General features: G+C 70.7%; 84 protein-coding genes, 7 tRNA genes and 4 pseudogenes (1 of these 95 running past the window's edge). 47 read left to right on the top strand and 48 right to left on the bottom strand.

Features of this window, described 5'->3' with window-relative positions:
• Positions 1–91: 91 nt before the first annotated feature.
• The gene (locus tag ACFY2Z_RS13640; protein WP_390744334.1) at positions 92–706 is read right to left on the bottom strand and encodes a GNAT family N-acetyltransferase; all 615 of its coding nucleotides are present in this window, start codon (positions 704–706) and stop codon (positions 92–94) included.
• Positions 696–2,801 carry a penicillin acylase family protein gene (locus tag ACFY2Z_RS13635; protein ID WP_390744333.1) on the bottom strand — a complete coding sequence of 702 codons (2,106 nt, stop codon included), beginning with the start codon at positions 2,799–2,801 and terminating at the stop codon, positions 696–698. The genes ACFY2Z_RS13640 and ACFY2Z_RS13635 overlap by 11 nt, the downstream gene beginning before the upstream one ends.
• Before the next feature lie 115 nt (positions 2,802–2,916).
• Between ACFY2Z_RS13635 and ACFY2Z_RS13630 the strand changes: the two genes are divergently transcribed.
• The 4 genes from ACFY2Z_RS13630 to ACFY2Z_RS13615 all read left to right on the top strand — a co-directional run bounded on the left by ACFY2Z_RS13630 (position 2,917) and on the right by ACFY2Z_RS13615 (position 4,979).
• Positions 2,917–3,519, top strand: coding sequence for an HhH-GPD-type base excision DNA repair protein (locus ACFY2Z_RS13630; protein ID WP_390744332.1), 603 nt, complete (start codon positions 2,917–2,919; stop codon positions 3,517–3,519).
• A gap of 135 nt (positions 3,520–3,654) precedes the next feature.
• Positions 3,655–4,332 carry an HdeD family acid-resistance protein gene (locus ACFY2Z_RS13625; RefSeq protein ID WP_390744331.1) on the top strand — a complete coding sequence of 226 codons (678 nt, stop codon included), beginning with the start codon at positions 3,655–3,657 and terminating at the stop codon, positions 4,330–4,332.
• A 93-nt stretch (positions 4,333–4,425) separates the two neighbouring features.
• The gene (locus ACFY2Z_RS13620; protein ID WP_390744330.1) at positions 4,426–4,767 is read left to right on the top strand and encodes a hypothetical protein; all 342 of its coding nucleotides are present in this window, start codon (positions 4,426–4,428) and stop codon (positions 4,765–4,767) included.
• A gap of 65 nt (positions 4,768–4,832) precedes the next feature.
• Positions 4,833–4,979 carry a hypothetical protein gene (locus ACFY2Z_RS13615; protein ID WP_390744329.1) on the top strand — a complete coding sequence of 49 codons (147 nt, stop codon included), beginning with the start codon at positions 4,833–4,835 and terminating at the stop codon, positions 4,977–4,979.
• 106 nt (positions 4,980–5,085) lie between these two features.
• Here the strand turns inward: ACFY2Z_RS13615 and ACFY2Z_RS13610 are convergent, their stop codons facing one another.
• Complete coding sequence (locus ACFY2Z_RS13610; protein WP_390744328.1) at positions 5,086–6,672, bottom strand: helicase HerA-like domain-containing protein; 1,587 nt, start codon at positions 6,670–6,672, stop codon at positions 5,086–5,088.
• Between the two features lie 105 nt (positions 6,673–6,777).
• Between ACFY2Z_RS13610 and ACFY2Z_RS13605 the strand changes: the two genes are divergently transcribed.
• Both ACFY2Z_RS13605 and ACFY2Z_RS13600 read left to right on the top strand, forming a co-directional pair.
• The gene (locus ACFY2Z_RS13605; protein WP_004943146.1) at positions 6,778–7,074 is read left to right on the top strand and encodes a type II toxin-antitoxin system VapB family antitoxin; all 297 of its coding nucleotides are present in this window, start codon (positions 6,778–6,780) and stop codon (positions 7,072–7,074) included.
• Between the two features lie 293 nt (positions 7,075–7,367).
• Positions 7,368–8,015: a LytR C-terminal domain-containing protein gene (locus tag ACFY2Z_RS13600; protein WP_390744327.1), complete on the top strand. Its 648-nt coding sequence runs from the start codon at positions 7,368–7,370 to the stop codon at positions 8,013–8,015.
• 57 nt (positions 8,016–8,072) lie between these two features.
• Here the strand turns inward: ACFY2Z_RS13600 and upp are convergent, their stop codons facing one another.
• On the bottom strand, positions 8,073–8,708 hold the full coding sequence (gene upp, locus ACFY2Z_RS13595; RefSeq protein ID WP_390744326.1) for a uracil phosphoribosyltransferase: 636 nt from the start codon (positions 8,706–8,708) through the stop codon (positions 8,073–8,075).
• A gap of 190 nt (positions 8,709–8,898) precedes the next feature.
• Between upp and ACFY2Z_RS13590 the strand changes: the two genes are divergently transcribed.
• The 8 genes from ACFY2Z_RS13590 to ACFY2Z_RS13555 all read left to right on the top strand — a co-directional run bounded on the left by ACFY2Z_RS13590 (position 8,899) and on the right by ACFY2Z_RS13555 (position 13,735).
• On the top strand, positions 8,899–9,084 hold the full coding sequence (locus tag ACFY2Z_RS13590; RefSeq protein WP_390744325.1) for a hypothetical protein: 186 nt from the start codon (positions 8,899–8,901) through the stop codon (positions 9,082–9,084).
• A 287-nt stretch (positions 9,085–9,371) separates the two neighbouring features.
• On the top strand, positions 9,372–9,899 hold the full coding sequence (locus ACFY2Z_RS13585; RefSeq protein WP_390744348.1) for a hypothetical protein: 528 nt from the start codon (positions 9,372–9,374) through the stop codon (positions 9,897–9,899).
• 66 nt (positions 9,900–9,965) lie between these two features.
• The gene (tadA, locus tag ACFY2Z_RS13580; RefSeq protein WP_390744347.1) at positions 9,966–10,394 is read left to right on the top strand and encodes a tRNA adenosine(34) deaminase TadA; all 429 of its coding nucleotides are present in this window, start codon (positions 9,966–9,968) and stop codon (positions 10,392–10,394) included.
• 69 nt (positions 10,395–10,463) lie between these two features.
• Positions 10,464–10,548: transfer RNA gene (locus ACFY2Z_RS13575), tRNA-Ser, on the top strand.
• Positions 10,549–10,742: 194 nt separating this feature from the next.
• Complete coding sequence (locus ACFY2Z_RS13570; RefSeq protein WP_390744324.1) at positions 10,743–10,919, top strand: hypothetical protein; 177 nt, start codon at positions 10,743–10,745, stop codon at positions 10,917–10,919.
• 43 nt (positions 10,920–10,962) lie between these two features.
• Positions 10,963–11,256 carry a Dabb family protein gene (locus tag ACFY2Z_RS13565; RefSeq protein ID WP_390744323.1) on the top strand — a complete coding sequence of 98 codons (294 nt, stop codon included), beginning with the start codon at positions 10,963–10,965 and terminating at the stop codon, positions 11,254–11,256.
• Positions 11,257–11,449: 193 nt separating this feature from the next.
• A complete protein-coding gene (locus ACFY2Z_RS13560; RefSeq protein WP_390744346.1) occupies positions 11,450–12,577 on the top strand; it encodes a SigB/SigF/SigG family RNA polymerase sigma factor in 1,128 nt (375 codons plus the stop codon).
• A gap of 246 nt (positions 12,578–12,823) precedes the next feature.
• Positions 12,824–13,735 carry an RNA polymerase sigma factor SigF gene (locus ACFY2Z_RS13555; protein ID WP_390744322.1) on the top strand — a complete coding sequence of 304 codons (912 nt, stop codon included), beginning with the start codon at positions 12,824–12,826 and terminating at the stop codon, positions 13,733–13,735.
• 367 nt (positions 13,736–14,102) lie between these two features.
• Here the strand turns inward: ACFY2Z_RS13555 and ACFY2Z_RS13550 are convergent, their stop codons facing one another.
• The gene (locus ACFY2Z_RS13550) at positions 14,103–14,297 is read right to left on the bottom strand and encodes a hypothetical protein (protein ID WP_365158586.1); all 195 of its coding nucleotides are present in this window, start codon (positions 14,295–14,297) and stop codon (positions 14,103–14,105) included.
• Positions 14,298–14,539: 242 nt separating this feature from the next.
• On the opposite strand from ACFY2Z_RS13550, the gene ACFY2Z_RS13545 reads away from it, so the two are divergent.
• From ACFY2Z_RS13545 to ACFY2Z_RS13530, 4 genes are all read left to right on the top strand, one after another.
• On the top strand, positions 14,540–15,043 hold the full coding sequence (locus tag ACFY2Z_RS13545; protein ID WP_390744321.1) for a MarR family winged helix-turn-helix transcriptional regulator: 504 nt from the start codon (positions 14,540–14,542) through the stop codon (positions 15,041–15,043).
• An 18-nt stretch (positions 15,044–15,061) separates the two neighbouring features.
• The gene (locus tag ACFY2Z_RS13540; RefSeq protein WP_390744320.1) at positions 15,062–17,596 is read left to right on the top strand and encodes an MFS transporter; all 2,535 of its coding nucleotides are present in this window, start codon (positions 15,062–15,064) and stop codon (positions 17,594–17,596) included.
• 108 nt (positions 17,597–17,704) lie between these two features.
• Entirely contained in the window at positions 17,705–18,526 is an 822-nt protein-coding gene (locus ACFY2Z_RS13535) for a YceI family protein (RefSeq protein ID WP_390744319.1), read from the top strand.
• A 51-nt stretch (positions 18,527–18,577) separates the two neighbouring features.
• Positions 18,578–19,051, top strand: a complete 474-nt coding sequence (locus tag ACFY2Z_RS13530) for a PPOX class F420-dependent oxidoreductase (RefSeq protein ID WP_390744318.1) — start codon at positions 18,578–18,580, stop codon at positions 19,049–19,051.
• 21 nt (positions 19,052–19,072) lie between these two features.
• Here ACFY2Z_RS13530 and ACFY2Z_RS13525 read toward each other — a convergent pair whose 3' ends face one another.
• The 7 genes from ACFY2Z_RS13525 to ACFY2Z_RS13495 form a co-directional block, all read right to left on the bottom strand.
• Entirely contained in the window at positions 19,073–19,849 is a 777-nt protein-coding gene (locus ACFY2Z_RS13525; RefSeq protein ID WP_390744317.1) for a TetR/AcrR family transcriptional regulator, read from the bottom strand.
• Between the two features lie 198 nt (positions 19,850–20,047).
• The gene (locus ACFY2Z_RS13520; RefSeq protein ID WP_390744316.1) at positions 20,048–22,333 is read right to left on the bottom strand and encodes an ArnT family glycosyltransferase; all 2,286 of its coding nucleotides are present in this window, start codon (positions 22,331–22,333) and stop codon (positions 20,048–20,050) included.
• A complete protein-coding gene (locus ACFY2Z_RS13515; RefSeq protein WP_390744315.1) occupies positions 22,330–23,865 on the bottom strand; it encodes a glycosyltransferase in 1,536 nt (511 codons plus the stop codon). Before ACFY2Z_RS13515 ends, ACFY2Z_RS13520 begins: the two co-directional genes overlap by 4 nt.
• Positions 23,866–23,879: 14 nt before the next feature.
• Positions 23,880–25,535, bottom strand: coding sequence for an ATP-binding protein (locus tag ACFY2Z_RS13510; RefSeq protein ID WP_390744314.1), 1,656 nt, complete (start codon positions 25,533–25,535; stop codon positions 23,880–23,882).
• Entirely contained in the window at positions 25,532–26,272 is a 741-nt protein-coding gene (locus ACFY2Z_RS13505) for a response regulator transcription factor (protein ID WP_390744313.1), read from the bottom strand. The genes ACFY2Z_RS13510 and ACFY2Z_RS13505 overlap by 4 nt, the downstream gene beginning before the upstream one ends.
• A 211-nt stretch (positions 26,273–26,483) precedes the next feature.
• On the bottom strand, positions 26,484–26,864 hold the full coding sequence (locus ACFY2Z_RS13500) for an antibiotic biosynthesis monooxygenase family protein (RefSeq protein WP_390744312.1): 381 nt from the start codon (positions 26,862–26,864) through the stop codon (positions 26,484–26,486).
• A gap of 43 nt (positions 26,865–26,907) precedes the next feature.
• Positions 26,908–27,774: a DUF2797 domain-containing protein gene (locus ACFY2Z_RS13495; RefSeq protein WP_390744311.1), complete on the bottom strand. Its 867-nt coding sequence runs from the start codon at positions 27,772–27,774 to the stop codon at positions 26,908–26,910.
• A gap of 287 nt (positions 27,775–28,061) precedes the next feature.
• On the opposite strand from ACFY2Z_RS13495, the gene ACFY2Z_RS13490 reads away from it, so the two are divergent.
• The 3 genes and pseudogenes from ACFY2Z_RS13490 to ACFY2Z_RS13480 form a co-directional block, all read left to right on the top strand.
• On the top strand, positions 28,062–28,598 hold the full coding sequence (locus ACFY2Z_RS13490) for a hypothetical protein (RefSeq protein ID WP_390744310.1): 537 nt from the start codon (positions 28,062–28,064) through the stop codon (positions 28,596–28,598).
• A gap of 201 nt (positions 28,599–28,799) precedes the next feature.
• Positions 28,800–29,063: a hypothetical protein gene (locus ACFY2Z_RS13485; RefSeq protein ID WP_390744309.1), complete on the top strand. Its 264-nt coding sequence runs from the start codon at positions 28,800–28,802 to the stop codon at positions 29,061–29,063.
• Positions 29,020–29,475: pseudogene (locus tag ACFY2Z_RS13480) on the top strand (protein kinase family protein); the annotation flags it as partial. The gene ACFY2Z_RS13485 and the pseudogene ACFY2Z_RS13480, both read left to right, overlap by 44 nt.
• Positions 29,476–30,196: 721 nt before the next feature.
• On the opposite strand, the gene ACFY2Z_RS13475 reads toward ACFY2Z_RS13480, so the two are convergent.
• The 5 genes from ACFY2Z_RS13475 to ACFY2Z_RS13455 all read right to left on the bottom strand — a co-directional run bounded on the left by ACFY2Z_RS13475 (position 30,197) and on the right by ACFY2Z_RS13455 (position 34,811).
• Positions 30,197–30,613 carry a DUF6234 family protein gene (locus ACFY2Z_RS13475; RefSeq protein WP_390744308.1) on the bottom strand — a complete coding sequence of 139 codons (417 nt, stop codon included), beginning with the start codon at positions 30,611–30,613 and terminating at the stop codon, positions 30,197–30,199.
• Positions 30,614–30,809: 196 nt separating this feature from the next.
• Positions 30,810–30,910, bottom strand: a tRNA-Tyr gene (locus tag ACFY2Z_RS13470).
• 123 nt (positions 30,911–31,033) lie between these two features.
• A complete protein-coding gene (locus ACFY2Z_RS13465; RefSeq protein WP_390744307.1) occupies positions 31,034–31,483 on the bottom strand; it encodes an HNH endonuclease signature motif containing protein in 450 nt (149 codons plus the stop codon).
• 546 nt (positions 31,484–32,029) lie between these two features.
• Positions 32,030–33,592 (bottom strand): hypothetical protein, encoded by a 1,563-nt coding sequence (locus ACFY2Z_RS13460; RefSeq protein WP_390744306.1) that lies wholly within the window; start codon positions 33,590–33,592, stop codon positions 32,030–32,032.
• A 631-nt stretch (positions 33,593–34,223) separates the two neighbouring features.
• Positions 34,224–34,811, bottom strand: coding sequence for an SDR family NAD(P)-dependent oxidoreductase (locus tag ACFY2Z_RS13455; RefSeq protein ID WP_390744305.1), 588 nt, complete (start codon positions 34,809–34,811; stop codon positions 34,224–34,226).
• A 1,458-nt stretch (positions 34,812–36,269) separates the two neighbouring features.
• On the opposite strand from ACFY2Z_RS13455, the gene ACFY2Z_RS13450 reads away from it, so the two are divergent.
• Positions 36,270–36,839 (top strand): HDIG domain-containing metalloprotein, encoded by a 570-nt coding sequence (locus tag ACFY2Z_RS13450; protein ID WP_390744304.1) that lies wholly within the window; start codon positions 36,270–36,272, stop codon positions 36,837–36,839.
• Here ACFY2Z_RS13450 and ACFY2Z_RS13445 read toward each other — a convergent pair.
• Positions 36,827–37,297: an NUDIX hydrolase gene (locus ACFY2Z_RS13445; protein WP_390744303.1), complete on the bottom strand. Its 471-nt coding sequence runs from the start codon at positions 37,295–37,297 to the stop codon at positions 36,827–36,829. The two genes, ACFY2Z_RS13450 and ACFY2Z_RS13445, sit on opposite strands and share 13 nt — an antisense overlap.
• A 48-nt stretch (positions 37,298–37,345) precedes the next feature.
• A complete protein-coding gene (locus ACFY2Z_RS13440) occupies positions 37,346–37,534 on the bottom strand; it encodes a hypothetical protein (protein ID WP_390744302.1) in 189 nt (62 codons plus the stop codon).
• On the opposite strand from ACFY2Z_RS13440, the gene ACFY2Z_RS13435 reads away from it, so the two are divergent.
• The 4 genes and pseudogenes from ACFY2Z_RS13435 to ACFY2Z_RS13420 form a co-directional block, all read left to right on the top strand.
• Entirely contained in the window at positions 37,529–37,774 is a 246-nt protein-coding gene (locus ACFY2Z_RS13435) for a hypothetical protein (RefSeq protein ID WP_390744301.1), read from the top strand. The genes ACFY2Z_RS13440 and ACFY2Z_RS13435 overlap by 6 nt on opposite strands.
• 2 nt (positions 37,775–37,776) lie before the next feature.
• Positions 37,777–37,977, top strand: coding sequence for a hypothetical protein (locus tag ACFY2Z_RS13430; RefSeq protein WP_390744300.1), 201 nt, complete (start codon positions 37,777–37,779; stop codon positions 37,975–37,977).
• 81 nt (positions 37,978–38,058) lie between these two features.
• Positions 38,059–38,262, top strand: a pseudogene (locus ACFY2Z_RS13425) (DUF2637 domain-containing protein); the annotation flags it as partial.
• A pseudogene (locus ACFY2Z_RS13420) lies at positions 38,262–39,383 on the top strand (tyrosine-type recombinase/integrase); the annotation flags it as partial. The pseudogenes ACFY2Z_RS13425 and ACFY2Z_RS13420, both read left to right, overlap by 1 nt.
• 77 nt (positions 39,384–39,460) lie before the next feature.
• Here ACFY2Z_RS13420 and ACFY2Z_RS13415 read toward each other — a convergent pair.
• Positions 39,461–39,533, bottom strand: a tRNA-Arg gene (locus ACFY2Z_RS13415).
• Between the two features lie 228 nt (positions 39,534–39,761).
• Positions 39,762–39,852: transfer RNA gene (locus tag ACFY2Z_RS13410), tRNA-Ser, on the bottom strand.
• A gap of 352 nt (positions 39,853–40,204) precedes the next feature.
• Between ACFY2Z_RS13410 and ACFY2Z_RS13405 the strand changes: the two genes are divergently transcribed.
• Positions 40,205–40,684, top strand: a complete 480-nt coding sequence (locus ACFY2Z_RS13405) for an SSI family serine proteinase inhibitor (protein WP_390744299.1) — start codon at positions 40,205–40,207, stop codon at positions 40,682–40,684.
• A gap of 188 nt (positions 40,685–40,872) precedes the next feature.
• Positions 40,873–45,015 carry a PAS domain-containing protein gene (locus ACFY2Z_RS13400; protein ID WP_390744298.1) on the top strand — a complete coding sequence of 1,381 codons (4,143 nt, stop codon included), beginning with the start codon at positions 40,873–40,875 and terminating at the stop codon, positions 45,013–45,015.
• A 153-nt stretch (positions 45,016–45,168) separates the two neighbouring features.
• On the opposite strand, the gene ACFY2Z_RS13395 is transcribed toward ACFY2Z_RS13400, so the two are convergent.
• The 6 genes from ACFY2Z_RS13395 to ACFY2Z_RS13370 all read right to left on the bottom strand — a co-directional run bounded on the left by ACFY2Z_RS13395 (position 45,169) and on the right by ACFY2Z_RS13370 (position 50,867).
• Positions 45,169–46,845, bottom strand: coding sequence for a long-chain fatty acid--CoA ligase (locus ACFY2Z_RS13395; protein ID WP_390744297.1), 1,677 nt, complete (start codon positions 46,843–46,845; stop codon positions 45,169–45,171).
• Positions 46,846–46,934: 89 nt separating this feature from the next.
• On the bottom strand, positions 46,935–47,498 hold the full coding sequence (locus tag ACFY2Z_RS13390) for a SigE family RNA polymerase sigma factor (RefSeq protein ID WP_390744296.1): 564 nt from the start codon (positions 47,496–47,498) through the stop codon (positions 46,935–46,937).
• A gap of 151 nt (positions 47,499–47,649) precedes the next feature.
• On the bottom strand, positions 47,650–48,816 hold the full coding sequence (locus ACFY2Z_RS13385; protein WP_390744295.1) for a lipid-transfer protein: 1,167 nt from the start codon (positions 48,814–48,816) through the stop codon (positions 47,650–47,652).
• Positions 48,813–49,238, bottom strand: a complete 426-nt coding sequence (locus ACFY2Z_RS13380) for a MaoC/PaaZ C-terminal domain-containing protein (protein ID WP_390744294.1) — start codon at positions 49,236–49,238, stop codon at positions 48,813–48,815. Before ACFY2Z_RS13380 ends, ACFY2Z_RS13385 begins: the two co-directional genes overlap by 4 nt.
• 8 nt (positions 49,239–49,246) lie before the next feature.
• Positions 49,247–50,332, bottom strand: coding sequence for a bifunctional MaoC family dehydratase N-terminal/OB-fold nucleic acid binding domain-containing protein (locus ACFY2Z_RS13375; protein ID WP_390744293.1), 1,086 nt, complete (start codon positions 50,330–50,332; stop codon positions 49,247–49,249).
• Positions 50,333–50,555: 223 nt separating this feature from the next.
• Positions 50,556–50,867: a hypothetical protein gene (locus ACFY2Z_RS13370; protein ID WP_355916094.1), complete on the bottom strand. Its 312-nt coding sequence runs from the start codon at positions 50,865–50,867 to the stop codon at positions 50,556–50,558.
• Positions 50,868–51,226: 359 nt separating this feature from the next.
• Between ACFY2Z_RS13370 and ACFY2Z_RS13365 the strand changes: the two genes are divergently transcribed.
• Positions 51,227–52,111 carry a bifunctional DNA primase/polymerase gene (locus ACFY2Z_RS13365; RefSeq protein ID WP_390744292.1) on the top strand — a complete coding sequence of 295 codons (885 nt, stop codon included), beginning with the start codon at positions 51,227–51,229 and terminating at the stop codon, positions 52,109–52,111.
• Between the two features lie 256 nt (positions 52,112–52,367).
• Here the strand turns inward: ACFY2Z_RS13365 and ACFY2Z_RS13360 are convergent.
• The 10 genes and pseudogenes from ACFY2Z_RS13360 to ACFY2Z_RS13315 form a co-directional block, all read right to left on the bottom strand.
• Positions 52,368–52,454, bottom strand: a tRNA-Ser gene (locus ACFY2Z_RS13360).
• Between the two features lie 3 nt (positions 52,455–52,457).
• Positions 52,458–53,636 (bottom strand): tyrosine-type recombinase/integrase, encoded by a 1,179-nt coding sequence (locus ACFY2Z_RS13355; protein WP_390744291.1) that lies wholly within the window; start codon positions 53,634–53,636, stop codon positions 52,458–52,460.
• Positions 53,636–53,845 carry a helix-turn-helix domain-containing protein gene (locus ACFY2Z_RS13350; protein ID WP_390744290.1) on the bottom strand — a complete coding sequence of 70 codons (210 nt, stop codon included), beginning with the start codon at positions 53,843–53,845 and terminating at the stop codon, positions 53,636–53,638. Before ACFY2Z_RS13350 ends, ACFY2Z_RS13355 begins: the two co-directional genes overlap by 1 nt.
• A 2-nt stretch (positions 53,846–53,847) precedes the next feature.
• A complete protein-coding gene (gene repSA, locus ACFY2Z_RS13345; RefSeq protein WP_390744289.1) occupies positions 53,848–55,245 on the bottom strand; it encodes a replication initiator protein RepSA in 1,398 nt (465 codons plus the stop codon).
• The gene (locus tag ACFY2Z_RS13340; RefSeq protein WP_390744288.1) at positions 55,242–55,418 is read right to left on the bottom strand and encodes a hypothetical protein; all 177 of its coding nucleotides are present in this window, start codon (positions 55,416–55,418) and stop codon (positions 55,242–55,244) included. The genes repSA and ACFY2Z_RS13340 overlap by 4 nt, the downstream gene beginning before the upstream one ends.
• Before the next feature lie 93 nt (positions 55,419–55,511).
• Positions 55,512–55,808, bottom strand: a complete 297-nt coding sequence (locus tag ACFY2Z_RS13335) for a SpdD protein (RefSeq protein WP_390744287.1) — start codon at positions 55,806–55,808, stop codon at positions 55,512–55,514.
• A gap of 32 nt (positions 55,809–55,840) precedes the next feature.
• Positions 55,841–56,005: pseudogene (locus tag ACFY2Z_RS13330) on the bottom strand (mobile element transfer protein); the annotation flags it as partial.
• Between the two features lie 19 nt (positions 56,006–56,024).
• A complete protein-coding gene (locus ACFY2Z_RS13325; RefSeq protein ID WP_390744286.1) occupies positions 56,025–56,660 on the bottom strand; it encodes a DUF2637 domain-containing protein in 636 nt (211 codons plus the stop codon).
• Complete coding sequence (locus tag ACFY2Z_RS13320) at positions 56,657–58,015, bottom strand: FtsK/SpoIIIE domain-containing protein (protein WP_390744285.1); 1,359 nt, start codon at positions 58,013–58,015, stop codon at positions 56,657–56,659. The genes ACFY2Z_RS13325 and ACFY2Z_RS13320 overlap by 4 nt, the downstream gene beginning before the upstream one ends.
• Before the next feature lie 2 nt (positions 58,016–58,017).
• Positions 58,018–58,347 (bottom strand): hypothetical protein, encoded by a 330-nt coding sequence (locus ACFY2Z_RS13315; protein WP_390744345.1) that lies wholly within the window; start codon positions 58,345–58,347, stop codon positions 58,018–58,020.
• A 189-nt stretch (positions 58,348–58,536) separates the two neighbouring features.
• Here ACFY2Z_RS13315 and ACFY2Z_RS13310 point away from each other — a divergent pair, with 189 nt between their 5' ends.
• Positions 58,537–59,295 carry a GntR family transcriptional regulator gene (locus tag ACFY2Z_RS13310; protein WP_390744284.1) on the top strand — a complete coding sequence of 253 codons (759 nt, stop codon included), beginning with the start codon at positions 58,537–58,539 and terminating at the stop codon, positions 59,293–59,295.
• A gap of 603 nt (positions 59,296–59,898) precedes the next feature.
• Positions 59,899–60,474, top strand: coding sequence for a hypothetical protein (locus tag ACFY2Z_RS13305; RefSeq protein WP_390744283.1), 576 nt, complete (start codon positions 59,899–59,901; stop codon positions 60,472–60,474).
• Between the two features lie 211 nt (positions 60,475–60,685).
• Here the strand turns inward: ACFY2Z_RS13305 and ACFY2Z_RS13300 are convergent.
• Positions 60,686–60,773: transfer RNA gene (locus ACFY2Z_RS13300), tRNA-Ser, on the bottom strand.
• 226 nt (positions 60,774–60,999) lie between these two features.
• Between ACFY2Z_RS13300 and ACFY2Z_RS13295 the strand changes: the two genes are divergently transcribed.
• Positions 61,000–61,638 carry a DUF1707 domain-containing protein gene (locus tag ACFY2Z_RS13295; protein WP_390744282.1) on the top strand — a complete coding sequence of 213 codons (639 nt, stop codon included), beginning with the start codon at positions 61,000–61,002 and terminating at the stop codon, positions 61,636–61,638.
• 208 nt (positions 61,639–61,846) lie between these two features.
• On the opposite strand, the gene ACFY2Z_RS13290 is transcribed toward ACFY2Z_RS13295, so the two are convergent.
• Positions 61,847–63,424: a trypsin-like peptidase domain-containing protein gene (locus ACFY2Z_RS13290; protein WP_390744281.1), complete on the bottom strand. Its 1,578-nt coding sequence runs from the start codon at positions 63,422–63,424 to the stop codon at positions 61,847–61,849.
• A gap of 279 nt (positions 63,425–63,703) precedes the next feature.
• Here ACFY2Z_RS13290 and ACFY2Z_RS13285 point away from each other — a divergent pair, with 279 nt between their 5' ends.
• From ACFY2Z_RS13285 to ACFY2Z_RS13275, 3 genes are all read left to right on the top strand, one after another.
• Positions 63,704–64,513, top strand: a complete 810-nt coding sequence (locus ACFY2Z_RS13285; RefSeq protein WP_390744280.1) for a glycerophosphodiester phosphodiesterase — start codon at positions 63,704–63,706, stop codon at positions 64,511–64,513.
• Positions 64,514–64,775: 262 nt separating this feature from the next.
• Positions 64,776–65,405 (top strand): ATP-binding protein, encoded by a 630-nt coding sequence (locus tag ACFY2Z_RS13280; RefSeq protein ID WP_390744279.1) that lies wholly within the window; start codon positions 64,776–64,778, stop codon positions 65,403–65,405.
• Positions 65,406–65,657: 252 nt separating this feature from the next.
• Complete coding sequence (locus ACFY2Z_RS13275) at positions 65,658–66,623, top strand: DUF5926 family protein (protein WP_390744278.1); 966 nt, start codon at positions 65,658–65,660, stop codon at positions 66,621–66,623.
• Between the two features lie 256 nt (positions 66,624–66,879).
• On the opposite strand, the gene ACFY2Z_RS13270 is transcribed toward ACFY2Z_RS13275, so the two are convergent.
• On the bottom strand, positions 66,880–67,488 hold the full coding sequence (locus tag ACFY2Z_RS13270) for a hypothetical protein (RefSeq protein WP_390744277.1): 609 nt from the start codon (positions 67,486–67,488) through the stop codon (positions 66,880–66,882).
• Positions 67,489–67,544: 56 nt separating this feature from the next.
• Positions 67,545–68,210 carry a bifunctional DNA primase/polymerase gene (locus tag ACFY2Z_RS13265; protein ID WP_311693918.1) on the bottom strand — a complete coding sequence of 222 codons (666 nt, stop codon included), beginning with the start codon at positions 68,208–68,210 and terminating at the stop codon, positions 67,545–67,547.
• Between the two features lie 485 nt (positions 68,211–68,695).
• Here ACFY2Z_RS13265 and ACFY2Z_RS13260 point away from each other — a divergent pair, with 485 nt between their 5' ends.
• Complete coding sequence (locus ACFY2Z_RS13260; RefSeq protein ID WP_390744276.1) at positions 68,696–70,213, top strand: PP2C family protein-serine/threonine phosphatase; 1,518 nt, start codon at positions 68,696–68,698, stop codon at positions 70,211–70,213.
• Positions 70,214–70,342: 129 nt separating this feature from the next.
• Positions 70,343–71,833: an aminopeptidase P family protein gene (locus tag ACFY2Z_RS13255; protein WP_390744275.1), complete on the top strand. Its 1,491-nt coding sequence runs from the start codon at positions 70,343–70,345 to the stop codon at positions 71,831–71,833.
• A 200-nt stretch (positions 71,834–72,033) separates the two neighbouring features.
• Here ACFY2Z_RS13255 and ACFY2Z_RS13250 read toward each other — a convergent pair whose 3' ends face one another.
• The gene (locus ACFY2Z_RS13250) at positions 72,034–72,489 is read right to left on the bottom strand and encodes an ATP-binding protein (RefSeq protein WP_390744274.1); all 456 of its coding nucleotides are present in this window, start codon (positions 72,487–72,489) and stop codon (positions 72,034–72,036) included.
• A gap of 244 nt (positions 72,490–72,733) precedes the next feature.
• On the opposite strand from ACFY2Z_RS13250, the gene ACFY2Z_RS13245 reads away from it, so the two are divergent.
• The 9 genes from ACFY2Z_RS13245 to ACFY2Z_RS13205 all read left to right on the top strand — a co-directional run bounded on the left by ACFY2Z_RS13245 (position 72,734) and on the right by ACFY2Z_RS13205 (position 82,860).
• A complete protein-coding gene (locus tag ACFY2Z_RS13245; RefSeq protein ID WP_390744273.1) occupies positions 72,734–73,579 on the top strand; it encodes a hypothetical protein in 846 nt (281 codons plus the stop codon).
• A gap of 150 nt (positions 73,580–73,729) precedes the next feature.
• Positions 73,730–74,464 (top strand): YcnI family protein, encoded by a 735-nt coding sequence (locus tag ACFY2Z_RS13240; protein ID WP_390744272.1) that lies wholly within the window; start codon positions 73,730–73,732, stop codon positions 74,462–74,464.
• 105 nt (positions 74,465–74,569) lie between these two features.
• On the top strand, positions 74,570–75,244 hold the full coding sequence (locus ACFY2Z_RS13235) for an SCO family protein (RefSeq protein WP_390744271.1): 675 nt from the start codon (positions 74,570–74,572) through the stop codon (positions 75,242–75,244).
• Positions 75,241–75,702, top strand: a complete 462-nt coding sequence (locus ACFY2Z_RS13230; RefSeq protein ID WP_390744270.1) for a copper chaperone PCu(A)C — start codon at positions 75,241–75,243, stop codon at positions 75,700–75,702. Before ACFY2Z_RS13235 ends, ACFY2Z_RS13230 begins: the two co-directional genes overlap by 4 nt.
• A 127-nt stretch (positions 75,703–75,829) precedes the next feature.
• Positions 75,830–77,827, top strand: a complete 1,998-nt coding sequence (locus ACFY2Z_RS13225) for a copper resistance protein CopC (protein WP_390744344.1) — start codon at positions 75,830–75,832, stop codon at positions 77,825–77,827.
• A gap of 8 nt (positions 77,828–77,835) precedes the next feature.
• Complete coding sequence (gene efeB, locus ACFY2Z_RS13220; RefSeq protein ID WP_390744269.1) at positions 77,836–79,209, top strand: iron uptake transporter deferrochelatase/peroxidase subunit; 1,374 nt, start codon at positions 77,836–77,838, stop codon at positions 79,207–79,209.
• A gap of 91 nt (positions 79,210–79,300) precedes the next feature.
• Positions 79,301–80,233 carry a prephenate dehydratase gene (gene pheA, locus ACFY2Z_RS13215; protein ID WP_390744268.1) on the top strand — a complete coding sequence of 311 codons (933 nt, stop codon included), beginning with the start codon at positions 79,301–79,303 and terminating at the stop codon, positions 80,231–80,233.
• Between the two features lie 534 nt (positions 80,234–80,767).
• The gene (gene serS, locus ACFY2Z_RS13210) at positions 80,768–82,045 is read left to right on the top strand and encodes a serine--tRNA ligase (protein ID WP_355916160.1); all 1,278 of its coding nucleotides are present in this window, start codon (positions 80,768–80,770) and stop codon (positions 82,043–82,045) included.
• Complete coding sequence (locus ACFY2Z_RS13205) at positions 82,042–82,860, top strand: HAD family hydrolase (RefSeq protein WP_390744267.1); 819 nt, start codon at positions 82,042–82,044, stop codon at positions 82,858–82,860. The genes serS and ACFY2Z_RS13205 overlap by 4 nt, the downstream gene beginning before the upstream one ends.
• A 56-nt stretch (positions 82,861–82,916) precedes the next feature.
• Here ACFY2Z_RS13205 and ACFY2Z_RS13200 read toward each other — a convergent pair.
• From ACFY2Z_RS13200 to ACFY2Z_RS13175, 6 genes are all read right to left on the bottom strand, one after another.
• A tRNA-Ser gene (locus ACFY2Z_RS13200) sits at positions 82,917–83,002 on the bottom strand.
• A 320-nt stretch (positions 83,003–83,322) separates the two neighbouring features.
• On the bottom strand, positions 83,323–83,562 hold the full coding sequence (locus ACFY2Z_RS13195) for a hypothetical protein (RefSeq protein ID WP_311693894.1): 240 nt from the start codon (positions 83,560–83,562) through the stop codon (positions 83,323–83,325).
• A 180-nt stretch (positions 83,563–83,742) separates the two neighbouring features.
• Positions 83,743–84,462, bottom strand: a complete 720-nt coding sequence (locus ACFY2Z_RS13190; RefSeq protein WP_390744266.1) for an ABC transporter permease — start codon at positions 84,460–84,462, stop codon at positions 83,743–83,745.
• A gap of 10 nt (positions 84,463–84,472) precedes the next feature.
• On the bottom strand, positions 84,473–85,384 hold the full coding sequence (locus ACFY2Z_RS13185; RefSeq protein ID WP_311693892.1) for an ABC transporter ATP-binding protein: 912 nt from the start codon (positions 85,382–85,384) through the stop codon (positions 84,473–84,475).
• The gene (locus ACFY2Z_RS13180; protein WP_390744265.1) at positions 85,381–86,289 is read right to left on the bottom strand and encodes an ABC transporter permease; all 909 of its coding nucleotides are present in this window, start codon (positions 86,287–86,289) and stop codon (positions 85,381–85,383) included. Before ACFY2Z_RS13180 ends, ACFY2Z_RS13185 begins: the two co-directional genes overlap by 4 nt.
• Positions 86,279–87,241: an ABC transporter ATP-binding protein gene (locus tag ACFY2Z_RS13175; RefSeq protein WP_390744343.1), complete on the bottom strand. Its 963-nt coding sequence runs from the start codon at positions 87,239–87,241 to the stop codon at positions 86,279–86,281. Before ACFY2Z_RS13175 ends, ACFY2Z_RS13180 begins: the two co-directional genes overlap by 11 nt.
• Before the next feature lie 311 nt (positions 87,242–87,552).
• Between ACFY2Z_RS13175 and ACFY2Z_RS13170 the strand changes: the two genes are divergently transcribed.
• On the top strand, positions 87,553–88,946 hold the 5' portion of the coding sequence (locus ACFY2Z_RS13170) for an SDR family oxidoreductase (protein ID WP_390744264.1). 361 nt of this gene lie beyond the right edge of the window; the window shows 1,394 of its 1,755 coding nt (coding positions 1–1,394); it begins with the start codon at positions 87,553–87,555; its stop codon lies off the right edge, out of view.

The raw sequence follows: 88,946 nt of genomic DNA, 5'->3' as shown, positions 1-88,946 counted from the left end.
CTCCCCGGCCCATTCCCCCATCACCACGAAAACGAGTCTGGCCCCGCCGCTCACGCGGCGGGGCCAGAACCCCAAGATCTTCATGAGTCTTCTAGTGACCGACGGCCCTCTCTCGGTCGAGGAACGCCAATCGGGCGCGCTTCTCGGGCAGGTACCCGTCCGGCAGGTCGATCTCGGGCAGGACGACGGCCGGGCCGGGGACGAAGCCCTGGCGCAGGAAGCGGGCGATCGCCTTCGTGTTGCGCTCGTCGGGGTCGACGACGATCCGGCGCCGGCCGAGAACGGTGAAGACGTACGCGACGACGGCGGCCAGCAGGCCCGACGTCCAGCCGGGCCGGGCCCCGCCGGGTCCGGCGGGCGCCAGGAGGAGATGGACGCCGAGGTCGCCGGGCTCGACGGGGTAGCACTCGGAGACCCGATCGGCCTCCGGCTCGTAGGTCTGCAGGAGCGCGGCCGGTTCGCCGTCCTTGACGAGGAGAAAGGCGTGATGCGTGTCGAGCGTGTCCATATGGGCGTAGATCTCGCCCACTTGCCGCCTCGTCATACCGTTCATGCCCCAGAAGGAAGCGCGTTCGCCGCTCACCCAGCCGTGCACGACGTCCAGGTCGGCGCGGGGGTCCAGGCGCAGGATCCGCACGGTGCCGAAGCCGTCGACCGGCTGTTCGTGGACGGCCTCGCGGTCGGGGGCGTACGGCTCAGCGGCCATCGGTGCTCTCCTTCGTCAGACGGTCCCAGTCGGTGACGACCGGGACGAGATCCCCCTTCAGCCACAAGGGGAGTTGATCGCGGTGGTGGGGCGAGCCCGGGACGCCCGACGCGCCGAAGGGGACCACCCAGAGGCTGTTCTCGCGGCAGGCCAGGTCCCAGACGTAACGGGCCGCCGGCCCGCGGGCGCTCAGGTCGGTCAGTCCGGGGACGGCGGAGGTGCACAGGACGCAGTCGTGGTCGCCGGACAGACCCGGTTCCTCGTACGACGTCTCCGCCAGCGCCCGCCAGGGGGCCAGCCGGTGGGTGTCCCCCCAGGTGCCCCGCGGCGGGTTCGCGGCGACCTCCTCGACGGCCTCCCGCAGCATCGCCGTCCGGTCGGCGCCGTACAGGCGCTCCGCCCTCAGCAGGTGTTCGAGGGCGTAGCCGATCCGGGGCACGAGCGCGAGCCAGGGCGCGAAGACCTCCGGGTGCCCGGTCGGGGCGGCGAGCGCGGCGAGGGCGGGATGGGCCGCCAGCCGCCGTACGAGCGCGTCGCGCACCGCCGCGTACACCGCCGCGTCCGGGCCGGCCGCGTCCATGTGCCGGTCCCAGCGCAGCAGGCGCTCGCGCAGCGCGGCCGCCCCGGGGGTGAGGCCGTCCAGGGCGGCGAGACGGTCCAGCAGGGGCGCGGCGGAGGCGAGATGGGTGTCCATGTGGACAGCCGGCATGTCCTCGGCGGACCAGGCGGCCTTCCCGGTCAGCAGGGCGCGGATACGGTCGGCCCGGTGCGCGGGGGCGAACTCGACGCCGAGCGGGGCGGCGAGACCGCGCTGGTTCGCCATCACGGCGAGGCCGTCGTCGACGGTCCCGCGGGGCATCGGCTGCCATCCCCGCCACTCGTGGCCGGGCTCCCAGGCGGGGACGGGCCGGGTGCGGTTGGCCTCGGCCCGCTGCGGCACGGAACCGGCGACGCGGTGCAGCACTCCGCCGTGGACGTCCGCCGCCAGCACGACGTTGACGGGTTCGGCCCACCGGTCCAGCGCCCGGTCCACCTCGGCGACGCTGCGCGCCCGCAGCAGCGGGAGCAGGGCACCGAAGCCGAGTTCGCCGGTGACACGGGCCGGGTGGCGCAGGGCGAGGGCGATCGGGGGGTCCTGTTCGGCGGCGGTCTCCCGGCCGGGGTGGGCGTCCTGGGGGCCGCCGCTGACCACCGGGCCCCTCGGCGTCTCGATCACCTCCACCTGCACCGGCTTGCCCCCGGCCACCTCGGCCTTCTCGAGGTGCCGGGCCACGGCACGCCACCGTCCGTCCGGGTCCAGTGCCTCCACGCCGCCGGCCGCGGTGCGGCGCAGGCGCTCGCTGTAGAGGTCCTGGTAGTCGGCCATCGCGTTGGTGATCGCCCAGGCGACCGGGCCCGTGTGGGCGAAGTGGGCGACGCCGGGGACGCCCGGGACGGCGAGGCCGACGACGTCGAACTCCGGGCAGGCCAGGCGGATCTGCTGGTAGACGCCCGGTTCCTCGATGAAACGGTGGGGGTCGCCCGCGATCAGGGCCTGCCCGGTCGTGGTCCGCTCGCCGCCGGCCAGCCAGCCGTTGCTGCCCAGGGTGCCGGGGCCGTCGGTGGCGAAGAGGGCGACGGCGTCCTCGCCGAGATGCCGGACGACCTTCTCGCGCCAGAGCTTGGCGGGGAACCCGGCGAACAGGATGTGGGTGGCGAGCCAGACGCCGAGCGGATGCCAGGGCTCCCAGCGCCCGGGGGCGAGCCCCACGCTCGCGAACTCGGGCGCGCGCCGGGCGCCTTCGCCGAGCCCCTCGGCGATCCCTTCGGTGTAGGCGCGCACCCAGTCGGCGGTCTCCGGGTCCTGTCGCTCCAGGGCGGCGAAGCAGCGTCGCGCCGTGTCCTCGATACGGGCCTGTCGCGCGAGGACGTCCCAGGCCAGGGCGGACGGGCCGAGGAAGGACGCCGAGGTGCCCTGGGCGCGGTGCCGTTCGACCTCCAGCTGCCAGGCTCGGTCCAAGGCGGTGACCCGGCCCTGGGCCCGGGCCAGCGCCCGGGCGTCGTCGGCTCGCAGATGCGGGATGCCCCAGGCGTCGCGGTAGGTCTCGGTGGTCACCCTGCACCCCATTGTGATCGCTACGGACGGTCCAGTTTAGGTAAGCCTTCCCTAAGCAGCCAGAGAATCGTACGCGAAGGGTGCGGACGGCGTCCGGCGGGGCGATCATCGGGACATGGATGTCACGCTGCACCTCGCCCAGGACCCCCAGGCCGACGCGCTCCTCGGGCACAGTCCGCTCGCCGCGCTGACCGGGATGCTGCTGGACCAGCAGATCCCGATGGAGTGGGCGTTCAAGGGGCCCTGGACCATCGCGCAGCGGCTCGGCGCCGACGACCTCGACGCACACGAGATCGCGGCGTACGACCCTGAGGCGTTCGCCGCGCTGCTGTCCGAGAAGCCCGCGGTGCACCGCTACCCGGGATCGATGGCGGGGCGCATCCAGCAGCTCTGCCGCTGTCTCGTCGAGCACTACGACGGCGACGCCGAGGCCCTCTGGCGGGACGTCGACAGCGGAGCGGAGCTGCTGAAGCGGCTCCAGGAGCTGCCGGGGTTCGGCAAGCAGAAGGCACAGATCTTCCTCGCCCTGCTCGGCAAGCAGCTGGGGGTGCGGCCCCGGGGCTGGCGGGAGGCCGCGGGGTCGTACGGCGAGACGGAGTCCTTCCGTTCGGTCGCGGACATCACCGGTCCCGAGTCGCTGGCGAAGGTGCGGGCGCACAAGCAGGAGATGAAGGCGGCGGCCAAGGCGGCGAAGGCGACCAGGACGGCACGCGCGTAGGACTCGGCCCGGGGAGGCGGTCGCCGGCTCGGGCGGACACGGCCGCCGGAGCCCGGGCGGCCGCCAGGCCGCGTGGTGTCCGTCGATCGGACCGCCCGGGTGGCGGGCCCCCGGGCAGCGGTCCAAGCATGGATCATGACCGACGCACCGAGCGGTTCCCCGTGGGGACCCGAGTACGACGACCGCCACGTCCACGCCGGCCGCGACCCGCACACGCAACGACCACTGCCGGACGGACTGGAGCCACCCGTCGAGGGGCTCCTGCACCTGCTCTCCCGCACCGCCTGGCAGGTGGTCCTGGCCACGGGTGTCGCGTCCCTGATCCTCGGAATCCTGATCCTGCTCTGGCCCGGCCCCTCGCTGCTCGCCGCCGGAGTCCTCTTCGGGCTCTACCTCATCGTCAGCGGCGTGCTCCAGGTCGCGTCCGCCTTCGGCACGCACCGCGCCACCTCGCTGCGGGTCCTCGGCTTCCTCAGCGGCGCCCTGTCGATCGTGCTGGGGCTGTTCTGCTTCCGGGGCCCCCTGGAGTCGATCCTGCTGCTCGCGCTGTGGATCGGCATCGGCTGGCTGTTCCGCGGGATCGCCCAGACCGTGGCGGCCGCCCATGACCCGGCAGTGCCCGCGCGCGGCTGGCAGGCCATCCTCGGGATCGTCACCTTCGTCGCCGGGGTCGTGCTGATCGTCTCGCCGTTCCATTCGATCGCCGTGCTCACGCTGATCGCCGGCTGGTGGCTGATCGTGGTCGGCATCGTCGAGCTGATCACGGCGTTCCGTCTCCGCGGCCGCGCCGAGCGGATCCCGCACACCGTGTGAACGCGTCAACCCCGCACCGCACACCTCACTCGACCGGGCGATTCTGCCGTCCGATGCGATGAACGGCGCCGTGTCGACGGGCAGATGACCCCTGTGAGCACCACCCCGCACCCCCCTCGTACCGCTCGTCGGTATGCCTGGCTGCGGGCGCTCCTGGTGCTCATCGCGCTGCTCGCGGCCGGTGCGCACGCGGAGGCCGTGACTGCCGATTCCGACACGGTGTCCGCGTCCCAGTCCTGCGACGCGGAGCACGAGGTGCTCGACGCGGCACTGCGGCCGGCGAACCCCCAGGGACCTCGCGCCCCCGTGCCGCTGCGGCCGGCGGCACGGGGGGCCGGCGGACCGTCCGCACCGCTGGACCCCGCCCCCATGCCCGCACGGGCACCAATCTTCCCCGCCCTGTGCGCCCTGCGCACCGTCGTCCTGCGCTGCTGACCGGTCCGGCCTTCGCACCGTCGATCGCCGTCAGCAACCGCCGTCAGCAACGCAAGGACGTAGTCATGCCCAGAGATCCGTACGCCGCTCTGCTCGCCCTGTTGCGGGCCGAGGCCGTCCGCAGCACCAAGCAGCGACCGAAACCCGATCCCGAACCCGACACCGGCGAGGAGCCTCCGACGGCCGGCGCCCGGGAGAGCGACCACGAGTAGCAGACAGCGGCCGCCCGCCCCGGGCGGCCGCCCCTGCAAGATCCGGTGCTGTGGCCGGCACGGTTCGCCGCACGCCGCGAGCCGGTGAACCTTTCCGGTCACAGCACTATCGCCTGCGGCGGGCCGTCCCGAAGAGGGAGCGTGTGATCTCCCGGCCCAGCTGCGTGCCCAGGGAGCGGGCCAGGGACTTGAAGGCGTCGCTGGTGACGACCTGTTCGACCAGGGACGGCTCCTCCCGTCCGGTCTCCCGCCCGCTCCCGGCCGTCGTCTCCTGGACCGGCCGGAGGGCCGCCTCCCGGGCCGCGAGCATCTCGTACGCCGACTCACGGTCGACCGCCTGCGCATAACGCCCGTACAGCGGCGACGACATGACCGCCCGCTCCAGCACTTCCCCGTCCACCGGCCCCATCAGGGACTCCGGCGCCCTCAGCCGGGTCACCGCGACCGGTGTCGGGGCGCCCCGCTCGCTCAGGACCGTCACCACGGCCTCCCCCGTGCCGAGGCCGGTCAGCACCTCCTCCAGGTCGTAGGGGGAGGTGGGGAAGGTCCGCACCGTGGCCCTCAGCGCCTTCTGGTCGTCCGGGGTGAAGGCGCGCAGCGCGTGCTGGACGCGGCTGCCGAGCTGGGCCAGCACCTCCGCGGGCACGTCCCGCGGGGTCTGCGTGACGAAGAGGACGCCGACGCCCTTGGAGCGGATCAGCCGCACCGTCTGGGTGATCGCGTCCAGGAACGCCTTGGACGCCCCGCTGAACAGCAGATGCGCCTCGTCGAAGACGAAGACCAGCTTCGGCTTGTCGACGTCACCGACCTCCGGCAGATCGTGGAAGAGGTCCGCGAGGAGCCACATCAGGAAGGTGGAGAACAGCTGCGGTTTGTCCTGGACCGCGGGCAGTTCGAGCACGGAGAGCGTGCCCCGGCCGTCGGGCGCCGTGCGCAGCAGCTCGGTCGTGTCGAACTCCGGCTCCCCGAAGAAGGGCGCCATCCCCTCCGCCTCGAATGCCGTCAGCGCCCGCAGGATCACCCCGGCCGTCGCCGTCGACAGACCGCCGATCTGCTTCAGCTCCGCCCGGCCCTCGTCCGAGGTCAGAAAGGCCACCACCGCCCGCAGGTCCTTCAGGTCCACCAGCTCCAGGCCCTTGGTGTCCGCGTAGTGGAAGATCAGCCCGAGCGACTGCTCCTGAGTCCGGTTCAGCTGGAGCACCTTCGACAGCAGCACCGGCCCGAAGCTCGTGATCGTGGCGCGTACGGGGATGCCCCGGCCGAGGCCGCCCAGTGCGTAGAACTCGGCCGGGAAGGCGGTGGGCGTCCAGTTCTGGCCGGTCTCGGCCGCCCGTGCGCGCACCCGCTCGTTCTCCTGCCCGGCCGCCGAGACACCGGAGACGTCTCCTTTGACGTCCGCCAGGAACACCGGCACGCCCTGCGCCGAGAGTTGCTCGGCGATCAGCTGGAGCGTCTTCGTCTTGCCGGTGCCGGTCGCGCCCGCGACCAGGCCGTGCCGGTTGAGCACCGAGAGCGGGACGCGGATCCGCGCGCCGGGCAGGCACTGCCCGTCCCACACCAGGGCGCCCAGGTCGACTGCCGGACCCGCGAAGGCGTACCCGGACGCGATCTCCAGGGCCTGCGGAGGCAGCGCGGGAGCGCTCTCCGGGGTCGCGGGCGCGGCGGCCCCGGGTACCGGCCGGCTGTCGCTCATCTCGAAGCACCTGTTCCGTTTTGCACCCGTTTACTGCATCTTTTCCAGCCTCGCACTCCGTCGCCATGGCTGCGCCCGGAACGTGTGGCCCGGTAGGCTTTCCGTGTGATCTTCAAGCGCATCGGAAACGGCCGGCCGTACCCCGACCACGGCCGGGAGAGCACCCGGCAGTGGGCGGACGTCGCGCCGCGCCCGGTCCGCCTCGATCAGCTCGTGACGACCAAGCAGCAACTCGACCTGGAGACCCTCCTCGCCGAGGACTCGACGTTCTACGGCGACCTCTTCGCGCATGTCGTGAAGTGGCAGGGCGACCTGTACCTGGAGGACGGCCTCCACCGCGCGGTGCGCGCGGCGTTGCAGCAGCGCCAGGTCCTGCACGCGAGAGTGCTCGAACTCGACTGACCCCGGGCGTTCGTCCGCCCCCTACCCGGGGGTCCGTCCACCCTTCCTGCGGATCTCGCCGCTCCGGCGCACTCCGCTCGATCCGGCGCGCCCGCCCCCGCGCCCGCGCCGTCCATCTGCGCCCCCGCGCGGACCCCTACGTCCGCTTCCTCGCCGGCCGTGCCCGTGTGCACAACCCGCCGTAAGCGCCCGCGTGGCCGTCCGTTCGCCCCGATGACCCGTTCGGGTTGGACTGAGGGGCACCCAATGATCATCTAGTAGGCATTGCCGCCTGGGCGCACTACGCTGCGCCCATGAGCATGCTGACTCCCCCCGGCATGGGTGGCCAGTACCGGATCACGGGGAGCAAGTACCCGAGGATGCGCCGACCCCGACGCCGCAGCAGGCTCGTGGTCGCCATCGTCGCGTCGGTGGCCGCTGTCGGACTGATCGGCTGGGGAACCCTGCAGCTCATCGATGTCTTCACCGGCGGCGACAGGACGTTGGCGGCCGGCTCCAAGGCGGGCTGCGCACCCAAGGTGGGTCCGTCGCCCACGGCCACCGCGAAGGCCCTGCCCGCGCCGGGCCAGATCACCGTGAACGTATTCAACGCCACGGCGCGCAGCGGCCTCGCCAAGGAGACCGCCGACGAGCTGAAGAAGCGCGGCTTCCAGATCGGCACGGTGGGCAACGCGACCGAGGACTACGACAAGAAGGTCAAGGGCGCCGGGGTACTGCTCGGCGCCAAGGCCGCCACGGGCACCAGCCTGCCCGTCCTCGGCACCCAGCTCGCCGACGCCGAACAGCGCACCGACACCCGTACGGGAGGCTCCGTCGACCTCATCCTGGGCGACGGGTTCAAGTCCCTGACGGACAAGCCGGCCGCGGACAAGGCCCTGTCGGCCCTGACCGCCCCGGCCGCGTCGGCGCCACCGGGCAAGGACGGCAAGAAGAACTGCTGAGCCACCACCCACGAACCCCCGCCGGTCCGGCGGGGGTGGGGCAGAGGGCAGGGGGTTCTACTCCGCCGCCCCGTACAGCCGGTCCCCCGCGTCGCCGAGTCCCGGCACGATGTAGCCCAGCTCGTTGAGGTGGTCGTCGACGGCGGCCGTGACCACCGTGACCGGCGTACCCGCCAGTTCGCGCTCCATCACCTCGACGCCCTCCGGGGCGGCGAGCAGCACCACGGCGGTCACGTCGCGCGCCCCGCGCCGGATCAGCTCCTGGATCGCCGCCACGAGGGTGCCGCCGGTGGCGAGCATCGGGTCGAGGACGTACACCTGGCGCCCCGACAGGTCCTCCGGCATGCGTGTCGCGTACGTGGAGGCCTGGAGCGTCTCCTCGTTGCGGATCATGCCCAGGAAGCCCACCTCGGCGGTCGGCAGCAGCCGGACCATGCCGTCGAGCATGCCGAGGCCGGCCCGCAGGATCGGCACGACCAGCGGGCGGGGACGGGACAGCTTGACGCCGGTGGTGGCGGCGACCGGGGTCTCGACGTCGATCTGTTCGGTGCGCACGTCCCGCGTGGCCTCGTAGGCGAGCAGGGTGACGAGCTCGTCGGCGAGCCGACGGAAGGTCGCGGAGTCGGTGCGGCGGTCGCGCAGCGTGGTGAGCTTGTGGGCGACCAGGGGGTGGTCGACGACGTGGAGACGCATGGCCCTAACAGTAACCGGGCTTTCCGCGGCGACCGCGCCGTGTGCGGCCCCGGCCCCGCCGTCCGGCCCGCCGCCCTGCCCCGGCTCGTCCGCGGGCCGCCCCCGTCCCCGCCGCCCCTCTCCGGCCTTCCTGGCTTCGGACCCCCCATCAGGGGGAAAGTGGGAAGGACGGAACTGGGGTGGTGTGCCTATGCCCGACGGGGAATCCCACGAGGAGCCCGAAGCGCAGGAGCCGGACGCCGAGCGCAGGCGGCGCCGGGCCCTGTTCCTGCGCGAACTCGCGGAGGCCCGGGAGCTTCGCGACCGCGTCCAGCCCCGGCGCGCCAAGGTCGCGCGCCTGCGTCACGCCATGCGCATGCGCACCTTCCGCTGGTAGCGACGCGGCCGCCTTGGGGGTGGCCGTGCGGCCACACCGCCCCGGGCCGCGTACGATCCGCTGGTGGCGGCAATGAGTGCGCTGGTGGGTGGACCGCTTCGGCCGGGGTGTTCAATCGGAGCATCCGCGATCGAAACGGCCAGACACAGGGAGCCGAAGACGTCCCCTGAGCGCCTTGTTTCTGCCACGATTCCGAGTGGGTGGGGCTCGGAGAGACCATTCCCCGCCCATAACCTCCGCCGGGGGGAACCCCAACCGGCACGCCTATGACCAGTGGGAGAGTCACGGTGTACTTCGCCGCACTGCTCGCGCGCACCGAAGACGGGTGGGAAGCGAGCGACACAGAGCTCGACGATGTGGAGACCCTGTCGGATCTGACCGACCTGGCCCGTGACGCCTCGGTCGACGAGGACACGGTGCTCGTACTCATCGAGCAGGAGGACGCATGGTTCGGCGTCGTCCGCTTGGACGGCGAGGACGACCCTCGTATCTACGTCTCGGACGCCTCCGCCGCCGCCCGTAGCTCGTACGGCGAGATCCTGCTCACCGACGAACTGCTCGGAAGGGAGCCCGGCGACGACGGCGCCGACCTCGACTCCCTCGACCTCGACGGCACCGAGGACGGTGAGCCCGACGCCGACGAGGACGGAGCGGCCTCGGACGCCTCCGTGCCGCACGGCCCCGTGGGCGACAGCGAGATCCTCGACGACCTGGGCGTCAGCGAGAAGGAGCTGCGCATCCTGGACGCCGAGGACGCGCTCAGCTCGATCGCCGAGGCCCTGGGCGCCTCGGAGGTCCTGGAGACCGTCCGCTAGGTGCACCGGGTGACCGAGGACGGGACGCCGGCCCCCGATCCGGTGCGCGACCGGTGGCGGGCCGCGATGCGGCTCGCCCTGGACGAGGCCGGCCAGGCCGCCGAGGGCGGTGACGTGCCCGTCGGCGCCGTCGTGCTGTCCGCGGACGGCGCGGTGCTGGCCGTCGGTCACAACGAACGCGAGGCCACGGGCGATCCGACGGCCCATGCGGAGATCCTCGCGCTCCGCCGGGCCGCGAGCGCGCTCGGCGAGTGGCGGTTGTCCGGCTGCACACTCGTCGTCACGCTGGAGCCCTGCACGATGTGCGCGGGTGCGCTGCAGCAGTCCCGGGTGGACCGGCTGGTCTACGGCGCACGCGACGAGAAGGCCGGCGCGGCCGGGTCGCTGTGGGACCTGGTGCGCGACCGGCGCCTCAACCACCGCCCCGAGGTCATCGACGGCGTGCTCGCCGACCGGTGCGCCCAACTGCTGACGGACTTCTTCCGGACCCGCTGAGGACCCGCCCCGGGCGATCCGCAGAAACGGATTTCAGACCACGGCCCCCCGTGGGGTAGGGTCTCCCTCGGTAGCGTGTCCGAGCGGCCGAAGGAGCTCGCCTCGAAAGCGAGTGTGGCGCAAGTCACCGAGGGTTCAAATCCCTCCGCTACCGCTGTGGAAGGGCCCCGTCGACAGACGGGGCCCTTTGTGCGTCCACGGACCGGAGCCCGCGACACGACGCGCGGGAAAAGGCCGGGTGAGGGCCTGGTGCGATTCGTGATCTTTTGCGGTTCCCGAACAACCGGCCGAGATACACTCACCGGCGGCGAACGGGCCCGCGGGGCACGGCAGACGGGGGAGGCCGCGGTGGCGGTACAGGGGAAGAAGATCGCGGTGTACGCGCTCGTGGTCTTCGCGCTCTACGTGATCATCACCGACCCCGCCAAGGCCGCCGGCTACGTCGAGATAGGGTTCGAGGGCATCTCCAGCGCCGCCAAGGCCGTCGGCCACTTCATGACCTGGATCGCCGACGGAGCCAAGTGAGGCTCCCGGCCGGGCGGCCCCCGTCACACCCCCGGGAGCGCCCGTGATCCGTCACCTGGTCCTCTTCAAGCTCAACGAGGGCGTCCGGCGCGACGACCCGCGCGTGGTGGAGGGGGTGAGCGCCTTCGAGAGCCTCGGCGACCGGATCGACGAGCTGCGCGCCTGGGAGTGCGGCTGGAACATCACCGACCGGCCCATCGCCTACGACTTCGCGATCAACTCGGCGGTCGACGACACGGACGCGCTCCGGCGTTATCTGGAGCATCCGGCACACCAGGCGGGTGTCGCGATGTGGCGCGAATTCGCCACATGGGTGATCGCCGACTACGAAATCTGAGCGACACCGCCTACGGATTCCGCGCGACACCCCCCACGAAGCCCCCCATCTCAACGATGGGGGGCTCTCCTGTGTCTTGTGCCCCAACTCTCCTTCAACACGGCGTTATGCGGTGCTTGCACCCAGCGTCCATTCTTGTGATGCTATGACCGCTTTTGACGGTGAGTTGACAGAGGCGTTGACGGATGAAGAGGTGGCGTTGACCGTGTCGGCCAGTACTGCGCCGCCTCAGGACGAGGCTCCAAGCCCGAGTCCCGGCCGGCACCGGACACCCGCCACAACTTCCGCACGGCCCCAGGAATCCGACACCGCCCCCTACGAGCCCCAGGAGCCCGACACCGCACGCCCCGCCCCCCAGCCCCCCGACAGGACCGCCTCAGCCCCTTCCACCCCCTCCACCACGTTCACCTCACCTGCCTCATCCGCCGCTCAACCACCGGACAGCACGCCCTCCTCGTCCGCACCACCGAACGGTGACCCCTCCGCACCCCCCGACGGCGACCCCTCCACCCCCTCCGACGCCGAGGACGACGACTCGACGACCACCCCCCAAAAGCGCCGCGGCGCCGACACCCGGGCCCTCACCCAGGTGCTCTTCGGCCAGCTCAGGGACCTGGAGCCGGGCACGCCGGAGCACCAGCGCGTACGCGGGGCGCTCATCGAGGCCAACCTCCCGCTCGTGCGCTACGCCGCCGCCCGCTTCCGCTCCCGCAACGAGCCCATGGAGGACGTCGTCCAGGTCGGCACCATCGGGCTGATCAACGCCATCGACCGCTTCGACCCCGACCGCGGCGTGCAGTTCCCGACCTTCGCGATGCCGACCGTCGTCGGCGAGATCAAGCGCTACTTCCGCGACAACGTCCGCACGGTCCATGTCCCGCGCCGGCTGCACGAGCTGTGGGTGCAGGTCAACAGCGCCACCGAGGACCTCACCACGACGCACGGGCGCTCCCCGACCACCGCCGAGATCGCCGAGCGGCTGCGCATCACCGAGGAGGAGGTGGTGGCCTGTATCGAGGCGGGGCGCTCGTATCACGCCACCTCGTTGGAGGCCGCCCAGGAGGGTGACGGACTGCCGGGCCTCCTCGATCGGCTCGGCTACGAGGACCCGGCCCTCGACGGGGTCGAGCACCGCGACCTCGTACGGCATCTGCTCGTCCAGCTGCCGGAGCGCGAACAGCGGATCCTGCTGCTGCGCTACTACAGCAATCTGACCCAGTCACAGATCAGCGCCGAACTGGGTGTATCGCAGATGCACGTGTCAAGGCTCCTCGCCAGGAGCTTCGCGCGACTGAGATCCGCAAACAGGATCGACGCCTAACTCACGCGAGCGAATCACCCGCAAGAGTTCTTGCCGACAGTTCTGCGCTGAAAGGTCATCAGAACTCCTCCAACCAGGGCGCATTCACCTCTTGCATGTCGACATGTCACTACAGCGTGTTGCCGACATGTGACATTCTTCCGGGAGCGCGTTTGCCGCAGCCTCGTGGCCGGTATTCAGGTGGAGGCTGCGTTCCCTACGACGGGAGCGTCCGCCGCGACCGTCCCGCGACCCAAAGGGGGTGGCATGTCCGCAGACAAGGGCAGCTCGAAGGTGCTCACGCTCATGCAGAGCGACTCCGCGCCCGATGTGCTTCAGGACCTTCAGGCCCCTCAGGACCTCCCGGGTGCCGAGACCCTCCCGGCTCCCGAGGCACCGGACCTTCCGTCCCCGGAGGCCATCGACACCCGCACCCTGTCCCGCTCCCTCTTCCTGCGGCTCGCCGCCCTCGACGAGAACAGCCCTGAGCGCCCCTACGTCCGGGACACCCTCATCGAGCTGAACCTCCCCCTCGTGCGCTACGCCGCCGCCCGCTTCCGCAGCCGCAACGAGCCGATGGAGGACATCGTCCAGGTCGGCACGATCGGGCTGATCAAGGCGATCGACCGGTTCGACTGCGAACGGGGCGTGGAGTTCCCGACGTTCGCGATGCCGACGGTCGTCGGTGAGATCAAGCGGTTCTTCCGGGACACGTCGTGGTCGGTGCGGGTGCCGCGCCGGCTGCAGGAGCTGCGCCTGGCGCTCACCAAGGCCAGCGACGAACTGTCGCAGAAGCTCGACCGCTCGCCGACGGTCACCGAACTCGCCTCCGTGCTCGGAGTGTCGGAGGAGGACGTGGTCGACGGCCTCGCCGTCGGCAACGCGTACACGGCGTCGTCGCTGGACTCGCCCGCTCCCGAGGACGACGGCGGCGAGGGCTCGCTCGCGGACCGTCTCGGCTACGAGGACTCGGCGCTGGAGGGCGTGGAGTACCGCGAGTCCCTCAAGCCGCTGCTGGCCAAACTCCCGCCCCGCGAGCGGCGGATCATCATGCTGCGCTTCTTCGCGAACATGACGCAGTCGCAGATCGGCGAGGAGGTCGGCATCTCGCAGATGCACGTCTCCCGGCTGCTCACCCGCACGCTGGCACAGCTGCGAGAGGGTCTGATCTCCGACTAGGGCGTATTGTGAAAGTCCCGTCGTTCGCCCGAAGGGCGAGGCAGGCGGGACTTCGCAACACGCCCTCGGGGCCTGATTCCACAGCGCAGGGACCGTCCGACGCCCCGCCCGTGCCGCCCCGTTCGCGAGAACGGCCCGCCGGGCGGGCCTGCCGGTCCGGAGTGACCTCCACGGCCGGGCGTCGCCAAACCCGGTCGTACGAGCGCGTTCACCCGGTGGCACGGCAAACGCCCGCAGCGCGGCGCCCGTTGGTTACGCCGTGCCGAGCGCACGTCGCGGAGCCCGCGCGCGCGAGGGCACGGGCCGGCGACGGTCGTGAGAAGACGGGGGAGAAGGCGGCCGGCTCCTTCCGGAGTCCGGCTGCCCCTTACATCAGCGCGAGCCAGGCGACCGCGGCGACGATCACCACGGCGGCGACGACACCGACGATCAGGCCGACGCGCGGCCCTGCCGGAGCGGACGCCTGCTGCCTGCCCTGCGGCGCCTCGTCGACGAACGCACGGAACATCTGCGTGCTGCCGGCGGGGTCGTAGTTGCCCTGGGGGCCCTGGGTGTTAGCCATGGCCCGAGACCCTAGCGAATACCCGGGTGCCGCCCAAGTGGGGGATCCGCTCTCACACCCGGTCTCCACCGGAACAGCCCGGTCCACGCCCTGGCGACACATGGTCCCCCACCTCCCACCTCGTCGTTTACGTTCGCAACACTTGCCTTTGCCAAGTTTTTGCCCCGAAAGCCGCCGATTAATTTGCCTGCAGCAACCAATCTCCCTACGGTTGCTCCAGGCAACGAATTGGAGGAGGTGCGATGGCCGCGCAGGCCCAGTACGAGGAACTGGCACGTCAGCTCAGCGCCGTCGGGGCCGTGAAAAGGGACTTGGGGCGGATCCTGCCGCCCGACTGCCCGGGCGGCTCCGCTGCCGTGCTGACACTGCTCGGCCGTCACGGCGACATGCGCATGAGCAAGCTCGCCGAGCTGCTCGCCGTGGACATGTCGGTCACCAGCCGCCATGTCGCCCATGTCGCGGAGCGCGGCTGGATCGAGCGCTCCCCCGACCCCGCGGACAGACGCTCCCGCATCCTGCGCCTGACGGCGGCCGGCCACGTCCAGCTCGACGAACTGTCCCGGCGCAGCACCGACCTGCTGGCCGAACGGCTCGCCGACTGGTCGGACGACGACGTCGGCCGCCTCATCCAGCTGATGACACGACTGCGCGAGAGCTTCGGCGACTGCCGCTCCGCGCCCCGGCTCGCGCACTTCGCCCCCGCGGCGGAATCCGTTGCCGACCGGACCACCCGTACACCCGCATAACGTAAGAAAAGGAAGCCCATGGCAACGACCACACCAGCCGGTGTGCGGGCTCACGCCAAGCACGGGGGAGGCTCCCCGGACGGCGCTCCGATGACACACCGGCAGATCATGGAGGCCCTGTCCGGCCTCCTGCTCGGCATGTTCGTGGCGATCCTGTCGTCCACGATCGTGTCCAACGCTCTGCCGCACATCATCGGCGACCTCGGCGGCGGCCAGTCCGCCTACACCTGGGTCGTCACCGCGTCGCTGCTGGCCATGACCGCGACCACCCCGCTGTGGGGCAAGCTCGCGGACCTCTACAGCAAGAAGGCGCTCGTCCAGATAGCCCTGGTCATCTATGTCCTGGGTTCGATGACCGCGGGCCTGTCGCAGAACCCCGGCATGCTCATCGCCTGCCGTGTCGTCCAGGGCGTCGGCGTCGGCGGTCTGTCCGCGCTGGCGCAGATCGTCATGGCGGCGATGATCTCCCCGCGTGAGCGCGGCCGTTACTCCGGCTACCTGGGCGCCACCTTCGCCGTCGCCACCGTCGGCGGCCCGCTGATCGGTGGTGTCATCACCGACACCGACTGGCTCGGCTGGCGCTGGTGCTTCTACGTCGGTGTGCCCTTCGCGATCCTCGCGCTGATCGTGCTGCAGAAGACCCTGCACCTGCCCGTGGTGAAGCGGGACGTCAAGGTCGACTGGGCCGGCGCGTTCTTCATCTCCGCCGCCGTCTCCCTGCTGCTGGTCTGGGTCACCTTCGCCGGTGACAAGTACAACTGGCTGTCGTGGCAGACGTACACCATGGTCGCGGGCGCCGTCGTCCTCGCCGCGATCTTCGTCTTCGTCGAGACCAAGGCCGCCGAGCCGATCATCCCGCTGCGGCTGTTCCGCAACCGCACCATCACCCTGTCGTCGCTCGCCTCGCTCTTCGTGGGTGTCGCGATGTTCTCCGGCACGGTGTTCTTCGCCCAGTACTTCCAGCTGGCCCGCGACAAGTCCCCGACGATGTCCGGTGTGCTGACCATCCCGATGATCGGCGGCCTGTTCGTCTCCTCCACCGTCTCCGGCCAGATCATCACCAGGACCGGCAAGTGGAAGGCCTGGCTGGTCAGCGGTGGTGTGCTCATCACGGCCGGACTGGGTCTGCTCGGCACCCTGCGCTACGACACGGACTACTGGAAGACCGCCGTCTTCATGGCGCTCATGGGCCTCGGCATCGGCATGATGATGCAGAACCTGGTGCTGTCCACGCAGAACCAGGTGGCACCCGGCGACCTCGGTTCGGCCAGCTCCACGGTGACCTTCTTCCGGTCCCTCGGCGGTGCGATGGGCGTCTCCGCGCTCGGCGCGTTCATGGCCCACCGGATCACCCACTACTTCACGGACGGCCTCGCCGACCTCAGCCCGAAGTACCAGCGGCTGGCGGCCCATTCGAGCTCGGACGGCGCCATCCCGGACCTGGCGAAGCTGCCCCGTCCGCTGCGCACCCTCATGGAGAGCTCCTACGGCCACGCCATCGGCGACGTCTTCCTGGTCGCCGCGTGCCTGGCCTTCCTCGCCTTCGTGATCACGCTGTTCATCAAGGAGGTCCCGTTGAAGACCCAGGGCGGTCTGGCGCAGGCCGCGGCGGCCGCGACCGAGGAGGCCCCGGCGGTCGCCGCGACCACCGCCGCGATACCCGCCCCGGCCGAGGAGAAGGTTCCCAGCTGGGCCGTGGCGAGCACGGAGGCCACGCCCGACGGCACGGCCACACAGGTGCAGCACGCGGCCGTCGCCACCATCGCCGCCCCCGGTGAGTCCACGTCCTCCGGCGGCGTCCCGGTGCGCGGTTTCGTCCGCGGCGCCGAGAGCGCCGCGGTCCCGCAGGCAGCCGTCACGCTGATCTCCCTCGGGGGACGCCAGCTGGGCCGGTCGGTCGCGGGGGCCGACGGCTCCTACGCGGTGGACGCGCCGGGCACGGGCACGTACGTCCTGATCGCCTCCGCCGACGGCCACCAGCCGCAGGCCTCCACGATCGTGGTGAACGAGGAGCCGGTGTCGTACGACATCCTGCTCAGCGGCACCAGCGGTCTGACCGGTGTCGTGCGTGCCACCGAGACCGCGCTGCCGGTCAAGGACGCCATGGTGATCGTCACGGATGTCCGCGGTGATCTGCTGGCCACCGCCACCACCGGCGAGCAGGGCGACTTCGTCTTCGCCGAGCTGGTGCCGGGCTCCGTCACCGTCGCGGTGAACGCCGTCGGCTTCCGGCCGCGGGCGCTGCCGGTCGAGGTGGGCGGCACCGGGGTCACCCGGATCGAGATCGACCTCGACTCCGGCGCCCAGATCCAGGGCGTGGTACGGGCCCCGCACGGCCCCCTCGCGGACGCCCGGGTGACCCTGGTGGACGCGGCGGGCAACGTGGTCGGCACGGCCACGACCGGCACGGACGGCGCGTACGCCTTCACCGACCTGAACAACGGCGAGTACACCGTCATCGCCACCGGCTACCCGCCGGCGGCCACGGCCGTGAACGTGAGCGGTCGCGGCGTCGACGACCACGACATCACGCTGGCCCACCCGGGCGAGTAGGCCGGACCCCGGCCCGTGGGGGCGCGCTCTGAGCGGAGGTGCGCCCCCGCGGGCCGGTTTTTTGAGCCTTCTACGGGGATATTCAAGGATTTAGAGGGAGACCACACGATGGCACTGACCGCACGGATCCGTACGCGGGACGGCTGGGCCGTGTCGCACGCGGTCGTCACCGTGACCGACATGACCGGTACGCAGGTGCTGCGCGCCGAGGCCGACGCGGAGGGGACCATCCGGGACACGACGACGCTGACGCCCGGCGCGTACACGGTGATCGTGACCGCGGTCGGGTACGCGCCCGCCGCCTCCAGCGCGATCGTCACCGCGAGCGGCCGCGCCGAGATCGGCACCGTGACGCTGGCCCGGCAGGGCGGCGCCGAACTGCCCCCGCCCGGACCGTGGACCATCGACCCGGTGCACTCCTCGGTGGGCGCGGTCGCCCAGCACCTGGGCATCTCCAGCGTGCACGGACGCTTCACCGAGTTCTCCGGGCGCATCGAGATCGCCCCGGACGAGGTGCAGAAGTCCCGCGTCGAGGCGGTCATCAGCGCCGCGTCCATCGACACGGGCAACAGCATGCGCGACACCCATCTGCGGTCGGCGGACTTCCTGGACGTCGAGACCTATCCGCAGATCACCTACCGCTCGGCCGGCCTGACGGCCGCGGGCTCCGACCGCTGGACCGTCCACGGTGAGCTGACCATGCGCGGCATCGTCCGCCCGGTCGACCTCAGCCTCGCCTACCTCGGCACCGGCGCCGACCCGTGGGGCGGCACCCGCGCGGCCTTCCGCGCCACGGCGGAACTGCGCCGAGAGGACTTCGCGATGAACTACAACCAGGTCCTCCAGGCGGGCATCGCCGCGATCGGCACCACGCTGCGGGTGGAGCTGGACGTCCAGGCGGTGCAGGGCGACTCACTCCCGCAGGCGTAGGCACGGCAGGGTCAGGCTCCCGGGGCCGCTGAGCGCCTAGGCTTGCGTCCCATGGCACCGAACATCGCGACGAACACCTCCGTATCGCGGGACGAGCTGCTGGACTTCGTCCGTCCCCGGCACCGCGCGATCCTGCTGACCCGGCGCGCCGACGGCAGCCCCCAGGGGTCGCCGCTGACCTGCGGGGTCGACGACTCGGGACGGATCGTGGTCTCCACGTACCCGGAACGGGCCAAGACGCGCAACGCCAAGCGGGACGAGCGGGTCAGCCTGATCGTGCTCAGCGACGAGTGGAACGGGCCGTGGGTCCAGATCGACGGCACCGCCGAGGTCGTCGACGCGCCGGACTCCGTCGAGCCGCTCGTCGAGTACTACCGCAACATCGCGGGCGAGCACTCGGACTGGGACGAGTACCGCGAGGCCATGGTCAAGCAGGGCAAGTCGATCATCCGGATCACCCCGGTGAAGTGGGGCCCGGTGGCGACCGGCGGTTTCCCCGCCCGGCTCGCGCCCCCGCAGGACTGATCGCCGGGGGGCCCGCGGCCGTCACCCCCGGGCGACCATGGCCTCGATCCCCGCGATCAACGTCCGCAGCGCGAACGTGAAGTCGCGGTCGCGCATCTCCTCCACCGTGTCACCGCCGCGGGCCTCGATGAGGTCCGCGGTGTGGTGTGCGACCTCGCTGTGGTCGGGGCTCTCCGTCACCGCGCTCAGCGCCTGTCGGACGTACTCGTCCTGGGTCGTCCCGGCCGCGGCACAGCGCTCGATGAAGTGGCCCTCGATCGTGCCGAATCCGTACACGAACTGAAAGACCGCGGAGATCGCACCCATCTGGCCGTGCGCGGGCAGCCCGGTCAGCCGGATCACCCGCTGCACGGCCAGCGAGAAGGCCACGGCGTGCGGGCCGATGTTGAGGAACCGCCCGGCCAGCGGTGACAGCCACGGATGGCGCACCAGCAGCGCCCGGTACTCCGCGGCGAGCGCCCGCAGCTGATCGCGCCAGTCCCGGTCGGAGTCGGCGGCCGGCAGCCGCATCTCCCCGAAGACGGCGTCCAACGCCAGCTCCAGCAGATCGTCCTTGGTGTCCACGTACCAGTAGACCGACATCGCCGTGACGTTGAGCTCGGCGGCCAGGCGGCGCATCGAGAACCTCGCGAGGCCCTCCGCGTCCAGCAGTCGTACGGTCGCCGCGGTGATCCGGTCGCGGTCCAGTCCGGACGGCTGACCGCCGCCCCCGCGCGGGCCACCACCCCGGGGCGCCTTGCCCTCCAGCCAGACGCTGGTCCGCGCCGGGCGCCCCGCCCGCTGGGCCGTCTTCACCATGGCGCACCTTCCTCGACACTCGACCGCTGATCACGATGCCAGGTGACCCCTGGGGGCGCGAGGCCGTCTCCCGCACGGTGACGCCACGCGGTCACCATCCCCGAGTCTTCCCGTTCCGCCGCCGCGAAAAAGCGGTGGACCGGGCGTGTGCCCGGCCCACCGCTTCGAGGCCGTCCCTGGGGTTCCGCCGACCGGGCGTCAGCCGCCGGTCTTGCGCGTGAGGTCGTAGAAGGTGGCCGAACCGGCCGTCACCTTCTTGAAGTTCTTCGTCACCCACGTGCTGATCTGCGAGGACACGTTGGAGTCGCCGGTGCCGCCGCCCCCGCCGCCGAAGCCGCCGCCGGAGATGAAGTAGTGGATCCTGCCCTGCGCCACGTACCTCTCGAACTGGGCGAGCGTCGGGGACGGGTCGCTGCCGTTGAAGCCGCCGATCGCCATCACCGGGTCACCGGTGGCGAGCTGGTAGCTCGCGGCGTTCTGGGAGCCGATGGACGCGGCCACCCAGGTGTAGGTCCCGGCGTCCTTCTCCAGCAGCTTCTTGGCCGCGGAGCCGACCTCGGCGCCGTTGAGCAGACCGCCCATACCGCCGGCGCCGCCCATGCCGCCCTCACCCGTCCGGCCGCCGCCGGGGAAGCCGTTGCCCTGCTGGCTCCGGCCGGTGCCGTGGCCCTGCTGCTGGTTCTGGCCCTGCCCGTTCTGGCCGGGCATCCCGCCGCCGGGGAAGCCGCCCATGCCGCCCGTGCCGCCGGTGCCTCCGGTCCCTCCGTTTCCGCCCGGGAAGCCGTTGCCCTGGGCGCCGTTGGGGGTGGTGCCGTTGCCGTTCTGCCGGCTACCGCCCGGCATGCCGCCGCCGAAGCCGCCGCGCATGCCGCCACCGGGGCGTCCGCCGGGGCCGCCCATCATGCTCGCGCCCGCCGGACCGGCGGTCACGATCGAACCGGTGTGGCCCTCGTTCACCGTGGTCAGGGTGTACGCGGTCGGACCCGCGAGGGCGGCCGTGAAGCTCAGGGCCAGCGTCGCGAGGGCCAGCCGCCGCCCGAGCCGGGCCACGAAGATCAGGCCGAGCGCACCGGCCAGGCCGCCGAGGAGGACGAGCCACTTCAGCCAGGGCAGATAGCCCGGCGTGCGGTTGAGGAGCACATACCCCCAGGCCGCGGTCGCCGTGGTGGTGGCCGCCAGCGTGAGCGACGCCCACGTCTTCGACCGCTCCTCCCACAGCACCGTGACGCCCATGCCGACCAGGGCGGCGATGTAGGGCGCAAGGGCCACCGTGTAGTACTGGTGGAAGATGCCCGCCATGTAGCTGAAGACGACCGCGGTCATCAGCAGCGAACCGCCCCAGGCGAGGAACGAGCCGCGCGTCAGGTCCGTGCGCCGGGCCTTCCGGGTCAGCACGAGGCCCGCGACGAACAGGATCAGCGCGGCCGGCAGCAGCCAGGAGATCTGGGAGCCGATCTCGGAGTTGAACATCCGGTTCCAGCCCGTGGCGCCCCACTGGCCGCCGTTGCCGCCGCCCATGCCGCCGACACTGCCGGTCTCGTCGCCGTTGATGCGGCCGAGGCCGTTGTAGCCGAAGGTCAGCTCCAGGAAGGAGTTGTTCTGCGAGCCGCCGATGTACGGGCGCGAGGACGCGGGCCACAGCTCCACGATCGCGACCCACCAGCCGCCGGAGACGACCAGCGCGACCGTCGCGAGGCCCAGCTGCACCAGCCTCTTCCTGAGCTTCACGGGCGCGCAGACCCCGTACACGACCGCGAGGGCGGGCAGGATCAGGAAGGCCTGCAGGGTCTTCGTCAGGAACGCGAGGCCGACCGCGGTCCCCGCCCACACCAGCCACTTGGTGCGGCCGTCCTCCAGGGCCCTGATGACGAGGTAGACGGTGAGCGCCATCAGCAGCGCGAGCAGCGCGTCCGGGTTGTTGAACCGGAACATCAGCGCGGCGACCGGGGTGAGCGCGAGCACGGCACCCGCGATCAGGCCGGCCGCGGGACTGAACCGGCGCCGGACGGCCGCGTACACCACGGCGACCGTGAGGACGCCCATGACGACCTCGGGGACGAGGATCGCCCAGGAGTTCAGGCCGAAGACCCGCACCGACAGGGCCATCGGCCAGAGCGCGGCCGGGGGCTTGTCGACGGTGATCGCGTTGCCCGCGTCCAGCGAGCCGAAGAAGAGCGCCTTCCACGACTTGCTGCCGGCCTGGACCGCCGCCGAGTAGAAGGAGTTGGCGTACCCGGAGGCGCTCAGGCCGTACAGGTACAGCACTCCGGTGGCGAGCAGCAGACCGAGGAACGCCGGGCGCGCCCACCGCGGGTCCTCGGGCCGGCCCCGCAAAAATCTCCGCGCGAGCGGCTGCCTGGGCTCACCGGCGCCGGGGGCGGGCGCCGACGGGGTGACGGGCTGCTGCGACTCGGCCGTGGGCGGTCCCCAGAACCGCGGATCCGCGCCCTCTCGGTGGGTCGGCTGCTCGTACTGCGTGGTCATCGGTAGTCCCTAGGGTCGGTGTCCTGCGGACGCACCGGCTGCAGTGGCATGGTCGCGTCCCTCCAGATGGCGCGGTCCGCGTCGGCACCGGCGCGGAACGGGGTGGGGTCGTACGAGGACTGGGGCGCCGCGGAGCGCTGGGGCAGCGAAGGTTGCTGCTGGGAGTGCTGGTGCGGCTGGTACTGGTGTGGCTGGTACTGGTCCTGGTGCGGCTGGTGGGGGTGCTGCGGGAACTGGTGCGTCGCGTACGGACCGGCGGCGTCGAAGGCCGGGGGAGGCGTAGGGCCGTCGTCGTGCCGGTCCGGGAAGACCCAGGCCCTGAAGAGCAGGAACCGCAGCACGGTCGCCGCAAGGTTGGCGGCGACCAGCACCGCCAGTTCCGTGGAGTGCGCGGGGTTGCCGATCGCCGCGTTCAGGGCGGCGAGCGAACCGCTGGTGAGGACGAGACCGATACCGAACACGACCAGGCCCTGCGCCTGGTGCCGGACGGCGCCGCCCCGGCCGCGCACCCCGAAGGTGAGCCGGCGGTTGGCCGCCGTGTTGGCGACCGCCGAGACCAGAAGGGCGAGCGCGTTGGCGATCTGCGCGCCCGAGAACTGCCGGAAGAGGCTGTAGAGCGCCAGGTAGAAGAGGGTGGACAGACCGCCGACCACACAGAAGCCGACGAGCTGGCGGGCCAGGCCCCGCGGCACGTCCTGGATGTCCCGGTCGCGCGGGTCGTCGCCGAACGGCCGGGCGAGCCGGTCCAGCGGCAGCGAGCCGCCGGCCAGCGCCTTGCCGATCCGCCACACACCCTTGAGGTCGTCGGTCGCCGTCTTCACGATGTGCACGGTCGAGTCGGGGTCGTCGACCCAGTCGACCGGCACCTCGTGGATCCGCAGACCGGCGCGCTCGGCGAGGACCAGCAGCTCGGTGTCGAAGAACCAGCCGGTGTCCTCCACCAGCGGCAGCAGCACCTGGGCCACATCGCGGCGGATCGCCTTGAAGCCGCACTGGGCGTCCGAGAACCGGGCCTGGAGCGAGCCGCGCAGGATGAGGTTGTAGGCGCGGCTGATGAACTCCCGCTTGGGACCGCGCACGACCCGGGAGGCGCGGGCGAGCCGGGAGCCGATCGCGAGGTCGGAGTGGCCCGAGATCAGCGGTGCCACCAGCGGGAGCAGCGCGTTGAGGTCGGTGGAGAGGTCCACGTCCATATAGGCGAGGACCGGGGCGTCCGAGGCCGACCAGACGGTCCGCAGGGCGCGGCCGCGGCCCTTCTGCTCCAGGCGGACCGACCTCACCTCCGCGACCTGAGCCTCCAGCCGTGCGGCCACCTCGGGGGTGGTGTCCGTGGACGCGTTGTCCGCGATCGTGATGCGGAAGGCGTAGGGGAACGTACGCGTGAGGTGCTCATGGAGCCTGAGCACGCACGGCTGGAGGTCCTTCTCCTCGTTGTAGACGGGGATCACTACGTCCAGGAGCGGCGTGCCGGCTCCGGCGGCCGGGAGGTGCTCCCGCGCCGGCAGGGTGCCGGGAGAAGAATCGGTTCGCATGGAACCGACTCTTCTCAAGCGCCCTGTCGCACCCGTGTGGTGGCGCTGTGGTGTGCCTGTGAGTGCGGTTGCCGGTTCGTTTCGGACGCGGGTGAGGGCGCGTACGGGGCCAGCGCGGGCACATGCACGGTGAACACCGTCCGCCCGGGCACGCTGTCGACGGTCACCGCGCCGCCGTGCGCGGCCGCGACGGCCTGCACGATGGCGAGCCCGAGACCGGTGGAGCCGGTGGCCCGGGAGCGCGCCGAGTCGCCGCGCGCGAACCGTTCGAAGACATGCGGCAGCAGGTCGGGCGGAATGCCCTGGCCGTCGTCCTCGACGTCCACGCACAGCCAGTGCCCTCGCCGTGCGACGCGTGCGGTGACGGTCGTACCGGGCGGGGTGTGGGTGCGCGCGTTGGCGAGCAGATTGACGAGCACCTGCTGGAGCCGGGCGGCGTCCGCCAGGGCGAGCGCCGGCTCGTCGGGCAGTTCGAGCCGCCAGTTGTGGTCCCGGCCGGCCGCACGCGCGTCGCTGACGGTGTCCACGACGAGTGGCACGAGGTCGGTCTGGTCGAACTGGAGCGGGCGGCCCGCGTCCAGCCGGGCGAGCAGCAGCAGATCCTCGACGAGGAGGGTCATCCGGCCGGCCTCGGACTCGATCCTGCCGAGGGCGTGCCGGGTGTCGGGTCCGGTCTCCTCACGGCCCCGCCTGGTCAGCTCGGCGTACCCCCGGATGGAGGCGAGCGGGGTACGCAGCTCATGGCTGGCGTCGGCGACGAACTGCCGTACCCGCATCTCGTTCTGCTGCCGTGCGTGCAGGGCGCCGTGGACATGGTCCAGCATCCGGTTGAGCGCGGCCCCGACCTGCCCGACCTCGGTGTGCGGATCGGTCTCGGACTCCGGCACCCGTTCGTCGAGGGTGACCTCGCCGGTGTGCAGGGGCAGTTCGGACACCCGGGTGGCGGTCGAGGCCACCTTGCGCAGGGGCCGCAGGGCGAGCCCGACGAGCACGGATCCGGCGATCCCGGCGGCGACGAGACCGGCGGCGGTGACGCTGACCTCGACCACGATGAGAGTGTCGATGTTGTCGGTGACGTCGGAGGTGGGCAGCGCGATGTAGTAGCTGCCGCGAGTGCCCGACACATACATGACCCGGTACCCGCCCAGGCCCGGGATGTCGACGCTGTGGATGCCGCCCTTCTTCGGCACGGTGGCGAGCGCGGCGACCTGCGCGGCGTCGAGCCGGCTGAGGACCATGCCCTTGTCATTGTTCGCCCGGGCGACGGCCGCCTTGACGATCCGGCCGGTCGAGTCGACCACGGCGGCGACGTTCCTGGGCTGCGTCCCGCCCTTGGTGAGGATGAAGTCGAGCTTCGCGTCCGCCGAGTCGACCTGGTCCGAGGCGCCCGGCAGGGATCCGGTGCCGGACGGCGATTCCGAGCCGCCGCCGGGTCCGGGCGGTCCCCCGTCGGGTACCCCTCTGGGCGGCCCGGCGGCACGTCGGCCGGCCTCGCCCACCTGCGCGTTCTTCTGCTGGTTCAGATGCTGGCTCAGCGCGATCGTCGTCACCGTGCCGATCACCGCGCACACCACGGCGATCAGTGTGACCGCCGAGACGACGAGCCGGGCCCGCAGCGTGCGCGGCTGTCGTGCTCGCCTCTGCGTACGCGGCCGTCGTCGGCTGCTCATGACACCGCGGGCTTGATCAGGTAACCGGCGCCGCGCCGAGTGTGGATCATCGGCTCACGACCCGCGTCGATCTTGCGCCGCAGATACGAGATGTACAGCTCGACCACGTTGGCCTGGCCACCGAAGTCGTACGACCACACACGGTCGAGGATCTGCGCCTTGCTGAGCACGCGCCGGGGATTGCGCATCAGAAAGCGGAGCAGCTCGAACTCGGTGGCGGTCAGGTGGATGCTGTCCCCGGCCCGCCACACCTCGTGACTGTCCTCGTCCAGGGTGAGGTCACCGACGACCAGCACGGACTCCGAGCGGCGGTCGGCGGCGCCGGAGCGCCGGATCAGTCCGCGCAGCCGGGCCACGACCTCTTCCAGGCTGAACGGCTTGGTGACGTAGTCGTCCCCGCCCGCGGTCAGACCCGCGATCCGGTCCTCCACGGCGTCCTTGGCGGTCAGGAAGAGCACCGGCACGTCGGGCAGGTCGCGGCGCAGCCGCCCGAGGACACTCAGGCCGTCCATGTCCGGGAGCATCATGTCCAGGACGACGGCGTCGGGCCGGAACTCGCGTGCGGTCTGGATCGCGCCGTGCCCGTCCCCCGCGCTGCGGATCTGCCAGCCTTCGTAACGCAGAGCCATGGACAGCAGTTCGGTGATCGACAGCTCGTCGTCCACCACCAGCACTCGGACGGGGCTCCCGTCCGGCCTCAGCAGTTCGGTGCGCCCGTGGGGCGAGGTCGTGGTCATGGTGACACCTTGTCCGCGGCCCCTGAGAAAGCCCTTTCGCGAGTCTGTGATTTCCCTGAGAAACACACAGGCGCCTCTCAGGCAGCCCCTGGATAGATCGCCAAATGACCTGGTTCCAGGGGCCGATGGCCCGGCCACGGGGCGCAGATGAGACGGAGATGAGTGCCCGGGGCCGTGAAGCGGCTGTGAGCGGACTGGGGATGAGCGGTACTCAGCGGGGCGGGGCGGCCGTGCCCCGGTCGAAGGCGTGGCTGCGTTCGACCTTGGCGATGTGCAGCGAGTACGACTCGTACCACTGGGCTCGCCCGCGCTTCTGGGCCGCGCGGTGCTCCTGATTGCTCCGCCACTCCTCGATGGCGGCCAGGTCCCGGAAGTACCCGACGGTGATCGACAGTCCGCCCGGCGCGGTGGCCTGGTCCATGCCGAGATACCCGGGAACCTCCTTGACCAGCTCCTCCATCTGCTCGGCGGTCTCCCCGTATCCCTCGCGGTCCTCGGTGGGCCGGGAGGTGAAGACCACGGCGTAGTAAGGGGGTTCGTGGGCGGGGACGGGGACCGGGGATGCCTCGGGCGTACTGCGGTGATCGCTCATGGCACCACGATCGGCGGCGACACGACGTCCGTCCACCCCTTTCTCAGAACAACCCGTCCTGTACGCCCGGCGCCCCCATCTCCCTGATTGGCACGGTCAGTTCCTCCTCTGTGGTCCCCGTCAGCTCCCACCCCGTCATCAGCCGTGTGTCGAGTACGACGACCCCGCGTCCGGTGGCCAGATGGAGATCGGGCCCGGCGGCGACGAGCAGCTCACCGCTCACCACCCCGCCGGCGGTCAGCTCGCTCACCACGGCGTCCGCCCGCCGAAGCCCCTCCAGCCCGAACACCGCGCCGTGGTCGACGGCCCGGAACGGCGCCCGCTCCAGCGACTCCGGCCAGCCGGCGAGCCCCACCGCCCGCGCATGCAGCTCCGCCAGCTCGGCGGCCCGCTCCCCGGCCGGCGGCAGCGCGGACCGCACCGCGCGCTTGTCGGCGTACGGAATCCGGTCCCGTACCCCCAGCGCGGCCCGCAGCAGCTCCTCGGTGCGGCGCGCCGCCATCAGGGGGCCCTGTCCCAGCCAGCTGAAGGTGACGGCGCCCTGCTCCAGCAACCGTGCCGGTCCGCGCTCGGCCGCGGTGATACCGACCTTGACCAGGCCGGGCCCGAAGCAGGCCAGATACACACGGTACGGCCGTGGATCGTCAGCGACGGTGTCGGCGGCCACCGAGTGCGCCCGGTCCAGTCGCGCGCACTCATCGCACCGCGCGCCGGTACTCCGCCCCGACACCCCGGTCCGCGTCGGGCATCCGTGCCCCCGCGCCCCCACACAGGTCCGGACGCTCCCCGGCACGACCGCGAAGGCCACCCGGCTCCCCCGTTCCAGCTCACTGCGCCGCCCCCCTTCCCATCGCAGCGTCGGCCCGCCGTCGACCCACGACAGCCCCGTACATCTCCACGCCCGACTCATCACCACCGAGAGTAGGCGCCACCACTGACAACGCCTTCGGCTCCCGGCCGGGCGAGGGCATCCAGCCGTGCGAGAAGGAGGAAGTCCTCCAGATGCCGGCCGGCACCTACTGACCCGCACCCGGTCCCGGAACACGTTTCAGGCCAGGCCGACTGCCTTGTGCGAGCCAGGCGTTCGGGGTCGGACCCTCTTGACGATGTTCTGACACGTCGCCGTATTGACCGCGCGCTCCGCACGGCGTTGCATCTTCCCTGCCCGGGCGGGTGTCCGGGCAGAGAGCTGGGACGATGACTGAGGGTGCCGGACCCGGACTGATCAGGGTCGCGTACTTCGAGCGGACGTCTGCGCTGATGACGTTCGCGGGCGCGGTGTTGTCCGAGGGGTTGTTGCTGGTCCTGGTCGAGACGACGCACCGGCTGGAGACCTTGCTGGTGGGCGCGGTCGCGGTCACTCTGGTGTGCCTGGCGCTGCTGCCGTTCGGTCTCCGACTGCCCACCCGGCGCCGCCGCAAGTACGAGCAGGCCGCGCGGATCGGCGTCGTCGAGGAGCCGCGCGCCGGCCAGGACGCGGCGCGGCGGCTGTCGCTACGGCGCACGGCCGGCTTCGTCGGCGCAGTGGCCTGCTGGACGGCGATCACCGGCGTCACGTTCCAGGACCTGATGCCGCCCATCATGTTGGTCGGGCCGGCCGTGACCCAGTGGGCCCGCTCCCGGGGGACAGCCCGCTGGGAGCGGGAGAACGGTGCGGCCCTGTGGCAGGACGTGCCCGGGGTCCTGGGTGTCCGCAACCCGGTGTTCCGTCTGTCGGCAGCGGGCGGGATGTGAATCCCACGGCGCCTTCGGCCGCCCCAGGTGATCTGCGCACTCGGCAGGCTGCGAACCCGGATCGGCCCACGAGCCTGTCGAGCCGCTCCAACGTCTTCACCTGCGGCAGTCCTCCCGTCCGATGACGAGGGGGCGCATCATCTCGCTGACGCACGGGATCGGGCGCCCATCGGCCCACATGCCGGCGTCTGCATCGCCACGATGATCATGGTGACCGGCATCCCTTCGTCCAGCCGGCAGGCGCTGCTGCGTCAGCTGACCGCGCTCGGCACCGACCTCCTGCAGGCGCAGCCGAACCAGGACGGCGGCACAGCGGCATCGCTCCCGCAGAACGCCGACGTGATGGCCCGCGGGATCGGCCCGGCCACACACTCCTCCGCGGTCGCCAACGCCCACCAGAGCATCCGGCGCACCGATCGCGGAGGCACTGGCCGGACTCCATGCCAAGGGATGGGCCCATGGTGACGTACAACCCGCCCACTTCATCATCGGGCCCGAACGGACACACCTCATCGACCTCGCCCTGGCCCGTGGCGAACGCATCCCCGAGGGGTACGACTTCCCGTTCCGCGGCTGCCTCGTCCACTACGAAGCACCGGAGATCGCGCGCAGCGTGCTCGCCACGGGAGAAGCCGAGCCGACACAGGAAGCGGACGTCTACGCCCTCGGAGCCTCCCTGCTCATCTCCGCCACCGGCTGGCGGGCGGTCGAATACCCCGACGATGCTCCTCGCCCCCTCCAGAGGCAGGCCGTGGCGAACGGCAAGCGCCGCCCCGTGAAGGCGCCCGGTGAACTGGGAGAACTGATCGACGCCATGCTCAGCCACGCTCCCGAGGACAGGCCCACCATCTACGAGGTGGGCAAGGCCCTGAGCTGATCCCGAAGCGCCGGTTCATCGGCGCCGGCCACACGGCTGCAACCGACAACGCAAAGACCGGACCACCCCTCAGCCTGGACAGCATTCCGGGTGGTCCGGTCACGAATCCCTGATCAGGACCCCGGTGCCGATGGCACCGGGGCGATCGGCGTGCTCGGATGCGGGTGCTGCCACAACTGCGGCTCCACCTCGTCGAGTTAGAGAGGGTTCCGACCTGAGCCACCGAAAGTCAGCCACGACGACGGGTGCACCGAACGACCACCCGCCACGTGTGTTTCCAGCAACCCCGCACCGGCCTCAGCCACACTTCCTCTTTGCGTCGCGGACCGCACCTCGACCCGGCCTGAGCGTTGCCGACGTGGCATGGCAACTGGGCTCGAACTGCGGCTCTCTGAGTCGTGTGACCCGGAGCGGCAGGCGATTGGCGGGCGTGGTCGTGGTCGGTGGGTGTCGACCCGGCCCTGGTGCTCGGAGTGGTCGGATTGCCTCCTGGTCTGACTCTTCGCCTTGGCGAGGCTGCGCGCTGAGCGGCGGGGGGCCGCCGGAACGGTGGCGGAGACATGGAGCGGCGGCGGCCACGGGCCGCCAGCGCGCGCGGGCCGCCGTAGGCGGGCCGCCTTGATTCCCAGCACTCCGCCTTCGACCGCGTCGGGGACGTGCTCAGGGGTGACGGCAACGGACCGGACGATGGCGACGGTATGACCGGTGCTCTCGCAGCCGTCTAACTGTTGCTCCTACAGCCCGCCGCTGACGGCATGTCACGGCACAACTGATCCTGGTGCGACTGCGCCGCAGCCCCGCCAAAGACGATGACGCAGATCAGGGCAGCCATGATGACCTGGGCGACAACCGTTACGGCGGCCCCGGCCCGCGCAGCGATCGCGGCCGCCGCGATGGCGAGGACTCCGACTCCGCCAGCGGCGGCCAGGTAGTTCCACAACGAGTCGGTCGTGACGGTCTTGCCCGGGTCGAGGTTGAACCCGGACAGGAACCAGAGTCCAAAGATCACCGCCAAGGCGATCAGTTCCAGGAACACGAGACCGCATCCGGCTCCGATGTCGGCGCCCCGGTCGGCACGGCGGCGCCGTACCGGGCCGGTGGTCGCGTCGAAGGCCGGCGGGGCGACGGGTAAGTTCATACTCGCCACCTTGCTCGTGCGGGCGAGGCGGGCGCATGAGTACGAGTACTCAGCTCCGCCCAGGTGGGTCCCATGATCCACCTGACACCCCTGATCGGCCCCGCACCCGCCGCGTGAGGCGGTTGCCGTCAAACACTGCCGTCAAGGCAAAAGCCAGAGGCCCTGTGGATCACTCCACAGGGCCTCTGATCTGTTGCGCACTCGGCAGGATTCGAACCTGCAACCTTCTGATCCGTAGCTCTACAGAGATCGGTCAACGAGGGTCATAGAGGCTGCCGTTCGGTCCGTCCGAGTGGCTGTCGGTCATGGTCGGTTGCTGGGGTTGCTGTACTTCGCTGCTGTACAGCACTTGCGGCATCACCAACAGCGGCCTGGTCCAGCACGCTTATCTCGCGTTGCCCATCGTTCGCTCGGCACGACTCAGGACTCGTCCCGGGGAGGGTCCAGCGGTTGCGCATGGGCCCAGCGCTGAACGAACTCCACGCCTGCCTGCGTGAACGCGTAGAACTCGACCAGCGGGAGCCCACTGATGCTCATACCCAGTCCATTGAGCGGGTGCTGCTTCTCCAGGTCGCCATCCCGAACCAGGTACGTGATCTGCCAGTCCATTCCGAAGGGGAGCGGCACGAGGATGCCAACGCCGGGCCGCAACTCCATTTGCTTGGCATAGTGCTCGATCAAACGCCTTTCCGCATCGCTGTACCGGCTGGTCAGGACAGCGCGGTTCGCCTTGTACTGGCGCAGTGCCTTCCGATCGATCTGCCCAGGTCCGTTGCCCTTCCGCGCGTGGCAGGTTGGGCACAGTGCGATGAGGTTCTGGAACCTGTGCTCCTTGACCTGCGCCCAGTCCTCGATGTGCTCGATCTCCACCGGGAACTGGCGGCACGTGGGGATGGCGCACCGGTGGCCAGCCCCGACTAGAACGGCTTGGCGTAGTTCTGCAGGGATCGCGGGACGGCCTTCAGGCATGCCCGGAGCCTACCTCCGTGGCGCTGTCGAGACATCAGCTTGGGAAGCTCGTCTTCTGGCCCGGGGTGCTCTGCTGACCTGCGACCGAGGGCTCTGGCGCCCTGGAGAACCGCCGCTCGATACCCCGGTGTTCCCCGTGGTTTCCCGCACAACCTGGCACGCGTCTGGCACGGCCTCAGCCCGTTGACTTGCGCCACGCTCGCTTTCGAGTTCTGCCCGTCCAGGTCGGGACACCGTTCGGCCCCGTCCGCGCCTGTTCACCACCGCGTTCCAGACGGCTGGTTCGTACGCCCGTGAACAGTTCCGACCGCCGACGAATGAGACCAAAACTGAGACCGTGTTCTGTCCGCGCGGCTCAGTCTGTCGGTCCAGGATGCGTGCACACTCCCTGGCCCGCAGTCTGCTTGCTTGGAGTCTCCCCAACGACGGCGAAACCTAGTCTAGTAGTCAGACAAGGAACTCGGCGAGCGGGAAGGAGCGATGGCGACGTGGGGGGACGAGATAGTTCTGCCGGTGGGTCGTGTGCAGGACCGAGTTGATGCCCGCGTGGGGGCTGCGCGGTGACATAGGGAGAGTCATATCTGGATAGTGGCCGTCCATCGCGAGCCGAACGCGGTTGAAGATCGCAATCGTCGGCTGGAACTGAATGAAGTGCAACCCGGCCGCCGGCTTCTTGCTGTAGTGGTCTCCCGTCGGATCGGATGTGTAGTGGAATGGATTGTCCAGCGTGTCGAAATCGCCGCGCACGGGGATGGTCGTCCCCGTGGGGTAGGCCTTCCCGTAGTTGCTGGTCGTCGGTGATGTGGTGCTGTCCACCTGCGACATGCTTCCAGCGTGGCCGTAGGCGTGGTACCGCTGAACCCCTTGCGCCACTTCGGCCTCACTTTGACCTGGCGGTTGGAGGGCGTACGTACCCGGCGCAGGCGAGAGGCCGGGCTGGAGCATCGCCTGGACGCGATCCGCGTACTGAGGGAAGTTCTTTTCGTACCAGGTCACCAGATCTTGATACGTGTGCGAGAGACCCATGGTGGTCCCCTGTTTGAAGTAACCGTAGGGCCACTGATCGGTGAGGCCAGGCAGAGTCTCCAGACTGGCGATGTTGCCGGGTCCCATATTCGAGTCCAGGGTTGTGGCGAAGCCGAGGAAGCCCTGCGCCTGTCGAGGAATCCACTGCGCACCGGGGATATCAGCGGCCAGCGCCATCTTGCTCGGGAGGCCCTGTTGCCCGTAGAAACCGCCCCCTGAGAAGCCTTGGCGGATACTCGTCACCTTGAACAGGCTGCCCGCCTGGTTGCTTCCAGGCCCGAAGAGGGCGTTTTGGGCTTCCTTGATATTGGAGAGCGAGTCACTGCGGAGCAGCACGGCCACGTCATTCTGTTCCAAACGGACCGGCCCGAAGCCAGGCGGGGGCTCGTCGCTGGGGAACGTCCTGGCCTCCTGCAGGGCATATACGGTATGGCCCTCCACCTTGGAGGTCATCAAATCGACCGGCAGATACGCCGGGTAACGTGTCCCAGCCTTGAAGAAACCCGACGCCTTGCCCAGGGTGGGGATGTAGTGCTGGAAGTAGGGAAGTCCCCAGGCGACCGTGATGGCCACTCCCGTGGGAGTGGGCGGAAATTCGCGCTCCAGACCCAGAAGGGCGGACTCGAAGTGGTGCTGTGCCTCCTGCAACGCCTTGGCATCCGCCGGCACATTCAGCCTTGCGGTGATGACATGATCGTGCAGGGCCGGCACCCGCACCGCAATCGTGCCATTGCTGCTCTTCACGCCCGAGCCATCGACCATGACCACCTGCTCATTCTGCAGGATATATTGTTCCTGGATGGGCTGGCTGTCGGTGCCAGCAGCGGGTCGCTCCGGTGGTTTTGCAATGCTGGGGATCACCTCATAGATGCCGGCGGATACTAGAGCGGCACCGAAGGCGCCCGCTGCACCTTGAAGGAGGCGCCGCCTATTCAAATTCCCGCCTGGTCGCCCCGCACGCACATTTTCGTTGCCGTCCGTCATGAAACGTATTCCCTCACTGTGGAGTAAATGTCCGCCAAGCACCCGGTATCGAGGGTTCGACCTGCTCGAATGACCGTGATTGACCTTCCCTCCACTCATGCGCATCGGAGGGGTCAGGGGTTAAAATGGAGGGTGAGGACTGGGTGAGTGCGCCGCAACTGAGGGCCGTCACCCGATTAGCCAGGCTACTACGTCTCCGCCATAAGGGTCTGCTCGCGGTGCGGGGTTCGCAATGCCGATACGGCCCTGCGTACGTGTTCCCAGATAGCCGATGACGTTGGGTGTGCTGGTTAATTGCCACCGCCATCACCTTCACTGTCACGATATAACCACACGCAGCCTGGGTCCGTTGAATACAACACGCGGCCTGTGTCATTGGGGCCAGCACTAATCCGGTGCGCTGGTTTACCAGCTCCCTGGGGTTCCTCCGAGATGCGGCTCTAACTAAGACGCTGGCATCGGTACAGTGGGCGAGCGTGAGCGAGCTCGCATCGGTTGTGCCTTGGCGGGCGCGACCACATGCGGCACTCGTATCAGGTGACGCGTACTCCGCCGTCGACGAACAGGTCCTGGGCGTTGACGCCGCTGTTTTGGAGGAGGAAGTCGGTGGCGTCGGCGACCTCCGCCATCGTCACGAGCCGCCCGATGGGGGTACGTGATACTTGGGGTTCTCGGGTACGTCGCGCCACCTCGGATGGTCGCCCACCATGCCCGGGTGAATGGCATTGACGCGATGGGGCGCAATCTGCACTGCGAGGGTCTTCACCAGTCCGGTGATACCTGCGTTGATGGCGGTCACGATGGTGGAGCCGGGGTAGGGGCGTTCTTTGGCCAGGCCGCCGAAGAGTACGACCGAGGCGCCGGGGGTGAACCGGTCATGCAGGACTCGCACGGTCTCCGTGTACCCCACCAGTTTGGTGGTCACGGCGTGGACGGCCTTGGCGATGTCGAAGTCCGCGACAGTGGTGAAATCCTCCGTGATCGCGGTGATCACCAGGTTGTCGGCTTCCGGTACGTCGACGAGCGCCCCCTCGATGGTTTCCGGCCGCGACAGGTCAACGGCCAGGCCCCGCACGGTCCCTGCGATTTCCGCGGCCACGGTCTCGGCGCGCTCCCGTGTGCGGCTGGTGATGATGACGGTGTCGCCGCGGTCGGCGAATCGCCGCGCCAGAACGCGTCCCAGGCCGCCGCTTCCTCCGACGATGATCGACGTGGTCACGATCCGTGGCCCCTTCCGGTGGACAGACGGCTGGTAAGGGATCTTATGCGGCCAGATACGGATGATATGGGCGGCGGCAAACTGGTCCACTCGGACGGCCCAGAACCTCTCCCGACCGGACGGCCCGCCTGTGCTCCACGGAAAGGATCTGCGCGGACCGGCAGACGACCACTGCTTTGTAAGTTCGATCCAAGTCCGCTCCGGCTACCGCTGTCGACTGGTGCGACGGCCGGACAGAAACTCTGGTGCACGCCTCCGTCCGGCGTCGTTGGTTCTGCCATGAGTTCCTCCCGGACAGGGGCCACAAGGTCGGTGGAGTCTTAATGACCCGGTCAAGCGCCGGCACTCAGGTCCTGGAGCACCAGTTCGGAAGATCGCGTAACCGGATCACGGCTGACCTGGCAGGACGCTGACCTGCGTGTTCCCGGAACAGTCACCGTGACTCCCCGCTGTTCCCCGTCTGGTACTACCGGATCGGGCACGCAGGGGGCACGCGGAAGCTGAGAGGACCGGCGTGGTGTGGCAAAGACGTTCGCATGGCGCATCGACTGGTGTCCCGTCGGTAATGCGATCGTAGGCACATGGGCCTGTGGATGTCGTGGACGCTCGAAGGGGTTGGAAGCGCTGGACAAACAGTCTCTGATGTCACGGCGGCCGCCGAAGTCTTGGATGGCTCTGTTGAGCGCTCACGGCGGGCCTTTGGCTCTAATGAGCTGGCGTGGGTGAAGCTCAAAGAGGCGGCAGACCGCGTGCGGGCTCAGATGCTCGATGGAGGGTGTCAGACTGTGGCGCGCGGTCTGCCATGGTCGCTGGCTCTCGGCGGTGTGTATGTCCAGCTCATTCCACGCAGCCAAAGGACGACGTAGGTCGGCGGATCGGGTTTGGGCTTGAGTCTCGATGACCGCTGGTCAAACGCCCACACGAGACGGGTCCGAGCAGTGCGCCCGCCATGCCGACGCCCCCCGCTTTAGGAGCGAGGTTAGGCGATCAGGGCCTTGATCTGCGGATTTGCCTGACTGAGGTGGGTCGGGCTGAGTGACCCGCTGCTCACCGTGATTCCCCCCCGTTCCCCCGGCATCTGGCACGGTGCCTGAACCACCACCCCAACCCACCACTGACCCCAGCTCCCATCCCGTACGCCACTACGAACCCGCATCCGGGAACGGCGCCCCCTCCATCCCGGTGCCGGCCGATCCCCCGCCGGAGGCATTGCCTTGACCGCGGGCCGCATTATGCGGTGATCGACTCATGGCCTCGGGCCCTATCCACATGTGGGCGCGCGTCGGCGCAGCGCGGGCGGAGCGGGCCGGAGGCAGGAGCGTCGCCCGCAGCAGAGCCGGGAAGCGCGCCCGGCGGAGCGGAGCGCAGCCGGGGCTTGATGAAGTAGGGAAACTCTCACCGCGCCATGCCCCGGGCCGCTGATCTCGGGGTGTCGGCTACGCGCGCGTCTGGGCTACCGTGCGGTCTACGCCCTCTGGACTGGACACGCCTCAAGGCGCGGCTGAACTGGCCGAGTCGCTCTTGCCTCCGCTCGGGAACCGCTGGCTGCACACTCAGGCGGTGGCGGCTCGTGCAAGCGAAGCATCCGCGGCTGTGTCCGAAGAGGATCGTGATCTACTCGTCGCCGCCGCCTGGCTGCACGACATCGGCTACGCCCCGGAGCTGCGAGACACGGGTTTTCACCCGCTCGATGGTGCCCGCCATCTGGAAAGTCTCGGGGCGCCCTCCCGGCTCGTACGCCTCGTTGCCCATCACTCGGGGGCCGCCTACGAGGCTGAACAGCGTGGGCTGACTGCCGAGCTGGACGTGTACGAGCGGGAGGACTCTCCCGTCCTCGACGCGTTGATCTATGCGGACATGACGACTGGTCCGGCCGGGCAGCCCTTCGACTTCGATCAACGCATTGACGAGATCCTGGTGCGGTACGAGGCGGGCAGTGAGGTGCACAACGCGATCAGCAAGGCGCGTCCGTACCTCGGGGCCGCCGTCGAGCGGACGCGCTCCCGCCTCGCTGGTCAGCCGATGTAGGGATCGGAGCGATCAGTCAGCCCGCGATCAATCCGCATCCGCATCGACGGGTGGATGTTCAGGTCGTCCAGCTGGTTGGGGTGGACGAACGCTACTTCCTTGCTCTCGCTGCTCGTGCGCAGCTCGCCGCCGACGATGCGCGCCCGGAAGCAGATCGAGAACTGTTGGCGCACCTCGCCGTCGTCGTACGCCATGACGTGCGCTGGGTTGGTGTAGATGCCGACCAGTCCCGCCACCTCGACGTCGAACCCGGTCTCTTCCTTGGTCTCACGTACGGCGGCATCGGGGGCTGACTCGCCGACGTCGACGCCACCGCCAGGGAGCGCCCACAGGTTGTTGTCCGTCTTGTGGATCAGCAGGACTTCCCCGGCATCGTTGAGCGCCACTGCGGTGACGGACGGAACGATGCTGTTCGCCTTGGGGGCGTTCGGATCGTTGAAGTAGTCGACTCGGGCCATGGGCCAAGCCTTACACGCTCTGCCGGGTGGATGACGCGTCCTGGCTGCCTACTCGGGCCGCCCGCGCTCCCACGCGTAGTCGAAGCTCCGCATGTAGTGCCGGAACGTCCGGGCCCCCGGGATGTAGCGGAAGTGCAGCACCGGGTTCTGCCCCCCGGGCGCGCCGAGTACGTGCGGGTTCACCAACACGTCGTCGTCGAACCGGTAGATCGAGTTGTAGAGGATCGTGTCATGCAACCGGACTTCGACGCCCGGCGTCGTCATGGCCGGTTCGAGGTACCGCCGAGTGATCCGCGCACGGGCGGCCAGATCGCCACCGATGCCTTCCTCTTCGCCGCGCTGGTGGACCATCTGCGATTCGGGGTCACCGAGCAGGACGCGAACTTGCCCGCCGGCCATAGCCTTCTCCGCCAATTGGTCTTCCCGCCCGGCTACGACCCCAACGACGGCCCCGAGTACCCCGGTCAGGGGGCGTGACCGTGGCCACCACGAAACGGCCCACCGCCCGCCGCAAGACGGCTGCGCCGAAACCTGAGCCGGTGAAGTGCCCGGACTGCGACGGCAACGGCGAGATCACCCAAGCCGTCCGGGTCGGCGCCCGCAAGAGCCGAATCACCGGCGACCACCAGACCGGCCTGTGCCTGGCCTGCTGGGGCACCGGCGAAGCCCCTACCGACTGAACATCAGCCAGGGATGGGGCGGCCGGACACCGATCCCCGCCCCGCCCCTGCCCCCAACCCTGCTGGAAGGAGGACCCCGTGATGCGCCCCGCACTGCGCCCGGATGCCGTTCTCGTACAGGCCGTGACCGCCGGAGCCCTGTCCTTCGCCCACCTCCACGACCTCGCCGCCGCGGCCGGACAGTCCGGCTGGAAAGCCTGGGCCTACCCGATCTCGGTGGACCTGCTCCTGGTCGCCGCCTGGCGACGGCTCCGCGCCGACGGACCGTCCCGGCTGGCCTGGTGCACGTGTACGACAAGACACGCGAAGACGTCCATGACAAGTGGATCAAGCTGCACGCCGAAGCCAAGAAGGGGCCGGTGGCCACCCGGCACCGCACTCTCGCCGCGTTCCTCGGGTACTGGCTCGACGAGATCGTGAAACCGAATCTCGCACCTCTGACGTACGTCTCCTATGAGGGTTCGGTGCGGCTGTACATCGCTCCCCACCTCGGCACGAAGAGGATCGACAAGCTCACGGTCCGGGACGTGCGCGAGTGGGTCAACAAGCTCGCCACCACGTGCCAGTGCTGCGCGCAGGGCAAGGATGCGAAGCGTCGGCCCGAACAGCGGCGCTGCTGCGCCATCGGCGAGTGCTGCGAGACCTTCCCCTCCCGGCGCGTCGTCCAGGCGGCCCGTGACGCCCTCCGTGCCGCGCTCAGCCACGCCGTGGCCGAAGAGGAGATCGGCAAGAACGTAGCCTCCCTGGTCAAGGTCCCGAAGCCTCGTCGCCAGAGGATCAAGCCGTGGTCGGTCGCCGAAGCCGGACGGTTCCTCGCCGACTGTGCCGCTCGGGACGATCACCTCTTCGCCGCTTGGATGCTCGTGCTCTGCCTCGGCCTGCGTCGGGGTGAAGTCCTGGGGCTCACCTGGAAGTCGGTGGACTTCGAAACCGGCGAGATCTACGTGGATCACCAGATCCAGCGGGCCGGGCGGCAGATCCTGCACCGCGAGACCAAGACCGAGGAGTCCGACGACTTCCTTCCGGTGCCGGCGCTCTGTCTCAAGGCGCTCCGGATGCGTCGGGCGCAGCAGATCGGTGACCGGAAGGCAGCCGGGGAGCTGTGGCAGGGCAGCCGTGATCTGATCTTCACCACGAAGTACGGCACCCCGATCGAACCGGGCAACCTCACCCGGATGTTCGCCCTGCGGGCTCGCCGCGCCGGTGTCCGGGTCATCCCGCTCCGGAACACCCGGCACACGTGCAGCTCGCTCCTGGTCGCGCTGAAGGTGCACCCGAAGGTGGCGCAGCGGATCCTTCGCCACTCGCAGATCGCCATGACGATGGAGGTCTACGCCGAAGCGAGCGAGGAAGAGGTGCGCGCCGCGATCGGCAAGCTGTCCGACGCCATGGGCGGTAGCGGTTGATGCGGTTGCTGTACTTCGCTGCTGTACGACCCTGAAACGTCAGAGGCCCCGGATCTCTCCGGGGCCTCTGACCTGTGCGCACTCGGCAGGATTCGAACCTGCAACCTTCTGATCCGTAGTCAGATGCTCTATCCGTTAAGCTACGAGTGCTTGTTTTCTGTTTTTGTCTTTGCTCCCGGCCCTTCCGGCCCGCTCGCGGCGACAGGAAGAACATTACATGACTGCCGCCGCCATGTGAAATCCATTAGGCACACCCCTTGTGACCTGCGGAAACGCCCTGCGGGCGGGCAGGGAGGCAGTGAGCCGGGGGGCGCTGAGGCTCCGGGCCCGGGAACGCCGAAGCCCCGGTCACGGGGACCGGGGCTTCGGGATGAGGTGCGGAGGCGGAGGGATTTGAACCCTCGATGGGCTTTAAGGCCCAAACCGCATTAGCAGTGCGGCGCCATAGACCGGACTAGGCGACGCCTCCAGCACAACCGTCCGCGCGAGCGCGAATGGTGCGTGCAGATGATGACACAGCCGAGTGGGCTGTCACCAATCGCCCCCCACGGTACTAGGCAGGAAGGCCACAGGGCAAAGCACAGGGCCGCTGATCCGGGGCGGGATCCTTCGAGGGTGGCACCGGGGGGACGACGGGGGCGGTTCCTGACCGTTCCGCCGGGATTTCCGGGGATCTCCCCAAGCGAATCTCCCCAGATGGATCTCTCCGGCCGGAGTGTCCTCGCGATCACCGTCGAGGCGCCCCCGGTTCGCCACGGGAGCCACCTCCGCCACTCGGGTCACATCCGAAACCGTCCCGCTCCGCCACCGTTAGTCAGGCCATGCTCCAGTTCTCCTCGCGTGCCGTGCTCCTCGGGGCCGTCGCCGTTCTCGCCGCCGTCGCGGCGACCGCACCGGCGAACGCCTCCGGCACCCCGCCCCTGCCCCGCGGCGACCAGCTCGTGATCACCGTCCGGAACGCCGGGCGCGCCGACGGGACGTACGTGCTGCGCTGCCACCCGTCGCACGGCACTCACCCGAGCCCCGCCGCCGCGTGCTCCGCGCTCGACCGGCGCACCGTCTGGGGCCGCGACCCCTTCGCCCCGGTGCCGCCGCGCGCCCTGTGCACGATGCAGTACGGCGGCCCGGCCACGGCGCGTATCTCCGGGACCTGGGCCGGCCGGCCGGTCGACGCGCGCTACGACCGCCGCGACGGCTGCCAGGTGGCCCGCTGGGACAGCCTCGTGCCCCTGCTGCCGGTGGTGCGTGCGCAGGACGAGCACCACTCGGCCACAGTCGGCGCCGGGATGCGTCCGAGCTGATCTCGGGGGTTTCGCGCGACGACCTGCGCGGTCACAGCTTCTGCGTCACTTCCGCGTGCGACCTCCCTCTCATCCGGCGCCGCACGCCGGGCCGGTGCCCGTAGACTCCCTCGCGTGACACGCCGCGGGCCGGTTGGCAAGATGGCCTCCGCGGTGGGCAAGGTGCGGTAACAGGGAGGAATCGTCTCGTGAGCAGCAGGCCATCCCGAGGCGCTGCTCGCCTCGCTGCCATACTGGACGCGCTTCCCGACGCATTGGTGCTGGTCAACGCCAACGGAACGGTCGTCAACGCCAACACCATCGCCCTGGAGGCCTTCGAGACGCCCGGTACCGCCCTGGTCGGGCGCGGGCTGCTCGACCTGCTGCCGGAGTTCGACTCGCGGCTGATCCCCGGGTCCATGCGGCGCCCGGACTCCACGGACACGCACGGACGCACCAAGCCGACGCGGATGATCGCGCGGCGCACGGACGGGAGCGAGTTCCCCGTCGAGGTCACGAGCGCCAACCTGGAGGATGGCCGCCAGGCCTACGACGGCTACGGCTACACCGGCGACGAGCTGCTCATGCTCGTCGTCCGTGATCTGTCCGGCACCGTCGACACCGAGGCCGAACTCGCCCGCTCCCAGCGGCAGACCGAGATGATCCTGCGGGCCGCGGCCGAGGGCGTGGTGGGCACGGACACCGACGGGCGGATCGTGCTCGTCAATCCCGCCGCCGCCCAGATCCTCGGCTACCGGGCCAGCGATCTGGGCGGCAAGGAGCTGCACACCCTCGTCCTGCACTCGCGCGAGGACGGTGGCCCCTTCCCGTACACGGAGTCGCCGCTGCACGACACCCTGCGCTCCGGGCGCAAGCACCGGGTGCGCGGGCAGGTGCTGTGGTCGAAGTCCGGGAACAAGGTGCCGGTCGACCTGACGACCTCGCCGGTGCGCGACGGTGACCAGATCGTCGGCGCCGTGATGACGTTCACCGACCGGCGCCCCTTCGACGCGCTCGCCGCGGAGAAGGAGGAGGCGGACCGGCAGCACCAGCAGGAGCTGGAGCGGATCACCAAGGAGCACGAGGAGGAGCTCGCGCGGCTGCGCGAGGAGCACTCCGCCGAGCTCACCGAGGTGCGCGAGCGGCACGCGGAGGAGATCGCGGCCGGCGAGGAGCGCTACGCCGCGCTCGGCGAGCGCGAGAAGGACCGCTTCGAGGCCCTGGGCGCCCGGCACGACCAACTGCTCGCCGTGCTCGGCCAGTCGCTGCGCGGCCCCCTCGACGAACTGCGCGGCGAGCTGTCCAAGCTCGCCGCGGACGACGCCGGACAGCTGTGGCCCGAGGCCAACCAGGTGCTCCACCACCTCGCGGCCGGCTACTCGCGGATCACCACGCTCGTCGACAACGTGCTCGGCTACCAGCAGCTGGACGCGGGCGACGACCAGCTCGTACGGACGACCGTCATGCTCGACGCGGTCGTCGCCGCCGGTGTCGACGGCGCCGTCGAACTGATCGGGCCCGGACGGGTGCAGTTCGCCGTCCACGCCCCGCCCATCGAGGCCGAGGTCGATCCCCAGCGGCTCGCCCAGGCGCTCGCGCATCTCGTCGCGGATGTGGCCGGCGTCGACGCCACGGGCAACGCGCCCGTCTCGGCGGGCGGTTACCTGGACAACACAGTCGTCGTGGCGGCCGCGCAGCGCGGCGAGGTCGTACGCATCGAGGTGCGCGGCCCGTACGCCGGGGGAGACCCGGTGCACCAGCCGATCGTCGCCGGGATCGTGCGCGCGCACGGCGGGGTGCTGCAGACGCACGAGGTGCCGGGGATGAGCGGCAGCGCGTATGTGCTCGAGGTGCCGCTCGGCGGCGGCGCCGGGACGGTCACGCCTCCGCCGGTGACGATGGCCGTGCTGGAACCCGGCGGCGAGAGCGCGCAGCCGGAGCAGCAGCACGCCCAGCAGAGCGGCGGCCGGCGGCGGGCCCGCCGGTCGTCCGTGGACGCGTTCCTGGAGAGCGAGGTCGGCGCCGCGTCGGCCGCGTCCTCCGAGCCGGCCGCGGCGCCCACCGGGCGGCGCAGGCGGCGTGCGGCGGCGGAGCAGGCCGCCGAGGCGCCGGCTCCGGCACAGACCGCCGAGAGCGAGAACGCGGTGGACGCCCCGGCCTCCGGTGGCACGGGACGGCGGCGCGGGCGGCCGAGTCCCGCCGAGGGTGTTTCCGAGGGCTCGGTGGTGACCGCGGCGGAGCATGCCGCCGGAACCCCCGCGTCGGCCAGCGGACTGGGCGAGGCCGTACCGCCGCAGGGGGTGCCGGTGTCCACCGGCCGTCGCGCCCGCCGGGACACCGAGCCGCAGGCGCTGCCGCCGGCGCTGCCCGCGGCCCTCGATGCGTCGTCCCCCCAGGACTCCGGTGCCGCAGACACGGCGGCCGGACGCCGTCGGCGTGCTCTGGCCGCCGCGAACGAGCGGGCCGCCGCGGCGGATTCCGGTCCCCGGCCCGTGTTCGCACTGCCGCCGGCCGAGGCGGACCGCACTCCGGAGCAGCCCACCCCCGCCGCTCTCGTTCCCGCTCCCGGCCCTGCGGACGACAGCCGCCATGACGCGGTGGCGCACGACACGGCCGACGACCACACTCCGCCGCAGCCGCACCCGGTCGCCGCGCCCACGGGCCGCCGCCGCGCCCGTCCGGCCGCCGCGCCCGGGCAGCAGCCGGACGCCACCGGCACCGTGCCTGCCCAAGGTGTGCCCGTACCGGGCGGCCCCGCACCCGAGGTCCCCCAGCCCGTCCCGGTCCCCGGCCTGCCCGCGGCGCCTCCGCCGGCCGTGCCCCCGCAGGGGCTCCCGGCGCAGCCCCTTCCAGGCCAGGCGGGAGGGGACAGGTCCGGCGCCGGTGACCAGCGCCTGCCCGCCGTGGCGGGTCGGCCGGCCCCCGCCGCCGCAGCCGGTCAGCCCGTCCCCGGTCAGCCCGTCCCCGGTCAGCCTTCCGTCGCTCCGCGGCCCGCGGCACAGGCGCAGCCGGTGGTGCCCGCCCAGGCCACGCCCGCGCCCGGGACCCCGGTGCCTCCGCGGACCGCCCCGCCGGGGGCCTGGTCCGGCTCGGGCGAGACCTCCGGGGCCGGGATCCCGCTGCCACAGCCCACGCCGTCGGCGGGTACGCCGCTGCCTCCGGAGCGCGCCGCCCAGCCGCGGGCCGCCCAGCCGCTGCCGGCCGAGTCCGCCGCATCCATGGACTCCAACTCGACGCAGGGGCGGGCGATCAGCGTACGGACGCTCGGACAGGGCGTGCCCTTCGCGCGTCAGGGGACGGCCCAGCCCCGCCCCCAGTCGTCCACGCCACCGCCGCACGCGTCGAACGGTTCGGGTCGTCGTCGCAAGCTCGGCACGCCTCCGGAGCCCGCGGGCGAGCGCCCGGAGAAGACGGCGCGTCCGCATCCCCAGTCCGCCACGGCTCCGCTCCCGTCGCAGCCCTCGTCGGCCGGGCAGTCGCGCCTGGCCGGCACCACCGAGGGCAACGGGCGCTCGTACGCCATAGGGGCTCCGGACGTGAACGCCGCCGAGGGGCCCGAGCCGCTGGACGGTCCCGGTGGCGCCGTGGAGATCGCCGACCAGCCCCAGTCACGGCCGATGGACGACGAGCTGCCCCCGGAGCCGCTCGACAACCCGCGTCGGCTGCTCGTGTGGCCCGCGCCGGACGTGACGACCCAGCAGGCGCTGAGCGACCGCGGCTACCGGCCCGTCATCGTCAACTCCCGTGAGGAGGTCGATGCGCAGATCGCCGCCTTCCCGGCCGCGCTCTTCGTCGATCCCCTCACCGGCCCGATCACACGGACCGCACTCCAGTCCCTGCGCCAGGCGGCGGTGGCCGCCGAGGTCCCCGTGCTCGTCACGGCGGGGCTCGGACAGGCGACGCGTGAGGCGGCGTACGGCGCCGACCCGGCCGTGCTCCTGAAGGCCCTCGCCCCGCGCGACTCCGAGCAGCACCCGCCGCGGGTACTGCTCATCGAGGAGCACGCGGAGATCGCGCTGGCCATGACGGCGACCCTGGAGCGGCGAGGCATGCAGGTCGCGCGGGCCGCGTCGGACGCGGACGCGGTCACCCTGGCGGCGCAGATGCGGCCGAACCTGGTGGTGATGGATCTGATGCAGATGCACCGCCGGCAGGCCGGGGTGGTCGACTGGCTGCGCGCGAACAACCTGCTCAACCGCACCCCGCTCGTCGTCTACACCGCGGCCGTGGACCAGGCCGAGCTGCCCCGGCTGGTTTCGGGGGAGACGGTCCTGTTCCTGGCGGAGCGCTCGACGAGCCCCGAGGTGCAGGACCGGATCGTGGATCTGCTGGCGCGGATCGGCACCAACTGATCGGCACCAACTGATCGGCATCAAATGATCGGTACCAACTGATCGGCGTCAATCGAGGCGTCCCGAAAGGGACTTAACGGTTCATACGTCGTGTGGGGCGCTGTTTCACGTGAAACAGCGCCCCACACGCATTCAACGAGCCTGCGTGCGGCCCTAGATGTGCGTGACGTCCAGCTCGCCCGCCGCGTACTGCCGACGCAACAGCTTCTTGTCGAACTTGCCGACACTCGTCTTGGGCACGGTCCCGAGGATCGTCCAGCGCTCCGGGAGCTGCCACTTGGCGATCCTCGCCTCCTCGGCGAGGAAGGTCCGCAGGGTGCTGAAGTCCGCGGTGGAGCCCTCCTGCAGCACGACGATCGCCAGCGGACGCTCACCCCACTTGTCGTCGGGCACGGCGACCACGGTGGCCTCGGTGACATCCGGGTGGGACATCAGCGCGTTCTCCAGGTCGACCGAGGAGATCCACTCGCCGCCGGACTTGATGACGTCCTTGGCCCGGTCGGTGAGGGTGAGGTAGCCGTCGCGGTCGATGGTGCCGACGTCCCCGGTCTTGAGCCAGCCGTCCTCGCTGAACTTGTCGTCGGGGCGCAAGGGCTCGGCGTCGGCGCCGTTGTAGTACGCGCCCGCGATCCACGGTCCGCGCACCTCCAGCTCGCCCGCGGACTCGCCGTCCCAGGGGAGCCGCTCCCCGCCGGGGCCGGTGAGACGGGCCTCGACGCCGGCCGGGAAGCGCCCCTGGGTGAGCCGGTAGGCGAACTCCTCCTCCGTGCCCAGCACATGGGCGGGCGGTCGGGCCACCGTGCCGAGCGGGGAGGTCTCGGTCATGCCCCAGGCGTGGATGACGCGCATGCCGAGCTTGTCGAAGGCCGCCATGAGCGAGGGCGGACAGGCCGAGCCGCCGATGGTGACATGGCCGAGGGAGGCGACGTCCCGGGGCCGGGCGGTCAGCTCGGCGAGCAGACCCTGCCAGATGGTGGGGACGGCGGCGGCGTAGGTCGGCCGCTCCTTCTCGATCATCTCGGCGAGCGGCGCGGGCTGCAGGAAACGGTCCGGCATGAGCAGGTGGACGCCGGTCATGAAGGTGGCGTGCGGCAGACCCCAGGCGTTGACGTGGAACTGCGGGACCACGACGAGCGCGGTGTCCTCGTCGGTCAGACCCAGCGACTGGGCCATGTTGCACTGCATGGAGTGCAGGTAGACGGACCGGTGGGAGTAGAGCACGCCCTTGGGGTCGCCGGTGGTGCCGGAGGTGTAGCACATGGCGGCGGCCTGGCGTTCGTCCAGCTCCGGCCAGTCGTAGGTGGTCGGCTTGCCGGCGAGGAGGTCCTCGTACTCGTACACCTGGGCGGAGACGTCGGCGAGCAGCGAACGGTCTCCCGGGCCGGACACGATCACATGCTCGACGGTCTTCAGATGCGGCAGCAGCGGGGCGAGCAGCGGCAGGAGGGAGCCGTTGACGATGACGACCCGATCGGCGGCGTGGTTGGCGATCCACACCAACTGCTCCGCCGGCAGGCGCAGGTTGAGGGTGTGAAGGACGGCGCCCATGGAGGGGATCGCGAAATACGCCTCGACGTGCTCGGCGTTGTTCCACATGAGGGTCGCGACCCGGTCGTCGTCCCGGACGCCGATGTCCTCGCGCAGGGCGTGGGCCAACTGGGCCGCGCGGGCGCCGATCTCGGCGTAGGAGCGGCGGTGTGGTTCACCCTCACCGGTCCAGGTGGTCACCTGAGACGACCCGTGGACCGTCGACCCGTGGGTCAGGATCCTCGAGATCAGCAGCGGTACGTCCTGCATCGTGCTCTGCACGGCGTCCTCCCGGGGCGGCATTGCCTACGCGGTGGTAGGGGGTTCCGCTGATTCTGCGCACATACCACGTGGTATGTCACTACTCCCCGGCATGATCGATCAGGTTCCGGTCATGACGCCCAACGCACCGGCTCCAGTTCAGGGTCCTCGCGGAGCTTGCCCAGGGCCCTGGACACCGCGGACTTCACCGTGCCGATGGAGACACCGAGCACCTCGGCCGTCTGGGCCTCGCTCAGGTCCTCGTAGTACCGCAGGACGACCATGGCCCGCTGACGTGCCGGAAGCTTCATGATCGCCCGCCACATGGCGTCGTGCAGCGCCTGTTCCTCGGCCGGGTCCGTGACGGGCATCCCCTCCGGCTCGGGCAGCTCGTCGCAGACGAACTCGTCGACCTTACGCTTGCGCCACTGCGAGGTCCGCGTGTTGAGCAGTGCGCGGCGCACATACCCGTCGAGCGCCCGGTGGTCCTCGATCCGCTCCCATGCGGCATAGGTCTTGGCGAGGGCGGTCTGCAGCAGGTCCTCCGCATCGCTCGGGTTCGCGGTCAGCGACCGGGCGGTACGGAGCAGCACCGGCTGGCGTGCCTGGACGTACGAGGAGAACGACGGATAGGGAAGGGTCTGCCTCGCCGATGCAGCGGCGTTCGGAGCGCTGGTGCAGACGGGTGTGGTCATGGCTCCACGCTAGGTTCGACACCCCGTGCGGCGGATCGGCCGCAGGTCCCGAAGCCGTCTCCCCCTCAGGTTGTATGCGGGGGGTCATCCACACCTCCTGAAGGTGGACGAGCCGGTGCCCGCGTCTGAGGGTTCGCCCCTGAGGGACGCCTCAGCCGTCCGCCGTCAGGATCAGACCGGAGGTGGGGACCCCGGTACCCGCGGTGACCAGGGTGCGGGTGGCACCGGGGATCTGGTTCACCGCGGTGCCGCGCAGCTGGCGCACGGCCTCCGCGATGCCGTTCATCCCGTGCAGATACGCCTCTCCCAGCTGCCCTCCATGGGTGTTGAGCGGCAGCGTTCCCGAGGCCACGAAGTCCGCCGCCGCGCCCGGTGCGCAGAACCCGAACTCCTCCAGCTGCATCAGCACGAACGGCGTGAAGTGGTCGTAGAGGATGGCCACGTCGATGTCCGCGGGCTCCAGGTCCGACGTCCGCCACAGCTGTCGGGCCACCACGCCCATCTCCGGCAGCCCGGTCAGGTCGTCCCGGTAGAAGCTCGTCATCTGCTCCTGGGCGCGGCCCGCGCCCTGCGCGGCGGCCGTGATCACCGCGGGCGGGTGCGGCAGGTCGCGTGCCCGCTCGACAGAGGTGACCACCAGTGCCTGACCGCCGTCCGTCTCCTGGCAGCAGTCGAGCAGCCTCAGCGGCTCCACGATCCAGCGGGAGGCCGCGTGGTCGGCGAGGGTGATGGGCCGGCCGTGGAAGTACGCCGCCGGGTTCGTCGCCGCGTGGCGGCGGTCCACCACGGCCACCTGGCCGAACGCCTCCGGGGTCAGCCCGTGGACGTACAGGTAGCGCTGGGCCGCCATCGCCACCCAGGACGCCGGGGTGAGCAGCCCGAACGGCAGCGACCAGCCCAGCGCCGCCCCCTCCGCCGACGGCTCCCGGTGCTGCACCCCGGCGCCGAAGCGACGGCCGGAGCGTTCGTTGAACGCGCGGTAGCAGACCACGACCTCGGCCACCCCGGTCGCCACCGCGAGCGCGGCCTGCTGGACCGTCGCGCACGCGGCCCCGCCCCCGTAGTGGATCCGCGAGAAGAAGGACAGCTCACCGATCCCGGCCGCCTGGGCCACGGTGATCTCGGGGCTGGTGTCCATCGTGAACGTGACCATGCCGTCGACGTCCGCGGGCGACAGCCCCGCGTCGTCCAGCGCGGCCCGTACCGCCTCCGTCGCGAGCCGTAGCTCGCTGCGGCCGGAGTCCTTGGAGAACTCGGTCGCGCCGATCCCGACGACCGCCGCCCGTCCGCCGAGTGCGTCCCTCGTCCGGGCGCTCATCGGGCGCCCCCGCCCGGGAGGGTGACGATGACCGTGCCGGTGACGTGCCGGCCGATGCCGTTGTCCCCGACCACCCGCACCGTCGCGGTGTCCTCGTCGACCTCCTCGACCGTGCCGGTCAGCACCATGGTGTCCCCCGGATAGTTGGGCGCGCCGAGCCGGACGGCGACCCTGCGCAGGACCGCCGCCGGACCGAAGTGGTCCGTGACATACCGCCCGACCAGACCGTTCGTGGTCAGGATGTTCATGAAGACGTCGGGGGAGCCCTTTCGGCGGGCCAGCTCCGCGTCGTGGTGCACGTCCTGGTAGTCACGGGAGGCGATCGCCCCGGCCACGATCAGCGTGCGCGTGATCTCGATCGTGAGCGGTGGCAGCCGCGTTCCCGGCCGAAGCTGCGCGTCCGGTTCGAGTTCGCCGTCCATGGCGGAGATCAGCCCCCGTTCCCGTCCTGGGCCCGGAACACCGGGAGCTCCAACTCGTCGTCGTACCGGACGAATTCCAGGCGGACCGGCATGCCGATCCGCACCTTGTCGTACGGCACCCCGATCACATTGCTGACGATCCGCACGCCCTCCGCCAGCTCGATCAGGCCGACCGCGTAGGGAGGGGAGAAGGCCGGGAAGGGCGGATGGTGCATGACCACGTACGAGTGGACCGTCCCGGCCCCGGCCGCCTCGACCGTGTCCCACTCGGGGGAGCCGCAGGCGTGGCACCCCGGCAGCCAGGGGAAGCGGGGAGTGTCGCACGCGGTGCACCGCTGGAACAGCAGCCGGTGCCGGGCCACGCCCTCCCAGAACCCGGCGTTGTCCCGGTTGATGACTGGGCGGGGCCTTCGGTGGGCGGGGCTGTCGGGGGCGGGCGGGCGCCTTGTGGGCAAGTCCTGCGCGGGCGCGTCCTTCGTGGCCGCCTCCGTCGCGGTCGCCTCCGTCGCGGTCGCCTCCTTCGCGGGCGTCTCCTTCGCGGTCGCCTCCTTCGCGGTCGCCTCCTTCGCGGTCAAGTGCCGCGCCGGTGCGTACTTGAGGATGCGGAACCGGTGGGTCCCCACCCGCTCCCCGTCCACCCGTACATCCATCCGCGTCGTCACGAAGTACCCGGCGCCGAGTCTCGTCCGCTTCCGGTCGGAGACCGACTCGATCAGCGCGTCGAAGGTGACCTCGTCGCCGGGCCGCAGCGGGCGCAGATACTCCTGTTCGCAGTCCGTGGCGACGACCGAGGTGCAACCGGCCTCGTCGAGCAGTCCGAGCAGCTCGTCGTACGCCCCGGTGCGTCCCGTGTGCCCGCTGAGACCGCCCATCGTCCACGCCTGGAGCATGGTGGGCGGGGCGATGGCGTCCGGGCCGGTGTAGGCGGGGTTGGTGTCGCCCATCGCCTCGCACCAGTGCCGGATCATGGGCGCGTTGACACGGTCCTTGCCGACGCCCGCGACCGCGGCCGGCCCGCCCTCGTACGCCTTCAGCCGCGCTGCGAACGCACCCTCGCCCCCGTCGCCCATCGGCTCCCCCTCTCCCCGGAGCATCCCGGAACATCCCGGAGCGTCCCGGAGCAAGCCTTTCTGACTGTCCGTCAGCTCCGGTCGACTGTCAAGGCGGACGGGCACACCGGCCAGGAAGACGGGTACGCGCGCGTGGATGTCGAAAACGTCCGCGCGGCGGCACCGAAGTACCGCCGCGCGGACGCGTGATGACCCCTGAAAGCACACAGACGGAATCAGGACCGACGACGGCGCGCCGGCCCCCCGCTCACCACAGACGGGTGAAGTGGATGAGCACTGTCTGGCTCCGCTGGTTGATGGATGTGAACGCGGAGTGGTTCACCTGGGCCGTGTTGCTCTGGTTCGAGGCACCGGTGCCGACCGCTTGTTGCTGTGTGGTGGACGAGTTGCCGTTGTTGTCGTGGCCGACGCCGCTGCCGACGATGCTCGCCGCCGCCGCGTTCGATCCGTCGTCCGCGAGGGCCCCGTTGTCCGCCGAGGCGACGCCCGTGAAGAGGGCGGCGGCGAGGGGGAGCGCCGCGACGGCGGCGAGGACGCGGGCGGTACGGATGCTTGCCATGTGTTTCCTCCAGAACCCTGTACGCGTCGGCCGGGTCGCCGGTGCGTACGTGAAGTGCGGCTTTTGCCAAGGCAGTTGGCCGACCGCCTCGGACGGTGTACGACGTCGCGCCTCCAGAGTTGCCCACCGCGCCATCGGCGAATCTCCCCGGAAGCAGTGATTCGCCCCTAAGCGTGAGAAGTAGTCGATAAACCCTTTTCGCGACACTTCTCCGCCGGGCACCGCGGGGGCGGGCGCCGAGGCCGCAGGACACCCCAGGGCTGAGGTCGATCCGTGGGGAACGGAGGCCGCCCCGGCGAAGCCCGGCCGGGCGCCGACTCCCCCTTCCCTTTTTCGAACATACGTACGAACATGGACCCATGGCCACCATCGACCGGAAGGCCACCACCCTGGCCCTGGCCCATGCCCTGTCCGCCGCGGAACGCGGACTGGCGGTGATCCCGCTGTCCCGGGCGAAGCTGCCCGCCCTGCGCTCCCCCCACCGTGACGACCCCGATCCGACTGCCCCCGTGTGCCACGGCGAGTGCGGCCGCTTCGGCCACGGGGTCTACGACGCCACGACCGACCCCCGCCGCATCCGCGCGCTGTTCGCCGCCGCGCCCTGGTCCACCGGCTACGGCATCGCCTGCGGACTGCACCCCCACCATCTGATCGGCATCGACCTCGACACCAAGTCCGGCACCGACTCCTCGGCCGCCCTGCGCGAACTGGCGCTGCGCCATCTGTTCACCATCCCGGAGACGGTGGTCGTCCTGACCCCGAGCGGCGGCCGTCACCTGTGGCTGAGCGGGCCACCGGACGTCGTCGTCCCCAACTCGGCGAGCCGTCTGGCCCCCGGCATCGACGTGCGGGGCGCCGGCGGCTATCTGGTCGGCCCCGGCTCACGCACCGAGCACGGCACGTACGGTACGGCGCCGGGCACCGCGCACCTGGCGCCCGCGCCCTGTCCACCCGCCCTGCTGCGCCTCCTCACGCCCCCGCCGCGCACCCGGCACCCCACGCCCTCGTCGACCGGGGGGCACGGCCAGGGTCTGGTCCAGTTCGTCCTGGCCGCACATCAGGGGCAGCGCAACACCCGTCTCTTCTGGGCCGCCTGCCGGGCGTACGAGAACGGCATCGGCCCCGACCTCACCCCCGCCCTGGTGGACGCGGCGATCCGCACCGGCCTCACTCAGCGCGAGGCCCGCTCGACGGTCGCGTCGGCGGCGCGCATGACGGGACAGCGGCGCGCAACAGGTGCCTGACGCGAGGGCAACAGCCCCTCGGCGGCGAGCCACCGCGCCACGACGGATTTCAGGCTTTCGCGCCCTTCGGCGGGATCAGGTGCGGGGCGCGGGCTCCGAGAGCCGAGAACCTCGTCCAGCGCAGGGCCGTGCAGTTCCCGGAGGAAGTCCCGGTCGATCCGGTCCTCCGGGCCCAGATCCCCTGGCGCGGAGCGGCGGCGCCCAGCAGCACGGCCCCCGACCGTCGTACCTGGTCAGGGGCCGTCAACCTGCGCGGTGGGTGTGGGATTTGAACCCACGGTGGCTCGCGCCACGACGGTTTTCAAGACCTTTCGGCGATCATGGCCGTTGACCGCTGCGCCGCAGGTCAGACGCGTGCAGGCACTCCCGCCAAGCCGTCGTCGTCATCGTCGTGCCCGCTGCGTGCCCCTGGCCCGTGATCGTGCCCGCTGAGCCAGGAGTCCGCCGCTTCGGCCACCTGATCATCACGACCGGCGACCGGTCGGGCGTAGTGCCGGGTCGTGACGCTCGCGTTCGAGTGACCGAGCCGGTGGGCGGCGGTCATCACGCCGTACCGGTCGGCAACCCACGTCCCGTGCGAAGCGCGGAGATCATGCGGAGTGACGTCGGTCACCCCGGCCGCCGACACGGCAGGGTCGAAGTACGCCTTTCGCCACTGGTTGTAGCGCAACGGTTTGCCGCCAGGGGTAGTGAACAGGAGCGCGTCACCCCCGCCGGGCAGAGTCTCCAGGTGCCGGCCGATCCGCTTCGCGAGGGACGGGCCGATCTTGAGAAGCCGCTTCTGATGCGACTTCGGGGTGTCGAAGACCAAGGCGCCGTTGGCCTCAGCCAGGTTCTCGTCGACCAGGACGAAGCCGTCGGACACGTCGATGTCCGCGCGCCGGAGGGCGAAGGCCTCACCGACCCGCAGGCCCGCGTACGCGAGAAGGGCGATCAGCAGATCATGCGGCTTGGCCGCGCTCCGGACGATCCGCGAGGCTTCCAGCGGGGTGAGGATGTGTGGCTCGGTCTGAGGCATCCGAGGCAGCTTCACGCCTCGGCACGGCGTCTGCGGGATCATGTCGTTGTCCACGGCTGACCGCATGATCTGCGACAGCACCCGGTACGCCTGCCTGATCCGTGATGCGCTGAGGCCCTTGGTCTTCATCCCGCCGACCCACTCGGCGATCGTGATCGGCCGGAGGCTGGACAGCTCACGATCGCCGAGCGCCGGATTGATCAGTGAGGTGATCAGGGACCGGTACGAGGCTTGTGTCTTGTGCTTGAGCTGCGGGGAGACGGCGGCGAGCCACCGGGCCGCCCAGTCGCGGACGGTGGTCTGTCCCTCGGCCGGGTCGAGCCAGCGCCCCTCTTCGATCTCGACGCGCTTCCGCATGAGCCACCGGTCGGCGTCCGTCGACGTGGCGAACGTCCGATCGGCGGGACGCAGTACGCCGTCAGGGCCCGGATACCGCGCCTGGAACCGGCCGGACGGCAGCTTGCGGACACGGCCGAAGTTCCGGCGGGACTGGCGCTTGCCCGCCATCAGGCAGCCCTCCTGAACGCCGAGGGCCGCAGGACGACCGGCTCCACCGTGTGGGCACTCACATACGCGTCCACCGCGCTCTCCGGGATGCGGACGTGTCGGCCGACCTTCACGAAGGTGATCCGACGTTCCTCGACGAGGCGACGCGGGAAGCGCACGCCAGTTCCGAGACGCTCGGCGACCTGATGCACGGTGAGCAGCCTGTCCATGGTCACCACTCCCCCTCCAACTCAAGGCCCGACATGTCGGCGAGCGCTTCGCGTGCTGTCTCTCGGTTCAGTTGGATGTCCCGACGAATGTTGGCGGCAAGCCAGGTTTCGCCAGGTGTGTGGCCGTGACCGGCGTAGGTCCAGTGCGCGAGGGTGAGCGTGGTCGCCTCCGGGTCGTCGTCGGGATCGGGCAGGCCCAGGGCTTCGCGGTGCTGGGCTGCGCGGTAGTCGGCGCGGACCTGGCGGAGGGCGCCGAGGGTGGTGGAGTAGCGGCGGGACTTGGTGGAGAAGTGGCCGCGGAAGCCGAGCATGTGGGCCCAGTCCCGGAGCTTGCGGTCCGGGTAGAGCGGGTGCAGGTCGAGGCAAGCCTCGATGAGTCGGCGGGGGTGGTCGGGCACGGCGAGCAGGACGAGGGCTTCTTTGTTGCCGATGCGGCGGTCGACGGTGCCGGTGGTCTCGGCCGCCTTGGTGGCGTATTTGGCCACGTAGGAGGCCACGGCCTGTTCGGTGATCTCCTCACCGTGGGCGAAGGCGCCGATCGGCTGGACGTCGAGCTGTGTGCCCCAGCGCAGAGTGCGTGCGGGCTGGTCTCCCGCGAGCGGTACGTCGACCTGGACGCGGGCAGCAGCGGCGCGGATCGCGTCGGCGAGCAGGTCGAGCGTGGCCCAGGCCGGGGGCGGGGTGTCTGGCCCCTCGGGTCCGTCGAAACGGATCACGGCGTGGAAGTGGACGGCTCCGCGCTTCTGGTATTCGGCGACCTTGCCGAAGGAGACGCGGGACTGTTCGCGGGCGTCCTTCTGGGTGAGGCCGGCGCGACGGGCGATCTCGCGGCGCAGGTAGATCGTGAAGTAGCGCCACAGCTCGGAGGCGTGGTTGTTCCACAGCACGGCGCCCGCGTAGTCGTACGTCGCCGGATCGAGCGGGGTACCCAGCTCCGCGGCGTCCTCAGGGTGGCGGGTGCCGCAGCGGCAGGGCCGGTTGCCGGGGCGGTTGTGCACGGGGCCGAACGAGGGGGCGGTGAGGGTGGCGAAGACGCGGGGGTGATCCCGGACGGCGTGCGGGGTGCCCTTGTCAGGGTCTCCGGTCAGTCCGGCGCGGATCAGATGGTAGGTGTCGCCCGCGTAGGTCCAGGCGCAAGCGGGGCAGCGGGATGCGCGACGGTTGCCGCAGGCCACGCGGAGCATGCCGCCTGGTTCATGGTCGGTGGTGTAGGCGTGCAGGACCGTGCCGGTGGCCGGGTCGATGGTCTTGGTTGCGCCCATGAGTCGGATCGGGTCGGAGCAGCCGCCGGTACGGCGGATCTGTTCTTGCCAGCGGTCGAAGTCGCCGGACCCGGCGACCCTCAGCACGTCGGCGAGGGTGGCCGGGTCCAGGCCCGCCATGGTGGCGGCGTCGCTCACGCGATCACCCGCACACGCGCCGGGCGGACGGCGCCTGAGCCCTGGCAGGCCGCGCAGACGACACGGATGGTGACGCGGGAGCCATCACGGTGGCGGGCTCCAGTGGCCACGGCAGCACTGGCGAAGCCGTCGCAGTCGCGGCAGATGGGCGTGTTCGAGACGCGCTGGGGCATGATTGGGCTCCCTTTCGGGTCCGCTGGATCAGGAAGGTGGGAAGGCGCCCGGAGCGGCGGAAGTTTGGCGACGGAGGCCGCTCCGGGGGCCGATTAGTGTTTGTGCAGGTCCTTGACGAGCAGGCGGAGGACGACCGCGACGACGGTGACGGACACGCCGGTGACGGCCACGGCCAGCAGCAGGGAGACCAGGACAGCGCCGACGACCAGGACCACGGCACCACCACCGGCGGCGAGGGCAAGCGCGCTACCAGGGGTGAGCTGGACGGTAGGCCGGGCGATGGCAGGGCTCTCCTGCAGGGCAGGGGCTGGGGCCGCTGTGGCGGACGGCTCCGGGGTGGTCAGCGCGGTCGGGGCCACATCCGGGCGCGGGTACTTCGGGGTGAACACGGGGCAGGTCTCCTCTCGCGATCAGGGAGTGCAGCGGCGAGTTCGGCGGCCGAGCGGTCACGGTGTTCGGTGGAGAAACCGCACTCCGGGGCGGTGCAGGCTGCGGTGTGCCGGGTCTGGCCCCGGCCGTTGTGGTACGAGCCGACGCGGACGGGCCCTATGCGGATCACGTCGTAGAAGCGGTTCGGGCGAGCCATGCGTGGACCTCCTTGCCCGTCAGGCGAGTTGGGCGACGATCGCTCCGGCGAGGTCTTCCGGAATGCCGAGGCGGGCGCGCAGGGTGGCTGTGTCGATCTCCGCGCCGGTCCGGGTTCGGTGGTCGTCTGCGACCTTGCGGGCGTGGTCGACCAGTGCCGGAGGTACCGGCGTGGCCGGGGCGGCTTGAGGCAGAGCAGGAGCGTGCTCCGCAGTGGTGACGGGGGCGGGCTCGACTTCCGGCGCGGGATCTGTGGGTACGGGCGCCGGCGGGACCAGCGCCTGGTCCCCGGCGTGGCCGTGCGTGTGGGCGAGCAGGGTGCCGCCGAGGAACGCCAGGGCGGGCCATCCGGCGACGAGGATGCGGAGCCAGGCAGGGACATGGCCCAGGTCGAGGAGCCCAGCTGTGGCGATGTTGGCTCCGAGCGAAGCGACCAGGGCCACGAGGAACCAGCACCAGGCCAGCCGGGACGGTCCATCTGTGCGGAGCCGCCGCCACACCGCGACCAAGAGCAGGTCGACACTGACGGGGTAGGCCCAGGCTTTCCAGCCTGTCTGTCCAGCTGCTGCGGCCAAGTCGTGCAGGTGGGCGAAGGACAACGCGCCAGCAATCACGGCCTGAACCAGCACGGCATCCAGGCGGATCGAGCGAGTCATGCCCTCACCTCCCTCTCCATGACTGGGCGCGCCTTGATCAGCGGCGACACCGGTTCCGGCACCGGAACGGGGCGGACGGTCGGCCGGAACGGGGCCAGGAACGACAGTTCCGGGGTGAGGTGGGCGAACTGGCGGCACACGGCCACGACGTCATCCGTGGAGGCTTCGGGGGTGCGGATGCGGGACCAGCCGCCGGAGGTGTCACCGGCCACCGCCACGCCGGGGCGGTCCGGGGCGATCGTGGTCGCGGCCATCACGGCATCCGGCGCGATGTCGCCCAAGCCCATCTCGGCCGTTTGCTTGTCGTTGACGCGGTGCACCACGCGCCCGGTGAGCTGAGCGCGCAACGCGGTTGCTCCCCTGCCCAGGTCTGAGCCGAAGCGCTGTCCGCAGACCTCCAGGAAGATGCCGACCGCGCGGGCCATCTGGCCCAAGCGGACCATCTGCATGACCGAGCGGTCCCGGCGCTCCTCCTCCTTCTTCGAGGTGACCAGGAACAGCTCTGCCACCTCGTCGACCAGGACGACCAGGGGCACCGGCCGCACCGCGTCCGGGAGTTCCCACACATCCGACGCCCCGTGCTCGGCGAGCAGGTCGAAGCGGTCTTCCATCTCGCCCACCAGCACATCCAGCAGACTGGAGGCGTCGTCCGGGGTGGTGACCAGGGCGGACAGGCGGGGCGCGTAGCGGGACTGTTCCACGCCGCGTTTGCAGTCGATGCCGACCAGGCCAACCGGCAGCTGGGCCAGCCCCTTGATCAGGTTGCGCTGATACATGGACTTGCCGGACTGGTTCGCCCCGAGGGTGAGCGCGTGGGGCACCTTCCGGTAGTCCCGCTCGAACACCGAGCCGTCCTCGCGCAGGGCCACCGGCACCACAAGGTCTCGGGACTGCACCGAGCGCGGTAGACGCACCCGCTTGAGCACGTCATAGCCCGTCATGCGGAGTTCGACGTAGCCCGGCTTGGTCTCTGCGACGGTCACCGACCGCACGCCCCATGCGTGGCGCAGGCGCTCGGAGGAGGCGGCGACATCTGCGGGTTCCAGTCCGGCCGGCAGTCGGAGCGAGACCTTGAGGCCGGTGGAGGTCAGGCGGATCCGGCGGACCTTCGGCGGCACCGGGCGGACCTCGCGGCGGGTGACGTTGCGGGTCATGAAGGCGCGGAAGCCGGACGGCTGCACCGTCAGCCCGCACACGTCCATCGTGGAGCGGTAGGTCCAGGTGAATCGGCCCCAGGTGACCGGGAGGCCGACCAGCGACCAGTACACGCGCGGGGCGCGTACCTTCGCGTAGCCGAGTCCACCAGCTCCCGATAAGGCTCCCGTGGCCTCCAGCCACATGGTCAGGTCGGTCATGGTCAGGCCCCCGCGGTGAGCGCGACCGCGCGGAACGAGATCCCGTGCCGCTTCTGGCCGTTGAACTCGTTCTCCCAGTCCCGGGCCTTCAGGCCGACCACGCGCACCGGCATTCCCGGCGCCAGGCTCTCGGGGAGACCCGTCTCCGGGATCGTCACCTGGTAGAGGTTCCCCTCCCCCTCGTCCGAGACCAGCAGGCCCACCGTCGACAGGCTCGCACCGGTCTCCCGGTCCACGGCCCGCTCACCGGTCTTCTGGCTCACCAGCTTCGGCACGGGCTGAGTCGCGACGAACACCACAGCAGTCGAAAGGTCGATCTTGAACGACGGCATGAGCACATCCCTCGTACCGAGGAGGTCGCCCGGTGCGACCTCTCTAGACATCTCCATTGGAGCGCAGATCTCTAGAGACGTCAAGCGTGATGTCTAGAGATGTTCGAAGGGTCAGATTGGGGCTACACGCATCGGGCAGGTGGCGCACGTATGGCCTAGGCTGTCTAGAGAAGAGAGGAGGGCTCCGGAATGGCCAACACCGACGACGACCGTCGGCCGAAGTACCAGAAGATCGCGGACTCTCTGCGCGAGGCGATCGAGTCGGGTGAGTACGGTCCGGGTGATCGGCTTCCGGGGGAAAACGAGCTGATGGCCACGCATGGCGTGGCGCGCATGACAGCCCGCCAGGCCTTGAGCGTGCTCAAGGACGAAGGAGTCGCGGAGGCCCGCAAGGGTGCGGGCGTGTTCGTACGAGCCTTCCGTCCCCTGAGGCGCAAAGGCATCCAGCGGCTTGCGCAGGAACAGTGGGGAAGCGGCCGGTCCATCTGGTCTGCCGACACTGAGAACCGCACGCTGGTGGTCGATCAAGTGACGGTGTCGGAAGAAGCGGCACCAGAACGCATTGGCCAGGTTCTGGATCTGGGGGAAGAAGAGACCGTCTGCGTGCGGCGCCGACGGTTCGTCTTGGACGGGAAGCCCGTTCTTCTCGCGACGAGCTACCTTCCCACTTCGGTGGTCGCAGGCTCGGCGATCACCCAGGAAGACACCGGACCAGGCGGAACATACGCCCGCCTTGCCGAACTCGGTTACAAGCCGGTGCACTTCCGCGAAGAGATCCGCTCACGCATGCCCACGAAGCACGAAGCGGCACAGTTGAGCATGTCCGCGGGCACGCCTGTCATCCTCATCTGCCGCACCGCCTTCGCGGACGAGGGCCGCCCCGTCGAGATCAACGAGATGACGCTCGACGCCGCCTCGTACATCCTGGAGTACGACTTCGACGCGTAGCCCAGCGCCAGCTGTTACAGGTTTCTCTACCTCATCAAGCCCCGGCTGCGCTCCGCTCCGCCGGGCGCGCTTCCCGGCTCCGCTGCGGGCGACGCTCCTGCCTCCGGCCCGCTCCGCCCGCGCTGCGCCGACGCGCGCCCACATGTGGATAGGGCCCGGAGGCCATGAGTCGATCACCGCATAGAGCGGCGACGGTCAGAACGTGCCTCCGGCGGGGGCGCTCAGGCTCCGAGATGGAGGGGGCGCCGTTCGCGAGTGCCGGCCGAGTGGTGGCGTGCGCGGGGAGCTCCCATCCCGTCCACCGTCGACCCAGGCAAAGCCGAGCAGACGTGGTCCCTGGCGTCAAGGTCGTTCGTACAGTGGCGCGCTCCACCTTGACGCCAGGGACCACGCCCGCTCCACGGTGTGTGGGTCGACGGCAGACGGGATGGGAGCTGGGGTGAGTGGTGTGCTGAGGTGAAGAGATGCCAGAATCCCGGCCGTTGGTCCGATTTGTTGATACATCAGCGTGTTGTCGCTGAACGTGCTAAGTGATCCAGTCTGTGCGGTTCAAGCTCGCATCGGATGTAGGAGTCATCCGACCGCTTGAAACTAGGAGCACACATGAGTCCTGAGCACGGGACCCCAACGCCGTCTGGACCGACGGCCCGAGGCAGACGCAAGAAGGTTGGCGGGCTCGCCTCCGTCGCGCTGCTGGTGACGCTCGGACTGGTCACCCCTGCTGCGGCCATCGCACACACCGTGACCACCCATGGGGGCGTCGCGTCCGCCGACGGCGGCAAGTGCAAGAAGGACGGTAAGGGCAAGGACAAGTGCAAGAAGCCCAAGCCGAAGCCGACGCCGACCCCTCCGCCCACGGGCTGCAACGACATCGACTCGGCAGTTCAAGGGATGACCAAGTACGTCTCGGTCGTTTGTAGCGGGCAGGTGCGCGTCCTGTCCGTCAACGAGGCTGGTCCGAATCCGCCGACCCCTGTTGCCGGTCCAGGCAATATCTTCTGGCAGTCGGTGGGAGGCCCGACCAACGTCTTCGACGCCACCCTGGCGGTGTTTGACGCCAAGCTCCTGGTCACCGAGCTGACTTCAACGGGAGAGGTGTGGCAGGGCATTTGCACCTCAACGCTGCCGCTGACGGTGCCGTGCACCTTCACGCAGATGCCCACCCCGCCGAACACGTAACGAAACTGCTCGCGGCGACCCCGTGGCCTGTCGGAAGCGAGCCGGGGTCGCACTCGACCGCGGCGACATCGGCTGGCTGGGCCGCACCGTACCCTGGCGTGCCCCAGCCGTGCCCGATCGTGCGGGAAGCCGCGGGGAATCACGGTGGCGAGCGGGCGCCGCACAGCACAACGGCCCCTGACCGTATTACCTGGTCAGGGGCCGTTTCCGCTGGCGGTGGGTGTGGGATTTGAACCCACGGTGACTCGCGCCACGACGGTTTTCAAGACCGTTCCCTTAGGCCGCTCGGGCAACCCACCCCTGCACCGCCCACCTGGGGCGGAGCGGATACAGCGTACCGGCCGGACGGGGTTCGCGGGGGCCCTGGTCCACCACAGGTCCCGATCTTGGAGCCGGACCCCGCGGCCGGGCCTGCCGACGCCGGACCGGGCTTCCCATCGGGCTCCCCTGAGATCCCTCAGGGTCTTCACCCATTTCCTCGGCCGGACATTGCCGGTCCCCCGAGCCCGCCAGCACACTGAACCCATGCCAGGCGACATCTCCGGAGCAGATGACTCCTCCTCCCGCACCCCCGTGTCCCAGCAGCGGGTGTCTCATCGAGACCGGGACCAGGCCGTGGAGATCCTCCGGGTCGCGGCAGGGGACGGCCGGCTGACCGCCGCCGAGCTGGACGAGCGCGTCGAGGCCGCACTGGTGGCACGCACCGCCTCCGACCTCGCGGTGCTGGTCGCCGATCTGCCGCTCGAAGGGATGCCGCCGCAGGCCCGCGAGGTGATCCGGATCGACCAGAGCTTCGGAGAGGGCAAGCGCACCGGTCGCTGGCTGGTGCCGCGCCGGATGGAGATCCGGCTGAAGTTCAGTGAGCTGAAGCTCGACTTCACCGAGGCCGTGATCACCCACGACACCCTGTACATCGAGGTGGACCTGCGCATCGGCGGACATCTGACGCTGATCACCGGACCGGGGATCGTGGTCGACGCCGACGACGTCAGCTACAGCCGCGGCGACATCAAGGTCCTCCCGGCCATGGCCCCGGACACCCCGGTGCGGCTGCGTGTGGTGCTGACCGGCAGGTCGACCGGCGGCGACATCGTGGCCCGGCCGCCGCGGCGCGCGCCCTGGCAGTTGCTCCGCCGCAGACCTCAGGCGGGCGACGACCGCTGAACGGCTGACTTCCCGGTACACGGAAGGGGCACCGCTCGGTGAGCGACGCCCCTTCCGATCCGTAGGTCTGTCTTCTGACCAGTGCGTCTGTGACGTGCGGGGCGGTGGGGGCGGACCCGCGGGAGCGCTGTCGCGCCACCGCGGCTTTCCGGACCGTCCCCTTGGGCCGAACGGGTGACCCGTCCCGCCCGCCCCGCGGCCCGCCGGCTCAGCCGTCGCCGGCGCGGGAGCCCAGGGTCACGTCGGCGGTGTGGGTCTTCCCGGCGCGCACGTAGGTGATCGTGACCTTGTCCCCGGGCTTGTGGGTCCAGATCTCGCCGATCAGGGTCGGGCCGCTGTCGATCACTGTGTCGTCGAGCTTGGTGATCACGTCACCGGGCTTCAGGCCCGCCTTGTCCGCCGGGCCGCCCGACTCGACCGGGGAGGCACCGGCCGCGCCCTGGTCGGTGATCTTCGCCCCGCCGCTGCTGTCCTCCAGCGAGACGGAGGCGCCGATCTTGGCGTAGACCGGCTTGCCCGTCTTGATCAGCTGCTGGGCGACGTACTTGGCCTGGTTGATCGGGATCGCGAAGCCCAGGCCGATCGAACCGGACTGGCCGCTGCTGCCGAGGCCGCTGCTGCCCGTGGACTGGATCGCAGAGTTGATGCCGATGACCGCGCCCCGTGCGTCCAGCAGGGGGCCGCCGGAGTTGCCCGGGTTGATGGAGGCGTCCGTCTGCAGGGCGCTCATGTAGGACGCCTTGCTGGAGGAGCTGCCGTCGCTGGAGGCCACCGGGCGGTGCTTGGCGCTGATGATGCCCGTGGTCACCGTGTTCGAGAGACCGAAGGGGGCGCCGATCGCGATCGTCGCGTCACCGACCGCCACCTTGTCGGAGTCGCCGAGCGCGAGCGGCTTGAGGTCCGACGGGGGGTTCTTGAGCTTGATCACGGCGACGTCGTAGCCCTGGGCGTGCCCGATGATCTCGGCGTCGTACTTCTTGCCGTTCGGGAAGGTCGCCGTGAGCTTGCCGCCGTCGACCGCGTCCGCGACCACGTGGTTGTTGGTGACGATGTGGCCCTGGGCGTCGAAGACGAAGCCCGTGCCGGTGCCGCCCTGGCCATTGGTGCTCTCGGCCTCGATGGTGACCGTGCTCGGCAGGGCCGCGGCGGCCACGGCCGCGACGGAGCCGTTGTCGTGCCTGACGTCGCCGCCGCTGGTGGCGGCGGACACGGTCGTCGAGCCGGTGGAGTCGTCGTTCTTGGCGAGCTGGTAGCCGATGCCGCCGCCCACGCCGCCCGCGACCAGCGCGGCCACGAGGGTCGCGGCGACCAGGCCGCCGCGGCCCTTCTTAGGCTTCGGAGCCGGCTCCTGGTACGAGGCGCCCCAGGCGCCGCCCGCACCACCACTGCCACCCGCGTAGGTGGGGACCACCGGCGGAGGCGGCGGCCAGTCCGCCCCGGCCGCCGAGGGGGAGCCGGGTTGCCCCGGAGGCACCGGCGGGAACTGTGTGGTCGGCGCGGCCTCGGAGGGGGCGGCGTACGGCGCGCCTGACGGCCGGGCGGGGTACGGCGCGCCCTCCGGGAACGGAGTGCTCCCCGCGTCCGGACCGGGCGTGCCCGCGACCGGACCGGGCGTGCCCGCGACCGGACCGGGCGTGCCCGCGACCGGACCGGGCGTGCCCGCGACCGGACCGGACGGCGCATGCCCCTCAGGAGTTGCGCCCGGCGCGGAAGCGGGAGCGTCCACCGGCACGGGAGGTGCAGACGGGGCCGGGGGTACCGCAGTGCCCTCGTTCTCGGTGCTCACAGCTCTTCTCCTCGTTCCACGGCTGTTCCAATGGGTCGCACTCGGCCGGCTTCGCTCACCCTGCGAGGCGCCGGGCGCGTATCAGCTGTGCAAGTCTTTTGTACGTCGTCAAGCTTTTCCCACGGGACGTCAGGGCACCATAAGCGGCTGCTGTGGGTCCGCGTCCTCTCTTTATATCGGACCTGTCCGAACAAAAATCTGCATCCCCGACACCTCGCCGATACCGTCACGTCGCCTTCCGATACCGCGCCTTCCCCTTGACGGTGGCACCATGACGCGGTGACCCACGCACGACAGCACCTGGTCCAGGTCGTCGCCCACCGCGGAGCCTCCGAGGAGGCCCCCGAGCACACCCTGGCCGCGTACAAGATGGCGATCGAGGGCGGTGCCGACGCCCTCGAGTGCGACGTCCGGCTGACCGCGGACGGACACCTCGTCTGCGTCCACGACCGACGCGTCAACCGTACGTCCAACGGCCGCGGCGCGGTGTCCGCCCTGGAGCTGGCCGACCTCACCGCCCTGGATTTCGGCTCCTGGAAGAGAAGCGACGAGGAGCCCGACTGGGAGCACCGCCCGCAGGACCCCGAGGACACCTCCGTCCTCACCCTGGAGCGCCTGCTCGAACTCGTCGCCGACGCCGGGCGCCCCATCGACCTGGCGATCGAGACCAAGCACCCGACGCGCTGGGCGGGGCAGGTCGAGGAGCGGCTGCTGCAGCTGCTGAAGCGATTCGGCTTGGACGCCCCCGCGTCCCCGGCCGAGTCCTCGGTGCGCGTCATGAGCTTCTCGGCGCGCTCACTGCACCGGGTACGGACCGCCTCCCCGAACCTGCCGACGGTCTATCTGCTGCAGTTCCTCTCGCCCCGGCTGCGGGACGGTCGGCTGCCCGCGGGTGTCCGGATCGCGGGCCCCTCGATGCGGATCGTGCGCAGCCACCCCGCGTACATCCAGCGGCTGAAGCAGGTCGGCCACCAGGTGCATGTGTGGACCGTGAACGAGCCCGAGGACGTCGACCTCTGTGTCGAGCTGGGCGTGGACGCCATCATCACCAACCGCCCACGCGCGGTGCTGCGCCAGCTGGGCCGCTGACCGGCTCCGCCGCCCAAAACCGGAAGTCCGCGTCGTCCCGGAAGTCCGCGCCGCCCCCGGGCGATCCCGTTCACATCGCCGGACGGGCCCCCGCACCTGCCGCCGTGGCGATTCCCGTCACAGCACGGTGGCGATCCCCGTCACATCGCCGGGCGATCCCGCTCACAGAGCGGCACGATTCGACCTCCCATAAGGGATGGAATCCGGCCACGCGATGACAGGGTGTGCACCGGCGCGTTCGCTGTGTGTTCGGCCGTTAGCAATGCGTCAGCGCGGGAACGCGGTCCGGTTTCCCGGCCATTGCCATGGGGCATTCACACCGTGGCGTGGGGCGAAGGAGGTCTCGGGGGTGGCGTTGGTGGTGGCACAGGAGGTGCCCACGTCGTCGAGCATGGCCGTACCCCATGGTCCTGCGGGCGTGGGGGAAGCAAGACATCGGATGCGCGATCAACTGCGAACCGGTGGCGTGGCGGAATCGGTCATCGACGATGCCGTACTGATCCTTTCGGAACTGCTCAGCAATGCGTGTCGCCATGGCAGACCACTGGGCGACAGGCTCCACGGGGACGGGGACGTACGCGCCGCATGGCGCGTCGACGTCTCCGGGCGGCTCACGGTCGAGGTGACGGACGGTGGAGGCCCCACTCGTCCGGTCCCCGCGACCCCCTCGGTCACCGCGCACGGCGGCCGCGGGCTGAACATCATCACGGCGTTGGCCAAGGACTGGGGCGTCCGGGACGGCGTCCGCGGCGAGGTCACGGTCTGGGTCGTCGTCCAGAACGACGTCGGAGCGTCGCACCGACGCGACGATTTCGCTACGCGCGTCACGGCCCCCTCCGTCTCGGAGCTGCCCGACCTGGACTTCGCGGACGCGTTCGAAGATCTGGACTGACTGCGAGCCGCACCGAGCCGGACCCGGCTGAAGCGACCGGACTGGGACGGTACCGCGTCCCGGGGCGTGCGCGAAGGCTCCAGGCAAGGATCGGGACAGCCTGAACGCCGCTCCCACGGACACTTTCCGACCTGGAACGGAGCACCGCTTCGAGGACGCCTCGGTGCGTTGTCCACAGGATCCCGTCGGGCGTCGTACGAACGGCTAGGCTCGCGCCCGTACGAAACGAGCCGTAACCGGGAGACACCCACGATGGCCAAGAAGCGACCCCAGACCCAGGCCGAGCGCCCGCAGCTCACGGATGCCGAGATCCCGGTCGTCGGCGCCCGTGAGCCCTGCCCCTGCGGCAGCGGCCGGCGTTACAAGGCCTGCCACGGCCGGGCCGCCGCGCACGCGGTGACCGAGCTGGTGCAGCGTCCGTTCGAGGGACTCCCGGGCGAGTGCGACTGGATCGCCCTGCGCGAGCTGGTGCCGGCGGCGACCGTCGAGCTGAAGCTCAGGGAGGCCCTCCCCGAGGACGTCCCCTCGGTCACACTCGTGACGGTGCTGCCGATGGCGTGGCCGGCCCTGCGCCGCGACGACGGCTCGGTCCTGCTCGGCCTGCAGAACGACACGGCGTCGGGCGACATCAGCCGTGACCTCGCGGACACCCTCCAGCGCGCCATGACCGCCGAGCCGGGCACCCCGGTCCAGGGTCGCCGCGCACCCGTCGGCGGACCGCGGCTGCAGGACCTGCTGGACCCCGAGGGCGCCTTCGAGCCAGTCGTCCACAGCGGCTTCGAGTTCTGGGTCCCGGACGCGCAGAACACGACGCCGGAGGTGGCCGCCTCCCTGGAGCGGGCCAACGCCGCGGCCATCCCGACGGTGAAGCTGGAGGGCGTCGACGCCGCCTACTGGTGTGAGACCTCCGACAAGAACCATCTGCGGTGGGTCATGCCGCACTCCGAGGAGCGGCTTCTGGACGCTCTCGCGCGGCTGCACGCGGCCGGGCAGTCGAGCCTCGGCGAAGGCACCCGCCTGGTCGGCTCCTTCCGCGCGCACGGGCTCACGGTGCCGGTCTGGGACCTGCCGAGCGAGGTGCGCGCGGAGGACGTCGAGAAGCCGGCGGCCGAGTTCGCCGAGCGCCTCGCGGCCGCCCTGGCGTCGGACGCACCGCTCACCGCGGACGAGCGCCGGGCGCGCGGCGGGCTGACCAACCGGCAGGTGACGCTCAGCTGAGGCCCGGCCTCCGCCTGACCGACCGGTCAGGCGGACCGGGGTGTCCTCCCCTGGGTGACCCCTGTCACAAGTCGCCATCGCGACAGGCAAATCCGTGCCGGAATGGCCGAGATCGAATTTGCGAACCGCCGATCTCTTGTTACCGTTCCAGTAGCCCGGTTGCTGGTGCATCCCCCGTCGCCAGCAACCGGGCCTTTCCATGCACGGGCGCGCCCACCCGTCGGCGCGGCGCCAACTGTCCCGGGCGACAGTCGGTTTACCCGTCGTCCGACGGAGGCCGGTCGCTTCCGGAGCGCAGCAGCAGCGGTCCGCCCCCGTCACGCCGGGCGAACTCCGCGACCGCCGCATACGCCCCCGGGTCGCCCGTCAGGTGCTGCCGGGGTGTCTCACAGATCCCCGGGGCGTCGGAGACGCCGACCGCGCAGCGCATCTCGACGGTGCGCCCGTCGGGTGCCATCAGATCCAGGACGGAACTCATTCCCCCGCCGCGCGCGTTGCGGTAGTACATGCGCGCCCAGATGTCCTGCCCCCGTGTCAGCACACAGGTCTGCGCCTCGATGCCGTCGCCGGAGGAGATTTGGCGTCCACAGTGGGCGGCGGTGGCAAGAGCCGAGCCGGACAGCAGCGGGGAGCGGGCGGACACCGGCCGCTTCGCGTCATCGTGCGCGGGCGTGCGGGCCTCGAAACGGCCCGCGTCGCCGACCGGTCCGGCGGAGGCCACCGTGAGCGGAACCGCGGCCAGGACCGCGACCACGCCCAGGAGCGCGAGCAGCCGGATCCCACAAGGGTCGGGCCGGCCGGGGCCCGGCGTGTCCCTGCTGAGGCCGAACCCCCGCCTCCCGTGTCCCAAAGGACGCATCACCATGGGGGCGAAGATATCCGCCGATCACGGGCGCCCGGTCCGGTGCGCGGCCGACGCCCCTACAACTCGGGGGCGCTCACACCCTTACGAGTGAGGGCCTCCACGGCGGCGTCCACGACGGCCTCCACGTCGGGCACCCAGGGCGAGGCGGAGCCGGGCAGCGGAGCGCGTTCCCAGCGGATCTGCCCGTGGCCGGTCTCGGACGGCGGGAGGGCCAGATAGCCGCCCTCTCCGTGGAAGCGCAGCGAGCCGGGGACGAAGTCCTGCGCGTAGAGCAGTTCGCCCAGTTGCTCCATGGAGTACGGCGCCACGAGGATCGCCCAGCGGTGCGGCCCGGCCACGACCGGGCCGAGGCGCATGCCCTTGCGGTCGAGCGCGGCCAGGGCGCGGGAGGCCGCGAGGGCGGGCAGGCTCACCGCGCAGGGCGCCGTGCCCCCGGTGGCCAGCACGATCGGTGCGGACGGACGGTTGGTCCACCACCAGCGCACCATGCGCTCGTCGGTGGTGGCCGCGAGCAGCCCCGGGTCGAAGGGATGCGCGCCGGGCACCGTGCACTCCGGGTCCGGGCATCCGCAGCGGGCACGTCCCTGCGGGTCGGGTGCCACACCCGGGAGAACGGGCCACTGCCATTCGGTCGCGAAGGTCAGGGCCGCGCCGATCTGCTCAGGCTTCCGGTCCCTCCGCCTGGACAGGAGCCTGCGTCGCCTTCCGAGGATCTCGCGCATGAGCGCTCGTTCCTTTCCGTTGCACGCCTGGCAACACCGAGGGCCACATCACACCATGTGTCGATCACTTCACTGTGCGTACCTGCTGGCGCATCACACCCCTGTCATGGACAGAGGGAACCCCTATGGGCCGAGTGTCGGCTGTGTCCGTGTCCATACTGCGCCCACACAAGCATGGGCATGGCATGGCGTGGGGTGGCGGCGCCTGGCGATATGCCGTCCCGCTCTTGCTCGGCGCCTCCGCCACGGGAGGATGGGGCTCGGCCGTCGGTGGTTAAGACGCCCGGGTCCGGCGCCAGGTTCCGGGTGATCCCCAACCACCCCTGGCCTTCACCGAGTACGTACCCATCACGACCGTTGTGACGCTCTGTCGAGCAAGGCCAGTCGACCGCAATGGGGTGATACCCGAGGCGGTTTTAAGCCAACTTTGCTTCCTTGCAAGAGAGTAAGAGCACCCCACGGACACCAGGAATCCCAGCAGGACAATGCTGGACATCCCCTTACGAGTCCGTGTACATGTGGAGACACCGCTAGCGGCGCAGATTGACATGGGGGTTTGCGATGCTATCGAGCAATACGCACCGGTTCGAAAGCCGGACGCCATGAACGCCCCTCACCCGCCGAAAGTGGCCGGAATCGATTCAACGGTTCCCTCGCCCGCACACACTGTCGCGCCGACGCCTGCCGCCACGGATGCCCCCTCGGCCGTCCCCGTCGCGCCCATCGGCCCGGGAGCGGTCCTCCAGGACCGGCTCGCCGCCTGGGTCTCCGATCTGACGACCCTCCATGAACTCACCGAGTGCCTGGCCCGCACGACCTCGCTCGCCGCTGCGCTCCAGGAAGTACTGCGCGCCGGAGCCGCCCTCGTGGGCGCCCGGCGCGGTCTCGTCGTACTGGAGCCCCGGGACGGTCTCGGACCCGAGACCACGATCGGCCTCGGCCTCGCCCGCGCCGACCTCGGGCACATCGAGACCGTGCCGCGCAGTGCGCTGTCGTACGGCAGGATCCTCGACGGACTGCCCGGCGGTGAGTGCGAGATCGCGCAGCCGGATCTGTTCGCCGAGGACGGACTCGACCCCCGCCATCGCGAGGTGGCCGCCCGGCTCGGCTACGCCGCGAGCTACGCACTCCCCCTTGCCAGCGAGACGGCAGGCCGTCTCGGCGCCGCCGTGTGGCTCTACGACGAACCCGCGGAACCGGTCGAGCGCCAGCGCCATCTCGTCGGCCTCTACGCCCGCTACGCGACCGAACACGTGGGGCGGATGGTCGAGATCGAGCGCACGCGCGCGTGCATGACGACGATCTCCGAGGAGCTGCTGCCCACCCGGCTGCCCCGGGTCGCCGGCGTCCGGCTCGCGGCGCGGCGCCGGACCGGCCCGCGCGGCGGCGGCGACTGGTACGACGCACTGCCGCTGCCCGACGCCGCGCTCGGCCTCGCCGTCGGTTCCGTGACCGGGTCCGGGCCCAGCGCGGTCGCCGCGATGGGACGGCTGCGGGCCTCCCTGCGCGCGTACGCCGTGATGGAGGGCGAGGACCCGGTGGCGGTCCTCTCCGATCTGGAGCTGCTGCTGCGGCTCACCGAGCCCGCCCGTTCCGCCACCGCCCTGTTCGCGTACTGCGAGCCCGCGCTGCGCAGACTCACGCTCGCCGGCGCCGGACACAGCCCGCCGCTCGTGATCGGTCCGCGGCGCACCGAGTTCGTCGAGACCTCGCTGTCGGCTCCGCTCGGGATGCTGGCCTGCTGGGAGGCACCGAGCGTCGAGCTGACCGCGGAACCCGGCGAAACCGTCCTGCTGTACACCGACGGGCTGCTGCACCGCACCGGAGACTCCCTGGACCGCGCCTTCGCCCGGCTGCACACGGCGGCCGCCGGTGTGCCGAGGCCGCTGCGCACCGACCCGGGAGCGGTCGCGGACCACGTGCTGCGCACGGTGCTGCCCGACGGGCTGGACGAAGCGGACAGCGCGGAGGACGTGGTGCTGCTGGCGGCGCGGTTCGAGTGAGGGCACGGCTACCCACGGTCACCCGTGCGGTCCCGGTGACACGGCATCTCGGGTAATAGGTGCTCCGGCCCTGGACCCCCTTCCGTACGACCGTACGATGATGGAGGCCCAGTGCCGTACCAAAGGAGGATGACCGTGGCGGACCAGCTCATTCCCGCCGTATCGGATCCTGCTGCCGACGCAGCGGGTCCGGACGAGGCGGAAGAGCCGATCAAGCAGCGCAAGAACGGCCTGTACCCGGGCGTTTCCGACGAGCTGGCCGAGAGCATGAAGTCGGGCTGGGCCGACACCGAGCTGCACGACCTGCAGCCGATCGCCCAGGCCGCCGAGACCGCCGCCCGCCGCGCCGCCCTGTCCGCGCGCTTCCCGGGCGAGCGTCTGGTGATCCCCGCCGGCAATCTGAAGACCCGCTCGAACGACACGGAGTACGCCTTCCGTTCCTCCGTCGAGTACGCGTACCTGACCGGCAACCAGACCGAGGACGGCGTCCTCGTCCTCGAACCGGCCCCGGACGGTCACACGGCGACCCTCTATCTGCTGCCCCGCTCCAACCGGGAGAACGGCGAGTTCTGGCTCTCCGGCCAGGGCGAGCTGTGGGTCGGCCGCCGCCACTCGCTCACCGAGGCCGAGCAGTTGTACGGCATCCCCGCGTCGGACGTGCGTGAGCTGCCCCAGAGGCTGAAGGAGGCCACCGGCCCGGTCCGGGTCGTCCGTGGCTACGACGCGGGCATCGAGGCCGCGCTGCACGACAAGGTCACCGCCGAGCGCGACGAGGAACTGCGCGTCTTCCTCTCCGAGGCACGTCTGGTCAAGGACGACTTCGAGATCGGCGAGCTGCAGAAGGCCGTCGACTCCACCGTGCGCGGCTTCGAGGACGTGGTGAAGGTCCTCGACAAGGCGGAGGCCACCTCCGAGCGCTACATCGAGGGAACGTTCTTCCTGCGCGCCCGGGTGGAGGGCAACGACGTCGGCTACGGCTCCATCTGCGCGTCGGGCCCGCACGCCTGCACGCTGCACTGGGTGCGCAACGACGGCCCGGTCCGCTCCGGGGACCTGCTCCTGCTGGACGCGGGCGTGGAGACGCACACGTACTACACGGCGGACGTCACCCGCACGCTGCCGGTCAACGGCACCTACAGCGAGATCCAGAAAAAGATCTACGACGCCGTGTACGAGGCCCAGGAGGCCGGCATCGCGGCGGTGAAGCCGGGCGCCAAGTACCGCGACTTCCACGACGCCGCCCAGCGGGTGCTGACCGAGAAGCTGGTCGAGTGGGGTCTGGTCGAGGGCCCGGTGGAGCGCGTCCTGGAGCTGGGCCTGCAACGCCGCTGGACCCTGCACGGCACGGGCCACATGCTCGGCATGGACGTGCACGACTGTGCGGCCGCCCGCACGGAGACGTATGTGGAGGGCACGCTGGAGCCCGGCATGGTGCTCACGGTCGAGCCGGGCCTGTACTTCCAGACGGACGACCTGACCGTCCCGGAGGAGTACCGAGGCATCGGCGTCCGCATCGAGGACGACATCCTGGTCACCGTGGACGGCAACCGGAACCTTTCGGCGGGGCTGCCGCGGCGCTCCGACGAGGTCGAGGCGTGGATGGCGTCCCTGAAGGGCTGACCGCGGACGTCCTCGAAGGACTGATACGCGCGGAAGGGCCGGGTCACCGCGGAGCGGTGGGTCCCGGCCCTTTCCCTGTTCCGCCGCCCTTCGCCCGTGTCGCTGCCTTTCACCCGTTCCACCGCCTGTCGGCGAACACGGCGCCCGTGCGGGGGAGTTGACCGGAAAGCGCGGCGGACGCGGCGGCCGGTGCGGTCCGGCTACACGGCCGCCAGCGGGGCACCCTGCTTCCACTTGAGGGTCTTGTCGAAGCTCACCACCGCCCCGCCGCGCCCCGGCGTGCTGCCGATGTGTACGTGGTCGGCGAGTTCCTCGATGAGGCACAGGCCCCGGCCGTGCTCCGCGTCGGTGCAGCTCGGCAGGGCGAGGGGACGGGACCGGCCGGCAGGGAACCCCGGGCCCGAGTCGGCGACTTCGATGCGGCACGTCTCACCGTCGAGATACGCCGTGACCCGGTACGCCTCCGACATGCCGCCGTGGGCGGTGTCCCCGCCGTGCTCGACCGCGTTGGCGCAGGCCTCGCTCAGGGCGACTGAGAGGTCGTAGGAGATGTCCGGGTCGACGCCCGCGGTCTCCATCGTGCCCATCAGGAGCCGCCGGGCGAGCGGCACGCTCGCAGCTTCACGCCGCAGATGGAGTGACCACCAGATGCTCATGCTCCAGCCTCCTGGCCGCGGCTCGACATACCGTTACGTATTGCCGCCCGTACGCGGCCGCAATCACCCCGACGACGAGATCCCGCCCGTACGGCGGATGCGCCGGAGCTTGGAAGGGGTGTATGCACGCCGCCCGCATCGCCGGAATGCGATCTTCCGGCGCACCGGAGCACAGACCACCCCAAAGCCACCTTGCGGACCTGCCGCACGCGCCCGGGACGGGCAGTGCGATGATGAGGCCGCCATGAGTGCCCCCCATCAGCGCACGGCGCGCACCGGATGGGATCTGCGGATCCTGCGGGCCGCGGTGTTCTCCGCGGTCTGCGTCGTGCTGGCCGGGGCCGGGCACGCCTTCGCGTCCTGCGCCATGGTTCCGCTGTGGGCGCTGGCCGTCGGCTTCCTCGGCGTGTTCGCCTCTACGGTGACGCTCGCCGGACGGGAACGTTCACTGCCGGGCATCGCGGGACTCCTCGCGGTGGGCCAGACCGTGCTGCACACCCTGTTCGGACTCGGGCAGCACGCCGGTGCGGGGTCGATGGCGTCCATGGCGTCCATGGGCTCGATGACCTCGAACACCGCGACGGCCGATGCCACGCTCGTGGCGCGGGCCGCGCATCTGCTGTGCGGCACCACCGCGGCGGCGATCTCCCCCGCGCAGGCCCAGAAGATCCTCGCCGACGCGCGGCTCACCACCGGGACGGACACCACCGTCGTGCACCACCCCGCGGACGCGCTGTCGACCGCGGCCGGTTCGTGGTGGTCGCTGCTGCCGTCGGTGTCCATGCTGCTCGGCCACGTCCTCGCGGCGGTCGCCGCCGGGTGGGTGCTGCGCCACGGGGACAAGGCGCTGCTGCGGCTCATGCACCTGTCCGCGCACGGGGTCGCGGAAGGGGCGCTCGTACGGGCCCTGCGATCGTCGCTCGCCCTGGTGCGCGCCCTGGTGGCCGGGCTCCCCACGACTCCTGGCGCGGGCGTGCGCGCCCCGCGCACCGCCTTCCTCCTGCCGCCGAAGCCGCGCACGACCGCACTGCGGCACGCGGTGATCCGGCGCGGCCCGCCCTCCCCCGCTCCCTGCGTCCTCGCTGCCTGACGCGACGCGCCGCTCCCTCGTCCTTGCGCAAGGGGCCGCCGTCGCGCGGCACACGCGCGTGCCCGTGAGCTGCCACGACCGTGGCGATCCCCCCGCACGCGCTCTCTCTTCGCCAACGGACTCTCACTCGGAGTGGAGTGTTCTCACGTCATGAAGGCCATCAAGGGTTCCCTGAAGACGTCCCGTGTCGCCGTCACCGGTGCCACCGCCGCGTCGGCCGTGCTGTTTCTGTCCGTCCCCGCGTTCGCACACGTCACCGTGCAGCCGGAGGGCGCGGCTGCCAAGGGTGACTACGCGGTCGTCGACTTCAAGGTCCCGAACGAGCGCGACAACGCCTCGACCACCAAGCTGGAGGTCGCCTTCCCGGCCGACCATCCGCTCGCCTCGGTGATGCCGCAGCCCCTCGACGGCTGGAAGGTGCAGGTCACCAAGTCCAAGCTCGACAAGCCGCTGACGCTGCACGGCCGTCAGATCGACGAGACGGTCACCAAGGTGACCTGGACCGCCACCGGCAAGGGCATCGAACCGGGCTACTTCCAGAAGTTCCCGCTCTCCGTCGGCCAGCTCCCGGAGGACACCGACCAGCTCGTCTTCAAGGCCCTCCAGACGTACTCCAACAACGAGGTCGTGCGGTGGATCGAGCCGCAGAAGGAGGGCCAGGAGGAGCCCGAGAACCCGGCTCCGGTGCTCCAGCTGAGCGCCGCGTCCTCCGGCCACCACGGCGCCACGGCCCAGGACGCCTCCGCGAAGGACACCGCCTCCGCGCCCTCCGCCGGCACCAGCGACACCACCGCCCGCGTCCTCGGGGTCGTGGGCATCGTGGTCGGTGCGGCGGGCGTGGCGTACGGCGTTCTGGCCGGCCGCCGACGCACCCACCACGCCTGAGGTCCGACTCACCTCCGGACATGCGCCGGGGTCGTACGGCATCGCCGCGACGCGCCCCGTACGACCCCGGCGCCACCGGACCGCCTAAATCTGGGACATTTCTCTATGCGCAAGAAGAAGACGCTCACCGCGGCCGCTGTCCTCGCCGCCGCCGCGTTCACCCTCTCCGCCTGCGGATCAGGCGACAGCGGCAGCAAGCCGGTCGCCGTGGTTTCCGCCGAGTCCGGCTCGGACAAGGCCGCCACCGTGCTCGACCAGCCGTTCACGAAGCCGGACCTCGTCCTCACCGACACCCACGGCAAGAAGTACGACCTGCGCGCGCAGACCAAGGGCAAGCCGACGCTGCTCTACTTCGGCTACACCCACTGCCCCGACGTCTGCCCGCTCACCATGAACAACCTCGCCGTCGCCAAGAAGGAGGTGGAGAAGAACAAGGAGCTGACCCAGGCGCAGAAGGACTCGCTGCAGATCGTGTTCGTCACCACCGATCCCGAGCGCGACACCCCGGCCGCGCTCGGCAAGTGGCTCCAGGGCATCGACCCCGAGGTCGTGGGTCTGACCGGCGGCTTCTCCACGATCCAGGCCGGCGCCCGCAGCCTCGGCATCACCATCGAGCCGCCGCGGAAGGAGAAGGACGGCAAGATCGTCTCCACCCACGGCACCCAGGTCATCGCGTTCTCGCCGAAGACCGACGGGGGTTATCTGCTCTACGGCGAGGACGCCACCGTCGACGACTACACCAAGGACCTCCCCAAGATCATCAAGGGGGAGAACCCGTGAAACTCCGCCTCGGCCGGATCGCCGCGCTGACGGCGGCGGGTCTGGTGCTCGCGGGCTGCGGCGGCTCGGGCGGCTCGTCCTCGGCCAAGCCCGAGCTGAAGATCACCGGTGCCTATATGCCCGCGCCCGTCGCCGGTGACATGGCAGCCGGCTTCTTCACCGTCACCAACTCCGGCGGTGCGGACACCCTCACCTCCGTCACGAGCAGCCTCGCCGGAGACATCACGATGCACTCCACCAAGGACGGCGCGATGGCGGAGGAGAAGTCGTTCGCCGTACCCGCGGACGGCAGACTCGACTTCGCGAGCGGCGGCAACCACCTCATGTTCGAGAAGCTCGCCCACAAGCCGGCCCGGGGCGACAAGGTGCCGGTGCAGCTGCACTTTGCCAAGTCCGGAACCGTCACGGTCGAGATGCCGGTGAAGTCGGCCACGTACAACCCGATGACCGGGCACTGAGAGAGGGATCACCGTGACGCAGGCCACCGTTCCCGACGCGCAACGCCGGCGAGACGTCCGTACCGCGCTGCCGCGCACACGCCGTCTCCGGGCGCTCCCCGCCCTGCTGGCGCTGCTGCTCGCCGCCATGGGCGTGCTCTTCGGCGGGGTCGCACCCGCCTCCGCGCACGCGGCGCTGCTCGGCAGCGACCCCGCGCAGGGAACGGTGGTCGACAAGGCGCCCACCGAGGTCACCCTCACCTTCTCCGAGCAGGTCGCGCTCTCCGACGGCTCGCTGCAGGTCCTCGATCCGCAGGGACGGCGCGTCGACACCGGCAAGCCGTCCAATCTGAGCGGGACGATGTACGGGGTGCAGGTGCGCACGGGGCTGCCCAAGGGCACGTACACCGTCACCTACCAGGTGGTGTCCGCGGACAGCCATCCCGTCTCCGGCGCCTTCACCTTCTCCGTCGGCGCGCCGTCCGCGACCACGGTCTCGGCCTCCGGGCCGACCGCGGGCGGCGGGTTCGTCGGCTGGCTCTACGCGTTCGCCCGGTACATCTCCTACGCCGGGTTCATCGTCCTGGTCGGCGGCGCGGCCTTCGTGCTGGCCTGCTGGCAGCGAGGGGCCGGCGTACGGGCGGTGCAGCGGCTGGTGGTCTCCGGGTGGGTGGCCCTCACCTCGGCGACGCTCGCGCTGCTGCTCCTGCGCGGTTCGTACACCGGCTCGGGGAAGGTCGCGGACATCTTCGACGTGTCCCTGATCGGCCAGGTGCTGCAGACCAAGGCCGGGGCGGCGCTGGTCTCCCGGCTGCTGCTGCTCGCGGCAGGGGCGCTGTTCATCGCGGTGCTCTTCGGGGCGTACGTACGACGGGACGCGGGCGCCGAGGGCGAGGCGGGCGGTTCCGCGGACCTCGACGACCACGACGACGGGCAGGAGACGTCCGACGGTGGCTCCTCCGGCGAGAGAGCCGCGCAGGACGCCGAGAAGCGGGACCTCACCTTGGGGCTCGCCCTCGGCGGAACCGTCGTGGCGGCGGGGCTCGCGGCGACCTGGGCGATGGCCGAGCACGCCTCGACCGGCATCCAGACCGGGCTCGCGATGCCGGTCGACATCCTGCATCTGCTGGCCGTCGCCGTCTGGCTGGGCGGGCTCGCGGCGCTGCTCGTGGCGCTGTTCCGGGCGCCCTCGATCGAGGCGGCGGCCGTCGGGCGCTTCTCACGCCTCGCGTTCGGGAGCGTCGTGGTGCTGACCGCGACCGGTGTCTACCAGGCCTGGCGCCAGCTCGGCTCGTGGTCCGCCCTGACCGGGACGTCGTACGGGCAACTGCTGCTCGTGAAGGTCGGGCTGGTCGCCGTCCTCGTGGGCATCGCCTGGATCTCACGGCGCTGGACGGCGCGGCTGGCGGATGCGCCGGTCGCGGGGGTCGACCCGCCGGACACGGCCGACAGGGCGGAGCAGGAACGCACGGGGAAGAAGCGCGCGACCGTGGCGGCGAAGGCGTCCACCCGGACGGCGACTCGGGCACCGACCGAGGCGTCGCCCAAGGGGAGCGCGCAGGACGGTGACAGCGGTTCCGAGCGCGCCGCGCAGCTGGCCCGGCAGCGGGCCGCCATGGCCGCGGCCCAGGCCAAGCGCACCCGCGATGCCGACCCCGTCCGTTCGGGGCTGCGCCGTTCCGTGCTCGCCGAGGCGGGCGTCGCCGTCGTCCTCCTGGCCGTCGCCACCGCGCTGACCACGACCGAGCCGGGGCGTACGGAGGAGGCGGCCAGGGCGGCCACCGCGTCCGCCTCGCAACGCTCCGGCCCCCTGTCGCTGAAGATGCCCTTCGACACGGGCGGCCAGGACGGCAAGGGCACCGTCGAGGTCACCCTCGACCCGGCCCGCGTCGGCAGCGACGAGATGCACGTCTATGTGGTGCGTCCCAACGGCAAGGCCTTCGACGTCCCCGAGGTCAAGGTCGCCTTCACCCTGGAGTCCAAGGGCATCGGACCGCTTCCGATCGAGCCCGACCGCATCGCCACAGGGCACTGGTCGGCGAGCGGTGTGCAGATCCCCATGGCGGGCGACTGGAAGATCGCGGTGACCGTCCGAACCTCCGACATCGATCAGACCACCGTGACCAAGAACGCAAAGATCGGCTGAACCGCACCATGGCTGACCAGTCCACGCCGGAGGCGTCCCACGAGGACATCCCGTCCCAGAAGTCGCCGGGCCGCCCCAGTGCCCAGCGCTCACCCAAGGGAGCCGCGGCCAAGAGGTCCTCCACAAGCACCCCTGAGGACGCCGGCTCCGGCAGCGCCTTCCCCCAGAGCGTGATCTCGCGGCGACGGCTCCTCGGGACCGCCGGGGCCACCGGGCTGGCGCTGGGCGCCGCGGGCGGCGCCGTCGGCTACGCGGCGGCGCCCTCCGACAAGGCCCTGCCGCTGACCTCGCTCGGCACGGACCGGGCGATGTTTCACGGGAAACATCAGCCCGGCATCGCCGACGCCGTCCAGGCACGTGGTCATCTCGCCGCCTTCGACCTGGCGGCGGGGGCGGGCCGCACCGAGGCCGCCGCGCTGCTGCGCCGCTGGTCGGCGACCGCCGAGCGGCTGATGGCGGGCGAGGCGGCGCCGCACGACGACACCGACGTCGCCCGGGACGCCGGCCCCTCGGCCCTGACGATCACCTTCGGCTTCGGAAACAGCTTCTTCTCCCGTACGGGTCTGGAGAAGCAGCGCCCGTCCGCCCTGGACCCGCTGCCCGACTTCTCCTCGGACCGGCTGGACAAGTCCCGTAGCAACGGCGATCTCTGGGTCCAGATCGGTGCCAGCGACGCGCTCGTCGCCTTCCACGCCCTGCGCGCACTCCAGAAGGACGCGGGCAGCGCGGCACGGCTGCGCTGGCAGATGAACGGCTTCAACCGCTCCCCGGGTGCCACCGCACACCCCATGACGGCGCGCAACCTGATGGGCCAGATCGACGGCACCCACAATCCGAAGCCGACCGACGCCGACTTCGACCAGCGGATCTTCGTCCCCGCCTCCGGTGACCCGGCCTGGATGGCGAACGGCTCGTATGCGGTCGTACGCCGGATCCGTATGCTCCTCGACGACTGGGAGAAGCTCTCGCTCCAGGCCCAGGAGGCGGTCATCGGGCGCCGCAAGGCCACGGGGGCACCGCTGAGCGGCGGGACCGAGACCACCGAGATGGATCTGGAGAAGTCCGCTGCCGACGGCTCCCCGGTCGTGCCGTTGAACGCGCACGCGCGCATCACCCGGCCCGACCAGAACGGGGGCGCGGCGATGCTGCGTCGCGCGTTCTCCTTCCACGACGGCTTCGACCCGGACGGGACGCCCGACGCGGGCCTGCTGTTCATCTGCTGGCAGGCGGACCCGCTGCGCGGTTTCGTCCCGGTCCAGCGCAAGCTCGACCGGGGCGACGCGCTGTCGCAGTACATCCGCCATGAGGCGAGCGGCCTGTTCGCGGTGCCGGGCGGGGCGCCGCAGGGAGAGTACGTGGGGCAGCGGCTGCTGGAGGGATGACAAGCAGTGACCGCGCAGTGGCCGGGGAGGCGCGATCATCGTTTTCCACAGCTTCGAGCCGGGTTCCGTCGAGGCCCATTAGGGTGAGGTCATGCCAGCCAGCTATGCGTATCTCGGTCCCGAAGGCACCTTCACCGAGGTCGCCCTGCGCACGCTGCCGGAGTCCGCGACCCGGGAGCTCGTCCCGATGGTGTCGGTCCCGGCGGCGCTCGACGCCGTCCGCAACGGCGAGGCGGAGGCCGCCTTCGTACCGATCGAGAACTCGGTGGAGGGCGGCATCACGACCACCCTCGACGAGCTGGTCGCCGGCGAGCCCCTGATGATCTACCGGGAGGTCCTCCTCTCGATCACCTTCGCGCTGCTGGTCCGCCCCGGCACCAAGCTCTCCGAGATCAAGACGGTCACCGCGCATCCCGCCGCCCAGCCGCAGGTGCGCAACTGGCTGAAGGCCCATCTCCCGGACGTCGTCTGGGAGTCCGCCGCATCCAACGCGGACGGCGCCCGCCTGGTCCAGGAGGGTCGCTACGACGCGGCGTTCGCCGGCGAGTTCGCCGCCGCGCGCTACGGCCTGGAGGCGCTGGAGACCAACATCCACGACGCGGAGAACGCGCAGACGCGGTTCGTGCTGGTCGGACGGCCCGCCCGGCCGGCGGCTCCCACCGGCGCGGACAAGACCTCGGTCGTTCTCTGGCAGCGCGACGACCACCCGGGCGGTCTGCGCGACCTGCTGGGCGAGTTCGCCGTCCGCGGGGTCAACCTGATGCTGTTGCAGTCCCGCCCGACCGGAGAGGGAATCGGGAACTACTGCTTCTGCATCGACGCCGAGGGCCATATCTCCGACCGCCGGGTGGCCGAGGCCCTGATGGGGCTGAAGCGGATCTGTCTCCAGGTGCGGTTCCTGGGGTCGTACCCGCGCGCGGACATCACCGTGGCCGATGCCCGGGTCCCGTCGACGGGCACGTCGGACGACGAGTTCATGGCGGCCGCGGACTGGGTGGCGCGCTGCCAGGACGGCCGGTTCTAGGACATCGGGTTCCGGAACGTCCGATACGACCTGCGGATTTTCGTTGTCCACAGAAGTTATCCACAGGTGGGCTTCTCGATCTGGGGACAAGTCGACAACACGGCACATCCCGGTCGACAAGTCCCTCCGCTGAGCCCCGGCCGTCCATCATCGCGTTCGACGCAGTTGTCCACCCGTTTCTCTCCATCACCTCTTTGGAGGGACCCTTTTACACCCGAAAGTGCAAGTAGTGGGGCTTTGCCCGGGGAATTCTCCCCTCCTGAAGGACCTTCGGAATGATCAGTTCCGAAGTCCACAGATCTTCCGCACAGCCTGTGGATAACTTTCTGGGCCCTGTGGATGACTGTGGACAAGTGGATCTCAAAACCCGCTGCCCACAAGGATTTCCGGTCAACCGAGTACACCCGGAGCGCCCCCTTCCGGCGGCAGCGTCCCTTTTCTTGACACGCTGCGTAATTGCCGCACAACGGGACATGCGCCACGGATGGATAAACGGAGTCGTAAGCCGGAACTCCACACCGGTAGCCTTGAGGGGTGATTGACCTTCGCCAGCTCCGTGAGGACCCCGACCGTGTTCGCGCTTCCCAGCGCGCCCGTGGTGAGGATGTCGCGCTCGTCGACGCCCTCCTTTCCGCCGACGAGCGGCGCAGGTCGTCCGGCGTCCGCTTCGACGAGCTCCGTTCCGAGCAGAAGGCGCTCGGCAAGCTGATCCCCAAGGCCTCCGGCGACGAGAAGGCCGAGCTGCTGCAGAAGGCGAGCCGGCTCGCCGCCGACGTCAAGACGGCCGACGCCGAGCAGCACGAGGCCGACGAGGAGGCCAAGCGGCTTCTGCTCCAGCTCGGCAACCTGGTGCACCCCGACGTCCCGGTCGGCGGCGAGGAGGACTTCGTCGTCCTGGAGACGCACGGCACCGTCCGCGACTTCGGCGCCGAGGGCTTCGAGCCCAAGGACCACCTGGAGCTCGGCGAGGCACTCGGCGCGATCGACGTCGAGCGCGGCGCGAAGGTCTCCGGATCGCGCTTCTACTACCTGACGGGTGTCGGCGCCCTGCTGGAGCTGGCGCTCGTGAACGCGGCGATGGCGCGGGCCGTGGAGGCCGGGTTCACCCCGATGCTGACCCCCGCCCTGGTCCGCCCGCGCGCCATGGAGGGCACCGGCTTCCTCGGCCAGGCCGCGGAGAACGTGTACCACCTGGAGAAGGACGACTTCTACCTGGTCGGCACCTCCGAGGTCCCGCTCGCCGCGTACCACATGGACGAGATCATCGACGCGGACAAGCTGCCGCTGCGCTACGCGGGCTTCTCCCCGTGCTTCCGCCGCGAGGCCGGCACCTACGGCAAGGACACGCGGGGCATCTTCCGTGTGCACCAGTTCGACAAGGTCGAGATGTTCTCGTACGTCGACCCCGAGGACGCCGAGAACGAGCACAAGCGGCTCCTGGAGTGGGAGAAGGAGTGGCTCACCGCCCTTGAGCTGCCGTTCCAGGTCATCGACGTGGCGACGGGCGACCTGGGCGCGTCCGCCTCACGCAAGTACGACTGCGAGGCCTGGATCCCCACCCAGGGCAAGTACCGCGAGCTGACGTCGGCCTCGAACTGCGACGGCTTCCAGGCCCGCCGTCTGTCGGTCCGCATGCGCGACGGCAAGAAGGTGCAGCCGCTGGCGACGCTGAACGGCACGCTGTGCGCCGTACCGCGGACGATCGTGGCGATCCTGGAGAACCACCAGCTGGCCGACGGCTCCGTGCGGGTGCCCGAGATCCTGCGCCCGTACCTGGGCGGCCGGGAGCTGCTGGAGCCCGTGGCCAAGTGAGCACGGCCGAGGGCGCCCGACTTCCGTACCGACTGATCGCGACCGACCTCGACGGGACGCTGCTGCGTCCCGACGAGACGGTCTCCGCGCGCACCCGTGCGGCGCTCGCCGCGGTCACCGAGGCGGGCGCGGCGCACATCGTCGTCACCGGCCGTGCGGTCCCCTGGACCCGTCCCATCCTCGACGACCTCGGATACCGGGGACTCGCGGTGTGCGGCCAGGGGGCACAGGTGTACGACGCGGGGGAGCGGCGGTTGCTGACGTCGGTGACGCTGGACCGGCAGATAGCGGGTCTCGCGCTGGCGAAGATCGAGGCCGAGGTGGGCCCGCTGCTGCTGGCGGCGAGCCGGGACGGGTTGGACGGGGAGGTCCTGGTCGCCCCCGGCTACCGGGTCCATGAGGGGCCGCTGCCCTACCATCCGATCCGGGACGCGGCGGAGCTGTGGTCGGCGCCGCTGAACAAGGTGTACCTCCAGCACCCGACCCTGAGCGACGACGAACTGGCCGAGGCGGCACAGCAGGCCGCCGGGGGCCTGGTCGGAGTGACCATGGCGGGCGAGGGGATAGTGGAGATCCTGCCGCTGGGCCTGACGAAGGCCACGGGGCTGTCGCTGGCGGCCCGCCGCCTGGGCATGAAGGCCGCGGACACGATCGCCTTCGGCGACATGCCGAACGACATACCGATGTTCGCGTGGGCCGGCCACAGCGTGGCCATGGCCAACGCGCACGAGGACCTCAAGGCGGTGGCGGACGAGGTGACGCTGTCCAACGAGGAGGACGGCATCGCGGTCGTGCTGGAGCGGTTGCTGGGCTAGGGCCTGTGCCCGAACGGGCGCACCAGAGGGTGTGTGGTGTCTCGGTCTGTGTCTCGCGGAGGATGCGCGGATCGAACGCGCGCGGGGACTGGCCCCGACCACGGCTTAGCAAGCCGGTGCCTTGCCACTCGGCCAATCCTCCGGGTGGGCGGCCCGCGCGAAACCCGTCGCGCGCTCGAAGCGGCCGCCCCGGGCAGCTCCCCGTGCGAAGCGGGGCTCGACGGAGAGGTGGCTACTCCGGAGCCCGCCGCGGGCTGCCCTGTCGGGAGCTGGGCGTACTGCCGTGCATGGACATCGCCCGGCTCCTCTCCCAGAACATGGCGCCGGCTCGGTCCGGCGTCGTTGACTCCACTGTGCCCGTTCCGTCGTATCGGACGCCACCGAATAAAACGCACCGGCCGTGCGAGCGGGGCACACGCGCCCCGCGGGCGGGGCGCACCGCTCTCGCGGCGGTCACGGTCGCTACCGGCGGCGCCACCTGCGACGGCGCGCCTTGCTGAAGAACCACCCGGCGGGCGGCTCGTCCGAGCGCCACGGCTGGGGGTCGGGCGCCTCGTTCCGCCAGCGCGCGGCCAGCATCCGGGCGCGCGCGGAGGGCTCCGTCGTCGGCGCGGACCGTATGAAGTCCTCGTCGAACACGGCGCCGTCCCAGGCGTCGCCGGCCTCGCCCGGCCCTTCGCCTCCTGGTGCCTCCGCTGTCATCCCCAGTCCTTTCGCAGCACATCCCCTTTGCCCAGTGTGCCTAGGCAGATGTGAAGGCGCTGTCAAAAACGCCTTCGAAAAGCGCAAGAACGACGGCCCGCCGCCGAGCCCGGTGCGGGGTGCGGCCTTCTGCCCGGCCGCACCCCGCACCTGAGGCCCGTCAGGGCCCCGCAGGGTCTGTCACTCCTCGCCCGCGAGGGTCAGTGCCCGCAGCTTCTGGCCCGCGTACCAGGTGGTCGCCAGGGTCACCACGATCAGCAGCACCGTCGCGGTGGGCAGTCCGACGTCCGACGTGACCAGCGAGCTGTCGGAGACCTTGTGCGCCACGGCGAGCGCCCACTGCTGAATGCTGAGCGTGCGCGCACCGGAGACCAGCGAGCCGAAGAGCGCCTCCCAGACCAGCGCGTAGACCAGCCCGAAGACCACCGCGTGCCGGCTGACCGTGCCGAACAGCAGGAACAGCGCCGCGTAGGCGATGGAGGCGACCAGCGCCGCCACCGTGTACGCGACCGCGATCTGCTGGCCGTTGCCGTTGAGGATCATGCCCGCGATGAACGTGGGCAGCGCCGAGAACGCCATGGTGACCGCGATGGCGACGATCAGCTTGGTGATGATGATCGTGGGCCGCTTCACCGGTTTGGCCAGCAGATACACCACCGAGCCGTCGTCGATCTCGGGCCCGATCGCGCCGGTGCCGGCGATGACGCCGATGATCGGCACCATGGTGGCGAGCGCGAATCCGCCGAGCACGTCATGGGCCACCTGGTCGTCGGCGCCGGTCAGCGCCCGGACGACCACGGAGATCACGATCAGCAGGGCGGGCAGCGCGCCGAGGATGAGGGCCCGGCGGCGGCCGAGCAGGCCCCGGTAGGTGAGCCGGGCGACTGTGGGGTCGTACATCTTCGGCCTCCTACGCCGCGACCAGATACGAGAAGACGGACTCGAGGGACTCGTCGGACGGCGAGACCGTGAGCAGCCGGATGCCGTGCTCCCGCGCGACCTTCGGCAGCAGGGCCGTGAACCGGCCGAAGTCCACCGCCTGGATGCGCAGCGCGCCCTCCGCGAGGTCGACCTCGATTCCGGACGTCGACGGGTCGGCGATCAGCGCGGCCGCGAGGGCCCGGTCGTCGCTGGAACGCACCAGGTAGCGGTGCGGCCGGTCGGTCATCAGACGGCGGATCTTCCGGAAGTCGCCGCTCGCCGCGTGCCGTCCGGCGACGATCACCTCGATGTGCGAGGCGAGCTGTTCGACCTCTTCGAGGATGTGGGACGAGAAGAGCACCGTGCGGCCCTCGGCGCCCATGCGCCGCAGCAGGTCCATCAGCTGCATGCGCTGGCGCGGGTCCATGCCGTTGAACGGCTCGTCGAGCAGCAGCAGGGACGGATCGTGCACCAGGGCGGACGCCATCTTCACGCGCTGGCGCATGCCCTTGGAGTACGTGGAGATCTTCCGGTCCTGCGCGTACTCCATCTCGACCGTGGCGAGCGCCCGCTGGGCGGCCTTCGCGCCCAGGCCGTGCAGCTCCGCGTTGGCGACGACGAACTCCTGGCCGGTGAGGAAGTCGTACATCGCCTCGCGCTCGGGGACGATGCCGATGTGCCGGTAGATCTGCTCGTTGCGCCACACCGGCGTTCCGTCGAGGGTGACGGAACCGGTGGAGGGGGCGAGGAAGCCGCCCATCATGTTGATGAGGGTGGACTTGCCCGCGCCGTTCGGGCCGAGCAGGCCGGTGACACCGGGGCCGATCGTCATCGTGACGTCGTTGACGGCGACCACGTTGCCGAACCAGCGCGAGACGTGGTCGATGGTGAGCGTGGTCACAGTCCGGCCTTTCGGTAGCGGCGCATCAGCAGGCCGTAGCTGCCCGCGATGAGTCCCAGGACGACGAGGAGGTAGACGACTCCCTGCGCGGTCGAGGGTCCTTGCCCGCCGGGGAAGGAGGAGCTCGCGCCCAGGAAGGCGGTCTGTACGCCGTCGATCAGGGTCACGGGCGAGAACAGGCCCATCCAGACGATGGCGGCGGTGTCGCCCGACTGGGCGTCCGCGATGGCCTGGATGGTGGAGACGGCGCCGTACGAGATGGTCAGGACGGCGATGACGGCCGCGATGCCGAAGCCGCGCCGGGGGGTGGCCGCCGCGATGACCAGGCTTGCCCCGGAGAACAGCAGGGAGAGCAGGGCCACGGAGACCAGGCCCTCGGCGAACCCCTTCGTCTGGTGGCCGAAGTCCAGCTTGGCGAGCAACGCGCCCACATAGAGGACCAGCAGCGGCGTGGCCGTCAGGACGAACATCGCGGAGGCCAGGGCCGCGAACTTGGCGCGGACATAGTCGGAGGTCTCGATGGGGCGCGAGAAGTACAAGGGCACGGTCTTGAAGCGCAGGTCCCGGGAGACGGACTGGGGCGCCTGGGAGGCGACGTACAGACCGATGACGGCCTGCATGATGATCGCGTAGCGCGTGTACTCGACCGGCAGGTCCTTCGCCTTCGTGGCGACGGCGACCGCGACCATGATCAGCGCGGGGGCGCACATCACCACGAAGAGCAGCATCGGCAGCACCTTGGACTTCACCGAGCGGCCGAGGCCGTAGGCGCCGCGCAGGGACTGCGAGTACAGCGAGCGGCGGGCGTAGGCACGGCCCAGGCGCGGGCCGTCGTACGAGCGGTAGCCGATGTTGTGGATCCGGGTCTGCTCGGCCTGATGGGCCGTGGGCTGCTCAACCGCCATGGCCGACCGCCTCCTTCCGCTGCTCGTCGCTGTCCTTGAAGACCTCCGCGATGTGGTGCCTGCGCTGTTCCATGCGGACCAGGCCGAGGCCCAGGTCGGCGACGACGTCCCGGACCAGGTCGTACGTCTGCTCCCCCTCCGCCGTCAGCAGCAGGACGTGCCCGGCGCCCGGCAGCCCGCTGCCGTCGTGGGTGGTCACCCCGCGCGCGTGGAGCGCCTCGCGCACCGCGCGGGTGCCGTCGGGGTGCTCGTCGGTGTCGGTGACCTCGATCGCGAGGGTCGTGGTCGTCTGGGTGAAGTCCCGGGTGGAGCTGGAGCGCAGCAGCTTGCCGCCGTCGATGACGACGACGTGGTCGCACGTGCGCTCCAGTTCGCCCAGCAGATGCGAGGTGACCAGGACCGAGATGCCGAAGTCGGTGTGGACACGGCGGATCAGGCCGAGCATCTCGTCGCGGCCGACCGGGTCGAGACCGTTGGTCGGCTCGTCCAGGAAGACCAGCTGGGGGTCGTGCACCAGGGCCTGCGCGAGTTTCACGCGCTGCTTCATGCCGGTCGAGTAGCCGCCGATGGGGCGATAGCGCTCCTCGTAGAGGCCGACATGGCGCAGGGTGTCCGCGGTGCGCTCACGGGCGGCGGCCGGGGGAAGCCCGGACATCCGCGCCATGTGGACGACGAACTCGGTGGCGGACACATCGGGCGGCAGGCAGTCGTGCTCCGGCATGTACCCGACGCGCTCACGGATGGCGCCGCCCTTGGTGGCGACGTCGAGGCCGAGCACTTCGGCGCGGCCCTCGGTGGCGGGGGACAGACCCAGCAGGATCTTGATCAGTGTGGACTTGCCGGCTCCGTTGGCACCGACGAGCCCCGTCACACCGGGTCCGACGTCCACGGAGAGCCGGTCAAGCGCGGTCACCCTGGGGAACCGCTTGCTCAGGCTTTCGGTCGCGATCACAGTCACACCGTCGACGGTAGTGACGCGTACCACTGCCGTCGTCAGACCGCAGAGCTGTCTGCGGGTCAGCCTCCAGTCGTACAGGCCCGTAGGGGTCACCCTGAGGTCGAACAACCGGCCGGTCGAACCGTCTCGCATTGTCCTCCTTGCCCAGGTTGTCCACAGACCGGCCGGGGCCTGTTGACGCGCTCTCTAACAACTGCCACATTCGCCGGTGTCACGCGACGGACACCAACTGTGGTCGGCGTGGACGGCGGTGCGGTCGCGGAGACCCGGTGCACCGCTGTGTCCGCGGGCCGGGCGGAGGGCAAGTGACTCTTGAGGGGGCGCGGGAGCGCCGGGTGCGGACGGGCGGGGTCGAACTGAGCGTGGCCGAGCTGGGGGACCCCGGCCGGCCGACGGTGGTGCTCGTCCACGGCTATCCGGACAGCAAGGAGGTCTGGTCAAAGGTGGCCACCCGGCTGGCCGACCGGTTCCATGTGGTGCTCTACGACGTCCGAGGCCATGGCCGGTCCACGGCGCCGAGGCCGCTGCGGGGCGGGTTCACACTGGAGAAACTGACGGACGACTTCCTGGCCGTCGTGGACGCGGTCAGCCCGGGCCGGCCGGTGCACCTCGTGGGGCACGACTGGGGTTCGGTGCAGTCGTGGGAGTTCGTCACGGTCCGGCGCACCGAGGGCCGGATCGCGTCCTTCACCTCGATGTCCGGGCCTTCCCTGGACCACTTCGGCCACTGGATCAAGAAGCGGATGCACCGGCCGACCCCGCGCCGGGCGGGCCAGTTGCTCGGACAGGGCGCCCGGTCCTGGTACGTGTATCTACTGCACACCCCCGCCCTGCCGGAACTCATGTGGCGCGGCCCGCTCGGCAGCCGCTGGCCGGAAATGCTGCGGCGCGCCGAGAAGATCGCGGCCGGCGACTACCCGGCCCCGACGCTGCCCTCGGACGCGGCCCACGGCGCCTGGCTGTACCGCGACAACGTCCGGCCGCGGCTGCGCCACCCGCGCGCCGACGCGTACGCGCACGCGCCCGTCCAGCTGATCACTCCCCTGGAGGACCCGTTCCTGTCGCAGCGGCTCTACGACGACCTGGAACGGTGGGTGCCGCAGTTGACGCACCGCACGCTGCCGGCGGGCCACTGGATCCCGCGCACCCGTCCCGACCAGGTCGCCTCCTGGATCGGGGAGTTCGTGACGTCCGTCGAGGGCGGAGATCCGTCACCGGCGGCGAACGGACCGTACGCGGAGCGGTTCGGGGGGCAACTGGTACTGGTCACCGGCGCGGGCAGCGGCATCGGGCGGGCCACGGCCCTCGCGTTCGCCAAGGCGGGGGCGCGTGTGGTGGCCGTCGACCGGGACCCGCGGAGCGCGGCCGGCACCGCGGAACAGGCCCGGCTGCACGGCGCCCCCGAGGCATGGGCCGAGCAGGCCGACGTGTCGGACGAACAGGCCATGGAGAAGCTCGCCGAGCGCGTCGCCGCGAACCACGGGGTGGTGGACGTGCTGGTGAACAACGCGGGGATCGGCCTGTCGGGATCCTTCTTCGACACGACCGCCGAGGACTGGCGCACGGTGCTGGACGTCAACTTGTGGGGTGTTCTGCACAGTTGCCGCCTCTTCGGGAAGCAGATGGCCGAGCGCGGCCAGGGCGGCCACATCGTCAACGTCGCGTCCGCGGCCGCGTATCAGCCGTCCAGAGCGCTGCC

This window comes from Streptomyces sp. NPDC001222 (assembly GCF_042896945.1).
Taxonomy (GTDB): domain Bacteria; phylum Actinomycetota; class Actinomycetes; order Streptomycetales; family Streptomycetaceae; genus Streptomyces; species Streptomyces gibsoniae.
Note: the sequence above shows the minus strand (reverse complement) of the source record. Positions and strands in the feature narration are given on the sequence as shown.

Bases quoted from the DNA above. Each gene is read 5' to 3' on its own strand.
- ACFY2Z_RS13640 (WP_390744334.1), bottom strand. From the start codon at position 706: ATGGCCGCTGAGCCGTACGCCCCCGACCGCGAGGCCGTCCACGAACAG.
- ACFY2Z_RS13630 (WP_390744332.1), top strand. From the start codon at position 2,917: ATGGATGTCACGCTGCACCTCGCCCAGGACCCCCAGGCCGACGCGCTC.
- ACFY2Z_RS13625 (WP_390744331.1), top strand. From the start codon at position 3,655: ATGACCGACGCACCGAGCGGTTCCCCGTGGGGACCCGAGTACGACGAC.
- ACFY2Z_RS13615 (WP_390744329.1), top strand. From the start codon at position 4,833: ATGCCCAGAGATCCGTACGCCGCTCTGCTCGCCCTGTTGCGGGCCGAG.
- ACFY2Z_RS13610 (WP_390744328.1), bottom strand. From the start codon at position 6,672: ATGAGCGACAGCCGGCCGGTACCCGGGGCCGCCGCGCCCGCGACCCCG.
- ACFY2Z_RS13600 (WP_390744327.1), top strand. From the start codon at position 7,368: ATGAGCATGCTGACTCCCCCCGGCATGGGTGGCCAGTACCGGATCACG.
- upp (WP_390744326.1), bottom strand. From the start codon at position 8,708: ATGCGTCTCCACGTCGTCGACCACCCCCTGGTCGCCCACAAGCTCACC.
- ACFY2Z_RS13590 (WP_390744325.1), top strand. From the start codon at position 8,899: ATGCCCGACGGGGAATCCCACGAGGAGCCCGAAGCGCAGGAGCCGGAC.
- tadA (WP_390744347.1), top strand. From the start codon at position 9,966: ATGCGGCTCGCCCTGGACGAGGCCGGCCAGGCCGCCGAGGGCGGTGAC.
- ACFY2Z_RS13555 (WP_390744322.1), top strand. From the start codon at position 12,824: ATGTCCGCAGACAAGGGCAGCTCGAAGGTGCTCACGCTCATGCAGAGC.
- ACFY2Z_RS13550 (WP_365158586.1), bottom strand. From the start codon at position 14,297: ATGGCTAACACCCAGGGCCCCCAGGGCAACTACGACCCCGCCGGCAGC.
- ACFY2Z_RS13545 (WP_390744321.1), top strand. From the start codon at position 14,540: ATGGCCGCGCAGGCCCAGTACGAGGAACTGGCACGTCAGCTCAGCGCC.
- ACFY2Z_RS13540 (WP_390744320.1), top strand. From the start codon at position 15,062: ATGGCAACGACCACACCAGCCGGTGTGCGGGCTCACGCCAAGCACGGG.
- ACFY2Z_RS13535 (WP_390744319.1), top strand. From the start codon at position 17,705: ATGGCACTGACCGCACGGATCCGTACGCGGGACGGCTGGGCCGTGTCG.
- ACFY2Z_RS13530 (WP_390744318.1), top strand. From the start codon at position 18,578: ATGGCACCGAACATCGCGACGAACACCTCCGTATCGCGGGACGAGCTG.
- ACFY2Z_RS13525 (WP_390744317.1), bottom strand. From the start codon at position 19,849: ATGGTGAAGACGGCCCAGCGGGCGGGGCGCCCGGCGCGGACCAGCGTC.
- ACFY2Z_RS13520 (WP_390744316.1), bottom strand. From the start codon at position 22,333: ATGACCACGCAGTACGAGCAGCCGACCCACCGAGAGGGCGCGGATCCG.
- ACFY2Z_RS13515 (WP_390744315.1), bottom strand. From the start codon at position 23,865: ATGCGAACCGATTCTTCTCCCGGCACCCTGCCGGCGCGGGAGCACCTC.
- ACFY2Z_RS13510 (WP_390744314.1), bottom strand. From the start codon at position 25,535: ATGAGCAGCCGACGACGGCCGCGTACGCAGAGGCGAGCACGACAGCCG.
- ACFY2Z_RS13505 (WP_390744313.1), bottom strand. From the start codon at position 26,272: ATGACCACGACCTCGCCCCACGGGCGCACCGAACTGCTGAGGCCGGAC.
- ACFY2Z_RS13500 (WP_390744312.1), bottom strand. From the start codon at position 26,864: ATGAGCGATCACCGCAGTACGCCCGAGGCATCCCCGGTCCCCGTCCCC.
- ACFY2Z_RS13495 (WP_390744311.1), bottom strand. From the start codon at position 27,774: ATGAGTCGGGCGTGGAGATGTACGGGGCTGTCGTGGGTCGACGGCGGG.
- ACFY2Z_RS13490 (WP_390744310.1), top strand. From the start codon at position 28,062: ATGACTGAGGGTGCCGGACCCGGACTGATCAGGGTCGCGTACTTCGAG.
- ACFY2Z_RS13485 (WP_390744309.1), top strand. From the start codon at position 28,800: ATGATCATGGTGACCGGCATCCCTTCGTCCAGCCGGCAGGCGCTGCTG.
- ACFY2Z_RS13475 (WP_390744308.1), bottom strand. From the start codon at position 30,613: ATGAACTTACCCGTCGCCCCGCCGGCCTTCGACGCGACCACCGGCCCG.
- ACFY2Z_RS13460 (WP_390744306.1), bottom strand. From the start codon at position 33,592: ATGACGGACGGCAACGAAAATGTGCGTGCGGGGCGACCAGGCGGGAAT.
- ACFY2Z_RS13445 (WP_390744303.1), bottom strand. From the start codon at position 37,297: ATGGCCCGAGTCGACTACTTCAACGATCCGAACGCCCCCAAGGCGAAC.
- ACFY2Z_RS13435 (WP_390744301.1), top strand. From the start codon at position 37,529: ATGCAACCGGACTTCGACGCCCGGCGTCGTCATGGCCGGTTCGAGGTA.
- ACFY2Z_RS13405 (WP_390744299.1), top strand. From the start codon at position 40,205: ATGCTCCAGTTCTCCTCGCGTGCCGTGCTCCTCGGGGCCGTCGCCGTT.
- ACFY2Z_RS13395 (WP_390744297.1), bottom strand. From the start codon at position 46,845: ATGCCGCCCCGGGAGGACGCCGTGCAGAGCACGATGCAGGACGTACCG.
- ACFY2Z_RS13390 (WP_390744296.1), bottom strand. From the start codon at position 47,498: ATGACCACACCCGTCTGCACCAGCGCTCCGAACGCCGCTGCATCGGCG.
- ACFY2Z_RS13385 (WP_390744295.1), bottom strand. From the start codon at position 48,816: ATGAGCGCCCGGACGAGGGACGCACTCGGCGGACGGGCGGCGGTCGTC.
- ACFY2Z_RS13380 (WP_390744294.1), bottom strand. From the start codon at position 49,238: ATGGACGGCGAACTCGAACCGGACGCGCAGCTTCGGCCGGGAACGCGG.
- ACFY2Z_RS13375 (WP_390744293.1), bottom strand. From the start codon at position 50,332: ATGCTCCGGGGAGAGGGGGAGCCGATGGGCGACGGGGGCGAGGGTGCG.
- ACFY2Z_RS13370 (WP_355916094.1), bottom strand. From the start codon at position 50,867: ATGGCAAGCATCCGTACCGCCCGCGTCCTCGCCGCCGTCGCGGCGCTC.
- ACFY2Z_RS13365 (WP_390744292.1), top strand. From the start codon at position 51,227: ATGGCCACCATCGACCGGAAGGCCACCACCCTGGCCCTGGCCCATGCC.
- ACFY2Z_RS13355 (WP_390744291.1), bottom strand. From the start codon at position 53,636: ATGGCGGGCAAGCGCCAGTCCCGCCGGAACTTCGGCCGTGTCCGCAAG.
- ACFY2Z_RS13350 (WP_390744290.1), bottom strand. From the start codon at position 53,845: ATGGACAGGCTGCTCACCGTGCATCAGGTCGCCGAGCGTCTCGGAACT.
- ACFY2Z_RS13340 (WP_390744288.1), bottom strand. From the start codon at position 55,418: ATGCCCCAGCGCGTCTCGAACACGCCCATCTGCCGCGACTGCGACGGC.
- ACFY2Z_RS13325 (WP_390744286.1), bottom strand. From the start codon at position 56,660: ATGACTCGCTCGATCCGCCTGGATGCCGTGCTGGTTCAGGCCGTGATT.
- ACFY2Z_RS13320 (WP_390744285.1), bottom strand. From the start codon at position 58,015: ATGACCGACCTGACCATGTGGCTGGAGGCCACGGGAGCCTTATCGGGA.
- ACFY2Z_RS13315 (WP_390744345.1), bottom strand. From the start codon at position 58,347: ATGCCGTCGTTCAAGATCGACCTTTCGACTGCTGTGGTGTTCGTCGCG.
- ACFY2Z_RS13310 (WP_390744284.1), top strand. From the start codon at position 58,537: ATGGCCAACACCGACGACGACCGTCGGCCGAAGTACCAGAAGATCGCG.
- ACFY2Z_RS13305 (WP_390744283.1), top strand. From the start codon at position 59,899: ATGAGTCCTGAGCACGGGACCCCAACGCCGTCTGGACCGACGGCCCGA.
- ACFY2Z_RS13295 (WP_390744282.1), top strand. From the start codon at position 61,000: ATGCCAGGCGACATCTCCGGAGCAGATGACTCCTCCTCCCGCACCCCC.
- ACFY2Z_RS13280 (WP_390744279.1), top strand. From the start codon at position 64,776: ATGCGTCAGCGCGGGAACGCGGTCCGGTTTCCCGGCCATTGCCATGGG.
- ACFY2Z_RS13275 (WP_390744278.1), top strand. From the start codon at position 65,658: ATGGCCAAGAAGCGACCCCAGACCCAGGCCGAGCGCCCGCAGCTCACG.
- ACFY2Z_RS13270 (WP_390744277.1), bottom strand. From the start codon at position 67,488: ATGGTGATGCGTCCTTTGGGACACGGGAGGCGGGGGTTCGGCCTCAGC.
- ACFY2Z_RS13265 (WP_311693918.1), bottom strand. From the start codon at position 68,210: ATGCGCGAGATCCTCGGAAGGCGACGCAGGCTCCTGTCCAGGCGGAGG.
- ACFY2Z_RS13260 (WP_390744276.1), top strand. From the start codon at position 68,696: ATGCTGGACATCCCCTTACGAGTCCGTGTACATGTGGAGACACCGCTA.
- ACFY2Z_RS13255 (WP_390744275.1), top strand. From the start codon at position 70,343: ATGACCGTGGCGGACCAGCTCATTCCCGCCGTATCGGATCCTGCTGCC.
- ACFY2Z_RS13250 (WP_390744274.1), bottom strand. From the start codon at position 72,489: ATGAGCATCTGGTGGTCACTCCATCTGCGGCGTGAAGCTGCGAGCGTG.
- ACFY2Z_RS13245 (WP_390744273.1), top strand. From the start codon at position 72,734: ATGAGTGCCCCCCATCAGCGCACGGCGCGCACCGGATGGGATCTGCGG.
- ACFY2Z_RS13240 (WP_390744272.1), top strand. From the start codon at position 73,730: ATGAAGGCCATCAAGGGTTCCCTGAAGACGTCCCGTGTCGCCGTCACC.
- ACFY2Z_RS13235 (WP_390744271.1), top strand. From the start codon at position 74,570: ATGCGCAAGAAGAAGACGCTCACCGCGGCCGCTGTCCTCGCCGCCGCC.
- ACFY2Z_RS13225 (WP_390744344.1), top strand. From the start codon at position 75,830: ATGGGCGTGCTCTTCGGCGGGGTCGCACCCGCCTCCGCGCACGCGGCG.
- efeB (WP_390744269.1), top strand. From the start codon at position 77,836: ATGGCTGACCAGTCCACGCCGGAGGCGTCCCACGAGGACATCCCGTCC.
- pheA (WP_390744268.1), top strand. From the start codon at position 79,301: ATGCCAGCCAGCTATGCGTATCTCGGTCCCGAAGGCACCTTCACCGAG.
- ACFY2Z_RS13195 (WP_311693894.1), bottom strand. From the start codon at position 83,562: ATGACAGCGGAGGCACCAGGAGGCGAAGGGCCGGGCGAGGCCGGCGAC.
- ACFY2Z_RS13190 (WP_390744266.1), bottom strand. From the start codon at position 84,462: ATGTACGACCCCACAGTCGCCCGGCTCACCTACCGGGGCCTGCTCGGC.
- ACFY2Z_RS13180 (WP_390744265.1), bottom strand. From the start codon at position 86,289: ATGGCGGTTGAGCAGCCCACGGCCCATCAGGCCGAGCAGACCCGGATC.